The organism is Actinomadura hibisca NBRC 15177, from assembly GCF_001552635.1.
Classification (GTDB): Bacteria; Actinomycetota; Actinomycetes; order Streptosporangiales; family Streptosporangiaceae; genus Spirillospora; species Spirillospora hibisca.
This window is the reverse complement of record NZ_BCRO01000001.1, coordinates 1-113,200: the sequence shown is the minus strand read 5'-3', so window position 1 is coordinate 113,200 and position 113,200 is coordinate 1. Positions and strand designations below refer to the sequence as shown.

Sequence of the window (113,200 nt, the reverse complement as noted above, 5' to 3'; positions counted from 1 at the left end):
GTTCCAGGCGTTGCAGGGCGTGCCCTGTCAGGATAGCTTCCCCCATCGCTATACCTCCGGCCGACCAGGCACAACGCGCAAATCTACGCTCTTGAGCTGTTCCCCGTTGAGGACCAGATCGATGGCGTAGTCACCGTAGGTAGTCATCAGAAGGGGGATCTGCATGTCGATGAACAATCCGGTCCGCCAGTGGACGGGGGTGCCGGGACTGCGGTCCGGTATCACCACTGTTCCGGTGAGGGAACCAATCTGGCGGTCCTCAGAGCTGATGATCAACTGCAAGGCATGGCTGGCGCCGGGAACGTCGTCACGACTGGCCACGAAACGCAACGCGGCATGCACGGTACGGGCACTCGGCAGCTGAGAGGCATAAATCGTGTCGAAGTTCGCTCCGATGATGTGGGCTATCCCGTTGTCGATGCGCACATAGTCAGCCAGCACCATGTAATCCAGCTCAGGCAAACGATCACCCCCTGTATGGCAAAGGATGCCCAGCGTAGCGAAGGGTGATTGATCATCATGGCTCTTTCCGCAAGGCGGGTGTCGGCCGTGCCGTCGTCACCCCACCACCCTCTCCCCAGGCTCAGTGACCGGCAACTTTGCCGGTGCCCGTCAGTGCCGCAGCCCTAGAGGCGCGATCGACCTAGGCCACGCAACCTTGCAGATCGCAGTGGCGGTCGGCGTGCACGGCTCCGAGGACCGTCGCGTCGCCTGGGCACTGAACGTGTTGAATTGTTGACGGTGTGTTCGCTGCGTTTTCTGGGCGGCGTCCGAACACTTGTGCGAGCATGACGGAGGGGACACCCTTCTCACCTGGGAGACGTCATGCACGACGTGGTGCTCGTCATCGGTACCCGCAAGGGGCTCGTCACCGCTCGCAGTCGGCGGGGGCGTGCCGAGTGGGAGATCGATCCGCTCGCCTTCACCTCCACCTCCGTTACCGCCGTCGCTGCTGATCCCGCCGGGGGTCGCACCCTGGCCGCGGTCGACAGTCCCTTCTGGGGTGTGTCGCTGGTCGAGTCGACCGATGGGGGTCGCACCTGGAGTGAGCCCGCCAAGGATGCTGAGGATGCGCCGATCGCGTTTCCCGCTTCGGCTGATGTTTCGCTCGCTGGGATCTGGCAGCTCGCGTTCTCGCCCACGGAGCCGGGTGTGGTGTATGCGGGCGTCGAGCCTGCCGCCTTGTTCCGTTCCGAGGACGGCGGGCGTTCCTTCGCGCTGGTCGAAGGGCTCTGGGAGCATCCGCACCGGCCGCTGTGGCACCCGGGTGGGGGTGGGCTCTGCCTGCACACGATCCTGCCCCATCCCAGCGACCCGGACGTCCTGACCGTCGCCATCTCCACCGGTGGCGTCTACCGCAGCACCGACGGCGGCGCGACCTGGCAGGCCCGTAACCAGGGCATCCAGGCCGACTTCCTGCCCGAGGACCCCTACCCCGAGTTCGGCCAGTGCGTCCACAAGGTCGGCCTGCACCCCGACCGGCCCGAGCGGCTCTTCCTCCAGCACCACGGCGGCGTCTACCGCAGCGACGACGACGCGGCCACCTGGACCCGCATCGACGCCGGGCTGCCCGCCGACTTCGGCTTCCCCATCGCCGTGCACCCGCACCGGCCCGACACCGTCTACGTGCTCCCGCTGCACGCCGACGCCGACCGCACCCCCGCCGGGCACCGCTACCAGGTGTGCCGTTCTGATGATGCGGGCGGCACCTGGCGGCCCCTCACCACGGGCCTGCCCGACGAGCCCTGCTACGCCACCGTCCTCCGCGACGCGTTCTGCACCGACGCCGCCGACCCCGCCGGGATCTACTTCGGCACCCGCGACGGCTGCGTCTACGCCAGCCGCGACGAGGGCGAGTCGTGGACCGAGGTCGTCCGGCACCTCCCGGATGTTCTGTGCGTGCGGGCGGTGGTGGTGTGAACGTCACCGTCCGGCTGCCTGGGGCGCTGCGCGAGGCGGCGGGTGCGCGTGGTGCGGTGCCCGTCGAGGTCGCCGCCGGGAGCACGGTCGGTGATCTGCTGGATGTGTTGGCTACGGAGTTGCCCGCTGTGGAGCGGCGGGTCCGGGATGAGCGCGGCGTCCTGCGTCAGCACGTCAACGTGTTCGTTGGTGCTGATAACGTCCGCGATCTTGCGCTGCTGGCCACTCCCCTCGTTGATGGGGGTGAGGTGCATATTCTTCCGGCGGTTTCTGGAGGGTGAGCACCTTTACGTTGTAGATTTTTTAGCCGCTAGGTGCTCGCCGAAGAACGTGAAGATGCGCTCCCAGCCGTCGGCCGCATTCTCTACGCCCTTGCCGATCCCGAAGGTCACCTTGGCGACCACGCTGAGCGGCCAGGGCACCGACGTCCCCGTCAGGAAGCTGTGCCCCGCCTCGGGGTACTCCTTCACGTCATGCGGCACGTCCAGCACCGTCAGCGTGTGCTCCAGACGTCGGGCCGCCCCGGGCAGGGTCCGGTCGCGGCCGCCGTAGCTCGCCACGATCGGGCACGCGCCCTCCAGCACCCGTTCGGCGTGGCGCGGCAGGATGCCGTAGTTGACCGAGGCCGCCTGGAAGTCCTGCTGCGCCGCCGCCACCAGCGCGAACCCGCCGCCCAGGCAGAAGCCCACCACGCCCACGCGGCCCGTGCAGTCCTCGCGCCCCGCGACCCACGCGCGGGCCGCCTCGATGTGCGCGAAGCTCGGGCCCCGCCGCGCCAGCAGGTCGCGCACCGCCTTGCGCACGCAGCGGTACCAGGGTGCGCCTTGATAGAGGTCGGGCAGCACCGCTAGGTAGCCCTCTTGGGCAAACCGGTCAGCTTGGGCTCGCATGTCGGCGTTGGCGCCGAACGCCTCGAAGATGATGACGACGGCGGGCCACGGCCCCTCCCCCTCGGGCACGGCGAGGTAGGCGGGCAGTTCCCAGGAACCGGCGGAGATCGTGATGTCGGCCATGCCTCCCTACCCTGGCCCAGCGCCGTCCAGAAGCCCAGACCCCTATCGGGTCTGCGATGATCTGGCCATGGATCTGGGGTTGGCGGGCAAGAAAGCGCTGGTCACCGGCGGTAGCGCGGGGATCGGCCTCGCCATCGCGCGCGGTCTGGTGGCCGAGGGCGCGCGTCGGTCGCGATCTGCGCCCGCGATCAGGCCCGGCTGGCGGAGGCGGCCCGTGAGCTGGGCGGCTTTGGTGTGGTCGCCGACGTCACCGACCCCGATGCGCTCGGGCGGGCGGTCGATGAGAGCGCCGAGCGGCTCGGCGGCCTGGATCTGTTGGTGGCCAATGCGGGCGGGTCGGCTGGTGGCGGGCTGCTGGAGTCCACCCCGCGGGACTGGGCCCATACCTTCGAGGTGAATGTGCTGCACGCCGCGCACGCGGTGCGTTGTGCGGTTCCCCATCTGCCGGCCGGCGGCAGCGTGCTCATCATCTCCTCGATCACCGGCTGGAAGGCCGGCCCGAAGTCCTCCTACGCCGCCGCCAAGGCCGCCGAGATTCACTTGGCCGCTGTCTTGGCCCAGGAGCTGGCGGATCGGGGTGTCCGGGTTAATGCGCTCAGCCCCGGCTCGGTGCTGTTCGAGGGCGGCGGCTGGGATCGGTTCCGCGCCGCAAACCCCGAGCGCTTCGCCGCGTTCGAGCGCGAGGACTTCCCCGCAGGCCGCCTGGTGACGGTGGACGAGGTCGCCGACACCGCCTGCTTCCTGCTGTCGCCGAGGGCAAGCGGCATCAACGGCGCGAACGTCCCGGTGGACGGCGCCCAAGACCACCCGAGCGCCGCCCGCCTGTTCTGACGCGGCCCTACGGGCAGACGCGGCCGTTCGCCTCGAAGGCCGCGTGGGTCAGCGGCATCAGCGCCGCCCACTGCTCCTCCATCCGCTCCGCGACCATCTCGATCTCGCGCTGCGGGAACGAGGGGAACGTCGAGTCCTCGCGCTTGGTCCGCAGCGACAGGAAGTTCATCAGCGCCCGCGCGTTGCAGGTCGCGTACATCGACGAGTACAGCGCCACCGGCAGCACACCGCGCGCGACCTCGCGGGCGACGCCCGCCTCCAGCATCTCGGTGTAGGCGGCGTACGCCCGGCGGCAGCTGTCCTTGGTCGCCTCGGTGACCAGCTTGTGCTGCTCGGGCGTGCCCTCCACGAACACGTACTTGCCCGGACGGCCCTCCTGCACCAGCCTGCGTTCGGGGCCGGGGACGTAGAAGACCGGCTCCAGCCTGCGGTAACGGCCGCTCTCCTCGTTGTAGGAAAAGGTGCGGTGCCGCATGAACTCGCGGAACACGAAGATCGGGGCCTGCACGTAGAAGGTCATCGAGGAGTGCTCGAACGGGGTGCCGTGCCGGTCCCGCATCAGGTAGTTGATCAGGCCCTTGGAGCGCTCGGGGTCGGCCTCGACCTCGGCGAGCGAGCTCTCCCCCTTGGTGGAGACCCGGGCCGCCCACAACACGTCGGCGTCGGAGGCCGCCGACTTGATCAGCTCGACCGTCACATCGTTGCGGAACTCCGGCTCGAACGCCTCGCCCATCGGTGGTCCTCCCCCTCGTCGCTTCTCGGCCTCCGCAAGGGTAGTGGGCGGGGCGCGCGGGGGTGGTCCCACCAGCGACGTAATGTGCGTCTCAGGGTGACACTCATGAGGCTATGCCTCAGACTGGGGCTTTCGCCCGTTCGGAAGGCTCGGAGGCGTCATGTCGCGGCTCGTCCCGGTCCGGGGTCCCCATCGCCCCCGCCCGATCCGGTTCCTGGCGCTCCACGAGAGCGCCGGGTGGCGGCTCAAGGTGTACGGGATCACCTCCGAGGGCGAGCGGCCCCCGGCGGAGGCGGTCGAGGCCGCGCTGAGGCTGGCCCTGGAGGTGTTCCCCTCCCCCGCCGTGCTGGACGGCGGTCCCGATCCCGACCGTTACGGGCTCGGCTTCGTGGTCGTCCACCGGGGCGGCGACTACTGCTTCGCCCTCTTCGACTGGTGGGCCGGGGAGAACGAGCTGCACCAGCGCCTGTACTCCGCGCCGCTGGACGATCCGGGCGCGTTCGCGCCGCATCCCACCCCGGCGGTGTTCTGCGTCTGGGAAGGCGCCGTGCACGACCACGAGCGGCGCGCCTGGCTGCGGCACGTGCTGACGCGGCCGGAGAGCCCGGACGTGGCGGCCTACCTCGACGACCGGCTGGAGGCGGACCTGTGACCGAGCTGAAGGTCCTGGGCGCCTGCCCGCTGGACTGCCCCGACGGCTGCTCGTGGGTCGTCTCCGTCAAGGACGGCCAGGCGGTCGGCCTGCGCGGCAACCCCGACCACCCCTACACGCGCGGCGCGCTGTGCACCAAGGTCAACCGGTGGCTGGAGCACTCGGCGCAGGACGACCGCATCCGGTACCCGATGCGCCGGGTCGGCGCGAAGGGCGAGGGCCGGTTCGAGCGCATCACCTGGGACGAGGCGCTGGACGAGATCGCCACGCGGCTGGACGGTGTGGTCGCCGAGCACGGCGGCGAGGCGATCTGGCCGTACTGGGGCACCGGGACGCTCGGTTACCTCCAGGGCCAGGAGGGGCAGCCCGGCCGCCGTTTCTTCAACGTGCTGGGGGCCTCCGGGCACGACGCCAACATCTGCTCCTCGGCGGGCAACGCCGGGCTGAGCTACACGGTCGGGTCGGCGGCGGGCATGGACCCCGAGGACCTCGCGCACGCCAAGCTGATCCTGCTGTGGGGCACCAACCCCCTCACCAGCGGGCACCACGTGTGGAAGTTCGTGCAGGCCGCCCGCAAGGACGGCGCGCACGTGGTGGCGATCGACCCGGTGCGCACCCGGACCGCCCAGCAGGCCGACGAGCACCTGGCCCCGCTGCCGGGCACCGACGCGGCGCTGGCGCTCGGCCTGCTGCACGTGATCGTCGGCCTGGGCGCGCAGGACGAGGACTTCCTGCGCGACCACACCCTCGGCTGGGCGGAGTTCGCCGAGCGCATAGCGGAGTTCCCGCCCGCCCGCGCCGCCGAGATCACCGGCGTCCCCGCCGAGCGGATCGTGGCGCTCGGCGAGCGGATCGCGCGCACCCGGCCGACCGCCATCCGCGCCACGCAGGGCCTCCAGCGCAACGCGGGCGGCGGCACGACGCTGCGCACGCTGGCCTGCATCCCCGCCGTCACCGGCGACTGGGCGCGGCTGGGCGGCGGCGTGGCCGGGTCCACCTCGCAGCACATGAGGCTGAACCGCGCCGCGCTCTACCGCGACGACCTGCGCACCGCGCCGGTGCGGACGTTGTCGATGAGCCGCCTCGGCGAAGGGCTGCTGGACATCGACGGCCCGCCGGTCAAGGCGCTGTTCGTGCTGGCCGCCAACCCAGTCGGCAGCACGCCCCACCAGAACAAGGTGCGGCGCGGCCTGGCGCGCGAGGACCTGTTCACGGTGGTGGTCGAGCAGTTCCCGACCGACACCACCGACTACGCCGACATCGTGCTGCCCGCCACCAAGCAGCACGAGCACGCCGACCTCCACGACGGCTACGGCCATTTGTACTTGGCCTGGAACGAGCCCGCCGTCGCGCCGCCCGGCGAGTGCCTGCCCGCCACCGAGACCTTCCGGCGGCTCGCGCGGCGCATGGGCCTGACCGAACCCGCGCTGTACGACTCCGACGAGAGCCTCGCCGAACAGGCGCTGAACTCCCCCGACCCCTGGCTGGCGGGCATCACCCTGGACCGGCTGCGCAAGGAGGGGTTCGTGCGGCTCGCGGTGCCCGACCCGTTCCTGCCGTATGCCGAGCGGTTCCCCACGCCCTCGGGACGGCTGGAGTTCTGGTCGGAGCGCGCCGCGCGCGAGGGCCACGACCCGCTGCCCGGCTACATCCCGCCCGCCGAGGTCGCCGATCCCGAGCGGGCCGCGCGCTACCCGCTGGCCCTGATCTCGGCGGCCTCGCACCACTTCCTCAACACCGTGTTCGGCAGCAACCCCGAGCTGCGCCGCAGGTCGGGCGGGCCGGTGTTGCGGCTGCATCCCGACGACGCGGCCGCGCGCGGCCTGGCCGACGGGCAGCGGGTGCGCGCCCACAACGACCGGGGCGCGTTCGAAGGCGTGCTGGAGATCAGCGACGTGGTGCGGCCGGGCGTGGCGGCGACCACGAAGGGGCACTGGGCCAAGTTCGCGGGCGGCGCGAACGTCAACGCCGTCGTGGACGAGCGCGACACCGACATGGGCGGCGGCCCGGTCTTCCACGACACCCGTGTGGAGGTGGCGGCCGCGCCGGAGGACTGACCCCGGCGCGGCCGGGCGTTCAGTGCGCGGCCACCACCGCGTCGATCTCGTCCAGGATCGTGCGGCGGCCCGCCTCGTCCAGCGACGAGGCCAGCACCGCGTTGCGCGCGACGGCGGCCAGCCCGTCGCGGTCCAGCCCCAGCACCTCCGCCGCGACCTGGTACTCGCGGGTCAGCGTCGTGCCGAACATCGGCGGGTCGTCGCTGTTGAGGGTCACGAACAGCCCCTCCGCCAGCAGCCGGGGCAGCGGGTGCTCGGCCAGGGACGCGACCTGTCCGGTGCACACGTTCGAGGTCGGGCACACCTCCAGCGGGATCTGCGTCTCGCGCAGGTGGGCGACCAGGCGCGGGTCGGCCAGGCAGTTGATGCCGTGCCCGATGCGCTCGGCGCCGTAGTGCTCCAGCGCCTCCCAGATCGTCTCCGGCCCGCTCATCTCCCCGGCATGCGGCAGGCTGCGCAGCCCGGCGGCGCGGGCGGCCCGGAACGCGTCGCGGAAGGAGTCGCGGTGCTTGGCGCGCACCTGCTCGATGCCGCCGATCCCGAACCCGACCAGTGTCTGCGGCGGGTGCTCCAGGGCGTGCGCGAGCGTGCCGCGCGCGGCGTCGTCGCCGAACTCGGCGGGGATGTCGAAGATGTAGGCGATCTCGATGCCGTACGCCGCGCGGGCCTCCACCACGGCGCGGTCGAGCGCCTCGGTGATGGCGGGCATGGGCATGCCGACGCGCTGGTGGCTGTAGGGCGTGACGGTCAGCTCGACGTAGCGGGCCCGCTGCGCGGCCAGGTCGCGGCCGATGCCGACCACGAGCGTCGCCACGTCCTCGGGGTCGCGCACCAGGTCCGACACCGCCAGGTACACCTCGGCGAAGTGCGGGAAGTCGCGGAAGACGTAGAAGTCGCGCAGCGCGGCCTCGTCCGTGGGGACGGGACCGCCGGGGTGCCGCCGGGCCAGTTCCAGCACGGTGGGGACCGAGGCCGAGCCCACCAGGTGGACGTGCAGCTCGACCTTGGGCAGGGCGTCGATGAACGCCGTCGAAGCGGGGGTAAGGGTGGTCACGCCGGGGACGCTAGCAACGCTCCCACCTCGCAGAACAGGGCGGAGGCGGGTATCTCACACAAGAATGTCAGGATGGTGCGATGCGCGCGTCCCGCCTCATCTCGATGGTCCTGCTGCTCCAGTCGCGGGAGGCCATGACCGCCGCCGAGCTGGCCCGCGAGCTGGAGGTGTCCGAGCGCACGGTGTACCGGGACGTGGAGGCGCTGTCGGCGGCCGGGGTGCCGGTCTACGCCGAGCAGGGGCGGCGCGGCGGGTACCGGCTGGTCGGCGGGTACCGGACGCGGCTGACCGGGCTGAGCCGCGAGGAGGCCGAGGCGCTGTTCCTGGCGGGATTGCCGGGCCCGGCTGGTGACATGGGGCTGGCCGACGCGGTCGCGGCGGCCGAGCTGAAGGTGCTGGCGGCGCTGCCGTCGTCATTGCGGGACGCGCCGGCGCGGACGGGGCAGCGGTTCCATCTGGACGCGCCCGGCTGGTTCGGGGAGTCCGGGCCGCCGCCGCTGCTGCGGGACCTCGCGCGGGCGGTGTGGCGCGACGAGGTCGTGGAGCTGCGCTACCGCAAGGGCCGGGACGGCGAGGTCTTGCGCGTGGCCGAGCCTTACGGGCTGGTGCTCAAGAACGGCACCTGGTACCTGGTGGCCCGGGTGGACGGGAGCGCCCGCACCTACCGCGTGGACCGGGTGGCGGCGGTGGCCCCCACCGGGGCGGTGTTCGAGCGGGACGAGGGGTTCGACCTGCCCGGTCACTGGGCCGGGCAAGCGGAGCGGTTCGTGCGGTCGATGTTGAAAGAGGAGATCACCGTGCGGCTGAGCCCGGCCGGGATGCGCGCGCTGCGGCACGTGGCCGAGCCGTACGCGGTCGAGCGGGCCGTCGCGACGGCCGGGGAGCCCGACGCGGACGGGTGGACGCGTACCACCCTGCCCGTCGAGTCCCCGGACGTCGCGCTCGACCAGCTGTTGCGGCTGGGCGCGGAGGTCGAGGTCGTGGCGCCGCGCGAGCTGCGCGAGCGCCACGCCGCGACCGTCCGCCTGGCGGCCGGCCGTTACGGGGGCGTCAAGGGTTGAAGATGCTGACGCCGCCGGGGCCGACCAGGAAGCCGAGAACGATGAGGACGATCCCCCACAGCAGGTCGCGCCGGGCGATGATCACGTAGATCCCGGCGATGATCATGATGACGGCGATGAGCCAGAGAATCGTAGCCATGGCGCCAAGATCCCCGCCCCTGACCGGGACAAACGCGGATCATCGCTACGGTGTCCGAAATCACCGTTCTATCAGGACACTAATCTCCCGACCTGCGCGTTGGAGCACGATCGGCGGCCCGCCTCTCGTCCCTAACTCGCCCGCTTGCGGCACAACTCCAGCACGTTCGCCACGATGCGGTGCCCCGCGCCGCCCGCCGCCGTCAGGATCGACTCCGGGTGGAACTGCACCGCCCAGCGCCGCCGCTCCGGGTCCTCGATCGCCATCACCACCTCGCCGGTCCGCGCCGTGACCTCGAAGCCCTTCACCTGCTCGGGGGTGGCGTGCAGGGAGTGGTAGCGGGCGGCGGTGAACTCGGCGGGCAGCCCCGCCAGCAGCTCGCCGCCGGTCACCCGCACCCGGCCGGGCTTGCCGTGCGCGGGCTCGGGCAGCAGCCCCAGCTCGCCCCCGGCGTGCTCGACCATGGCCTGCAGGCCCAGGCACACGCCGAACACCGGCAGCTCGCGCGCGTCCAGGTCGTCCAGCAGCTTTCCGGCGGCGAAGTCGTCCGGGCGGCCGGGGCCGGGCGACAACACCACCAGGTCGGGGGCCTGCTCGTCCAGCATCCGCGCCGGGAAGCCGTGCCGCAGCGTGACGACCTCGGCGCCCTGCTGCCGGAAGTAGTCGGCCAGGGTGTTGACGAAGGAGTCCTCGTGGTCGACCAGCAGCACCTTCAGCCCGTCGCCCGGCCCGGCCTCGGCCCGCTCGGCGGCGGGCGCGGCACCGGCGGCCCCGGACGCGGCCTCGCCCTCGGAGGCGGCGAGTGCGCCCAGCAGCGCGCTGGCCTTCAGGTGCGTCTCGCGCTCCTCCTCGTCGGGGTCGGAGTCGTACAGCAGCGTCGCGCCCGCCCGGACGGTGGCGATCCCGTCGCGGATCTGCGCGGTGCGCAGCGTCAGCCCGGTGTTCATCGAGCCGTCGAAGCCGACGCAGCCGACCGCGCCGCCGTACCAGCGGCGCGGCGCGTCCTCGTGGTCCTCGATGAACTGCATCGCCCACGTCTTGGGCGCGCCGGTGACGGTCACCGCCCACATGTGGGTGAGGAAGGCGTCCAGCGCGTCGAAACCGGGGCGCAACCGCCCCTCGATGTGGTCGACGGTGTGGATCAGCCGCGAGTACAGCTCGATCTGGCGGCGGCCCAGCACCCTGACGCTGCCGGGCACGCACACCCGCGACTTGTCGTTGCGGTCCACGTCGGTGCACATCGTCAGCTCGGACTCGTCCTTGGCCGAGGTGAGGATGGTGCGGATCTGCTCGGCGTCCTCCAGCGCGTCGCCGCCGCGCCGGATCGTGCCCGCGATCGGGCAGGTCTCCACCCGGTCGCCGCTCACCCGCACGAACATCTCCGGCGACGCCCCGACCAGGTACTCGCCCTCGCCCAGGTTGAACATGAACTCGTACGGCGCGGGGTTGGTCTCGCGCAGCCGCTCGAAGAAGGCCGCCGGGGAGGTGCAGCGCCCGTACATGGCGTGGCCCGGCGTCACCTCGAACAGGTCGCCGCGCACGAACTTGTCCTTGGCGTCGCGCACCATCTGCGCGTACACGCCCGGGACGGGCTGCGGCGGCAGCTCGGCGGCGACCGGGACCGGCGTCGGCTCGGTGGCGCGCGGCAGCCCCGCCGTGCTCGCGCCGCCGACCTCGAACTCGTAGGACATGCGGTGGGAGGTCTCGCGCTTGCGGTCCACCACCACCATCTCGTCGGCCAGGTGCAGCACCAGGTCGCGCTGGTGGTCGGGGCGCTCCAGGCGGGTGCGCAGCGGCTCGAACTGGAGCGTCAGGTCGTAGCCGAACGCGCCGTACAGGCCGAGGTGCGGGTCGTCGCAGCGGAACAGGTCGACGACGGCGCGCAGCGCCGTGAAGACGGTGGGCTGGCGGCTGCGCTCCTCCTCGGGGAAGAACCCGTCGGACGGCGGCACGTGCACGGCGAACCGGCCCGGCTCGTCGGCCACGACCTCACCGGTGCCGCGCAGCACCTCCGCCAGCGCGGGCAGCAGCACCCGGCCCCGGTCGTTCAGCGCCTCGGCGGTGACGGTGCGGCCGCGCGCGACCAGCTCCAGGCAGGGGTCGAGGTAGGCCATGTGCCAGCGGCTGTAGCGGCCGGGATACTCCATGCCGGAGCTGAGCACGCCGCCGCGCCGCTCCCCCACGGCGGCGACGAGGGCGTTGAGCACGTCGGACTTGCGCTCGGAATCGACCGGCGTGGCGGTACGGGTCACCCGTACGCCACCGGCGGTGACGAACTCGGTGGTCAGCGGCTGGTGCGGGACGGTCTCCACCGTGGGTGGCCCCTCGTGGTCGGGCCCCGTCCGGTCGGGAAACGCGAGACGACCGCCGGACGGGGCGGTCGCCTGGAAGTCGAACGTGCGAGAACCGGCGCCGCCTCAGCGGCGCCACCACCACTGGCGGTCTCCGGTTCGCATGGGGCGAGGGTACCGGGTCGCGGGGGTGCGGGCCAAGCGCCCGGGTCGGCGTGCGGGCCGGGCACGGGTCGGGCGGGGTTCTGTTCGCGGCCAGTTCCTGTCAGGATGGACGCAAGGGATCACTTGCACGCGAGGCGCGGGAGGACCGCCGTGGACCGGGTCAACACCGAGTTCGAGCTGCGCGGCGTCAACCACCTGGCCCTGGTCTGCCGGGACATGAAGGCGACGGTGGACTTCTACCAGGGCGTGCTGGGCATGCCGCTGATCAAGACCATCGAGCTGCCGATGGGCTGGGGCCAGCACTTCTTCTTCGACTGCGGCGGCGAGAACGCGCTGGCGTTCTTCTGGTTCCCCGACGCGCCCGAGGGCGTGCCCGGCGTGTCGGCGCCCAAGAACCTGCCCGACCGGGGCGAGCTGCTGTCGGCGGTCGGGTCGATGAACCACATCGCCTTCGACGTGCCGCCCGAGCGCATCGAGGAGTACCGCGACCGGCTCGTCGCCAAGGGGATCGACGTCGGCGTGCTGCTCAACCACGACGACAGCGAGTTCGGCGTGGCCAAGGAGATGCACGAGGGCGTGTTCGTGCGGTCGATCTACTTCAAGGACCCCGACGGGATCCTGGTGGAGTTCGCCGCCTGGACCCGCGAGCTGGACCGGCCCGAGGACGTGCGGCACGAACCGCGCACCGCCGCCGACCGCACCGTGTGACCGGTACCTGCGCCCCGCACCCTGTGACCCGCTGCTGACGCATCGTCCACTATCTCTGCTCTGACCTGCACGTCCACATATTGGAACGTTCCGGCAAAGTCGTGCCGCGACCGAGATCCTCCCGTGATCCCTGGGCCAGTAGGCTCACGCCACCCATCCCCGGGGCGCGGATCGTCTCACCATACGGACACCCCGTGCCCTGCCCACGCAACGAGGAGAATCCGTGGCCGCGCAAGACCCGCCGCCGGAACCCCGCCGGACCGACCGCAGCCCATGGAACTGGCTGCTGGTGGTCCCGGTCGTCCTGCCCCTGCTCACCCTGCTGTTCAACAGGGACGAGCCCAGGATCGCCGGATTCCCGGCCTTCTACTGGATCCAGCTCTGCTTCATCCCGCTGGGCGTGGCCTGCACGGTCCTCGTCTACCGGATGACCCGGAAGAAGGGCTGAGCCGTGTCGAGCGAGCACCTCACCGAACTCATCATCTTCGGCGTGCTGTTCCTGGTGGTCAGCGGCATGGGCTTCGTCGCCGCGCGGTGGCGCCGCCCCACCTCCATGGAGAGCCTGGACGAGTGGGGCCTGGGCGGCCGCAACTTCGGCAGCTGGATCACCTGGTTCCTCATCGGCGGCGACCTGTACACCGCCTACACCTTCGTGGCGGTCCCGGCGCTGGTGTTCGGCGCGGGCGCGGCCGGGTTCTACGCCGTGCCCTACACGATCGTGGTCTACCCGCTGGTGTTCCTGGTGCTGATCCGGCTGTGGTCGGTGTCGCACGTGCACGGCTTCGTCACCCCGGCCGACTTCGTGCGGGCCCGGTTCGGCTCGCCCACGCTGGCGCTGGTCATCGCGCTCACCGGCATCGTGGCGACCATGCCCTACATCGCGCTCCAGCTCGTCGGCATCGAGGCGGTGCTGAAGGCGATGGGGGTGCACGGGCACTGGCCGATCATCATCGCGTTCGCGATCCTGGCGGCCTACACCTACCAGTCGGGGCTGCGCGCCCCCGCGCTGATCGCGTTCGTCAAGGACGTGCTGATCTACATCGTGATCATCGCGGCCGTGCTCTACATCCCCAGCAAGCTGGGCGGCTGGGGCAGCATCTTCGACGCCGCGCAGGCCAAGTTCGACAAGACCCCGGCGCCGAACGACGGCGTCCTGCTCGACGGCAGCAACCAGCTCAACTACGCGATGCTCGCGCTGGGCTCCGCGCTGGCGCTGTTCCTGTACCCGCACAGCATCACCGGCGTGCTGGCCAGCAAGAACCGCAACGTCATCAAGCGCAACATGGCGGCGCTGCCCGCCTACAGCTTCGTGCTGGGCCTGATCGCGCTGCTGGGCTTCATGGCCATCGCGGCGGGCGTCAAGCCGATCACCACCGACGGCAAGGTCGACACCAACACCGTGGTGCCGCTGCTGTTCGACCAGACCTTCCCGAGCTGGTTCACCGGCGTCGCCTACGCCGCCATCGGCATCGGCGCGCTGGTGCCCGCCGCGATCATGTCGATCGCCGCGGCGAACCTGTTCACCCGCAACATCTACCGCGAGTACTGGCGCAAGGACGCCTCCGAGAAGGAGGAGGCGACCGTCAGCAAGCTGGTGTCGCTGGTCGTCAAGGTCGGCGCGGTGGCCTGCATCCTGCTGCTGGACCCCGAGTTCTCCATCGACCTCCAGCTCATCGGCGGCGTCATCATCCTCCAGACGCTCCCGGCGGTCGGCCTCGGCCTGGTCACCCGCTGGTTCCACCGCGGCGCGCTGGTCGTCGGCTGGGCGGGCGGCCTGATCGCGGGCCTGTGGATGCTCTACCAGATCCCCAACGTGGCCAAGAAGAAGGAGCACTTCGGCGGCTCGGCCTTCAAGCTGAGCGAGTTCGGCTTCGACACGACCATGACGGTGTACGTGGGCGTGCTGGCGCTGGCCGTGAACCTGGTCCTGGCCGTCGTCGTGACGCTGGTGCTGCGCGGCGCGAAGGTGGCCGACGGCGTGGACGCTACCCGCGAGGCGGACTACACCGCCGACGAGGGAGACCCGAAGGTGAAGGACCTGGAGCTGTCCTCCAGCACCTGATCCGTGGAGTCCGCGCGAATCCGGTCTGCGTGGGCGGCGTCAGCCGTCCAGGTAGGCCGGATTCGCCACTTCCAGCTTGTCGCGGACGGCGTCGAGCAGCGCCGCCTTGAGCTCGTCGTGGCGGTCGTCCAGGTCGCCCGCCCTGATGGCGGCGGCCAGGGCGGCGTCGTCGGAGCAGCCGAAGGCGCGCAGCCGTTCCCGGTGCCGGGCGGCCTGCTCGGGCCCCAACTCCATCTCCCGTTCCACGATCGCCAGCGAGTTGATCGCGACGAGGCCGTGGAAGCGGGTGCGTCCCTCCAGCGCGCCGAGCACGTCGCGTTCCAGGAACTCGCGGACGGCCGCGACCAGTTCGGCGGCGGACGGGGCGTCGTGCGGCGGGGGCATCGCGCATCTCCCTCGACTCGGACAGAATGCGATTCTAGCCCGAGGAGGGATCATGAGCTTCGAGATGCCCGCGTCCGTGCGGCCGGTCCGCGACGCCGTCCACGCCTTCATGACCGAACGGGTCGAGCCCGCCGAGCCCGAACTGCGCGCCGGCGGCGAGCAGGCCGAGCGGTTGCTGCGCGATCTCCAGCGCCAAGCCAAGGACGAGGGCCTGTGGGCGCTCGGCCACCCCGTCGAGCTGGGCGGGGGCGGGCTGCCGTTCCTCGACTACGTGTACGTCAACGAGGTGCAGGGCCGCAGCGAGTTCGGGCAGCTCGCGCTCGGCACGTTCACGTTGCAGGACTCGCTGATGCTCCACCGCCACGCCAGCGACGCCCAGCGCGAGCGTTTCCTCAAGCCGCTGGTGCAGGCCGACATCTACCCCAGCTTCGCGATGACCGAGCCCGGCATCTCCAGTTCCGATCCCACCCAGCTCACCACCACCGCGACGCTGGAGGGCGGCGAGTGGGTGATCCGGGGCCGCAAGTGGTTCACCACCCTCGCCGACCGGGCCGCCTACACCACCGTGATGTGCCGCACCGAGCCCGCCGACGCCTCGCCCCACCTGTCGTTCAGCATGATCCTGGTGCCGACCGACACCCCCGGCTACACCATCGTGCGCGACACCCCGGTGCTCGGCCTGGACGGCGGGCACTGCGAGGTGCTCTACGACGAGGTCCGGGTGCCCGAGGACCACCTGCTCGGGCCGCGTGGCCACGGCTTCGTCATCGCGCAGGAGCGGCTCGGGCCCGGCCGCATCTTCCACTGCATGCGGTTCCTCGGGCAGGCGCAGCGGGCGTTCGACCTGATGTGCGCGCGGCTGCACCAGCGCAGCGCGTTCGGCGGGCCGCTGTCCGAAAAGCAGCTCCTCCAGCAGCACGTGTTCGACTCCTACACCGAGATCCAGGCGGCCCGGCTGCTCACGCTCCAGGCCGCCCACAAGATCGACTCCGGGGACCGGGCGCGGGTGGAGATCGGGGCGGTCAAGGTGGCGGCGGCGCGGATGTTGCACAACGTCATCGACCGCGCGATCCAGGTGCACGGGGCCGAGGGGCTGACCGGGGACACGCCGCTGGACCACATGTACCGGCACGCGCGGGCGGGCCGCATCTTCGACGGCCCGGACGAGGTGCACGTCACCACCACCGCGCGCCGCATCCTGAAGGAGTACGCCGAGGGCCGGACCTGGGAGTTCGGCCTGCGCTGAGCCGTTGCCCCCTGGGCCGCGACCCGCCCGTCGGGCCCACAAGACTCGGCAAAGAAAGCCCCCGCGCCCCCTTGATCGACGTGTGGTCAGGGAATCACGTTCCGCGAGGACGACCAGAGGCACACTCAGGATCTCGGGGGGACAGGGTGCACACGAAAGCCGCCGTCCGCACAGGGCTGCTCACGGGGGCGCTGCTGACGGGCCTCGCCGCGTTCGGGCCTGTCGCGCACGCCGACGACCTCGACGTCGACCCGTCGGTCGCCCGTCCCGGCCAGACCGTCACCGTCGCCGGAGGTTGCAAGGACACCGACCGCTACGTGTCGATCTCCGGCGCGGCCCAGGGCAAGGGCGTCGTCAACGACGGCTGGTTCAGCGTCTCGGTGCGGGTCGCCAAGGACCGGCCCGGCACCTACCGGGTCGAGGCCAAGTGCATCACCTCCAACTACTCCCAGCAGGGCACGGTGCGGGTGAAGCAGGGCGGCACCGACAACGACCACGACCGGCAGCCGCACGGCTGGGCGACCACGGGCGGCGGCGGCACGCAGGGGCCGGAGCTGCCGTGGACCGGCATGGGCATGGCCCTGGTGGCGGGCGCGGCCGGGATCGGCGGCGCGGCCCTGCTGCGGTCGCGGGCCCGTGGGCGGGCCTAACCGCGGCGTTCTCGTCGCGGGCGGCCTGGTGGTGCTGGGCGCGCTCGCGATGGGGCACGGCGTGCGCGGCCAGCAGGAGGCGCCGCACTACCGCGACCAGGGCGGGCCGCGCGCGTTGTGGAACATCCCGGACGGGCCGGAGCTGCCCGCCTCGCCCCCGGCGCGGATCGAGATCCCCGGCATCAAGGTGAAGGCCAAGGTGATCCGGGTCGGGCAGAACGAGGACCGCACCGTGCAGGTGCCGCCGTTCGCCCGCTCCGGCGACGCGGGCTGGTACGAGCACGGGCCCGCGCCCGGCAGCCGGGGACCGGCGGTGCTGCTCGGCCACTACGACGACCTGGACGGCGAGGCCGTGTTCTTCCGGCTGCACAAGCTGAAGCCGGGCGCGCGCGTCACCGTCGTACGGCAGGACCACGAGAAGGCGGTGTTCCAGGTGGACGCCGTCGAGCAGGTCCCCAAGTGGGAGTTCCCGCGCAGCCGCGTGTACGGGGAGGTGCGCTACGCGGGGTTGCGGCTGGTGACGTGCGGCGGCTCCTACGACAAGAGCGACCACTCCTACCGCGACAACGTCATCGTCTACGCGCACCTGATCAAGTAGCAAGGGTCAGGGCAACATCCGCAGCAGGTCCCACTCGTTCTCGGCGACGCGGCGGCCGATCGCCGCCAGCTCCACCGACCGCTCGCCGCCGGTGAGGTGCCGCTGCGCCTGCATCAGGCAGATGACGGCCCAGCGCGCCACCCCGAACATCTCCCACCAGCGCAGCGCGGCCCGGTCGACGGTCGTGCCGCTCGCGCGCTCGTAGCCGTCCACCAGCTGCTCGTAGGTGCCGAAGCCGCCGACGGGGGGTTCCGCGCCGAACCGCCACGCCTTCACGCACAACCACCCCAGGTCCTCCATGGGGTCGCCGAGGTGGGCCAGCTCCCAGTCCAGGACGGCGCGCACGCCGTCCTGGCCGATGATGAGGTTGCCGTTGCGGAAGTCGCCGTGCACGACGGTCGTGTGTCGCGCGGGCGGCCGATCCTGCTCCAGCCTGCGCAACGCGAACTCCAGCGCGGGCTGGGGCCGTCCGGTCGCCTCCAGCACGGCCCGCCAGGTGTCGAACTGGTCGGCCGCATCGAGGCCGGGCACGTCCTCGGGCGGGATGCGGTGCACCGCCGCCAGGATCTCGCCGCAACGAACGGCCAGCCCGGCGCGGGCCTCCGCCAGGGTGGGATCGCGCAGGACGCGGCGCGGGATGGTCTCGCCCTCGACACGTTCCATGACGACGAACTCCGCGCCGAGCGGACCGTCCCCGTCACCCGCCGCGACCACCGCCGGACTCGGCACCCCGGCGGCCCCGGCGGCACGCATCAGCGCGGCCTCGCGCACGAGCGGCACGCCCATGCCGACGTCCTGCGCGCCGAGCCGCAGGATCAGCGGGTGCTCCTCCCCCGCCGCCGTGACGGCATCGAACGAGCAGGTCGTCCGGGACGAGCCGCCCGCCGCGCGGCCCAGCCCGCGCACCCGCACGCCGGGCCCGTAGTGCCCGGCGAGCACGTCCGCCAGCGGCCCGGCCAGCCGGTCGAGGTCCATCCGCACGCCCTCCCACGCCGCCGATAAGCGATCACTTGCCATCCTGGCAGGGATCGCCGCGCGGATCGACCACGATCCGCGTCACGCGGGCGGGCGGCGGCGGACAGGCGGGCTAGGCGCGGCCGTAGGAGTCCTCCAGGCGCTCGATGTCGTCCTCGTCGAACGTCCCGAACGCGATCTCCATGACCCGCACCGCCGGGCCCGCGGAGCTCAGCCGGTGGGTCTCCCCCGCCCGGATGAACACCCGCTCGCCCACCTCGGGCAGGATGCGGCGCCCGGCCACCTCGAACACCGCGCCGGGGTCGAGCGCGACCCACAGCTCGTCGCGGTCGCGGTGGCGCTGCAGGCTCAGCCGCTGCCCCGGGTCCACGTGGATCAGCTTCACGGTGGACGGCTCGTTCAGCGTGAAGCGCTCGAAGCCGCCCCAGGGGCGCCGGTCGGTCTCGACGGCCGGCTCGGGGCGCAGGTCGGTCTGCACGGTCACCTCGGTATTCGTCATTCTCGGAACAACTCCAGGACGCGGCCCTCGGCGGCGACCGCCGGGAGCCCGTCCAGGATCAGGTCGGCCAGCCCGTCCACCACGGCCTCGCGCGGCACCTCGTCGGCGTGGTCCAGCCACCAGTCGCCGGCGGTCTGCACCATGCCGACCACCGCGTGGCCCCACACGTAGGCGCGGGTGCGCTCGGCCGGGCCGGTCATGCCGGCGTCGGCGATCATCACCTCGGCCAGCTCCCGGCTCACCCCGCGGATCATGGTGCTCATCGCGCTGTGGGTGGCCGCGTCCTCGGCGCTGGCGCGGTGCATCAGGAAGCGGTACAGGTGGAGGTTGGCCGAGATCGTGGCCAGGTAGGTCTCGATCGTGGAACGGGTGCGGGCGCGCACCGAGCCCACCCGGGAGAACTCCTCCCGGATGCCCTCGACGAGCTTGCGGGTGTGCCGCTCGGCGAGCGCCTGGTACAGGCCGCTCTTGTCGCCGAAGTGCCGGTACAGGATCGGCTTGCTGATGCCCGCCTCGGCGGCGATGGCGGCCATCGACGCCTCCGGGCCCTCCCGCTGGATGACCCGGTCGGCGGCCTCCAGCAGGGCGCGCCGCCGGCCGGGGTCGCGCCGCGACCCCGCCTGCGCCCCGCCCGTGCCCGCGCCCGCTCCCGTCATGATCCGCTCACCTTACGCCAGCGTCCGGGCCCGGCCGCCGCCAGGTGACCCGGCCGGCGGCGCCCGCCGCGCGACACACGTGACCCAGAGTGATCAACTGCTTGCCCTCCGTGCACGATCCGCCTAGTTTCGAGGTGATCTCCGCATTCCCCTGCAGAAACACGAGGTGAGCCATGTCCGGGCAACCCGCCGCCGTCCGCGTCCTGCAACGCATAGAACTCTGCGACACCGACGTCACGGGCCACTACCACCACTCCACGGTGATCCGCTGGGTGGAGGCCGCCGAGCAGACGCTGCTGCACCGGCTGGGCCTGGAGTACCTGCCGATCATGCCGCGGGTGAACTACACCGCCAGCTACCGGCACCGCCTGTGGCGGCACGAGGTCGTCGAGGTCGGCCTGCGCGTCGCCGAGGTCGGCCGCACCTCGCTGCGCTACCTGTTCGAGGTCGCCGGCGGCGAGGGGCCGTCGGTGGACGGCTCCCTCACCGTGGTGAAGGTCGAGGCCGACAGCGGGCCCGCCCGGCCCTGGACCGGCCAGGAGCGCAAGGTGCTGCTGGAGTCCGGGCCGCAGGAGGGCGACCTGCTGCGGTCCCCGCGCCGCGCCGTGGCCCGCGTCACCGAGCGTCACGAGACCGCCCGGCGCGAGCCGGGCCACCGCGGCTCGCGGCGCTGCGACCCGGCGGCGACCCGGCCGAGCGCCGACGCGTGGGGCATCGGCTTCGGCTGACCCGTTCCCCGAACGGTCCCCGAACGCGTCCCGGCGCGGCCCTGAGGCCGTGCCGGGACGCGGTGGCGCGGGCATCGGTTCAGCGGACCGGCAGGCCGGTGACGGTGCGGCCGATCACCAGGCGCTGGATCTCGCTGGTGCCCTCGAAGATCGTGAAGATCTTGGAGTCGCGGTGCATGCGCTCCACCGGGTACTCGCGGGTGTAGCCGTTGCCGCCGAGGATCTGGATGGCCTCCTCGGTGACGCGCACGGCGGCCTCGGAGGCCATGAGCTTGGCCATCGAGCCCTCGGCGCTGGTGAAGTCCTTGCCGGTGCGGGCCATCCAGGCGGCGCGCCACACCATGAGGCGGGCGGCGTCGATCTGGCACTTCATGTCGGCCAGCTTGAACGCGATGGCCTGGAAGTCGCCGATCTTCTTGCCGAACTGCTCGCGCTCGGTGGCGTACTGCAGCGCGTAGTCGTAGGCGGCGCGGGCGACGCCGAGGGCCATCGCGCCCACGGTCGGGCGGGTGGTCTCGAAGGTCTTCATCGCGGCCTGGCCCTTGGCCCTCTTGCCCTCGCGGACGCGGGCGATGCGCTCGTCGAACTTCTCCTTGCCGCCGATGATCAGGCCGCCCGGCACGCGCACGTTGTCGAGGATGACCTCGGCGGTGTGCGAGGCGCGGATGCCGTGCTTCTTGAACTTCTGGCCCTGCTTCAGGCCGGGGGTGTTCGGCGGGACGATGAAGCTGGCCTGGCCCCGGCTGCCCAGCTCGGGGTGGACCGAGGCGACGATGACGTGGATGTCGGCGATGCCGCCGTTGGTCGCCCAGGTCTTGGTGCCGTTCAGCACCCACTCGTCCTTGGCCTCGTCGTAGACGGCGCGGGCCCGGATGGAGCCGACGTCGCTGCCGGCGTCGGGCTCGGAGGCGCAGAACGCGCCGAGCTTCACGTCGTCGGCGGTGCCGAACATCTGCGGGACCCACTCGGCGACCTGGTCGGGGGTGCCGACCGCGGCGACGGAGGCGGCGGCCAGGCCGGTGCCCACGATCGACAGCGCGATGCCGGCGTCACCCCAGAACAGCTCCTCGAAGGCCACCGGGATGCCGAGACCGGTGGGCTCCAGCCACTGGGTGGCGAAGAAGTCCAGCGAGTAGATGCCGACCTTGGAGGCCTCCTGGATGAGCGGCCAGGGGGTCTCCTCGCGCTCGTCCCACTCCTCGGCGGCGGGGCGGATCACGTCGCGCGCGAACTCGTGCACCCACTTCTGGACCTCGCTGACGTCCTCGCTCGGCTCCAGCGAGAAGCCCGCCTGCTCGGTGCTCGTCATCGTTATTGACCCTTTCTCCAATATCCCGTGTTACCAACGGTAGCACCTTTGCGAGTTACCGCGGGTAACAGGGTGGCCCGGGTCACAGCGGAGCCGGGTGGAAGTCGAACGCGCCGGGGCACTGGGAAGGCGTACGCCTAGATGCCTACTAATTAGGTGGGTAAAGTCGTAAACCATCGATCCGCTGTTCCTCCGAGAAACGGGAGACGGAAATGGCACTGCCCGACTTCCTGGTCGCCGGCGCGCCCAAAGCGGGGACCACCGCCCTGCACGCCGCGCTCGCCGCCCACCCGGGCCTGTACCTGTCGCCGGTGAAGGAACCGAAGTTCTTCCTCACCGACGGCCCGCCGCCCGCCCGGGGCGGCCCCGGCGACGCCCAGACCTACCGGGAGCACGTCTGGCGCCGGGACGACTACGAGGCCCTGTTCGACGGCGCGCCCGACGGCGCCCTGCGCGGGGAGTCCACGCCGTTCTACCTCTACGACGCCGGCGCCCGCGAGCGCATCCGGGCCCTGGTGCCGGAGGTGAAGCTGATCGTCGTCCTGCGGGACCCGGTGGAGCGCGCCCACTCCAACTGGACGCACCTGTGGTCGGCGGGCCTGGAGCCGATCGGCGACGTCGTGCAGGCCTGCGCGGAGGAGCCCCGCCGGATCGCCGCGGGCTGGGCGCACTTCTGGCACTACACCGGGCTCGGCCGGTACGGGGAGCAGCTGGAGGCTCTGTACCGGCTGTTCCCGCGCGAGCAGGTGCTGACGCTGCGCTACCTGTCCCTGGTGCGGGAGCCCGCCGCCACGCTGGACCGCATCTGCGACTTCCTGGGCGTGGAGACCGGCGTCCTCGGCGAGATACCGCGCGAGAACGTCACCGCCCATCCCGACGCCACGCTGCGGCACCGCGTCCTGGCCCGCACGTTGCGGATCGGCACGGCGGCCGACGCCCTGCTGCCCCGGCACCCGCTCGCCCGGATCACCTCGCCGCTGGAGCGGGCCCTCCAGGAGAACGGCCGCCAGCGGCTGCCGCTGTCCTGGGACGAGCGCCAGGCGCTCATCCCCCACTTCGAGGACGACATCGAGCTGCTGGAGAAGATCACCGGCCAGGACTTCGCCGACTGGCGCAAGCCCCGCGACGACAGCGGCGGGCGCGTGGGCGACCGTCCGGCCGGGCAGCGCCAGGCCCGCAACGGCCGCCCCCGCTCACGCTGACCCGCACTTAGCTGACGCTGAGCCGCACTGACGCTGAGCCGTACTGGCCCGCGCCGAGCCGCCGGGGCGGGTCCGCCCTAGCCCGCCCCGGCTCCGGCGCGCAGCTCGGTGCGCAGCTCGTGCGCGCCGTCCGCCCGCGTCATCTCGTAGTAGAGGCGGTGGCCGCCGTCGCCGGTGGGCAGCACCTCCAGGTAGCGCAGGCCGCCCCGACTGTAGGGCGAGCGGCCCCAGGGCTCCGATCCCGACGCCGTGAGCGCGCCGGGGGTGGTGCCGACGGCGATGCCGGTCCGCTCCTCGTAGTTCTCCGAGGCGCTGGCGCGGCCGTCGTAGGCGGCGACGATCCCGCCGGGCGTGAACCGGACGGCGCTGACCCGCACGCCACGCGCGTCCCAGCTGCCCGCGCGGCGGTCCAGCGCGGTGCCGTGCCAGCGCCACTCCAGGCCGTCGTCGCTGGTGGCGTAGTCGGTGACCATCTGGTCGGCCTGGTGGTCCTCGGCCAGCGGGTGGCAGGAGGCCCACAGGTGCCAGCGGCCCTCGTGGTGCACGATCACCGGGTCCTTGACGCCGGTCGCGGCGTCGCCGGGCAGCACCACCCGGCTGGTGCGGGGGTCGAACCCGGCCGGGTCGGCGGCCTCCAGCACCTCCACCCGCCAGTGCTTGGTGCCGGTCGTGGCGCAGCTCAGGTACAGCCGCCAGACGCCCTCGGGGGTCCGCACCAGCGCGGGCCGCTCCAGGGACTCGGCGTCCATCTCCTCCTTGCCGATGACCAGGAGGGTCTCGAAGCGCTCACCGTCGGCCGAGCGCGCCACCGCCACCGCGTGCCCGCGACCCTCGCCGAGCGGGCGGCGCATCCGGTAGGCGAGGTAGACCGCGCCGTCGGCGGCCACGGCGCTCGGCGCGCCGACCCACCAGCCCTCGCCGTCGGCCTCGGGTTCGATCACGGTCACCGACCGGTCCGGCCGGGGCACCAGCCCCGCGGTCCACTGATCCCATTCCCCTGTATTCACACCTGAACGATAGGACATTCCGGCGCCGGGCGCCCGGACGACCGGCCCGCCCGTGGTGCGGCCCGTGGTGCGGCCCGTGGTGCGGCCCGTGTCCCGGGCCAGCTCAGGAGGTCAGGGAGCGGCGTGCCGCCGCGTAGCCGGGCACGTCGATCATCGGCGGGCGCTCGCCCACGCCGACGTCGCTGACCCGCGCCTCGGCCGCGCCGTCGCCGCCCCGGCGGAACTGGGTGAGCGCGGTCGCCGGGGCCTCCAGCGGCAACATCCGGCCGTGCCGCTGGAGCCGCGACCAGGCGGTCAGCATGATCTGGCCCGACATCGCGCCGAGCGCCTCGGTGCTCTGGTGGGAGTGCACCCGGCGGCCGAGGTCCACCTGCGCGATGGCGTCCAGGCCCGCCTCCTCGTACACGTCCAGCAGCAGGCCGAGCTCCACGCCGTAGCCGGTGACGAACGGCAGCCGCTCCAGCAGCCCGCGGCGGCCCGCGTACTCCCCGCCCAGCGGCTGCATCACCCCGGCGAGCCGGGGCCAGTGCAGGTTGATCAGCGGGCGGGCGACCAGCTCGGTGACCCGGCCGCCGCCGCCTTCGACCGCGCCGCCGCCGGTCAGCAGCGGCCGGTCGTAGCAGCCCTTGACGTAGCCGACGGCGGGGTCGGCCAGCAGCGGCCCGAGCAGGCCGGTGACGTAGGAGGAGGTGAAGCCGCGCAGGTCGGCGTCCACGAAGACCAGCAGGTCGCCGGTGGTGACCGCCAGCGACTTCCAGAGCGCCTCGCCCTTGCCCGACAGGCGGCCCTCGCCGGGCAGCACCTCGTCCTGGGCGACGACCTCGGCCCCGGCCGCCGCGGCGACGGCGGCGGTGCGATCGGTGGAGCGGGAGTCGATCACCACGATCTCGTCCACCAGCGGGGTGCGCTCGACCAGGTCGCGGCGGAGGGCGCCGACGATGGCGCCGACGGTCTCCTCCTCGTCGCGGGCGGGCAGCACGACGCTGATCCGGGCCGCCCCCTTGGCGGCCAGCAGGGTGTGCGGCGGCCAGTCGGCCGCCGCGCTGGTACGGCGGCGCATCCACGACGCGACCTCAGGCAGCACGCGCTCTCCCCTCCCGTGCGGACGGCTGGTGCGGGCCGGCCGCCCCGCCGAAGACCCTGCGCGGGCGGCGGCCCGTCTCCAGGAAACGCCATGTCATCGCAGATCGTGCACCGGTGGGGCGTGGGCGCGTCAGCCGACCCGAAGAGTTAACAGCGGCACAACACACCGGTCATCCGGTGGCGTGCCGGTCCAGGAACGTGTACACGTCGGACTCGTCCACGCCGGGGAACGCGCCGGGCGGCAGCACCGACAACACGTGCGAGTGCGCGCGGGCCGACGGCCACGCCATGCCCTCCCAGCGCTCGGCCAGCTCCTTGGGCGGGCGCTGGCAGCAGTCGCCGTCGGGGCAGGCCGAGCGGACGCGGTTGGTGGTCTCGCGGCCGCGGAACCAGCGCGAGTCCTCGAACCGCACGCCCAGCGTGATGGCGAAGTCGCGCTCGTGGGTGGGGTCGATGTGCGACAGGCACCAGTAGGTGCCCTTGGGGGTGTCGGTGTACTGGTAGTAGACCGAGAACCGGTCGGAGGCGTCGAACACGTGGCGGCCGGCCCACTCGCGGCACATCCGCTGGCCCTCGATGGCGCCGTCCTCGTCCTGGGGGAAGATCAGGCCGTCGTTGGCGTAGGCCTTGTAGATGGTGCCGTTCTCGTCGTTCTTGGTGAAGTGCAGTTGCAGGCCCAGGTGCTGGGTGGCGACGTTGGTGAAGCGGTGCGCGGCCATCTCGTAGGAGACGGCGAACACGTCGGCGAGGTCCTCCACCGACAGCTCGCGGTTGGCCTTGGCCTCCTGCAGGAACGGCACCACCGCGCGCTCGGGCATCAGCATGGCCGCGCCGAAGTAGTTGGCCTCCACGCGCTGGCGGAGGAAGTCGGCGAAGTCGCGGGGGACGTCGTGGTCGAGCGCGATGTGGCCGAGGGTCTGGAGCAGGATCGTGCGCGGGGTGTGCATGCCGAGCTGCTCGCGCTCCAGGTAGATGCGCCGGTTGCGCAGGTCGGTGATGGAGCGCACCGAGCGGGGCAGGTCCTGCACGTACTGGAGGCCGAAGCCGAAGTGGCTGACCAGCGTCATCAGCATGCCCTGGGAGACCGCGCCGCCCCGGTAGCCGACCGCGTCCAGCGTCTGGGCGGCGACGCGCTCGATCTCGCCGAAGTAGTTGCCGCGCTCGTGCATCCCGCGGCGCAGCTCGGCGTTGGCCTTGCGCGCCTCCTCGGGGCTGGCGGTCGGCTTGGTGCGGCTGCGCCGCAGCTCGCCGTACAGCGCCAGGATGTGCTCGATGACCTCGTTCGGCATGCGCTTGCTCACCTTGAGGTGGGACAGGCCGAGGGTCCGGTAGAGCGGGTCGCGCTGGGCCTCCTCCAGCGCGATCTCCAACTGGGCGCGGCGGCTGGGCGGCTGCTTGCGCAGAAGTTCCTCGACGGGGACCTCCAGCGCCGAGGCCAGCGACTGGAGCAGCGACAACTTCGGCTCGCGCCGCCCGTTCTCCAGCAGGGAGAGCTGGGAGGGGGCGCGCCCGACACGTTCGCCCAGGTCGGAGAGGGTCATGCCGCGACTGCGCCGGAGATGACGCAGGCGCTGCCCGAAGGTGACGAGATCTACGTCACTCGTCAACATGAGGGGTTCTTCTGGCCGCAAGGTCGTCACGGCTTCATGGTAGCGGAAAATTCGCAGTTCTTTCGTTACCCACGAGTTCACTAAGGGGTTGCAACCGGGGCATAGTCGTGGTCAAGCACCCAGGGGACGACACGGAAGGGCAAGAACATGAGCGACAGTCGCCTCAAGGGCGCAGCCGACGAGCTGCGGCAGCAGTGGGCCAACGACGAGCGCTGGAACGGCATCGAGCGGACCTACTCGGCCGAGGACGTCGTCAAGCTGCGCGGTTCGGTCCAGGAGGAGCAGACCCTCGCCCGCCTCGGCGCCGAGCGCCTGTGGAAGCTGCTGCACGAGGAGGACTACGTCCACTCCCTCGGCGCGCTGACCGGCATGCAGGCCGTCCAGCAGGTCAAGGCGGGCCTCAAGGCCATCTACCTGTCGGGCTGGCAGGTCGCCGCCGACGCCAACCTGGCCGGCCAGACCTACCCCGACCAGTCGATCTACCCGGCCAACTCCGTGCCGCAGGTCGTGCGCCGCATCAACAACGCGCTGCTGCGCGCCGACCAGGTCGCCTGGAGCGAGGGCGGCGACGACACGCACTACCTCGCCCCGATCGTGGCCGACGCCGAGGCCGGCTTCGGCGGCGTGCTCAACGCCTTCGAGCTGATGAAGGGCATGATCGCCGCCGGTGCGGCGGGCGTGCACTGGGAGGACCAGCTGGCCTCCGAGAAGAAGTGCGGCCACCTGGGCGGCAAGGTCCTCATCCCGACCTCGCAGCACATCAAGACCCTGAACACCGCCCGCCTCGCGGCGGACATCTCAGGCGTGCCGTCCCTGATCATCGCGCGGACCGACGCCGAGGCCGCGACCCTGATCACGACGGACGTGGACGAGCGCGACCGCGAGTTCATCACCGGCGACCGCACCGCCGAGGGCTTCTACCGGGTCCGCAACGGCATCGAGCCCTGCATCGCCCGCGCCAAGGCCTACGCGCCCTACTCCGACCTCATCTGGATGGAGACCGGCACCCCGGACCTGGAGCAGGCCCGCAAGTTCGCCGAGGCCGTCAAGGCCGAGTACCCGGACCAGATGCTGGCCTACAACTGCTCGCCGTCGTTCAACTGGAAGAAGCACCTGGACGACGCGACCATCGCGAAGTTCCAGCGCGAGCTGGGCCACATGGGCTTCAAGTTCCAGTTCATCACGCTGGCCGGCTTCCACTCGCTGAACAGCGGCATGTTCGACCTGGCCTACGGCTACGCCCGCGAGGGCATGACCGCCTACGTCGAGCTGCAGGAGCGCGAGTTCGCGGCGGCCGAGCGCGGCTTCACCGCCGTCAAGCACCAGCGCGAGGCCGGCACCGGCTACTTCGACCTGGTCAGCACCGCCATCGCCCCGGACTCGTCCACCACGGCGCTCAAGGGCTCCACCGAGGAAGGCCAGTTCCACTGAGTTCTCTGAGCCCTGGCCCAAGGGGTTCGCCTAGCGGCTCACCCCTTGACCAGAGCTTGGCGAATGCCACATCGCTTCGCGATCTGTCCCGGCCGGGTTCGCCTCCGGCATCACCCGGCCGGGACAGTTAGTCACTCGCGTGACGGCTGAGGCCGTCGAACGGCTTGACCCTTCCCCCTGGTCCTCCCCTAATCCACAGGTGCATCGAGGATTGCCGGCTTCGGCCGGTGCGAGAAGGCCCGTCGCGTCCTACACCCGCGACGGGCCTTCTGGCGTCCCCGGCCCAGGTCAGCCGCGCGGGGTCAGTGTCACCGCCACCGGGCGGTGGTCGGAGGCGTTGGTGGCGGGCGAGACCGCGTCCCGGGCGGTCAGGCCGGAGGTGACCAGCACGTGGTCGAGCTGCTGGTCCGGAGTGTCGGCCGGGAAGGTCCGCAGCGGGCGGACGGCGGCGAGCGCGTCGCTCAGGCCCGCGCCCAGCAGCGTGTGCCAGGGTCGTTCGCCCGGCTGGAGGTTCAGGTCGCCCGCCAGCACGACCTCCCGCCGGTCGGCGGCGGCCGCGCGGGCGAGCCCGGCGAGCTGCTCAGCCTGGCCGAGGTCGCTCCAGTCGGTCGGCGGCTGGGTGTGGGTCGCCAGCACCGCGATGTCGCGGTCCTGCCAGCGCACGTCCACGCGCAGCGCCTGCGCGCCGGTCGGGCCGCCGCGCACCAGCGGGGCGTTGGAGACGCGGGTGACGGGCAGGTCGGTCAGCACCGCGTCGCCCCACACCTCGTCGCCCGCCGGGGCCCAGACGGCGCGCAAGCCGAGCCGTTCGGCCAGCAGCCGCAGGTTGTCGCGGCCGCCGTTCAGCATCCAGGCCCGGTCCACCTCGCCCAGCACCACGATGTGGGGCCGCAGGGCGCGCAGCGCCGCCGCCTGGCGTTCGACGGTCATCGTGCCGTCCATGCCGTAGCCCATGCGCAGGTTGTAGGCCGCGATCCGCAGGCCGTCGGGCGCGGGCGTCCAGGCGGGTGCGGACGGACGCCACAGCGGGGCGGCCAGCACCGCCGCCACCGATATCGCGATCGCGGCCGGGATCCACGGGCCGAAGCCCGGCTCGCGCTCGGTGCGGACCGTCCGCGCCAGGCTCGGCGCGGCCACGAGCAGCGCCGCGAGCACCGGCACCCAACGGTTGGGGACGCCCAGGTCGTAGGCCGAGTAGTAGGCGAACACCAGCAGGACGAACAGCAACATCCCGCCCGCCATCGCCAGCCCGCGCCGCGCCGGGCGGTCCGCTCCCGGCCGCGCCGCCGCCCAGCCCAGGCAGCCCGCCAGGGCGAACTGGCCGAGCACCTGCGCGCCGACCGTCCAGGAGGCCGCGACGCCGTGCACGCCGTCCACCGTCGCGCGGCCGACGGCGAATCCCAAGGCCGAGACCACCAGCAGCACCGCCGGGACGGCGGGATGCCGCGTCCAGAAGCGCGGTTGTGCCGCGACCGCCACCGACGCCGCGGCGCAACCCGTGATCAGCGCCGCCGCTGCCCAGCCCGGCCAGCCCGCGCTGGCCTGGGCGTGCGCGCTGTTGCCGGTGTACAGGCCCCACAGCAGCAACGCGGGTCCGGCCGCGAGCCACATGCGGGCCGCGCCGGGGCCGTCGTCGGACCGCCGCCAGAGAGCGAGGCCGAACAGCGCCAGGTAGACGATCAGGACGAGCCACGGCAGCGGCCCGCCGCGCCACACCACGTCGATCCCCTCCAGCGCCGCATGCAGCGCCGTCGCCAGCGCCAGGCCCCCCACCAGGCCCGTCATCGCCGGTCCGGCGGCCCCGGCCTGCGCGGTCGCGGTGAGCCAGACCAGCCCGGCCAGCAGCCCGAGGCTCGCGGCGTACAGCTGCGGACCGTCGCCGTCGGTGAACTGGAGCGCGGCCCGCGCGACGATCAGCGCCGCCCCCGCCCCGAGCGCCAGCCGCCGCGCCGGCACGAGCCGGGCGAGCGGGACGGTCAGGAACGCGGCGACGAACCACGACAGCGCGTACGCGCCCATGACCTCGGCCGGGGTCTCCCCCGCGCTGCCGACCAGCGTGATCAGCGAGGGCAGGAAGACGCCCAGCACGTCGGCCAGCACCAGCGTGCCCAGCAGCACGTCCCAGCGGATGCGTGCGGTGCCCATGAGACCTCCTCCACAAGAATGTGAAGGATTCTCACGTGTGTGGCCCCCGTCACGCAAGACCCCCGACGCGCGAGCGCGGTAGGAGGGTGACAGGAGGTGGCCCCGGCGACGCTCCTGTCCACATCCGGCGCGGCTATCGACTTTTCACTACAAGAGCGGCAATGTGGGCACGTTTTCGATCACTCGACGGAGAGGATCTCGCGATGGGCCACCGCCAATCCCGATCCCGCCCCCGGCTCACCGGCCGCGCCCTACCCGTGGCGCTGGCCGCCGTGTGCGCGGTCGCCCTGGCCCCCGCCGCCACCGCGGCCGAGCGGGGCCGCTACGCGCCCGGCGCCCCCGGCGTCGGCGACAGCTACTTCCCGAACCTCGGCAACGGCGGCTACGACGCGCTGCACTACTCGCTCGACCTCGCCTACGACCCCGACTACGACCAGCTCGACGGCACGGTGACGCTGACCGCCCGCGCCACCCAGGACCTGTCGTCGTTCAACCTCGACCTCAGCGGCATGGACGTCGAGCGCGTCAAGGTCGACCGCGCCAAGGCCGACTTCAAGCGGCGCGGCACCGAGCTCGTCATCACCCCGCGCAAGGGCCTGCGCAAGGGCCGCACCTTCAAGACCACGATCACCTACGGCGGCGTGCCGCAGACCATCGTGGGCTCCCCGATCGTGTTCGGCTCCCCCTACGGCTTCCTGCACACCCCCGACGGCGCGTTCGTCGGCGGCGAGCCCAACGGCGCCTCGACGTGGTTCCCCTCCAACGACCACCCGTCGGACAAGGCCACCTACGACTACACGATCAAGGTCCCGGCGGGCCTGGAGGCGATCGCCAACGGCCGGCTGAAGAGCCGCTCGGCGCAGAACGCCTCCTTCAGCCGCCGCCGCGCGGCCACCAAGGCCAACGTGTTCAGGTGGGTCGAGGACAGCCCCATGGCGACCTACCTGACCACCATCGACATCGGCAAGTGGAAGATCAAGACGGGCCGCACGCCGCTCGGCACGCCCAACTACACCGCGGTCGACCCGGCGCTCATCGCCGCCCAGCCCGACGCGGTGGACTTCTTCTTCAACACCACCAGCGAGGCCACCGACCTCTGGTCCAGGACGTGGGGCCCCTACCCGTTCAACACCACCGGCGCGATCGCCGACGACGCCCGCTACAACGGCGAGCCGCTCGGCTTCTCCCTGGAGACCCAGGGCAAGCCGGTCTACTCGGCCGTCCGCAACACCGGCACCATCGCGCACGAGCTGGCGCACCAGTGGTTCGGCGACAGCGTCTCCCCGGCCCGCTGGAAGGACATCTGGCTGAACGAGAGCTTCGCCACCTGGTCGCAGCAGTGGTGGGCCGAGCGGCACGGCGGCGTCAAGGTCTACGACGCCGCCCGCACCACCTACAACTCGCGGCCGTTCCCCGACCCGGCCGGGCGGCCGTTCTGGTCGGTGCAGATCGCCGACCCGCAGCGCGACACCATGTTCAACCAGCGCGTCTACAGCGGCGGCGCGATGGTGCTCCAGTTCCTGCGCGAGAAGATCGGCGACGAGCGGTTCTTCACGCTGCTGCGCACCTGGGCCACCAGGTACCGGCACTCCAACGCCACCACCGAGCAGTTCACCGCGCTCGCCGAGAAGGTCGCGGGCCAGGACCTGGACGCCTTCTTCCAGACCTGGATCTACTCCACCGGCAAGCCCCCGCTGCCGTAACGGCGCATACAGCGGCATAACGGCGTAAACGAGATGCGCGGACGCGCCCCTTCCCACTACCTTGGCGATCACCAGGAACGAGGAGGGGGCGCGCCGCGCATGGCCAGGCTCAACCAGATCATCGCCGTCGAGAAGGGCGTGAAGTCCCGCACGCAGCGGGAGCTCACCGACGCCTACCAGGGCCTGCAGAAGCCCGCGCTGCTGTCGGGCCTGTCGCGCGCCTACCGGCCGCGCGACGAGGAGGGCGAGTCGTTGCCGCCCGAGTCCACCAAGGTCCAGCTCAAGGCCGAGGACGTGCTGCGCGAGGTCGCCGCGTCCCTGACCCGGCTGTTCGACGTGGTCGCCACCAAGGACTGGGCCAACCGCGCCGCGACCGCCGACGTCGTCGTGGACGGCCGCACGCTGCTGTCCGGCGTGCCGGTGACCTACCTGCTGTTCCTGGAGAAGCAGCTCACCGACCTGCGCACGCTGGTGGACAAGCTGCCGGTGCTGGACGCCGGGGAGTCCTGGAGCTACGACGAGAGCCAGGACGTGTGGCGCACCGACCCGGTGGAGACCGCCCGCACCAAGAAGGTCCCGCGCAGCCACGTGCTGTACGAGGCGACCAAGGAGCACCCCGCCCAGGTGGAGATGTACACCGAGGACGTCATCGTGGGAACCTGGACGAAGGTGTCCTTCTCCGGGGCGATGCCCGCGCGGCGCGTCAACGAGCTGCGCGACCGGGTGGAGCGCCTCCAGGCGGCGGTCAAGTTCGCCCGCGAGGAGGCCAACGCCGCGGAGGTGGACGACGTCAAGGCGGGTGACGCGGTGTTCGCGTACCTGTTCGGGCGGGACAACTGAATCAACGGACTCCCCCGCTGGAGCGCGGGGGGTGCGTCCCGGAGACGGGACGTGAAGCTGAGGATGAAGCTCAGTCTGAACAGTCGGCGACAGTTGGGGGTTCGAATCCCTCACCGGGCACTCGGGCCCGGGTGGCCCAATCGGTGCGGCCCCGTTCACGGGGCGGCCCTACGGTAGAGGCAGCCGCGTCAAGCTCAGGCTCTCGCTCCAGAATCAGCATTCTCCGCTCATCGCCGGATCGAGCGGGGACGGACGGCATCCGCCGCACGCGGGTTCGAATCCCGTCGGGACCTCTCCGTGGTCCCGTGGCTCAGTGGCTGAGCACGGCGAACTAAGGACTGATCCGTTCCCTTAAACGCCGCCGGCGTGCGCATGCGAGCGGAAACTCAGGGCCCCGGGGCATGGGCATTCTCCGGGGCCCGCCGCTTTTCCCGGCCCCGCCGGAACGCGCCGCGTGGAAAACCCATGGACCGGGCCGGGGCCGTTGCCTATGCTCTCGGCAAGTGGGCGTTCTTCCTTGGGTGGCGTGGTACGCGTTCCGCCGGCACACCGCCTACCCCGTCAGCGCCCTGGCCGAGGCCCTGTCCAACGTGGCGTTCGGCTTCATCCGCGCCTACATCCTCATCGCGCTGTGGCGCGTCCGGCCGTCGCTGGGCGGCTACGACGTCACCGACGCGGTCACCTTCTGCTTCCTCACCCAGGCGCTGATCGGCCCGGTGCAGATCTTCGGCGGGATGGAGCTGTCGGAGCGCATCCGGTCCGGGGCGGTGGCGGTGGACCTGCACCGGCCCGTCGACCTCCAGGGCTGGTGGCTGGCCGACGACCTGGCGCGGGCCGCCGCGACATTGCTGCTGCGCGCCGGGCCGCCGCTGCTGGCCGGGGCGCTGCTGTTCCCGCTGCGGACGCCGGGGCCGGGCCTGCTGGCGGCGTTCCTGCTCTCGACGCTGCTGGCGGTGCTGGTGGGGTTCGGGCTGCGCTACCTGGGGGCGCTGGCGGTGTTCTGGGTGCACGACGACCGGGGGCTGAACGCGGTGCAGCTGGTGTTGTCGATGTTCTTCTCCGGCATGATCGTGCCGCTGGTGATCTTCCCGGGGGCGCTGGGCGAGGTCGCCCGCGCGCTGCCGTGGGCGGCGCTGGTCCAGGTCCCGGCCGACGTGTTCCTCGGCAAGCGCACCGGCGCGGACCTCGCCGCCGCGCTGGGGTTCCAGGCGGCGTGGGCGGCGGCGCTGCTGCTGGCCGGGCGGGCGCTGACGGCCGCCGCCCGGCGGAAGCTGGTGATCCACGGTGGCTGAGCCAGGCGCGGTGCTGCGGACGTACCTCCTGCTGGTCTGGACCTGGACGCGGGCGGCCGCGCAGTACCCGGTGTCGCTGGTGCTGCTCGGGCTGGCCACGGCGGTGGTCGGCGCGCTGGACCTGGCCGGGATCGCGTTGTTGTACGCGAACGCGCCGCGCATCGCGGGCTTCACCGTCGCCGAGGTCGTGTTCCTCTACGGAACAGCCACGACGTCGTTCGGGTTGGCCGACTTGGCCCTCGGCACCACCGAGCGCTTGGGCCGGCACATCCGCGAAGGTTCCCTGGACGCGATGCTGGTGCGGCCGGTCAGCCCGCTGGTGCAGATCGCGACCGAGGACTTCTCGCCGCGCCGGCTGGGCAAGCTGGTCCCGGCGCTGGGCGCGCTGGCGCTGTCGCTGCCCGCGCTGGAGGTCTCCTGGACGCCGGGCCGGGTCGCGATGGTCCCCGCGATGATCGTGACGGGCGCGGTGCTGTTCGGTGGGTTGTGGGTGCTGACGGCGGCGGTGCAGTTCGTGCTGATCGACGTGCACGCGGCCACCAAGTCGGTCACCTACGGCGGGGCGTTCCTCACCCAGTACCCGATGACGGTGTTCGCCCGGGACTTCGTGCGCGGCGTCACCTTCGTCATCCCGCTGGCGTTCGTGAACTGGCAACCCACCCTGTACGTGCTGGACCGCCCCGACCCGCTCGGCCTGCCGGCGGCGCTGCGGTTCGCCGCGCCGGTGGCGGCCGCGGCGGTGTGCGCGGCGGCGGCGCTGGCGTGGCGGACGGGCCTGCGGCACTACCGGTCGACGGGGAGTTGAGGACGATGATCGAGGTCGAGGACGCCGTCAAGACCTTCACGGTGCGGCGGCGGACCGGGCGGTTGCGGCGCGAGCGCACCGAGCGGCGCGCGGTGGACGGGGTGAGCTTCACGGTGGCGCCGGGCGAGTTCGTCGGCTACCTCGGGCCCAACGGCGCGGGCAAGAGCACCACCATCAAGATGCTGACCGGCATCCTGACGCCGACCTCGGGCCGGGTGCGGGTGGCCGGGCTGGAACCCGCCCGGCACCGCACCGCGCTCGCCCGGAGGATCGGCGTGGTGTTCGGCCAGCGGACCACGCTCTGGTGGGACCTGCCGCTGCGCGACAGCCTCACGCTGATCCGGCACCTGTACCGCGTGGAGGCGGGCGCGCACCGGACGCGGCTGGCGGAGCTGACCGCGTTGCTGGAGCTGGGGCCGTTCCTGGACACGCCGGTGCGGCAGCTCAGCCTGGGCCAGCGGATGCGCGGCGACCTCGCCGCCGCGCTGCTGCACGACCCCGAGCTGCTGGTGCTGGACGAGCCGACGATCGGGCTGGACGTGGTCAGCAAGGCCACCGTGCGGGGCTTCCTGGAGCGGCTGAACGCCGAGCGCGGCACCACGGTCCTGCTCACCACGCACGACCTCGGCGACATCGAGCGGTTGTGCGACCGGGTGCTGATCATCGACCACGGGCGGCTGGCCTACGACGGCGGGCTGGCGCGGCTGCGCGCCACCGTGGACGCCGACCGCGTGCTGGTGGTGGACCTGGCCCGGCCGGGCCCGCCGGTGACGCCGCCCGCGTCGGTGCCCGGCGTGGTGGTGGAGCGGGTGGCCGGGCCGCGCCAGTGGTTGCGGCTGCCGCGCTCGGCGAACGCGGCGGCGGTGGTGGCGGCGATCGCCGAGCACCACGAGGTGGTGGACATCAGCCTGGGCGAGGCCGACATCGAGGAGGTGCTGGCCGGGCTGTACCGGGGCGACCGGCCCTACGAGCCCGCCGCCGGACGCCCGGCGGGCGGCCCCGCGACCTGACCGGTGGACCGGCCCGCGAGTTCATCTGCGGACCCGCCGGCGAGCTGACCGGCGTACCGGCCGGGCGGCCGGGCAGTCAGCCAGATGGCCGGGCGGTCGACCCGGTGGCCGTCCGACCAGCCAGCCGGCCGGGCGGTCAGCGGCCGGTCACCGGGGAGTACTCGGGGAAGGCCGGTTCCTCGTCGTGGTCCCGGGGCCGTCCCCAGCGGCGCGGCGCCCAGGTCGGCGTCAGCAGCGCGAAGCCCATCAGCGCGTACACGCCCGAGCCCAGCAACATCCGCAGCCCGAAGTCCAGGTCCCCGGCGGGCGGGACGCGGCCCGGCAGGTCCAGGACGCGGCCCGGGTCGGCGAGGAACCCCGCCGACAGGCCGAGCAGCGCCAGCGCGGGCACCAGCGACACCAGCGGCGAGGCCCACCGCGCCACGATGACCACGCCCATCACCAGCCCGGCCGCCGCCAGCAGCGCGAACGCCCCGTAGACGCGGGTGCGGTCGGTGATCAGCTGGCCGGTCCCGTCGAAGGACTGGCCCGCCTGGACGTACCCCCAGGCGGCGCCGTACAGCAGCGCCGGGGTGAGCAGGACGCCCAGCAGCAGGCCGAAGGCGTGGCGCATCGGCGCACCTCCATGGTCGGGGCGGGACCGGTGGCGATCCCCGTCCGGCGATCTCCGTCCATCACAACACGCGGGCCCCGCACCCGGCGGCACATCACTCCGATTAGCCGTTTATCGGGCGGATATCGGCGCTACAGTGAGCCACTTTCCCAGCTCATGAATGTTCAGCGTCTGTGAACCCGGCGTTCAGGTGGAACGTCCCACAAGGAAGATCACCTAATCGGCGGCGCCGCACCCGGCCGCCGCTCCGAGGGGAAGAGCACCAGCATGATCCACGTGGACGACCGCACCGCCGGCCCCGTCCCCGCCCCGGGCGGCGGCCGCCGGCCCGCGAACGACCTCCTCACCCGCGCCCTGGACGGGGTGGGCGACGGGGTCGTGCTCGCCTTCGCCCTCTGGACGCTGGTGTACCACCTCGGCCTGCTCCTGGAGCCGCCGACGTGGGCCCTGCTGGCCGGCTGGGCGGTCGCCGCCGCCGCGCTCACCGGCCTGTACCTGTACCTGCGCCCCGAGGACGCGCCCCGGCCGCGCGAGTGGCCGGGACGCGTGGCGGGCGTGCCGCGCGCCGTGCCCGTCACGGCGGTCGTCGCGGGCATCGGCGCGGGCGTCTGCGCCGGGCTGACCCAGGACGGCGCGCCGTGGGCCCTGGCCTGCGTCCTCGGCGTGGTCAGCGTGGCCGCCACCGCCTACGCGGTGTTCCGCGGCCGGATCGGCCGCACCGACGCCGAGGAGCTGGCGGCGGCCGAGCGCGAGGAGGCCGCCACCGCGCGCTGGGGTTCGCCCGTCGCGCTGGTCACCGGGTTGGGCTTCGCGGTCGCCTCGCTGTTCTTCGTGAACACCGACGGCGACGACACCTTCTTCGTCTCCCGCTCGGTCGCCACCGCCGCCACCGGGCGGATCCCGGCCGGCGACGTCATCTTCTCCCGGCAGACGACGGGGCCGATCGCGGGCGAGCCGCCGGTCTCCTCGGTCGAGGTGCTGGTCGGCGCGGTCGCCCGCGTCCTGGGCCTGCACGCCTCGTCCCTGCTCTGGTACGCGATGCTGCCCGGCGTGGTGTTCCTGGCGGTCTGGTCGCTGTGGCGGCTCGCGCGGACCTGGTCGGCGCGGCGCGCGCCGCTGTGCTTCGCGCTCGGCGCGGTCTACCTGCTGTGGTCGGGCCCCGGCGCCGCCTCGCTGGGCTCGTTCCACCTGCTGCGCATGTGGCAGGGCAAGGCGATGATGCTCTCGGTGCTGATCCCGCTGCTGTACGTCTACCTGACCCGCTGGACCGAGGGGTCGTCCCGGACCCGGCTGCTGATGCTCGCGGCCACCGGCGTCACTGCGGTCGGCCTGACCTCCTCGGCGGCGTTCGTCATCCCGCTGGCGGTGGCGGCGGCCGTCGGCCCGCTGCTGCTCACCCGCCGCCTCGGCGCGGCGGCCGGCGCGTGCGCGGCGCTGGCCTACCCGGTGTTGTCGGGTGCGACGGTGGTGCTGCTGCACGACAACATCAGCGTGCTGGGCGACTTCCACGACGCCCGTGCCACCTACGGGTGGATCATGCTGAGCGGCATGCTGGGCGTGCTGGCCGGGGCCGCGCTGTGGGCGGGCCCGTGGACGGCCCGGCCGGGCGTCCCGGCGCTGCTGGTGGCGGGGATCGGCGCGGTCACGACCGTGCTGCTGGTCCCGGGCGTGCTGGAGGTCCTGCGGGACGTCACCGGCGCCGGGCAGGTGTTGTGGCGCACCCTGTGGATCGTCCCGATCCCGGTGCTGATCGGGCTGGCGGCGACGCTGCCCGCGCCCGCCGGGCGGGGCCGGGCCGTCCGGGTCGCGGTCGCGGCGGTCCCGGCGATCGTGGTCGCGGCCTGCCTGGTGCTGGGCGGCACGCCGCTGTGGTCGTGGCGGACCGGCACGGTGGTGGAGGCCCGCCCGACCTACAAGCTGGCCAAGGTCGAGAAGGTCACCACCGCCGAGGTGCTGCGCACTGTGGAGCGCAGGGGCGTGCACGAGGGCGTGCTGGTGATGCCGCAGCCGTTCATGCGGGTGACGCCGATGTTGACGACCGACATTCAGGCGGCCAACCCCAACACGCACTACCTGAAGATGTTGCCCGCGCCGCGCGCGTTCATCGACGACCGGCTGATGCTCACCGAGGCGGTGCGCTCGCCCGGCAGCCGCAAGCCGGATCCGGCCACGATGCGGCAGGCGCTGGCCCGGACCGGGGTCGTCGCCGCCTGCGTCACCCCGCGTGACCGGCGCGGACTGCGGGTTCTCCAGCGGGCCGGGTACGGCGACCGCACTAGGATCAAGGCGCTGACCTGCGTCTTCCCGCAGGGGAGCTGACCGGGCGGCCACATCCGGGCCCGCCCGCGGGCGCATGGTCCGTTTTGATGCCGATTGTGAGGGCATCGGCGAGGCATTCGTTCCGACCCATGTTGGAGGCAGGATGTCTACCGCCGTCATGGTCGTCGTCGTCATCGTCGTCATCGTCGCCGTGGCGGGCGCGGGCTACCTGGTGTGGACCCGGGCCCGCTCGCGGCGGCTGCGGCAACGTTTCGGCTCCGAGTACGACCGCGCCCTGGAGCGCCACGGCAACCGTGGCGCCGCCGAGAAGGAGCTGATGTCGCGCGAGCAGCGGCACCAGGAGCTGGAGCTGCGCGAGCTGGAGCCCGCCCAGCGCGAGCAGTACCGCGAGCAGTGGACCCACGTCCAGGAGCAGTTCGTGGACGCGCCCGAGAGCGCGGTCGAGCAGGCCGACCGGCTGGTCACGGTCGTGATGGGCGACCGCGGCTACCCGACCGGCGGCTTCGACGAGAAGGTCACCCACCTGTCGGTGGAGCACGGCCGCACCCTGGACCACTACCGGCGCGGCCACGAGATCAGCGCCCGCGCGGCCGGCAAGGAGGCCACGACCGAGGACCTGCGCCAGGCGATGGTGCACTACCGGGCGCTGTTCGAGGACCTGCTGCGGGTGCCCGCCGACGAGCGGAGCGCCGCCCCCGCCCCGGCCGGGACCGAGCACGGGCCCACCGAGCACCGGCCCACCGAGCACGAGCGCGCCGAGCACGGGCGCACCGGCCGCGAGAGCACCGCGCCGACCGGTGACCGCCACGACGACGAGCAGACCCCGAGGAGCTGACCGTGCGCAACCACGACAAGGACCGACCCGCAGGCGACCCGGCCGCCCGACCGGCCGCGACCGGCGACACCCACGTCGCGGGCTCCGCCCCCGCCGGGCACCTCGGCGGCCCGCCCCCGCCCGGGGGCACGCCGAGCGGCGTCCCCGCCGGCGGACCCGCCGGGACCCCTGCCGGAGCGCTCGGCGCGGCGCCCGAGAGCACCCGCCCCGAGGGCACCCGTCCGGAGGGCGGCCGCGACGAGGTCGCCACCAGCTTCCCCGAACCCCGGCCCGGCGCGCACGAGCGCGGCGCGGAGCAGGCGGAGGGACAGCGCGCCGGGCAGCACGCCGGGCAGCACGCCGGGCAGCGCGGCGGCGTGCCCGACAACGGCGGCGAGCTGCGGCTGGAGCGCCTGCTGGAGGCGTCCGACGCCGCCCGCTTCCGGGAGCGCTGGCACGAGGTGCAGTCGGGGTTCGTGGACGACCCGCACGACGCCGTCCAGCGCGCCGACGAGCTGTCGGCCGAGGTCGTCAACGCCCTCGGCCAGGCCCTGGCCAACCACAAGCGCTCCCTCGACGAGCACTGGCGCACCGAGAAGGACGAGCGCCCCGACACCGAGCGGCTCCGCCTCGCGCTGCGCGGCTACCGCCACTTCCTGGACCGGATCCTGGAGTCCTGACCCCGGCCCGTCCCCGATCCCGCAAGGCACCGCCCGCCGGACACCCTCTCTCCGGCGGGCGGACCCATGTCGGCGCCGTGTCTCCCACCGTGTCCGGCGGGCGGCGGCTCCGCAGGGCTGGTCCGGTCCCGCCTCCGGGTGAATACTGAACGTCGTTCGGTATTCGCCTCGACGAGGAGGACCCACGGTGCCCGAGTACACGCTGCCCGACCTCACGATGACCATCGACGGCCGGCCGGTGGCCGCGCCCGGCACGTTCGGCGTGGTCAACCCCGCGACCGGCGAGGTGGCCGGGCAGGCGCCCGACGCCTCGCGCGAGCAGCTCGACCAGGCGATGGCCGCCGCGCTGGCGGCCTACCCCGCCTGGCGCGCCGACGAGGGCGCGCGCCGCAAGGCGCTGCACGCGGCCGCCGACCTGATGTTCGCCCGCTCGGAGGAGATCGGCCGGGTCCTCACGCTGGAGCAGGGCAAGCCGCTGCCCGAGGCGACGATGGAGGTCGTCGGCGCCGGCGTCTGGATCAAGTACTTCGCCGACCTGGAGCTGCCGCGCGAGGTCATCCAGGACGACGAGCGGGCCTTCGTGGAGGTGGTGCGGCGGCCGATGGGCGTGGTCGCGGCCATCACGCCGTGGAACTACCCGCTGCTGCTGGCGATCTGGAAGCTGGCCCCGGCGCTGCTGGCGGGCAACACGATGGTGCTGAAGCCGTCCCCCTACACGCCGCTGTCCAGCCTGCTGCTGGGCGAGGCGCTGCGCGAGGTGCTGCCGCCCGGGGTGTTCAACGTCGTCACCGGCGGCGACGAGCTGGGCGCGTGGATGACCTCCCACCCGGTCCCCCGCAAGATCAGCTTCACCGGCAGCGTCGCCACCGGCAAGCGCGTGGCCGCCTCCGCCGCCCCCGACCTCAAGCGCGTCACGCTGGAGCTGGGCGGCAACGACCCGGCGATCCTGCTGGACGACGCCGACCCCGCCGCGGTCGCGGGCAAGCTGTTCGGCGCGGCGTTCCAGAACAACGGCCAGGTCTGCTCGGCGATCAAGCGGGTGTACGTGCCCGAGGCGCTGTACGGCGACGTCGTGGAGGCGCTGGCCGAGCACGCCCGCGCGGCCCGGGTCGGCGACGGCTTCACCGAGGGCGTGCAGTACGGCCCGGTCAACAACCGGCCGCAGTTCGAGCGGGTCGGCGAGCTGGTCGCCGAGGCCGTCGCGGGCGGGGCCCGCGCGGCGGCGGGCGGCAAGGCGGTGGACGGCCCCGGCTACTTCTTCGAGCCCACGATCCTCGCCGACGTCGCCGACGGCGCCCGCATCGTGGACGAGGAGCAGTTCGGCCCGGCGCTGCCGGTCATCGCCTACCGCGACCTGGACGAGGCCCTCGCCCGCGCCAACGGCACGCACTTCGGCCTGTCGGGCTCGGTGTGGAGCGGCGACCCCGAGCGCGCCGCCGAGGTCGCCGCCCGGCTCGACTGCGGCACCGCCTGGGCCAACACCCACCTGGCGCTCGCGCCGCACCAGCCGTTCGGCGGCTTCAAGTGGAGCGGCGTCGGCGTCGAGAACGGGCCGTGGGGCCTGTACGGCTTCACCGAACTCCAGGTGCTGCACCGCGCCAAGGGCTGACGCCGCCGCCTCCGGCCGGGCCCCTACCCGGCCCGGCCGGAGGCGCGCGTGCCGGACGGCCACGACTTCGAGGCCGGAAGGTGACCCGGTCGCCACTGGCGGTCGCGCCCCGGAATGGGACACTCTCTGCGCGGGGGCCTGAGCCGACGCATCGCCGACCGTGGAGGGGCCGGATGCACACGTGGGACGTCATGCGCCAGGACGACAACGGCAACGCCTACCACATGACCACCCACGACTCGCGGGTCTCCGCGCTGGCCCAGGTGCTGGTGATGGAGAGCGGCGTCGCGCACAAGCAGATGTACTGGGTGGCCGGTCCGCCGGGCCCGGTGGTGCGCACCAACCGCGACCTGTACCTGCACTTCCTGCACCTCGGCCAGCAGGCGCGGTCGGCCTCGTGGTCGTTGTCGGCGTTCCTGCGCGCGTTGTGGAAGGTGAGCGCGCCGCTGAGCGCGCGCGACGATCTCGAACCCGACGAGGTCGCGGCGATGTTCGCCGCCGCCGCGACCGTCCCGCCCGCCGAGTACGACCCCGGCTGGAGCGTGCGCGACCTGACGCTGCCCGGCGACGAGCCCGTGGGGCACGCCGACTGGGAGCGGGTGCTGCTGTCCCAGATCGCCGACCTGGAGGACTTCCTGTACGCCCCGCCCGGCCCGCGGGCCCGGTTCGGGGTGCAGGCCCCGCGCCCGCCCGGCGGCGGCCCGCGCGCCACCCCGCCGACCTGGTACAACTTCGATCCGGCCACCTACCTGGAGTGCGCGGTCGCGGGCAGCCTGGGCGGCTGGGACGCCGCCGACGGCGCGCGGGTGCCGCTGCCGGGCGGGCCCGGCGAGCCGCCGGTCCGCTCCTACGTCCGCGAGATCACCACGATGTCCTGGGCCGACCTCGCGCGCATCGCGGTGTGCGGCCAGATGTACGAGTAGCGGCCCGGTCCTGTCGTACCCGGCTGCGACACTGCCCGTATGGACGGCCGGAGCGTCGCGTCCGAGGACCGGTGGGGTTGGCGGCTGGCGACCGCCCCGCCGCATCCGGCGCTGCGCCCCTTCCTGCGCTCCTACGACGGCTACTGGGAGCACGGGGCGACCCCGTCCCGGGTGCGCACGCTGCCGTCGCGCACCGCCGTCCTGATCATCAATCTGGGCCCGCCGATGTACCTGGAGGTCCCCGGCGAGCGGTCGCGCGGCGTCCGCCACGGCTCGTTCGCGACCGGCCTGCACAGCGGCCCCGGCCTGTACGCGCACCCGGGCGGGCAGCGCGGCGTGCAGCTCAACCTGACGCCGTTCGGCGTCCTCACCCTGCTCGGCGTGCCGCCGGGCGAGCTGGCCGACTCCGCCGCCTGCCTGACCGACCTGCTCGGCTCGCCCGCCGCCGCCCTGGTGGCGCGGCTCGGCGAGACGCCCGGCTGGGCGGCGCGCTTCGCGCTGCTCGACCGCTTCCTGCTGGACCGGCTGGAGCGCGGCCCCGTCCCCGACCCGGAGGTGGCGCGGGCGTGGGAGCTGCTGGCCCGCAGCGGCGGCCGCGTGCCGGTGGCGGACCTGGCCGCCGAGGTGGGCTGGAGCCGCCGCCATCTGGCCTGCCGGTTCCGCGCGCAGGTGGGGCTGACGCCCAAGGTGACGGCGCGGGTGTTGCGGTTCGAGCGCGCGGCCGGCCTGCTGGCCGGTGAGCCGCCGGGCTGGGCGGAGCTGGCGCTGTCCTGCGGCTACTGCGACCAGGCCCACCTCAACCGGGAGTTCCGCGCCCTGGCGGGCTGCACGCCGACCGGGCTGCTGGCCGAGTGGCGGGAAGGGCGGGTGACCATGTCCCAGTGATCCGGCCACGTGATCCGGGCGGCCCGCTGTGAAGCCGCGAGTTCGACGGCCCTGACCTGCGACGACGCGACCCGGGGCCCGTTCCGCGAGTGGAACGCCTCCTCCCGGCAATACCCCGGGGGCAGGCGAGCCGAGCGGTGGGAGACGGGCATGGTGTGGGCCGGACCGGTGGGGATCGGGCTGGGCCTGATCGTCGCGGGGGTGGTGCTGACGTTCGTCGCCGACCTCACCGCCTGGGGCGTGGCCGCGCTGCTGGCCGGGGCGGTGCTGGTGATCGCCGGGATCGTGCGGCTGCGCCGCGCGCGCCGGGTGCCCGGCACGGCGCTGGAGTACCACACCGGCAAGCGCAAGATCGCGGCGATGGTCGCGGCGGTGGTGTACATCGTGTCGCCGATCGACCTGGTGCCCGACTTCCTGCTGCCGCTCGGGATCGTGGACGACGCGACCGCGCTGACCTGGCTGCTGGTCGCCTTCGGCCAGGAGTACGCGCGGCGCTCGCGCCTCACCCGCGGCTGACGTCGCGGTCGCTTCGCAGCGGGCGGCCCGGCTCCCCCACCGGCGCGTCGTCGCGGTCCGGCGAGCGGGACGGACGGTGGCGGATGAGGGCCACTCCGGCCACCACCAGGGCCGCGACCATCAGGAACGCCACGTCCGGCACGGCCGCGCCGATCTCGCGGACCCGCTGTTCGAGGGCGACCTCGCGGTCGGCGTCCAGCGGACCGGGGAGCGCCGCGGTGCCGTCGGTGAGCAGGAACAGCGCGCCGAGGACGAGGAACAGCACGCCCGACAGCAGCGAGGTGGTGTGCAGCCGCAACCGTCCCACCGTCACGACGCGGCCGCGCAGCCAGCGGCGGCGGCCCAGGTCGAAGCGGTCCCACAGCGCGGCCAGCGCGAACAGCGGCAGCGCCATACCCAGCGCGTACATCGCCATCAGCAGTCCGCCGTAGACCGGGCCGCCGCCGACCGCCGCGACGGTGAGGATCGAGCCCAGGATCGGCCCGGCGCAGAACCCGGCCAGGCCGTAGACGGTGCCCAGCAGGTACGCCGAGGTCAGCGAGACCGGCCGCAACCGCCCGGCGGCGGCCCGCGCCCGGCGTGGCGCGAAGCCCAGGCCGACGATCTGCGCGACGCCCAGCACGATCACCAGCGTCCCGCCCGCCGTGACCAGCGCCTCGCGGTGGCCGCTCAGCAGCCGTCCCGCCGCGCCGCTCGCCGCGCCCAGCGGCACCAGCGTGGTCGCGAGGCCCGCCGCGAACACGCCCGTGCGGGCCAGCAGCCGGGCGGGGTCGGCGACCGAGTAGGCCAGGAACGCCGGGAGCAGCAGCGCGCTGCACGGGCTGACCAGCGCCAGCGTCCCGCCCAGGAACGCCGCCAGGTACCCGACGCCGCTCACCGCGCGGCCGGGGCGATCGCCTCGAAGACCTTCATGTCGGCGTCCCAGTCGGTGCCGGGGCGCGGCCAGTGCACCGCGATGTCGGTGATGCCGAGTTCGGCGTAGCGCCCGGCGAGGTCGGCGAACGCCCCGGGCGACTCCAGCCACGGTTCGCCGGTGAAGCCGGTCAGCAGCAGCCGCCGCAACTCCCCCGGGTCGCGGCCCTCGGCGGCGCACGCTTCTTCCAGCGATCCGATCTGGCGGCGCACCACCTCCTGCGGGTCGTCCGCCTGCGGGCCGTTGCCGGTGGTGACCCAGCCCGCGCCCTGCCGGGCCGCCAGCCGCAACCCGCGCGGCCCGTTCGCCGCGATCATGAACGGGACGCGCGGCCGCTGCACGCAGCCCGGGTCGGTGCGCATCTCGCGGGCCCCGTAGTAGGTGCCCTCGTAGCTGGTCTCGCCGCCGCGCAGCAGCCGGTCGAGCAGGTCCACCCACTCCTCGAACCGGGCGGCGCGCTCGGCGGGGCTCCACTCCGGGCCGCCCAGGCGGCCTCCGTCGGAGGTCACGGACTTGCCGCCGGACCCGATGCCGAGGGTCAGGCGACCGCCGCTGATGTCGTCGATGGTCTTGGCGGCGTGCGCGGTGGGGACCGGGTGGCGGAAGTTCGGCGAGGTCACCAGGGTGCCCAGCCGGATGGTGGCGGTGGTCGCGGCCACCGCCGCCAGCGTCGTGTAGGCGTCGTGCCAGGGCGTGTGGCCCCGCCAGGCGGTGTGGTCGTACACCCAGGCGGTGTCGAAACCCAGCTCCTCGGCGCGCCGCCACAGTTCCCTGGTCTCCGGCCAGGACTGCACGGGCCACATCACGGTGCCGATGCGCGGTCCGGTCATCTGCTCTCCCCTCGTCTCTGTTCCGTCATCCCGCCGACCAGTGCCGCAGCGCCCACCACCAGTGCGCGGCGTAGGGGACGGCGGGGCCGCCGCCCGGGTCGGTCAGGGACCGGCCGGTGATCTCCTGGAGCCGCCGCAGCCGGTACTTGACGGTGTTGCCGTGCACGTGCAGGGCGGCGGCGGCGGGCTCGACGCGGCCGCCGTGGTCGAGGTAGGCGAGCGCGGTGTCGGCCAGCTCGCGGTGGAAGGGCTCGGCGGGGTCCAGGCCGGACAGCAGCCCCGCGGCCAGCAGGCGGCCGAGCTCCGGTTCGGCCTCGGTGACGGTGAGCAGCGCGAGGTCGGTCATCCGGCGCAGCCCCGCCAGCCCGGCGGCGGTCCCGGCGGCCAGGACGCGGCGGCCCAGCGCGTAGCGGGCGGCGACCCCGGCGGGCGGCACCGGCGGCGCGGCCACCAGCAGCGGGCCGTCCGGCGGCGGGTCGGGCAGCCGGGTCACCAGCGCCGCGAGCCGCCCGTCGATCAGTCCGCACAGGCCGGGCCCGGCCGCCGTCAGCACGCGCTCCAGGCGGCCCGCCACCGCCGGGTCGCTGACGTCGGAGACCACGCAGTGGTAGGCGGCGGCCGGGTCCAGCGGCGCGGGCACCGGGACCGGCTCGCCGTGCAGCAGCCGCCGCAACATCTGGAGGTCGCCCTCGCGGGTGGTGCGGGCCATCTCCAGCTCGGCGACGCGGTGCGCGTGCACCATGCGCCGCACCAGCACGGTGGTGATCGCGTCGATGCGGGTGACGCCCTCCAGCAGCGCGCCGTCCGGCACCTCCCGGCGGCGGCCCTCGGCGATCAGCGCGTGCACCAGGTGGGTGCGGCCCGCCTGGAAGCCGTCCAGGAAGTCGGCGACCGGCACACCCTGCCGGGCCCGGTCCGAGCCCAGCGACTCGGCCGCCGCCAGCGCGGCCGGGCCGGGCTCGCCGCCGTCGCGCAGCGCGGCCAGCACGCCCAGCACCAGGGCGTGGGTGTGCCGCCGGGTCTCCTCGGCGGGCAGCGCGGCGACCTGGTCGGACTGGGTGCGGGCGGCGTCCACGGTCGCCTCCATCAGCGCCGCGTCCCCGCTCAGCGCGGTGAGCAGCGCGAGGAACGGGTCACCGGCCCGCTGCGCCATGCGCCGTCCCCTTCCCCGTGCCCGACGCCCATCCGGCGGGCGGTTGTCCGCGCCGGACAACCGGTCCGGCGCCGCTTGGATTCTCCCACCCTAGGCGGCCCCGGAGGCGATGGGGTTTGGTGGTGGTGGACAACCATGAGAGGAGACGGCCGTGCCCGACGAAGAGAAGTTCCTGGACGGCCTCGCCAACGACCTGATCTTCCGGCTGCCGCCCTCCTTCGACGACGTCGAGGACGAGCGCCGGCACCGCAAGGAGCGCCTCACCGCGGCGCTGCGGATCTTCGGCAAGTTCGGCTTCGAGGAAGGGGTGGCCGGGCACATCACCGCCCGCGACCCCGAGCGCACCGACCATTTCTGGGTCAACCCCTTCGGCATGTCGTTCAAGCACATCCGGGTGAGCGACCTGATCCTGGTCAACCACGAGGGCAAGGTCGTCGAGGGCCGCTACCCCGTCAACGAGGCGGCCTTCGCGATTCACTCGCAGGTGCACCAGGCCCGGCCCGACGTCGTCGCCGCCGCGCACAGCCACTCCACGCACGGCCGCGCGATCTCCGCGCTCGGCCAAAAGCTGGAGCCGATCACCCAGGACGTGTGCGCCTTCTACCAGGACCACGGCCTGTTCGACGACTACACCGGCGTCGTCACCGACCTGGAGGAGGGCAAGCGCATCGCCGCCGCCCTCGGCGACTCCAAGGCCGTCATCCTGCGCAACCACGGCCTGCTGACCGTCGGCGACACCGTGGACGCGGCCGCCTGGTGGTTCATCACCATGGAGCGCTCGTGCCAGGTGCAGCTGCTGGCCAAGGCCGCCGGGCAGGTGGTGCCGATCGAGCACGACAACGCCGTGCTCACCCACCAGCAGATCGGCAACGACCTGGTCGGCTGGATCAACTACCAGCCGCTGTACGACCAGATCACCCGCGAGCAGCCCGACCTGTTCGATTAGCCGCTCCGAGTAGCCGCCGGAACCGGGGCCGGGCGGCGGCGCGCGCCGCCCGGCCCTTCCCCCTCCCCCCGAATGGAACGGCGTGCAAGAGACGTTCGCGACCACCGTCCTGCTCCCGGCCGCCCTCGCTCTGATCATGTTCGGGCTGGGCCTCACGCTGACCCCGGCCGACTTCGCCCGGATCGCGCGCCGCCCGCGCGCGGTGCTGATCGCCCTGGCCTGCCAGGTGCTGCTGCTGCCGCTGGTGTGCTTCGCGCTGGTGAAGGCGTTCGGGCTGGAGCCGAAGCTGGCGGTGGGGATGATGTTGCTGGCCGCCGCGCCCGGCGGGACGGCCGCCAACCTGTTCAGCCACCTGGCGGGCGGGGACGTGGCCCTCAACATCACGCTGACCGCCGTCAACTCGGTGCTGGCGCTGTTCACGCTGCCGCTGGTGGTGGGCTTCGCGCTGGAGCACTTCATGGCGGGCGGCGAGATCGGCATGCAGACCGGCAAGGTGGTGCAGGTGATCTGCCTGGTGCTGGTGCCCGCCGCGCTCGGCATGGCGGTGCGGCACCGGGCGGCGGGCCTCGCCGCGCGCGCCGACCGGCCCCTCAAGATCATGTCGATCGCGGTGCTGGTGGCGATGACGGTGGGCGTCGCCTACCAGGAGCGCGCCCGGCTGCTGGACAGCCTGGCCGAGGTCGGCCTGATCACCACGCTGTTCTGCGCGCTGAGCCTCGGCACCGGCTACGGCGCGTCGCGGCTGCTGCGGGTGGAGCCCAAGCAGGCGATCGCCTCGGCGATGGAGATCGGCCTGCACAACGTGACGCTCGCCATCACCGTCGCGCTGAGCGTGCTCGGCGACGCGACGATGGCCGTGCCCCCGGCCGTCTACACGCTGCCGATGTACGCGCTCGCGGCACTGACGGCCGTGGCGTTCGTGCGGCGCACCCGCGCCGGGGCCGACGCTCCGAGCGGCGCGCCCGCCGACGCCGCCGTCTGACCCGCCGCTGGACCAGCGTTTCCCACACCGGAAACCCGCCGCGCCCCCAGTCGTTGCGAACTCGCCGGTAATCCCCCTCTCACCTGCGAGAAGGCCGGGATCACGGCTTTGCCCTCCACGAGCCTTTCCCTGTCCCGATCAACGCCCTAGACTCCATGCCGCCGCCACACGACTACTCTGCGTGTCCATCAGTGGCGGAGCGGAGTCGGGCGACCGTCGGACACGGGCGGCCGGAGCGGGGAAGGGAGGGCGCGGTGAACGCGCCGGCGCGGGAGGCGGCCGACCAGCTGGTCCGGCTCACACGGCTCGTGGTGCGGGCCGACGATCCGCCCGAGCCCCCGGTGGAGGTGGCCGCCGGGCAGCGCGACACCCGCATCCTGCGGCACAACCAGGTCGAGCTGACCCCCGTCGAGCGGTACGTGCTGGGCCTGCTCGTGCAGGGCCGGTACACCGACCGGCTCGCCGAGCTGCTGGAGATCCCGCCGCGCGCGGTGACCGACCACCTGCGGCAACTCCTGCGCGACTTCGACGCGCCCGCCCCCGTCGCCCCGCCGCCACCGGCCGCGGCGGAGCCCGGACGCGCCGGGCGGCGCGGCACTTTCACGCTGCTGGTCGCGCCGATCGCGGGCAGCATCCTGATCGGTGGTGCCGCCGCCGCGCTGGCACTCCAGGGCCCACGCGCGGCCCTGGCACCCGACGCCCGGCACGCGCCCGCCACCGACGCGCTGAGCCCGCTGGCGGCGTTCGGCGCCACTCCCCCGCGCGGCCACAACGGCGGCTACTCGCAACTGCGGCTGCCGGTCCGTCCCGAGTCCGGCGGCCGGGGCCTGCCCACCGGGCAGGCGACCGCCACCTCGTTCTGGGACCAGGCCACCGCGCGCGGCGCGCGCATGTCCTACGACACGATCGCCAGCCCGTACTGGCCGCTGGGCACCCGGGTGCGGGTCAGCTACGGCGGCCGGACGGCGACGGGCGTGGTCGAGGACTTCGGGCCCGCCGAGTGGGCCATCGTCCAGCACGAGGTCCCGGCCATCATCGACCTGTCGGAGAAGATGATGGCCGACCTGACCGGGCACCGGGTGCACGCGGTCAAGGTGCGGTTCCAGGTGTTGCGGTGGGGGCGCGGCGACGTCTACCGGGTGTCGGGGCCGGGCTACGGGCTGGCGTTCGGCCGCCGCTGAGCCCCGGCCGGGCCGCCCGGCCCGGACGCCCGGCCCGGACGCCCGGCCAGGACGCCGGGCGCAGGGACGCCCGGCGCAGGGTCGTCGGGCTCAGGACGTCGCGGGCTCCTCCGCCGAGGTCTCCTCCGCCGCGCCGGGCGCCGCCTCGGGCTCGGTGAGGGGCAGCCGCACCTGGAAGGTGGTGTCGCCCGGCCGGGACTTCACCTGGATGTCGCCGCCATGCCGGTCGGCCACGATCCGCCAGGAGATGTCCAGGCCCAGGCCGGTGCCCTCGCCGACCGGCTTGGTGGTGAAGAACGGCGTGAAGATCCGGCTCAGGTTCTCCTCCGGGATGCCGGTGCCGGTGTCGCCGATCTCCACGACGGCGGTGCCGTTCTCGCGGCGGGTGCGCACCGTCAGCGTGCCCTCGCCGCCCATGGCGTACAGCGCGTTGACGATCAGGTTCGTCCACACCTGGTTCAGCTCGGCCGCGTAGACCGGCGCGGGCGGCAGGTCCGGGTCGTAGTCGGTGACCACCCGCACCCCCTCGCCGATCTTGCGCCGCAACATGGTGAGCGTGCTGTCCAGCAGGTCGCGCAGGTCGGCGCGCTGGTAGGGGGCGCGGTCGAGCTGGGAGTACTGGCGGGCGGAGTCCAGCAGGGCGGTGATGCGGCCGACGGCCTCGGTGATCTCGGCCTGGAGTTCGGCGGCCTCCAGCACCTCCGCCAGCCAGCGCAGCGCGGCGGGCAGCCGGTCCCCGGCGACCGCGGCGACCTCCTCGGCCTCGGCGACCCCGACGCCCGCGCCGACCAGCGACGGCGCGAGGTCCCACGCGTCGTCCAGGCCGTGCTCCTCCAGCCAGTCGCCGAGCTCGTCCTCGGCGTCGCTGGTCTCCAGCGGGCTACGGCCGGTGGGCTGCCGCAGGGAGCTGCCCATCCGCTCGCGCAGCGACACCAGCTCGCCGATGCGCTCGCAGTCCACGCCGTCGGAGGCCAGGTCGACCAGCCGCCGCTGGGCGCGCAACATCCGGTCGCCCAGCTCGGCGGTGGCGCGGGAGGCGGCGGCGGCCGGGTTGTTCAGCTCGTGGGTGAGCCCGGCGGTGATGGTGCCGAGCGCGGTCAGCCGCTCGCGCTGGTCGACCACGCGGCGGGCGTTGTTCATGCCGAAGAACACGCCCTCCAGCAGGTGGGTCGCCATCGGGAACCACTTGCGGACCGCCAGGCCGAACTTGCGGGCGGGCAGCTCGAACACCCGGGTGGGCCGCAGCGCGCGCATCGTGTGCTGGTACTTCTGCTCGATGCGGTCGCCGATGTACGCCTGGACGGCGCCGCCGTACACGCCGGGCTGGGCCGACCGGTTCGTCTCGACGAGGTGGCCGCGCATCCGGAGCAGCAGCACGATCTCGCCCTCCAGCAGGACGACGAAGGACTCGGCCGGGTCGCCCTGCTCGCAGATGTCGGCGCCCTCGGCGTACTCGCGCACCGTGCCGTACTCGGTGAGCCACGCGAGCCGGTCCTCCGACAGGTCCTCGAACAGGAACAGCCCGCGCAGCTCGTCGGTCGTGATCCTGCTCATGAGCGCTCCAGGTACCGGTGCACCATGGCGACCGCCATCGCGCCGTCGCCGACCGCCGAGGCCACCCGCTTGATGGAGTCGGCGCGCACGTCGCCCGCCGCGAACACCCCCGGCATGCTGGTCTCCAGGAAGTAGGGGGCGCGCGCGGGGCGGGGGTCGTCGCGGTCGGCCGGGCGCAGGTCGGGGCCGGTGAGCAGGTAGCCGTGCGCGTCGCGCTCGACCGCGCCGTCCAGCCAGTCGGTGCGCGGCTCGGCGCCGATGAACACGAACAGCCAGTGCGCGGGGACCTCGCGCGCGCCGTCCGGGCCGTCCAGGGTGAGCCGCTCCAGGTGGTCGCTGCCGCTGCCGCCGGTGACGACGGTGTGCGGGTGGACCTCGATGTTGGGGATGCCCGCGATCTGGTCGACCAGGTAGGACGACATCGACCGGTGCAGCCCGTCGGAGCGCACCAGGACGTGCACCCGCTCGGCGACCTTCGCCAGGTTCACCGCCGCCTGCCCGGCCGAGTTCGCGCCGCCGACGACGTAGACCTCCTCGCCCGCGCAGGCGGGCGTCTCGGCGGGGGCCGCGCCGTAGTAGACGCCGCAGCCGGAGAAGTCCACCAGGCCCGGGGCCTCCAGCCTGCGGTAGGACACGCCGGTCGCCAGGATCACCGCGTGCGCGCCGATCTCGCTGCCGTCGGCCTGCCGGACGACGCGGGCCCCGCCGCGCTCCTCCAGCCCGACGACCTTGCCGGTGGTGGTCAGCTCGGCGCCGAACTTCTCGGCCTGGCGGCGGGCCCGGTCGGCGAGCTGCGCGCCCGACACCCCGTCGGGGAAGCCGAGGTAGTTCTCGATCCGCGAGCTCTGCCCGGCCTGGCCGCCGGAGGCGTGCCGCTCGATCAGCACGGTGCGCAGCCCCTCCGACGCCCCGTACACCGCCGCGCCGAGCCCGGCGGGCCCGCCGCCGACCACGATGAGGTCGTAGAAGTCGGCGACCGGCGCGGTGGACAGGCCCACCGCCGACGCCAGCTCGGCGTCCGAGGGGGCCGACAACGTCGCGCCGTCGGCGGTGACCACCAGGGGCAGCTCCGCCGTCCCGGCCGCCTTCAGCAGCTCCACGCCCTCGGGCGAGGTGTCCAGCACCCAGGAGTAGGGGACCTGGTTGCGGGCCAGGAAGTCGCGCACCTCGTAGGAGCGCGGCGACCAGCGGTGCCCCACCACGCGCAGCTCCTGGGGCCGCCACCGCTCGGCGCGCTTCCAGCCCTCCAGCTGCTCGTCCAGCACCGGGTAGAGCTTCTCCTCCGGCGGGTTCCACGGCTTGAGCAGGTAGTGGTCGAGGTCGACCACGTTGATGGCGCGGATGGCGGCGTCGGTGTCGGCGTAGGCGGTGAGCAGCACGCGGCGGGCGTTGGGGTACAGGTCCATGGCCTGTTCCAGGAACTCCACGCCGTTCATCTCGGGCATGCGGTGGTCGGCCAGCAGCACCGCCGCGTCGTCGCCGCGCAGCTTCAGCTCGCGCAGCGCCTCCAGCGCCTGCCGCCCGGACTCGGCGCGCACCACCCGGTAGTCCTCGGCGTAGCGGCGGCGCAGGTCGCGCGCCACCGCCCGGGACACGCCCGGATCGTCGTCCACGGTCATGATCACAGGTTTGGCCACCGCTGCTCCGTTCCGCACCCGGCCAGCGTACGTCCTGCGGTGATCAACGCGCAGCGGCGGGCCTGCCGCCGACCGCACCGGCCCCCATCAGGGATGATCGGACCATGACTCTGCGTGTGGCACTCATCGGATACGGCACCGGGGGCTCGGTGTTCCACGCCCCGCTGATCTCCTCGGTGCCGGACCTGCGCCTGGCCGCGGTGGTGACGGGCAACCCCGAGCGGCAGGAGGCCGTGCGGGCCCGCTACCCCGACGCCAGGGTGCTCGCCGGCACCGACCGGCTGTGGGAGGCGACCGGCGCCTACGACCTGGTCGTGGTGACCGCGCCCAACCGCCAGCACGTCCCGCTGGCCCGCACCGCGCTGACGACGGGCCTGCCGGTGGTCCTGGACAAGCCGGTGGCGGCGTCGGCGGCCGACGCCCGCTCGCTGGCCGCGCTCAGCGCGGTCCGGGGGCTGCCGGTGTTCCCCTTCCACAACCGCCGCTGGGACGGCGACTTCCGGACGGTGGCGAGCCTCGCCGGCGCGGGCCGCCTGGGTCAGGTCCGGCGGTTCGAGTCGCGTTTCGAGCGGTGGCGGCCCGAGATCAAGCCGGGCTGGAAGGAGAGCGCCGACCCGCGCGACGCCGGGGGCATCCTGTACGACCTGGGCTCCCACCTGATCGACCAGGCCGTCACGCTGTTCGGCCGCCCCGAGACCGTCTACGCCGAGATCGACGCACGCCGCGCCGGGGCCGCCGCCCCTGATGACGTGTTCGTCGCGCTGGCCCATCCGGGCGGCGTCCGCTCGCACCTGTGGATGAGCGCGACCGCCGCCGCGCTGGGCCCGCGCTTCCGCGTGCTGGGCAGCGAGGCGGCCTACACCGTGCACGGCATGGACGGCCAGGAGGACGCCCTGCGCGAGGGCCGCACCCCGCGCGACCCGGACTGGGGACAGATGCCGCCGGAGACCTACGGCCTGCTGGGCGTGCCCGGCGACGAGCGCCCCGAGCCGACGCTGCCGGGCGCCTACCAGGACTTCTACGCCGGTGTGGCCCGCTCCCTGCGCGGCGAGGCCCCGGCCCCGGTGACGCTGACGGACGCGATCGCGGGCCTGGAGGTCATCGAGGCGGCCCAGCGCTCGGCCCGCGACGGCCGGGTGGCGGAGGTGCGGGCCCCGGGACGGTGAACCCGCCTCGGGCCTGGCGCCCGGCGGCTACAGGACCGAGACGTGCACGTGGTCGTAGTGGTTCTGGGTGACGCTGCCGCGGTCCGACATCGGCTTCCAGCCGCCGCTGCCGCGCATGTCGTAGATGCGCTGCCGCCAGATCACGTACTTGATGCCGAGGCCGGAGGCGTTGCTGATGATGTACTGCGCCACCGCGTCGCCGTGGGCGCGGGCCGAGGCGCTCGGCATCTTGCCGCCGCTGCTCTCCATGAAGTCGCAGGCGCGGCCCGAGCCGTGGTCCTGGGGGTCGCCGGGGCGGGCGCAGCCGATGGCGGGGAACGGGCCGAACTTGCCGTCCACCGCCAGCAGCACGGTGCGCATCCGCGCGGTCATCGAGTTGCCGATGATGGGCGACTTGGTGCCGCTGACGCCGTCGGGACGGCCCGCGCCGCCGCCCGCCGAGCCGCCGGAGCCGGGGGGCGCCTCGGGCTTGTACTTGACCAGCAGCCTCTTGACCCGGTCGCGCTGGCTCTCCAGGTCCTCGATCTCCTTCTTGACGTCGGCGAGCTTGTTCTCGGCGGTCTTCTGCGACGCCTCGGCCTTGGTCGCCAGCGTCCGCAGGTCCGCGATGCGCGCGCTGTTGTTGCGGGCCAGGTGCTCGACCATCGACGCGGCCCGGACCGCGTTGCCCGGGTCGTCGGCGGTGACGATCGGGATGGTGTCCAGGCTGCCGGTCATGTAGCTGCTGGCGGCCATCCGGCCCACGTCGGCGCGGGCCCGGTCGTACTCGGCGCCGAGCCGGCCGGCGTCGGCGTCGGCGCGCACCGCGGCCCTCTTCGCCTCCTCCAGGGAGATCAGCTCGCCGCGGTACTCCTTGGCCAGGGCGTCGGCGCGCTTCTTGAGCTTGGCGTACTCCTTGGCGTTGTCCTTCTTCGGCTCCAGCGGCAGCGCGGCCGCGCCGGAGGCGTGCGGGAACAGGGCCGTGCCCGCCAGCACGAGCGCGACCGCCGCGCCGCGGCCGCGGGCCGAACGCAGCCGGGTGAAGCGTCGTTTCCGGACGTGGGCCGCCACTGAACTCTCCTTAAACACCATCCCGAAGATTGGCGGCACGCTACCACAATCGGCCAATTCATCACTCTTGGTTGACAAAACACACAGAGTCACATGTGCACTACTCATCGGGGAGGGCGGCGGCGAAACGAAGGCCGGACCGCGCGTGCGCGATCCGGCCCGTCACCCCGTCCGGTCCTTTTCCCGTTCAGTCTGTCCCCTCTGTGGTCACCGCAGGCCGACCAGTTCCTCCCAGCGCGGCACGCGCAACTCGACGCGCAGCCGCAGCCCGGTCTCCGCCAGCGTCCGGTCGCCTTTCCGGTTGTTGCACCTGCCGCACGCCAGGACGGTGTTCTCCCAGGTGTCGCCGCCGCCGCGCGACTGCGGGTGCACGTGGTCGATGGTGTTGCCGCGCCCGCCGCAGTAGCCGCACAGGCCCCGGTCGCGCAGGTAGACGCCGCGCTTGCTCCACGGCGGCCGCCTGCCGTGCCGCCAGCGCATCGCCACGTACCGGACCAGCCGCAGCACCCGCGGCACCGGGTAGCGGCCGATGGTGCGCCCCTCCTCGGCCTCCTCGACCACCGCCACCTCGCGCACCAGCATGCGGATGGCGTGCCGCAGGTCCACTTTCTGTAAGGGCTCGTACGACGCGTTCAGAACGAGCACGTGCATCGGGTCACCTCCTGCCCGTCACGCCCGCTCCCCCGCCAGGATTCGAACCTGGATTTCCGCATTGACGCCGCGGCGTTCCACCCTTGAACCACGAAGGAATGGCCGGGGAATTCCCCGGCGTCCGGTATTTCCGGAAGGCATCCTCAGAGTGCCGATCGCGCGGGGCGCTCGGCAAGACATTTTCGGACGCGGAACGGGCGGGGAGGTGAGCGGACGGGGAACGCCGGCGGGCGGGTCGGTCCGGCGGGTCGACTCGGCGGGTCAGCTCGGCAGGTCGGCGGCCGCCGCCTGGTACTCGCGCGACTCGCGCTGCCGCCGGAAGCCCAGCTCCTCGTTGACCGCGAGCATGTGCGCGTTGTCCCCGGCGTTGTCGGTCTCGATCTCGCGGACCTCGGGGCGCTCGGCGCGCAGCCACTCCAGCATCGCGGCCTTCACCCAGATGCCGAGCCGCCGCCCCCGGTGCGCGGGCACCACGGCGGTGTCGTACTGGGCGGCGCGCTCGCCGCCCTCGGCGGGCACCACGATCTCGGTGAACCCGGCGATGCCGCCGTCGCGGACGGCGGCGATCGTGTAGAGGTCGTCGCCGCGCTTGGCGACCATCTCGGCCATCTCGCGCACCCGGTGGGCGTCCCAGGGCGCGCCCTCGTACTCGGCGAGGTCGGCCATGGCGTCCTTGGCGCGGGCCAGCGCGTCGGCGTGCCCGTCGGGCACCACGCCGCGCCAGCGGACCAGGTCGTAACCGGCGGGCCCGGCCGCCAGCAGCTCCGCCACGCGCGCGGGCGGCACGTCGGCGAGGTCCAGCAGCAGCCCGCGCAGCGTCAGCACGCACTGGAAGCCCTGCGACTCCAGGAACGGCACCGCCGGGGTCCCGGCCAGCACCTGGGCGATCACGCTGGGGCGGCCGTCGGCGCGCAGCCCGGCGGCGGCCACCCGCAGCAGGCCGCGGCCCAGGCCGCGCCGCCGCAGCTCCGGGCGCACCCGGATGTCGATCTCGGCGGGACGGTCGGCGCCGGGGCCGCCGGGCAGCCGCAGCGCCGCCACCGCCGCGTACCCGCCCGCGCCGCCCGCGCCGCCGTCCGCGCCGTCCGTGCCGCCGTCCACGACGCCGCCGGGGACGGCCCACAACCGCTGGCGGCCGCCCTGCTCGGGGCCCAGCAGCCAGGCGGTGGTCTGTTCCAGGTCGGGCGCGGGATCACCGGCCGGGCCGGTCACCGGGTCGGCGGCGTGCACCGCCGTCAGCACGGCGTGCCACCGCCGGATCTGAGCGTCGGTCGGGTCGTCCAGCGCGATGACGTCCATCAGGACTTTGTACCGGATGCGAGCGCGCCGCGGCCGGGACCCGGGCTTATCGACCGTCCCCAATCACGATCCCGGTCAGCGCGTGAAGGCGGCCAGAAGACGTTCGGCGGCCAGCGCCGGGGTCAGCGTCCCCGCCGCGACCTGCGCCTCCAGCTCCGGGGCCAGCTTCCGGACGGCCGGATGGGAACCCAGCTCGGCCAGCAGCCGGTCGCGCACCATCCGGCGGGTCCAGCCGACCTGCTGGCGCCGCCGCCGCTCGTCCAGCTCGCCCGATTCGCGCAGTCGGTCCTGATGGTCCACCAGCTGCCGCCACACCGTGTCGAGGCCGACGTTGTCGCGGGCGCTGCACGTCAGCACGGGCGTGTCCCGGACGCGCTCGTCGCTGCGCAGCAGCCGCAGCGCCCCGGCCAGCTCGCGGGCGGCCTTCTTGGCCTCCATCTCGTGCGGGCCGTCGGCCTTGTTGACCGCGATGACGTCGGCCAGCTCCAGCACGCCCTTCTTGATGCCCTGGAGCTGGTCGCCGGTGCGGGCCAGGGTGAGGAACAGGAACGAGTCCACCATCTCGGCCACGGTCGTCTCGGACTGCCCGACGCCCACCGTCTCCACCAGCACCACGTCGTACCCGGCGGCCTCCATGACGACCATCGCCTCGCGGGTGGCCTTGGCGACGCCGCCGAGGGTGCCCGCCGTCGGCGAGGGCCGGATGAAGGCGTTCGGGTCGACCGCCAGGCGCTGCATCCGGGTCTTGTCGCCCAGGATGCTGCCGCCGGTGCGGGTGGAGGACGGGTCCACCGCCAGCACCGCGACCTTGTGCCCGTCGCCGGTGAGGTTGGTGCCGAGCGCGTCGATGAAGGTGGACTTGCCGACGCCCGGCACGCCGGTGATGCCGACCCGCCGCGCGCCGCCGGTGTGCGGGGTCAGCTCCACCAGCAGGCGCTGCGCCAGCTCGGCGTGGTCGGGCCGGGACGACTCCACGAGCGTGATCGCGCGCGCGACCCACGCCCGGGAGCCCTCCCGCACCCCCGCGACGTAGTCCTCCAGCGCCGGCCTACTCATCCCCGGGCTCGTGCCCCGGCTCGTGCCCCAGGTTCTTCGCCAGGTCCTCCAGCAGCCCGAGGGCGGCCTCGGCCAGCACCGTGCCCGGCGGGAAGATCGCGGCGGCCCCGGCCTCGCGCAGCTCGGGGAAGTCCTGCGGCGGGATGACGCCGCCCACCACGATCATGATGTCCGCGCGGCCCAGCTCGGCCAGCTCCGCGCGCAGCGCGGGCACCAGCGTCAGGTGCCCGGCGGCCAGCGAGTTGACGCCGACCACGTGCACGTCGGCCTCGACCGCCTGGAGCGCGACCTCGCGCGGGGTCTGGAACAGCGGGCCCACGTCCACGTCGAAGCCGAGGTCGGCGAAGCCGGTGGCGATCACCTTCTGGCCCCGGTCGTGCCCGTCCTGGCCCATCTTGGCGACCAGGATGCGGGGGCGGCGGCCCTCGGCGTCCTCGAACGCGGCGGTCGCCGCGCGCGCCCGCTCGATCACGCTCACCTCGCCGGCCTCCTCGCGGTACACGCCCGAGATGGTACGGATCTGCGCGGCGTGCCGCCCGTAGGTGCGCTCCAGCGCGTCGGAGATCTCCCCGACGGTGGCCTTGGCGCGGGCGGCGTCGATGGCGAGCGCCAGCAGGTTCTGGTCCAGGCCGGACCCGCGGGTGCCGTTCTCGGCGGCCTCGGCCGCCTTGCTGAGGGCGTTGAGGGCGGCCTGCACGTCGGACTCCTCGCGCTCCTCGCGCAGCCGCCGCAACTTCTCGATCTGCTGCGCCCGCACCGAGGCGTTGTCCACCTTGAGGACCTCGATGTCCTCGTCGGCGTCGGGCCGGTACTTGTTGACGCCGATGACCGGCTGGCGGCCGGAGTCGATGCGGGCCTGGGTGCGGGCCGCCGCCTCCTCGATGCGCAGCTTGGGCAGGCCCTCGTCGATGGCCTTGGCCATGCCGCCCGCGCCCTCGACCTCGCTGATGTGCCCCCAGGCGCGGCGGGCCAGGTCGTAGGTGAGGCGCTCGACGTAGTCGCTGCCGCCCCACGGGTCGATGGTGCGGGTGGTGCCCGACTCCTGCTGGAGCAGCAGCTGGGTGTTGCGGGCGATGCGGGCCGAGAAGTCGGTCGGCAGCGCGAGGGCCTCGTCCAGCGCGTTGGTGTGCAGCGACTGGGTGTGGCCCTGGGTGGCGGCCATCGCCTCGATGCAGGTGCGCGCGACGTTGTTGAACACGTCCTGCGCGGTCAGCGACCAGCCGGAGGTCTGCGAGTGCGTGCGCAGGCTCAACGACTTGGGGCTCTGGGGGTCGAACTGCTTCACGAGCTTCGCCCACAGCAGGCGCGCCGCCCGCATCTTGGCGACCTCCATGAAGAAGTTCATGCCGATCGCCCAGAAGAACGACAGCCGGGGCGCGAACGCGTCGATGTCGAGGCCCGCCTCGCGGCCCGCCCGGATGTACTCCACGCCGTCGGCCAGCGTGTAGGCCAGCTCCAGGTCGGCGGTGGCCCCGGCCTCCTGGATGTGGTAGCCGGAGATCGAGATGGAGTTGTACTTGGGCATCCGCTGCGAGGTGAACGCGAAGATGTCGGAGATGATCCGCATCGACGGGCCCGGCGGGTAGATGTAGGTGTTGCGGACCATGAACTCCTTGAGGATGTCGTTCTGGATGGTGCCCGCGAGCTGCTCGGGCGCCACCCCCTGCTCCTCGGCGGCGGCGATGTACAGCGCCAGGACGGGCAGCACCGCCCCGTTCATGGTCATCGACACGCTCATCCGGTCCAGCGGGATGCCGTCGAACAGCTGGCGCATGTCGTAGATGGAGTCGATGGCGACGCCCGCCATGCCGACGTCCCCGGCCACGCGCGGGTGGTCGGAGTCGTAGCCGCGGTGGGTGGCCAGGTCGAAGGCGACCGACAGGCCCTTCTGCCCGGCGGCCAGGTTGCGCCGGTAGAAGGCGTTGGACTCCTCGGCGGTGGAGAACCCGGCGTACTGCCGGATCGTCCACGGCTGGGTGGCGTACATGGCCGGGTAGGGGCCGCGCAGGTAGGGCGCGACGCCCGGCAGGGTGTCGAGGAAGTCCAGGCCATCGAGGTCGGCGCCGGTGTAGAGCGGCTTGACGGCGACGCCCTCGGGGGTGGCCCAGGTCTGCTCCTCGGGGGCCTGGCCGGTGGCCTCGGCGACGGCGGCGCGCCACCGTTCGGCGGCCCGCCCGGCGGGGGCGGCCGGGCCGAGGCCGATCTCGGAGAAGTCGGGGATCATCGGTTCACTCCCAGATCGCTGAGGGTGGTCTCCAGCACCGCGACCGCGTCGCAGCCCGCGTGCACGTGCGCGTCCACCCCGTCGTGGTCACCCTTACCCGCCAGCCACACCTTCACTGCCCCGGCGTCCCTGAGGACGGCGGCGGCGGAGGCGGCCTGCTCGGCGTACAACTTGTCGCTGGAGCACAGGCACGCGACGGCGGCCCCGGAGGCGGCGAAGTCCTCCGGCGGCCCGCTGACGGTCTCGATCCCGCCCGCCTGGAACAGGTTGGCGGCGAAGGACGCGCGGGCGGTGTGCACGGCGACGGGACCGAGCGTGGCCAGGTACACCCTGGGGCGCGCGCCGGTGGCCTCGGCGTGCGCGTCGGAGCGGTCCCGCAGCGCCTCGAAGTCCTGCGCGTAGCGGACGACGGGCAGCCCGCCGCCCGGCCGCTCCGGCGCGGGCGCGCGCTCGGGCAGCTTCTCGGTCAGGTTGGGGAACTCGCTGACGCCGGTGAGCGGGGCCTTGCGGCGCGCGATGTCCTTGCGGCGGCGCTCCCAGGTGGCGGCCACGCGCCCGGCGATCAGCCCGGACTCCAGCGCGGCGGCCGCTCCCCCGGCCTTCTCGATCTCGGTGAACCAGGTCCAGGCGACGCCCGCCAGGTCCTCGGTGACGCGCTCGACGTACCAGGAGCCGCCCGCCGGGTCCACCACGCGCGCCAGGCTCGACTCCTCCAGCAGCAGCGTGTGGGTGTTGCGGGCGATGCGGCGGGCGAAGTCGTCGGGCAGGCCGAGGCGGGCGTCGAACGGCTGGACGGTGACGGCGTCCGCGCCGCCGACCCCGGCGGCGAAGCAGGCGACGGTGGTGCGCAACATGTTCACCCACGGGTCGCGGCGCGTCATCATCGCCGAGGAGGTGACGGCGTGCACCCGCGCGACGGTGTCCGCGGTGTCCTCAGTGGCCCCGCTCACCTCCGCCACCCGCGTCCACAGGCGGCGCAGCGCGCGCAGCTTGGCGATGGACAGGAACTGGTCGGCGTTGACGGCCACGCGGAACTCGATCTGCGCGAACGCCTCGTCCACGCTCAGCCCGGCGTCGGTCAGGGCCCGCAGGTAGGCGACGCCGGTGGCGACGGCCGCGCCCAGCTCGTCGGCGTCGCTGCCGCCCGCGTCGTGGTAGACGGTGCCGTCCACGGTGAGGGCGCGCAGCTTGGGGAACTCGCGGGCGACCCGGACGGCCAGCTCGGCGGCGGGCCCGACCGGGACGGCGGCGCCGGTGCGGGCGGCCAGGCCCAGCGGGTCGGCCCCGAGGTTCCCGGCGGCCTCGGCGGCCTTGCCCTGCTCGGTGACCAGCGCGAGGAACGCGTCGGCGGCCTCGGCCGTCCGCTCCCCGGCGTCCAGCACGACCGGCGCGAGGTCGAGGTAGACGCCGCGCAGCGCGTCGCCGAGGGACGCGACGGGCAGGCCGCCCTCGCCCAGCGCCAGCCACACCGAGGTCGCGCCGTTCTCCAGGTCGGCGAGGACCGCCTCCCGGGTGACGGCCGGGTCGGGATGCGCGTGCCGCTGCCGGACGTCCCAGCCCGCCAGGCCCTCCCCCTCGGGCCGCACCTCGCGGACGCGGGGCGCGAGCCCCGGGCGGCCCGGCACGGGGGCGGCCGCGGCGTCGGCGGCGGTGTAGAGCGCGGCGATCGGCACGCCGTCGTAGGACGCGCGGGTCAGCAGGCCCTCGACCTCGCCGAGGGGGGTCTGCTCGGTCGCCGCGCCGGACTTGCGCAGCACCCCCTGCACCATCTCCCGCCACCGGTCCCGCTCGGCCGGGGGGAAGGCGGCGGCCAGTTCGAGTTCTTCGGGTGGCACCGTCATGGCAGGGATGGTAAGCGGCCGCGTACCCGCCGCCCGCGACCGGGGTCCCCGGGCGGCCCGATTATGACGCACGCCACACCGCCGTGACCGGAATCGCCCGCCCCGCCAGGTTACCGCCCTGACCTCCGGGAACAGGGACGCCATGAACCTTGATCCGCTTCCCGGCGACCTCTACCAGATGCAGGACCTGCTGTCCCCGGCCGAGCAGGAGATCCTGTGGCGCGTCCGGGACTTCCTGTCCACCGAGGTCGCGCCGATCGCCGACGACTGCTGGGCGCGGGCGGAGTTCCCCTTCCACCTGATCGAGAAGTTCGGCGAGCTGAACGTCGCCGGACTGGGCTACGAGGAGTGCCCCGGCGAGGTGCCCAGCAGCATGCTGACCGGGTTCCTGGCGCTGGACATGGCGCGGATCGACCCGTCGATCTCCACCTTCTTCGGCGTGCACACCGGCCTCGCGATGGGCAGCATCGGCGCGTGCGGCTCCGCCGAGCAGCGCGAGCGGTGGCTGCCCGCGATGGGGCGGATGGAGAAGATCGGCGCGTTCGCGCTGACCGAGCCGCACGGCGGGTCGGACGTGGCGCTGGGGCTGCGCACCACCGCGCGCCGCGACGGCGACGAGTGGGTGCTGAACGGCGCCAAGCGCTGGATCGGCAACGGCACCTTCGCCGACCTGGTGGTGGTGTGGGCCCGCGACGAGGCCGACGACAAGGTCAAGGGCTTCGTGGTGGAGAAGGGCACGCCCGGCTTCGCCGCCACCCGCATCGAGAACAAGATCGCGCTGCGCACCGTGCAGAACGCCGACATCGTGCTCAGCGACTGCCGGGTGCCCGAGGCGAACCGGCTGGCCGAGGCGGGCGGGTTCCGCGACACCGCCGGGATCCTGCGCCGCACCCGCAGCGGCGTGGCCTGGCAGGCGGTCGGGGTGATGCTGGCCGCCTACGAGATCGCCCGCGACTACGCGGTGGACCGCGAGCAGTTCGGCCGCCCCATCGCCAAGTTCCAGCTCGTGCAGGACCTGCTGGTGAAGATGCTCGGCAACGCGACCGCCTCGCTCGGCATGGTGGCGCGGCTGGCCCAGCTCCAGGACGCCGGGCAGTACCGCGACGAGCACTCGGCGCTGGCCAAGGCGTACTGCACCACCCGGATGCGGGAGACCGTCGGCTGGGGCCGCGAGCTGATGGCGGGCAACGGCATCGTGCTCGACTACGGCATCGGGCGCTTCGTGGCCGACGCCGAGGCGCTGTACTCCTACGAGGGCACCCGCGAGATCAACACGCTGATCGTCGGGCGCGCGGCGACCGGGCACGGCGCGTTCGTCTGAGCCTTCGCACGCCCCGGAGTGCCTGGTGGGGCGGGTGTTCGCTAGGGTTCTGCGTCGTCCGCCCCACCGAGGTGAATGAGGAAGACCCGCATGTCGAGTGGCAGCCACGCCGGCCGGCCCCAGTCCTGGATCGCCGTCGCCGTGATCTTCGTCGGTTTCGCGGTGAGCGGGGTCGCGCTGTGCCTGGGCCCGAGCTGGGCGATGTTCTGGGCCGGGGCGGGGGTCATGGCCGCGGGCGCGGTGCTGGCCCTCCTCGTGGACGTCATGGGCGACGTCGTGCTCGCCGAGAAGCGCCAGGTCGCGCTGGCCGACGAGCGCGCCTGACGCCCCGTCGGCGTCCCGACGACGCGCGCTGAGCCCGACCCCGCCCGCGCGGCGGGCGGGGTCACGGGCCCCTCAGCGGCCGCGGTCGGAGCCGTTGGGCGGGCCCTCGCGGCGGTCGCCCAGGTAGAACAGGCCCGCCAGGACCAGCGCCACCAGGAAGACCACGATCATCGCGAGCCCGGCGGGGAACGTCACGTCCGGCATCCGGATCACCTTCTCTCACCGTGTCGTGCCACGGTTCGGTCAGTCCCCGCATGCCCGCTGCGCGGCGGGGCAAAAGTCCCTGGGGGCGGTGCGGTGGTGTGAAACCGCTCACCGACGTACCGTCGAGGTGCGCGGCCGCTCCGGCGCCTTCCGTCCAGGCGACCCCGACCAGAGGTGGTGGGATGCCCCTCAGATTCGGCATCGAGGAGGAGTACTTCGTCGTCGATCCGGTCTCCCGCCAGGTCGTGCCGCGCGCGGGCCCGGTGGTGCGGCGTGCCGCGGCCGCGCTCGGCGACCGGGCCTCGACCGAGCTGGTCGGCACCCTCGCCGAGGCCAAGACCTCGCCCTGCGACGACCTGGCCAAGCTCACCGAGCAGATCCGCGCGATGCGCGCGGCGATGGCGGCGGCGGGCGCGGCCGAGGGCGTGCGGCTGGCCGCGACCGGCACGCCGGTGCTGGGCGGGACCCGGCCCGCGCCGATCACCCCCGGCGCCCGCTACGCCGAGAGCCTGGCGACCTACCGGGGGCTGGACGACGAGCAGTGCATCTGCTCCTGCCACGTGCACGTGGAGATGCCCGACCGCGACCGCGCCGTCCAGGTCAGCAACCACCTGCGGCCGTGGTTGCCGACGCTGCTGGCGCTGGCGGCCAACTCCCCCTACTGGGCGGGCCGCGACACCGGCCACGCCTGCTGGCGGGCGCTGGTGTGGGCGCGCTGGCCGGTGGCCGGCCCCCCGCCGTTCTTCCGGTCGGCCGAGCACTACGAGGAACTGGTGGGCACGCTGCTGGAGTGCGGCGCGCTGATGGACCCGGCCACGGTGTTCTGGGACGTGCGGCCCTCGGCGCGGCTGCCCACGGTGGAGGTCCGGCTCGCCGACGTGGCCCTCACCGCCGAGGACGCCGCGCTGTTCGCCGCGCTGGTCCGGGCGCTGGTGCAGACCGCGGCGGCCGCGATCGACGCGGGCCGGGAGGCGGCCGACCCCGCGCCCGAGATGTTGCGCGCGGCGTACTGGCTGGCGGCCCGCGACGGGCTGGGCGGCGACGGCGTGGACGTCCGCACCGGCCGGCCCGCGCGGTTCCGCGACCTGGCCGCCGACCTGCTGGCGCACGCCCGGCCCGCGCTGGCCGACAACGGCGACCTCGACGCGGCGACCGCCGGGCTGCGGCGCCTGCTGGCGGGCGGCACCGGCGCCGACCGGCAGCGCGCCGCCTACCGCCGCCGGGGCCTGCTCACCGACGTGGTGGACGCCGCCGATCTGCGGCCGTCCGGAAGGGCGTAGGCTGCCTGCGAGGACGGCGACGTCCGGCACGGCCGCGCCCCCGGCACCGGACTGGACCTGGGAACCGGCCCCGGAGACCTCGTTTTCGCGGTCCTTGGCGGGGTAGCGGTCCCGGTGACTGCGGCTGAACGACTTCGGGGGGCTTAAAAGGATGATCCTGCACGAGCCTCCGCTTCCTCCGGCGCGTACGCTCGATGCGATGTCGCCGCAGACCTCCCGCCGTCGAGGCGGCGCCCTGACGCGGACCTGGCCGGCCCCCGAGGCGGGCGCCCCGTTCGCGCATCCGGCGCTCTTCTACGACGGCGACCGGGAGTACCTGGACGGCACGGTCGCGTTCCTGCGCGACGGGCTGGCGGCGGGCGAGCCCGCCGCGGTGGCGGTCCCCGGCCCCCGGCTCGCGCCGCTGCGCGAGGCGCTGGGCGCCGACGCCGCCCGGATCACCTGGCTGGACATGACCCGGGCGGGCCGCAACCCCGGCCGCATCATCCCCGGCGTGCTGCGCGAGTTCGCCGACCGGCACGGCGACGGCGGGCGGGCGCGCATCATCGGCGAGCCGGTCTGGCCGGGCCGCACCGACCTGGAGTACCCGGCCTGCGCCCGGTACGAAGCGCTGATCAACCTGGCGTTCGCCGGGCGGCCGGTGACGATCCTGTGCCCCTACGACGTGGCCGGCCTGGCCCCGGACGTGCTGGCCGACGCCCGCGCCACCCACCCCACGTTGATCGACCGGCACGGGACGCGCGCGAGCGACGCCTACGCCCCCGAACACGTCATCAGCCGCTACAACCGAAGGCTGCCGGTCCCGGTGGACGCCGACCTGATGGCCTTCGACCTGGACGCGCTGCCCGAGGTGCGGCGCTTCACCTGCGAGCGGGCCGCCGCGTTCGGCCTGGACCCGGTGCGCGTGGGCGACCTGGAGCTGGTGGTCAACGAGCTGGCCGCCAACTCGGTCGTGCACGGCCTCGGCGCCGGCGTCGTGCGGGTCTGGGCCGAGGGCGGGCAGGTGGTCTGCGAGGTGCGCGACGGCGGGATGATCACCGACCCGCTGGCCGGGCTCGTGCCGGTGCGCCTGGGCACCGACGGCGGCCGCGGCCTGATCATGGTCAACCACCTGGCCGACCTGGTGCGGGTGCACACCGGGCCGGACGGCACCACCGTGCGCGTCCACCTGGACCTGTGACCTGGACCTGCGGCCCGGACTGGTGACCTCGGCCGGTGACCCGGACCGGTGACCTCGGCCCGCGAGCCGGACCCGCGCCCCGCCGGGGCGGGAGCCCGGCCGCCGGGCTATTGGACGGATGGTCTACCCTGCTGCTCGTCACCTACCAGTGGGTAACCCCGTTCTATCCGGAGGCGGTCTTCGTTGGGCAACACCATGGACTTCGCGGGACAGGTCGTCGTCGTGACCGGCGCCGCACGCGGGCTGGGCGCGCTGCTGGCGCGCGGGGCGGCGTCCGGGGGCGCGCGGGTGGCGCTGCTCGGCCTGGAGCCGGGCGAGCTGGCCGCCGCCGCGGCCGCGTGCGGCCCGGCCGCGCGCTGGTGGGAGGTGGACGTCACCGACGGCGACGCCCTCGCCCGCGCCGCCGCCGAGATCGTCGAGCACTACGGCCGGGTGGACGTGGTGGTCGCCAACGCCGGGATCGCCACCGGCGGCCCGGTCGAGTACTCCGACCCGCGCACCTTCAACAAGGTCATCGAGGTCAACCTGCTCGGCAGCGTCAACACCGCCCGCGCCTTCCTGCCCGCCCTGAAGCGGAGCCGGGGCCACTTCTTCCAGGTGGCGTCGCTGGCGGCGCTGTGCTCGGCGCCGATGATGGCGGCCTACACCGCCAGCAAGGCCGGGGTGGAGGCGTTCGCGCACAGCCTGCGCGCCGAGACCGCCCACCACGGCGTGACCGTGGGCGTCGGCTACCTGAGCTGGACCGACACCGACATGGTGCGCGGGGCCGACGCCAACGACGCGCTGCGCGTCATGCGCGCCGGGCTGCCGTTCCCGGCCAACCGCACCTACCCGCTGCGCCCGACCACCGCGCGGTTGCTGGCCGGGATGGCCGCGCGCCGCCCGCACGTGTACGGGCAGGCGTGGTTGCCCGCCCTCCAGATCGCGCGCGCCGCGCTCCCGGCCGTCATCACCCGGCACGCCCGCCGCGTGATGGCGGCGCACGAGGCGAACTGGCTGGCCGACGGCGCCAGCAACGACCTGGTCGGCGCGGGCGGCGCGGCGGCGGCGCGCGCCGCGCGCTGACCCGGCGGGCGCGCGGCCGTGCCTGCCAACACGTGCCTCCCAGCACGTGTCTCCCAGCGTGTGCCCACCACCGCATGCCCGCCGCGGGCCCACCGCGTGACCACCGTGCGCCACCCCGGGTCCGCCGCCGCGTGACCACCAGCGGCGGCGCAAGACACCGTCGTGCCGCGATCATGGCTTGGCAAAGCCCGGTTCACCGCCGCCCGCGCGCGGATAGGTAGCCCCTGCGACGCCCGCCGGGCGGGCGTCGCAGGGCGCACCCCGGCCGCCCTCCCTCCGGACCCGCCGTCTCAGGGATCGGGAGGCCGCCCGTGTGGTCGTGGCTGGTGGACGTGCTGCGCGCGCACCCCGAGCTGGCGATCTTCCTCACGCTCGCGCTCGGCTTCCTGGTCGGCCGCCTGCGCTACCGGTCGTTCACGCTCGGCTCGGTCACCGGCACGCTGCTGGCGGGCGTGCTGGTCGGCCAGCTCGACATCGCCATCCCCGACCTGGTCAAGACCGTCGCCTTCATCGCCTTCCTGTTCGCGCTGGGCTACCAGGTCGGGCCGCAGTTCTTCGCCGGGCTGCGCAAGGGCGGGGTGCCGCAGCTCCTGCTCGCGCTGATCTCGTGCGTCATCGGCCTCGGCGTGGCCTACGCGATGGCCAAGGCGCTCGGCTACGGGCCCGGCTGGGGCGCGGGCCTGCTGGCGGGCGGCCTGACCCAGTCGTCGGTCATCGGCACCGCCGGGGCCGCGATCAACCAGCTGAACCTGCCCGCCGACGTCAAGCAGGAGTACGTCAACCAGATCCCGGTCGGGTACGCGGTCTGCTACCTGGTCGGCACCGCCGCCGCGGCCTACTTCCTGTCGCGGATCGCGCCGCGCATGGTCGGGACCAGGGACCTGGCCGCCGCGAGCCACGCCCTGGAGGGCCGCCTCGGCATCGGCGACGACGATCCCGACCTGGCCCCCGCCTACACCCGCGTGGTGCGCCGGGTCTACCGGATCGAGCCGGGCTCGGAGCTGGACGGCACCACCGTCGGCGACGCCGAGCGGGCCTCCGCGGACCTCGGCCACCGCGTCTTCTTCTACCGCTACCAGCGCGACGGCAAGACCGACGTCACCACGCTCGGCACCGTGCTGCGCGCCGGGGACGAGGTGACGGTCACCGCCTCGCACGCCGACTTCACCGCCGGGCACATGGACCGCGTCGGGACCGAGCTCGACGCGCCCGACGTGCTGTCCTACGAGGTCGAGACGCTGCCGGTGGTCGTCACCGACAAGCGCTTCGTCGGCAAGCGGATCGGGGAACTGCGCACCGACCCGCGCTCGCGCCTGCTGTTCGTCCGCAGGCTGGTGCGCGCGGGCGTGGAGGTGCCCTTCAGCGCGCAGACCGTCCTGCACTCGGGGGACGAGCTGCTCGTCCAGGGCCCGCGCGACCTGCTGGAGTCGCGGGCCAAAGAGCTGGGCTACCCGGTGCACGCGGCCAACGACACCGACATGTCCTACGTGGGCCTCGGCATCGTGCTGGGCGGTCTGATCGGCATCCCCGCGCTGACGATCGCCGGGGAGAAGATCGGGCTCAGCACCAGTGGCGGCGCGCTCATCATGGGCCTGCTGTTCGGCTGGCTGCGCGGCCGGCACCCGACCTTCGGCCGCTTCCCGGCCCCGGCGCAGTGGCTGATGAACACCGGCGGGTTGTGCCTGTTCGTCGGCATCGTCGGGATCTCCTCGGGGCCCGACTTCATCCACGGGGTGGCGCAGCAGGGCGTCGGGCTGGTGCTCGGCGGCCTGGTCGTCACGCTCACCCCGATGATCGTCTGCCTGTACCTGGGCAAGTGGCTGTTCAGGTTCGACACCCCGGTGCTGCTCGGGGTGATCGCCGGGGCCAACACCACCACCGCCTCCATCGGCGCCATCACCGAGACCGCCCGCAGCCAGGTCCCGGTGCTGGGCTACACCGTGCCGTACGCGCTCGGCAACACGCTGCTGACCATCTGGGGAACGATCATCGTCGCCCTCCTGGCCTGACCCGCACCGCCCACATCGCCCGAACCACACGCCCGACCCGCATCCCGGAGGAACCACCATGACCACGCGCGACGAGGAGAGGCGCTGGGAGGCGCTGAGCCCGTTCGAGCTCAAGGACGAGCTGATCACCCTGGCCGACGACAACACCAGGCTCGCGGCCGTCACCATGCTGAACGCCGGGCGCGGCAACCCCAACTGGACCGCCACCGTGCCGCGCGACGCGTTCTGGCTGCTCGGCCGGTTCGCGACCGGCGAGACGCGGCGCGACTGGGACGAGTGGGAGGGCCTCGGCGGCATGCCGCAGAGCGAGGGCATCGCCGGCCGCCTCACCGCCTTCCTCGCCGAGCACCGCGGCGAGTCCGGCGCGGACCTGCTGAGCGCCTCGGTCGAGTACGGCGTCTCTCGGCTCGGCTTCGACGCCGACTCCTGGGTCGGCGAGCTGGCCGACGCGATCATCGGCGACCACTACCCGATGCCGCCGCGCTCGCTCGCGCACGTCGAGCGGGTCGTGGCCCGCTACCTGGTGCAGGAGATGCACGCCGACCGCGAGCCCGACGCGCCCTTCGACCTGTTCCCCACCGAGGGCGGCACCGCCGCGATGTGCTACCTGTTCGACTCGCTCCAGGTCAACGGGCTGCTCGGGAAGGGCGACACGATCGCCATCATGACGCCGGTCTTCACGCCCTACCTGGAGATCCCCAAGCTGGAGCGCTACGCCTTCGACGTGCTGGAGCTGAAGGCCGACTGCACCGACCAGCAGGGCGTGCACACCTGGCAGTACGCCGACGACGAGATCGACAAGCTGCGCGACCCCAAGGTCAAGGCGCTGTTCCTGGTCAACCCGTCCAACCCCCCGTCGGTCATGCTGGCGCCCGGCACGCTCGACCGGATCGCCGAGATCGTCGGGCGGGACAACCCGGATCTCGCCATCATCACCGACGACGTCTACGGCACCTTCGTCAGCGGCTTCCGCTCGCTGATGGCGGCCGCGCCGCGCAACACCCTCGGCGTCTACTCCTTCAGCAAGTACTTCGGCTGCACCGGCTGGCGCCTGGGAGTCATCTCGCTCAGCCAAGACAACGTCTTCGACGAGCGGATCGCGCGGCTGCCCGACGCCGACAAGCAGCGCCTGCGCGAGCGCTACGGCTCGATCACGCTGGAGCCGGACAAGCTCCGCTTCATCGACCGGCTGGTCGCCGACTCCCGCGACGTCGCGCTCAACCACACCGCCGGGCTGTCCACGCCGCAGCAGGCGCAGATGGCGCTGTTCGCGCTGTTCGCCCTGCTGGACGAGGAGGGCGAGTACAAGCGGATCTGCCAGAGCGTCATCGCGCGGCGGCTGCACTCGCTGGTCAAGGGCATGGGCGTGCCGGTGCCGCACGACGAGCACGCCGCGCACTACTACGTCGAGCTCGACATCCTCAGCTACGTCGAGCGGACCTTCGACAAGGGCTTCGCCGACTGGCTCCAGGCCAACTTCGAGCCGGCCGACCCGGTGTTCCGGCTCGCCGAGAAGGGCTCGGTGGTGCTGCTGAACGGCGGCGGCTTCGACGGGCCCGGCTGGAGCGTGCGGGTCAGCCTGGCCAACCTGCCGAGCGACGCCTACGAGAAGATCGGCACCTGGCTGCGCCAGGTCGTCGAGGAGTACAAGACCGAGTACGACGCCTCTCAGGCCGGCTGAGGGGGACGCCGTGGACTGGCTGAAGCACCTGCTCAAGGACCTGCCGGAGCTGGCGCTGTTCCTGTGCCTGGCGCTGGGCTTCGCGCTCGGCAAGGTGCGGTTCTGGAAGATCTCGCTGGGCGGGGTCGCCGGCACCCTGATCGTGGCGATCTTCGTGGGGATGCTCGGCGTCACGCTGAACGACCAGGTGAAGAACATCGCGTTCGCGCTGTTCATCTTCACCCTCGGCTTCATGGCGGGCCCGTCGTTCTTCGCGCACCTGAACAAGAGCAGCCTGCGCTACGGCGTCTTCACCGCGATCGAGGTGGTGACCATCCTGGCGGTCACCACCGTCACCATCCTGCTGCTGGACCTGGACGTGGGCACCGCCGCCGGGCTGCTGGCGGGCGGCGCCACCGAGTCGGCGGTGCTGGGCACCGCCACCGAGGCGATCGGCAAGCTGAACCTGCCAGCGGACCAGATCACCACGCTCCAGGCCAACGTCGGCACCGCCTACTCCATCTCCTACATCTGCGGCCTGATCACGATCGTGCTGTTCACCAGCCAGGTCGCCCCGGCCATCATGCGCGTCGACCTGCGCGCCGAGGCCGTCAAGTTGTGGCAGCGGCTCGGCGGCGGGGGCGACGACGACGCGCCCAGCTCGCTGCCGAACCTGGTCGGCCGCGTGCACCGGGTCTCCGCCGCCGCGGCCGGGGCCACCGTCGGCGACCTGGAGCGGATGCTGGGCGACGGCGTCACCGTCGAGCGGCTCCGGCACGCGGGCAAGGTCGCCGCCGCCACGCCCGGCACCGCCCTGGCCGCCGGGGACCTGGTCGCGCTGTACGGCCCGCGCGAGGCGCTGGCCGGGGCCGACGCCCGGATCGGCCCGGAGGTGGGCGACACCAGCGGGCTGGACCGCGACCTCGACGTCGCCGACGTGCAGCTCGCCAAGGGCCCCTTCGCCGGCCGGACGCTCGGGCAGGTGCGCCGGGAGGTGTCCCCGTCCGACCGGCGCGGCGTCTTCCTCACCCGGGTGTCCCGCTCCGAGCAGGACCTGCCGCTCCAGCCCGACACCACGCTGCACGCCGGCGACGTGGTGCGGCTGACCGGCGACGCCAAGGCGGTGGACGCCGCCGCCCGCAAGGTCGGGTTCCGGCTCGACACCGGCGTCAAGGCCGACATCGTCTACATCTCGCTCGGCGTGATCCTCGGCATGCTCATCGGCAAGCTCGTGCTGCCGCTGGGCGACGTGCCGCTGTCGCTGGGCACCGGCGGCGGCTGCCTGCTCACCGGCCTGCTGTTCGGCTGGCTGCGCTCCCGCCACCCCAAGCACGGGCAGTACGACCCGGCCGCCGCCAGCGTCATCAAGGACCTCGGGCTGGCCGCGTTCATCTGCGCGGTGGGCCTGTCGTCGGGGCCGCAGGCGGTCGAGCTGATCGGGCGCTACGGCTTCGCGCTGCCGGTCGCCGGCATCCTGATGACGCTGGTCCCGGCGTCGATCTCGCTGCTGGTGGCGTGGAAGGTGATGAAGCTGCCCGCGCCGCTGGCGCTCGGCTCGATCGCCGGGCAGCAGTGCTCCACCCCGGCCATCACCGCGATCCAGCAGGCCGCGGGCAACAGCACGCCGATGATGGCCTACACCATCGTCTACGCCCTGTCCAACGTCGTGCTGCCGCTGCTGGGGCCGGTGGCGGTCGCCCTGGCGCGCGCCCTCACCTGACCGGCGGCGCCCCGCCCGCCCCACCCGTTCCCGGCCCGCCGGTATCGATTGCGAGCCATTCTCCGGCGCTGGCGTTTTCGCTCTCCGCTGGCCAGTATTGTTCGATCATTGTGTCGGTCCCCTGCCGGTGCGGACCGCGGTGCGTGCGGGAACGGGAACGGATTTGACCTGGGCGAATGTGGCCGGGAGAGGCGGAGCTCCGGTGACGGCGGCGGCGGTCGGGGAACCGGCCGGTGAGGATCGGCCCGAGACGCTGCTGCTGGTGGAGGACGACGCCGGCGACGCGCTGCTGATCGAGGAGTTCCTGGCCGACAGCGGGCTGCACGCCCGGCTGACCTGGGCGCGGTCGCTGGGCCAGGCCCGCGAGCTGCTGACCGACGGCGAGTCGCCCGGCTGCGTGCTGCTGGACCTGCACCTGCCCGACGCGCAGGGCCTGGACGCGCTGCGCGAGATGCTGGCGGCCGCGCCCAGCGCCGCGGTGATCGTGCTGACCGGCCTGTCGGAGGAGCGCGCGGGCCTCGCCGCGGTGTCGGTCGGCGCGCAGGACTACCTCGTCAAGGGCCAGCTCGAACCGCGCTGGCTGGGCCGCGCCATCCGCTACGCCGTGCAGCGCAAGCAGGTCGCGCTGTCGGCGGCGGCGCTCCAGGTCGGGCGGCTGCGCGCCGAGGAGAACGCGCGGCTGGAGCGCGGCCTGCTGCCGCGCCCGCTGGTGTCGGACGACCGGCTGAACGTGGTGACCCGGTACCGGCCGGGCCGGGTGCACTCGCTGCTGGGCGGCGACTTCTTCGACGTGGTGGAGACCGCCGACGGCGCGGTGCACGCGGTGATCGGCGACGTGGCCGGGCACGGCGCGGCCGAGGCCGCCATGGGCGTGTGCCTGCGGGTGGCGTGGCGGTCGTTCGTGCTGGCCGGGCTGAGCGGCGCGCGGCTGGTGGGGATGCTGGAGGAGCTGCTGCTGGCCGAGCGCGACGACAGCGAGGCGTTCGTCACCCTCACCAGCGTCACCGTCGCGCCCGACCGCGAGCGGGCGATGATCGTGCGGGCCGGGCACCCGGGCCTGCTGAGCTACGACGCGGCGGGCCGGGTGCGGCTGGTCGAGCCGCCCGGCGGCATCGCGCTCGGCATGATGCCGGGCCTCGGCGGCTGGCCCGAGGAACCGGTGCCGCTGCCCCCGGGCGGCGGCCTGGTGTTGTTCACCGACGGGCTGTTCGAGGGCCAGACCGGCCCCGACGGGGAGCGCCTGGACCTGGCGGGCCTGGTGGAGCTGGCGCGGGAGGCCGGCGGGGCGGGCCTGGACGCCGAACGGTTCGTCGACGCCCTCATCTCCGGCGCGGAGGCGGCCTCGGCCGACCACGGCGGGCTGGACGACGACGTCGCGGTGCTGCACCTGGGATGGCGCGCGCCCTGACCGGCGGCGTCCTGACCGGCCCTGTCCTGACCGGCCCTGCCCTCAGTGGCCGCGCCCTGACCGGTCCTGTCCTGCCCTGGCGCACTCTGACCGGCCTCGTCCGGGTGCTCATTCCAGCCGGGACTCGGCGGCGCGGGCGAACTCCAGCAGCCCGTGCAGCAGCCGCTCGCGCCCGTCGGGCGTCATCCGGGCGAGCACCTCGTGCAGGTCGCGGCGGCGGCGCGCCGACAGCTCGTGCAGCGACCGCTCCCCCAGCAGCGTGAGCCGCAGCGTGATCTGGCGCCGGTCGGCGTCGCTGCCGCGCCGGGCCAGCAGCCCGGCGGCCTCCAGCCGGTCGCACAACCGGCTGGCCGAGGAGGGGATCACGCCCAGCTCCCCGGCCAGGTCGCGCAGGTTCAGCTCGGCGCGGCGCTCGACCGCCTCCATCGCGCGCAGCTGGGAGGGCGGGATGTGCTCGGTCGCGTCCTGCGCGCGGCGCCAGACCGCGATGAGGACGCGCGCCGCCCCTTCGAGGGCGGCGAGGGTGTCGTGGACCTTGCGGGGCTCCCTGCTGGCTTCGGTCACGTCGTTCGTTCCCTACATGGCTGTGGCGGGTGCTTGGCGGGTGCGCCGGGCGCGCGGGGACGCCCGGCGGTGCACCCTTGGTGCCCGATCCGGCGGTGACGATGCGTGTCCGGGCCGAAACGACGGATCTTGCCCGGAACCGCCCGGCCGGCCCCCGGTCAGGAGCCGGGACGCAGCTCGGCGAGCAGGCGCGTCCACCGGGGGCCGATCCGGTCCAGCCGGTAGGCGGCGGAGGTCCGCAGCGCCTGCTCGCCGAGCCGGTCGCGCAGCTCCCGGTCCTCGATGAGGCTGCGCAGCGCCGCCGTCATCCCCGCCACCTCGCGGGCGGGGACCAGCAGCCCGTCCCCGCCGGGGGTGATCAGCTCGGCGGGGCCGGTGGGGCAGTCGAAGGCCACCACCGGCAGGCCCTTGCCCATCGCCTCCAGAATCACCATGGGCATGCCCTCGCGCCGCGAGGACAGCGCGTAGACCGACGCCCGCTCCATCTCCCCGCCCAGGTCGCGGGTGCGCCGCCGCAGCTCCACCCGCCCGGTGAGCCCCAGCTCCTCGATCTGCGCGGCGAGTCGGCCGCGCCGGACGCCCTCGCCGAACACCCGCAACGTCCAGTCCGGGTGCTCGGCCGCCAGCGGCGCGAACGCCCGGATCAGCAGGTCGAAGCCCTTCGGCCGGCTCAGCCGCCCGGCCGCCAGCACCACCCGGCCGGTGCGCGGCGAGGGGCCGCCGCCGAGGTCGGGCAGCGCGTTGGGGATCTGCTCGATGCGCACCGGCGCGCCCGCCAGCGCCTCGGCGTACTCGGCGCGGGAGTGCGCGGTCAGCACCGTCAGCGCGGTCAGCCGCCGGTAGGCGCCGACGATGCGGGCGCGCAGGGCGGGCCGGTAGGAGCCCAGGTTCATGTGGTCCTGGCCGACGGTGGCCACGCCGCGCGGGGCCAGCTCGGCGATCAGCAGGTTGAGCGAGGGCCGGGTGCCGATGAGCACGTCCGGCGGGTCGCGCCACATCGCGCGCAGCAGCCGGAGGTCGCTGTACAGGCTCACGTGCCGGAACGCCGCGTCGTCCACCGGCACCAGCAGGCTCGGCAGCCGGGCCAGCAGCCGTCCCGGGCCGGTGCGGGGCGGGGCGGCGGCGTCGGTCGCGAAGGTGACCGCCACGCCCTCGGGCAGCGGGAAGAACGGCTCGGGCCGGCGCCGCAGCACGCTGACGATCTCCACGTCGTGGTCGCGGGCCAGGTGGCCGCTGAGGTTCAGCACGGTGCGGATGGTGCCGCCGGTGCCGTGCGCGTGCTGCAACAGGACGCGCACGCGCGGCCGCCGGCCGGGGCGGGGCGCGGGGCCGCGGCGCAGCCGGGCGGCGGGCCGCAGCGCCACGAGCAGGGCGCGGCGCAGCGCGTAGTGCGTCGGCCGCAGCGCGGGGCGCAGCAGCGGCCGTACCTTCGTGGGCGCTCTCATGCCGCTCCCCGTCCGAGGCTCGTCCGTCGTGCTGGTTGTTCCCCCTCTCCGGGACATGACAACGGCGCGGCCCCACCGGGCCGCGCCGTCCGCGTCAAGATCAGTTCAAGGTCAGCCGGTGCTGACGGTGCGGTCCAGGGCGCTGCCCTGCACCCACTTGCCCCACGGCATCTGGTAGAAGCTCCAGCCGTTGTTCCACTCCAGCGTGCGCTTGGTCCCGGTGATGACGACCGGGTCGCCGCGGTGGGCCAGGTCGTAGAACCACTTGGCGACCGGCGGCGGCATGTTCACGCAGCCGTGGCTGGCGTTGGTGCGGCCGAAGGCCCAGTAGCGGTCGGGGCTGGCGTGCAGGTACTCGCCGGAGTTGGAGATGCGGACCGCGTGCGGCAGCTTCAGGTCGTAGTACTCGGGGTCCTTCTTGTCGGTGACGCCCATCCACGCCGAGGTCATGCGCTCCACCAGGTGCTTGCTCATGGTGAGGTGCACGCCGCTGGTGGTGAGGTAGGTGTCGATGCCGTTGCGGACCCGGCCGCCCTTGCCCGCGCTGATCTTCCAGAGCTTCTTCTGCTTGCCGTTGACCTTGAGCACGGCCTTCTTGGTCTTGGTGTTGACCGTGGTGATCTGGGAGGAGCCGATCCGGAAGGAGCGGGTGTAGTCCTTGACGCCGTAGGTCTTCTTGCCCGACTTCACCCCGGCGAGGCGCGCCTTGAAGGACACCTGCTGGTTGGGCTGCCAGTACTGGCCGTTCTTGGTGCGGAAGATCACCTGGGTGTCGCTGGTCCAGTACCAGGCGCCGGTGGCGGGCTTGGTGGACTTCACCTCCAGCGACTGCTCGACGGCCTTGCGGTCGCCGACCGGCCGGTTGAACGTCACCATGATCGGCATGCCGACGCCGACCTTCTCCCCCGCGCTCGGCGTGATGTCGGCGATGCCCAGCTCGTTGGCGGCCTTGAGGGTGGTGAAGGCGGCGGTCACCGTGGTGGTCTTGCCCTGCGGGCTCTTGGCGACGGCGTTGACCTGGTACTGCGAGCCGGGCAGCAGGGTGCGCGACTTCCAGCCGGTCTTGTCGGGGCTCAGCGCGCCGTCCACCGGCTTGCCCTTGCGGGTGAGGGTGACCTGCTCCAGCGTGCCGCCGGCGGCGGTGACCTGGACGCCGGCCTCGGGCTTGGCCTTGCCCTCGCCGTTGCCGGGCGTCACCGTCACCTGCGGCGCGCCGGCCTCGTCCTTGCCCCCGACGGTGACGCCGCCGCCCTTCTCCGTGCCGGAACATCCGGTGGCGAGCAGCAGCACGACGATCCCCGCCGCTCCCGTGCCCGCCCGAACGCCCGTGGAAAGCCGTCGCTGCACCGTCAACCTCCAGACCCCGCCGTATACCAGGGAGACATTAGCGACAAAAGTCGTTGATGATGTCACGAGCCGGGTTTTTGCCGGACGTCCGAGATCAAAGTGTTGCAAGATCCCCCGAACGCCCGCGGGCCCGCCGTTCCCGGCGAGGGGAACGGCGGGCCCGCGGGGCTTCCCGGCCGCCCGGAGGGCGGGGGCGCGCTTACTCGGTCGGGGCGTCCGACGGAGCGGACGAGGGGGCGCCGGCGGCGTTGCCGCCGGTGCCGGTGCTCTCGCCGTTCAGGGCGCTGCCCTTCTTCCACCTGTCGAACGACAGCTGCCAGAAGCTCCAGCCGTTGTCCCACTCGACGTCGCGGGTGCTGCCGGTCAGCTTGATGACGTCGCCGCGCTGCATGATGTCGTAGTACCACTCGGCGTTGGCCGAGTTGAGGTTCAGGCACCCGTGGCTCACGTTGGAGGAGCCCTGCGCGCCCACCGACCAGGGCGCGGCGTGGGTGTACTCGCCGCTGTTGGAGAAGCGCACCGCGTGGTTGACGACGGTCTTGTAGTAGCCCGCGTCGCCCTCCTTGCGGCCGGGCGAGACCATCGTGACCGGGTTGCCCTTCTCCATCAGCAGGTGCACGCCGCTGGTGGTGGTGAACTCCCGGGTCTGCCCGTTGCCCGCGCTGAACGGGATGGTGCGCAGCTTCTTGCCGTCGCGCCGCACCGTCATGTGGTGGCCGCCGATGTTCCCGGTGGTGATCTGCGCGGCGCCGATGTTCATCGTCGTCTGCGCGTCCTTGGCCCCGTAGACGCCGTTGCCCGCGTTGACCCCGGCGAGCGCGGCGTTGAGGCGCACCTTCTGGTGCGCCTTCCAGTAGGTCGCGGTCCGGTAGATGACCTGCTGGGAGTCGATCCACCGCCAGGCGCCCTCGACGGGGTGGTCGGGGGTGACCTTCAGCACCCGCTCGACGGCGGCGCGGTCGGCGACCGGCCGGTTGAAGCGCAGCATGATCGGCATCCCCACGCCGACCTTCTCGCCCGCCAGGTTCGGCGTGACGTCCACCACCGACAACGTCTTGGCCGGCTTCAGCGTGCTGAAGGTGCTGGTGGCCGAGCTGGTCTTGCCGTCGTTGCGGGCCTGCGCGGTGACGGTGTAGGAGGTGCCGGGCGTCAGCGTGCGGTCGGAGCGCCACGTCTTCTTGTCCGCGGCCAGCCGACCGGTGATCGTGGCGCCCTTGCCCTGGACGGTGACGCCGTCCAGGGTGCCGTCCGACACCTTCACCTCGATGACCCCGTCCGGCTTGACCGCGCCGGTGCCGTTGCCGGGGGTGATGGTCACCGCGCCCGCCTTGGTCGACGACAGCTCCCCGGAGCCCTGCTCGCCGTCCCCGCCCGAGCACCCGGCGACCAGCACCATCACCGCACCGGCCCCGCCGGTCACCGCGACGCCCATCCGACCCTTAAAGCTCACGAACACTCCTATATCCCCTGATTCACCCCGTGCGCTGTGAATCTATACGAGATGAAGAGACGGCCCAAAAGACGAAAAAGTTGGCGGAGAGGCGGAGAAATCAGGTCATGGCAGGGCGGCGGGGCCGAGCCGCAGGTCAGTGCGGAGTCAGCGCGAGACCAAAACGGGATTGCCGTGGAACCGGCGACGGTTCCGGAGCGGCTCAGGCCGGGGCCGCGCCGACCACGGTGCCCCCGTTACCCGCGCCCGCCGCGTTCACGTGGTGCAGGCAGCGCCGGAAGCCCCACACCGAGACCACCACCGCCACCGCGCCCAGCGCGGCGACCAGGCCGGTGCGCACCCACAGGTACACGCCGATCGACTGGCTGAACAACATCCAGAGGCTGAGCGCGGCGTTGACGAAGAACACCAGCGACCACAGCAGCGAGATGCGCAGGAAGAAGCGCCGCACCCGGTCGTGCCGCAGGAACGCCTCGGGCATCGGGACCATGTCGGTGGCGACCTTCTGGGCCAGCGGGCGGCCCAGCGGCACCGAGGCCAGGAACGTCATCGCCACCAGCAGCGTGCCGAGGGTGGGCTGCAGGAAGTAGACGACGGCGCTGTGGGTGACGGCGGCCAGCCCCGCGCGCACGGTGACGCCCAGCGCGGCCAGCACCAGCATCGCCGACACCGCGTGCCCGCGCAGCCGCCGCCACAGGATGCCGCCGTACACCCAGGTGACGGCGGCGGCCAGGCCGCCGTTCAGGCCGAGCAGCGCGAAGGCGGCGTAGAAGACGGCGACCGGGGCGATGACGCCCTCCACGAAGCGCGGCAGCGCGTGCCGCAGCATCGCGGTCAGCCGGGGCATCTCGAAGGCGCAGTGCCCGGCGGCGTCGGCGGTCGTGTCCGTGCCGGTCGGCGCGGGCGCGGACGCGGACGCGGGCGGGAGCGCCGGAAGGGTGGCCGTCAGATCCATCGTGTGGGGTGCCCCCGTAGCAGCAGGTCCCGGCGGCCCTCGCGGCCCGGGAGAGAGAGGAGAGAGGTCGGAACCCGCCCCACGGTACGTCAAGATCGAGGCGCTTCCACCCGGTTCGGTAAGGATCGTCACCCGGCCCCCTTGACCTTATTGGATGATTCGTTGAATAGTTCGGGGGACGGTCGCACGAGGAGGCGCGCATGGCCCAGCCCCAACCACCGCAGCCCGACGGCGAGCGGCCCCCGGACATGCTCGGCGCGGTGGGCACGCCCGCCGAGCTGGCCGCGCTGCTGGACGCCGACGGCGTGGACGACAAGGTGATCGAGCAGTTCGCCGCCGAGATCGGGGTCACCGCGGTCCTGGACCGGATCTTCGGCCTCATGGGCACCCGGTTCGTGCCCGAGAAGGCGGGCAAGGACGGCGGCGTCGTGCAGTGGAACGTCAAGGCCCCCGACGGGCGGCACGCCTACCACCTGGTCATCGCCGACGGCACCGCCAAGGGCGCGAGCGGCGCGGCCGACGACCCCCGGGTGACGCTCCAGATGTCGCTGCCGAACCTGCTGCGGCTGTGCGCCGGGCGGCTCAACGGCGTGACGGCGGTGATGACCGGCAAGATCAAGATCTCCGGCGACATGATGTTCGCCGCCAAGATGCAGGGCTGGTTCGACTACAGCTGATCTCGCGACCGGCCCCCGCCGCCGGGCGGCTCAGCCCTCCGGCGGCGCGGGCTGGACCTCGCGGGCGGCCGCGTAGATCGCCCGCAGCGTCACCGCCACCGCCGGGCGCCGCACGCTGGCCGCGCGCGTGACCGCGTACACCTCGCGCCCCGGGCCGCCGCCGGGCAGCGGGCGCACCGCCACGCCCTGGTCCCCGGCGGCCAGCGCCAGCGCGGGCACCGCCGTGACGCCGAGCCCCCGGGCCACCAGGCTCAGGATCGTGTGCAGCCCCTCGAACTCCCACGGCACCGGGCGCGCCCCGCCGACGGCGTCCAGCAGGCTCTCCACCGCCCGCCGGGACGGCTCGCCCTCCGGGGCCGCCATCCACGGCTCCTCGCGCAGCTCGTGCAGGTCCACCGGGCGGCGCGGGTCCGCGAGCCGGTGCCCGGCCGGCACCACCAGCACCACCGGGTCGTGGCGCAGCCGGAAGAACTCCAGCCCGGCGGGGGCCTTGCCGGGCAGCTTGCCGGTCCAGTCGTCCACCAGCGCGATGTCCACCTCCCCGCCGCGCACCTGGCGGATGCCGTCGCCGGGCCGGGTCTGGCGCAGCACGAAGGTCAGCTCCGGATGGTCGGCCAGGCTGCGCGCCAGCGCGGGGGCGAACGCCACGGCGGCGGTGGGGAAGGCGGTGACCACCACCCGCCCGGAGGGCGTCCCGGCCTGCTCCGACAGCTCGGCCTCGGCCGCCTCCACCAGCGTGAGGATCTCCTCGGCACGCTCGGCCAGGCGCTCCCCGGCGTCGGTCAGCTCGGCGCTGCGGGCGGTGCGGTCCAGCAGCGGGACGCCCGCCTCGCGCTCCAGCGCGGCCAGTTGCTGGGAGACCGCCGAGGGCGTGTAGCCCAGGGACGTGGCGGTCGCGGCGATGCTGCCCCGGCGGGCGAATTCGGCGAGCAACCGCAGGCGGCGCACTTCAAGCATAAGAACAGCTTACGGTCAGCATCGCTGAGACTCGCTTGTGATGATGCTTTTCCTGGGCAAACATAAAGCGTGCCCGGCCGGGTCACGCATTGGGTGCGCTCATTCACCCCCAGTAACCGAACTTTCCGACCTGCTCTCAGGAGTTGTTCTTCGTCATGCCCGCAGGATCCGCACCCGCCGGTGACCACCCCCTGCCCCTGCCCGTCCGGCCCGTGGCCACCACCGTCCGGCAGGTCCCCCTGTCCCCCACGCTGGCGGTCAACGAGGCCCTGGCCCGCAAGCGGCGCGCCGGGACGCCGGTGCTGCCGCTCGGCTTCGGCGAGGCCGGCATCCCGATCCACCCCGCCCTCACCCGCGAGCTCGCGGCCGCCGCCGGCCGCGGCGGCTACGGGCCGGTCGCCGGATCGGCGCCGCTGCGCGCGGCCGCGGCCGGGTACTGGGACCGCCGCGGCCTGCCCACCGACCCGGGCCTGGTGGTCTGCGGCCCCGGCAGCAAGGCGCTGCTGTTCGGGCTGCTGATGGCGCTGGACGGCGACGTGGTCGTGCCCGCGCCAAGCTGGGTGAGCTACGCCGCCCAGATCTCGCTGGCGGGCGTGCGGCCGGTGCACGTGGCCACCTCCCCGGGCGAGGGCGGCGTGCCCAACCCCGCCCTGCTGGCCGACGCGGTGGTGCGGGCGCGCGCCGAGGGCCGCGCCGTCAAGGCCGTCGTGGTGACGCTGCCCGACAACCCCACCGGCACGCTGGCCGGGGCGGAGACGGTGCGGCGGTTGTGCGAGGTGGCCCGCGACCACGACCTGGTGATCATCTCGGACGAGATCTACCGCGACCTCGTGCACGACCCGGCGCGCACGGTGCACTCCCCCGCCCGGTACGCGCCCGAGCGCACCGTGGTCACCACCGCCCTCAGCAAGCACCTGGCGGCGGGCGGCTGGCGGCTGGGGGTGGCGCGGCTGCCCGACGGGCCGTTCGGGCACGCGCTGCGCGCGAGCCTGCTGGGCCTGGCGAGCGAGATCTGGTCGGCGGCCCCGGCGCCCATGCAGCACGCGGCCGCCTACGCCTTCGCCGAGCCGCCCGAGCTGGTCGAGCACGTGGACCGCAGCCGCCGCCTGCACGCCGCCGTCACCGGCGCGGTGGCCGACCGGTTCGCCGCCGCCGGGGCGCGCGTCCGCCGCCCCGAGGCCGCCTTCTACGTCTACCCCGACCTGGACCCGCTGCGCGACCGGCTGCGCGCCGAGCACGGCGTCGCCACGGGCGCGGACCTGACCGGCCTGCTCTTGGAACGTTACGGAATGGGCGTGCTGCCCGCCTCGGCCTTCGGCGAGCCCGCCGAGGCGCTGCGGATGCGGGTCGCGCCGAGCCTGCTGTACGGGGCGGGCGACGAGCAGCGGCTCACCGCGCTGGCCGCGCCGGACCCGACGGCGCTGCCCTGGATCGCGGGGGCGCTGGACCGGCTGTCGGAGATCCTCGCCGACCTCACCGCGCCGTCCGGGGAGGGCGCGCCGGCGCGGTCCGCTTCCGGCCAACCCACGGTCCCGGCGACGGCCGCCTCCTGAGCCTTCCGGAGGCGGCATTTCCCGAGCCCGTTCCCATCACGAGAACGCCATGGCACGCGCGCCGCGGGCCTCGGACCGGTTATTCACCGGCCCGAGGCCCGTTGCCGCGGGAGCGGCGGAAAGGGCGGCGCGCGGGATTTCCCGTCCCGTTCGTTGCCACCCGGCGACGGTTTCCGATGACGCCCCCGTTGATGACCCATCGGTCATAAGAGCCGTAGCCGGGAGTCGAACCCGGTTTCACAGGGTGGAAGCCTGTTGTCTCACCGCCAAGACCTCTACGGCGTGCGTTCCGTGCGTGGACCCGCAGGGACTCGAACCCTGATCTTCTCCGTGCAAGAGAGAAGTGTTCCCTTTACACCACAAGCCCATTGTCTTTTTCGCAGGGGCGGTAGGAGTCGAACCTACTTTTCACTGGTTTTGGAGACCAGTCGCCTAACCGGTGGCTCGCCCCTTCGCGTTTCCGTTCTGTTCGATGCACCCAATGATGCGCGGGTTCATGATCGGGCGCAAAGTGTTTTTCCGGGCCGCCAATGGGGGCGCGCGGGGGTCTGGGGCGGGGCGTCCGGGAGCGGTCCCGGACGGCTCCGGCGCATGATCGTCCGAGCGTCCCGCGCACCCGCCGCCACCTGCGGCGGGCCCGGCGGCGGCCGGGCGGTCCGGGCGGCGTCCCGGGGCGTTCCGCAATGTCCTGGACCGGCTCCGATAAGCGTGGTGTAAGGTCCAACGGCGCACGGGCAAACGACACAAAGCACCCAAGTGCAGGCCAAGGGAGGTCGTGTCACGCTTCCCCGTGGTAAACCCAGATGAACGTCATGTCACCGATGTGATGGAACACGAAGGCGAGGGGGCCCGCCATGAGGCATGCACGGGACGGGGCTGCCGCGGCGATGAACGCCGCCTCCCGGATTCTCGTCGCGCGCGGCCGGAACGAGCCTCAGGAGCTCGACAACCCGGACGTGTCGTGGGGCCAGCGGGCCCGCGACGGGGTGTGGGCCCCGACCAAGGACGGCCAGCGCATCCACATCGGCATCGACGTGGCCGCCGGCGACACCGTCCACCAGGTGCTGCGCCCCACGCTGCGGGTGCTGGTCGGGGTGGACGTCGACACCGACATCGTGGCGCAGACCACCGCGGCCGGGATCCGGCTGCTGACGGTCATCCACGGCCCGGACGCGCCCACCGAGTTCCGCTTCCCGGTGTCGCTCGCCGACGGGCTGGCGCTGGAGGCCATGCCGTCGGGCGGCTACGACGTGGTGCACCTGCGCTACGGCGCCACCGTGGGCCGCTTCTACAACCCGTGGGCGTGCGACTCGATGTTCCGCCAGGTGAAGGCCGACTACGCCCTGGAGGGGCAGACGGTCACCATGCGGGTCCAGCACGAGGGCGCCTTCTACCCGGTCGTCGCCGACCCGCACTACTCGCGGTGAACCGCCCGCGGCGCGACTCCTGATCACGCCCCGGCGGCATAGGGTGAGGGCGGACCGCCCCCGACGGCCCCCGGCGGCGTCCGGCGACGGCCGCCCCCGGCCCCGCCGGGCCCCGGGCCGCCGAGACTGGAGTCACCAGTGATCTTCACGCATGACGCCGAGCACGCGCTGGGCACCGTCGTCGATCTGATCAACACCGGCCCGGCGGCGTGCGGCGCCGAACGCCTGGACGACCTCCCGGCGCTGCGCGCCTTCGTCGAGCGCAACGCCTTCAGCGACATCCGGGCGCTGACGGCGGCGGACCTGGCGCGGGTGCGGGGGTTGCGCGAGCGGTTCCACGCGGTGTTCCTGGCCTCCGACGTGCCGGCGGCGGTGGCACTGGTCAACGAGGTCATCGCCGAGGTGCGCACCACCCCGCACCTGACCGACCACGACGGCTACCAGTGGCACGTGCACTACTTCGCGCCGGGCGCGCCGATGGGCGAGCACCTGGCCGCCGACTGCGGCATGGCGCTGGCGCACGTCGTGGCGGCCGGGGAGCTGGACCGGCTGCGCACCTGCGCCGCGCCGGACTGCTCGCGGGTGCTGGTGGACCTGTCGCGCAACCGGTGCCGCCGCTACTGCGACAGCCGCACCTGCGGCAACCGGATGCACGTGGCCGCCTACCGGGCCCGCCGCCGCGAGGCCGACCCCGCCCCGTGAGCCGCTAGCCCGCGCCCAGCGCCCGCACGGCCGCCAGGGCGCGGCGCGCCCCGGCCACGTCGTGGACGCGGAACACCCGCGCCCCCAGCCACGCCGACACCCCCAGCACCGCCGTCGTGCCGACGCCGCGCTTGTCCACGGCCCGGCCGAGGGTCTCGCCGATGAAGTCCTTGTTGGAGACCGCCACCAGCACCGGCCAGCCGGTCGCGGCCAGCTCGCCGAGCCGCCGGGTGATCTCCAGCGAGTGCCGGGTGTTCTTGCCGAAGTCGTGCGCGGGGTCGATCAGCACCGCCTCGCGGGGCACGCCCAGCGCCACCGCGCGCTCGGCCTCGGCCACCACGTGCGCCAGCACGTCGGCGACGACGTCGGGGTAGCCGGTGCGGTGCGGCCGGGTGCGCGGCGCGAGGCCGCCCGCGTGCGCGCAGACCAGGCCGACGCCGTGCGCGGCGGCGACGGCGGCCAGCTCGGGGTCGGGGCCGCCCCAGGTGTCGTTGAGCAGGTCGGCGCCCGCCTCGGCGACGGCCGCGCCGACCTCGGCGCGCCAGGTGTCCACGCTGATCACGACGCCGGGGTGCCGGTCGCGCACGGCGGCGACCAGGTCCACCACCCGGCGCAGCTCCTCGGCCACGTCCACCTCGTCGCCGGGCCCGGCCTTGACGCCGCCGATGTCGACGATGTCGGCGCCCTCGGCGACCGCGCGGTCCACCGCGGCCAGCGCCGCGTCGAAGCCGTAGGTCGCGCCCCGGTCGAAGAAGGAGTCGGGGGTGCGGTTCACCACCGCCATGATCGCGAAGCGGCCGAGGTCGCGGCCGTTCAGCCGCAGCGGCGGCGGCGCCACGGCCTGTTCAGCGGCCTGGTCAGCGGGGCCGTCAGCGGGGTCGTCAGCAGGGTCGTCCAGGGTGCCGTCCATGGTGCTCCACGGTCGCACATCGCCGCCGCGCGCCGCCACGCGCGCCCCTCGCGGCGCTCACGTAACGCTGAAGTCGAAGCAAATTCGGTTCAAACACGCCCCTCCCTCGTCAGTAGCGCGTTCGGGTCGCTAACCTCATGTTTCACGCTCATCACGGGCACGTTCCCGGAGGGCATCACCGTCTGACCTATTCAGCCTTGGAGGAACCGCTGTCCAGGCGAGCACTCATCACCGGCATCACCGGGCAGGACGGCTCCTACCTGGCCGAGCACCTGCTGGAGCAGGGGTACGAGGTCTGGGGCCTGGTCCGCGGTCAGGCCAACCCGCACGTGGCGCGGCTGCGCAAGCACATCGGCGACGTGCAGATCACCACCGGCGACCTGCTGGACCAGGGCAGCCTGATCTCGGCGGTGGAGCGCGTGCAGCCCGACGAGGTCTACAACCTGGGCGCGATCAGCTACGTGCCGATGTCGTGGCAGCAGGCCGAACTGACCGCCGAGGTCACCGGCATGGGCGTGTTGCGGACGCTGGAGGCCATCCGGGTGGTGTCGGGCGTCAGCGCCTCGCGCAGCACCCCGGCGCGCGAGCAGATCCGCTTCTACCAGGCGTCGTCGTCGGAGATGTTCGGCATGGTCCGGGAGACGCCGCAGAACGAGAAGACGCCGTTCCACCCGCGCAGCCCGTACGGGGTGGCCAAGACCTACGGCCACTACATCACCCAGAACTACCGCGAGTCCTACGGGATGTTCGCGGTGAGCGGCATCCTGTTCAACCACGAGTCGCCGCGCCGGGGCGCGGAGTTCGTGACCCGCAAGGTGACGCTGGGCGCGGCCCGCATCAAGCTGGGGCTGGCCTCGGAGCTGCGGATGGGCAACCTGGACGCCCGCCGCGACTGGGGCTACGCGGGCGACTACGCGCGGGCGATGCGGATGATGCTGGCGCAGGAGTCCCCCGAGGACTACGTCATCGGCACCGGGCAAACCCAGTCGGTGCGCGACCTGGTGGAGTTCGCCTTCCGCAGCGTCGGGCTGAACTGGGAGGACCACGTGGTCCTGGACGCGCGCTACACCCGGCCCGCCGAGGTCGACCTGCTGTGCGCCGACCCCAAGAAGGCGCGCGAGCAGCTCGGCTGGGAGCCGCAGGTCACCTTCGAGGAGCTGGTGACGATGATGGTCGAGTCGGACATGAAGTTGCTGTCGGAGTCGGCGCGGCCCGAGGACGAGCCGTTCAGCCCGGACCACTGGTGATCTTCTGACGGCGGGCGTGCGACGATGCTGGTATGGCTATCTGTGAGCATGTGAAGGAGCTGCCGTCCGTCGAGCCCGCCCCGGTCACCCCGCAGGGTTGCCAGGAGTGCCTGGAGGAGGGCACCCGCTGGGTGCACCTGCGGTTGTGCCTGACGTGCGGGCACGTGGGCTGCTGCGACTCCTCGCCGCGGCGGCACGCCAGCGCGCACTTCCAGAAGGAGGGGCACCCGGTCATCCGCTCGTTCGAGCCGGGTGAGGACTGGCGCTGGTGCTTCGTCGACGAGCAGATCGTCTGATGCCGTCGGCCCGGCTCGGCACCGCGCCCGGCCGCTGGATCCTGCTGGCGACCGTGCTGGGGTCGGGCATGGCGATGCTCGACTCCACGGTGGTCAACGTGGCGCTGCCGCGGCTGGCCGAGGACCTGGACGCCGACATGGCGGGCCTCCAGTGGACGGTCAACGCCTACACGCTGACGCTGGCGGGGTTCATCCTGCTGGGCGGGTCGCTGGGCGACCGGTACGGCCGCCGCCGGGTGTTCGTGGTCGGCGTGGTGTGGTTCGCGGTGGCCTCGGCGCTGTGCGGCGCGGCGCAGAACGTGGAGATGCTGATCGCCGCCCGCGCGTTGCAGGGCGCCGGCGGCGCGCTGCTGACGCCGGGCTCGCTGGCGATCATCCAGGCGTCGTTCGTCCGCGACGACCGGCCGCGCGCGGTCGGGGCCTGGTCGGGGCTCGGCGGCGTGGCGGGCGCGGTCGGGCCGTTCGCCGGGGGCTGGCTCGTGGAGGTGGCGGGCTGGCGGTGGGTGTTCCTGCTGAACCTGCCGCTGGCGGCGGTCGTGGTGCTGGTGGCGGTGCGGCACGTGCCCGAGAGCGTCGACCCGGACGCGCACGGCCGCTTCGACGTGCTGGGCGCGGTGCTGGCGGCGCTGGCGCTGGCCGGGACCACCTACGCGCTCACCGAGGCCCCCAACGGCGTGACGGGCGCGGCCGTGGTCGTGTCGGCGCTGGTCGGCGTGGGGGCGGCGGTGGCGTTCGTGCTGGTGGAGCGCGCGCTGGGACGGTCGGCGCGGGCGGGCGGGCGGCGGCCGCAGCCGATGTTGCCGCTGGACCTGTTCGCCTCGCGGCAGTTCAGCGCCGTCAACGTCATCACCTTCGTGGCGTACGGCGGGATGGGCGTGATGTTCTTCCTGTTCGTGCTGAACCTCCAGGTGGTGTCGGGGTTCTCGCCGATCGCGGCGGGCACGGCGCTGCTGCCGGTGACGGCGCTGATGTTGCTGCTGTCGTCGCGGGCGGGCGCGGTGGCGCAGCGGATCGGGCCGCGCTGGCCGATGACGGCCGGGCTGCTGGTGGCCGCCGCCGGGATGCTGATGGCCTCGCGGGTCGGCGCGCACGCCTCCTACGTCGGCCAGGTGCTGCCCGCCGCGGTGGTGTTCGGGCTGGGCCTGTCGGCGATGGTGGCGCCGCTGACGGCCACGGTGCTGGCCAGCGCCGACGAGCGGCACGCCGGGGTCGCCAGCGGCGTCAACAACGCGGTGGCGCGCGCGGCGGGGCTGCTGGCGGTGGCGGCGATCCCGCCGCTGGCGGGGCTGACCGGCGACGCGTTCAAGGACCCGGCGCTGTTCTCGACGGGCTTCCGCCACGCGATGGTGGCCTGCGCGGCCCTGCTGGCGGCGGGATCGCTGCTGAGCCTGCTGACGGTGCGCGACGACGTGCTGAAGGCCGCGCCGCCCGAGTGCGAGCCGCAGCGCCAGACGCACTGTGCGCTGGACGCGCCGCCGCTGGAGCCGTCCCGCGACGGCGCGTCCGGGCCGGGCCGTCCGGAGGTCAGCGCGGCAGGCTGAACGCGGCGGCCGGGTGGGACCAGTCGCCGTCCAGCAGGGTCACGCTGATCTGGTCGGCGGCCAGTGCGGTGGTGTCGGCGTTGCGGACCGGCTCGGGGGTGGTGTCGGTCCGGCCGCCGATGACGTAGGAGCCGTCGCCCGCCGGGGTGTAGGTGAGGGCGAAGAAGGCGGTCCTGCCGACGCGGGTGAGCCGGGTGCCCTTGGGCGCGCCCGAGGTGATCGGGTAGTTGACGTTGAGGGCGACGCCGGGCGGCAGGACCGCGCCGCGCCCGGCGGCCTTCGCGAGCTTGGCGACGAGGTCGGCGAGGTAGCGGGCGGTGGCGGGGAACGCGGCGGCGGTGGCGGCGGGCCCGGCCGCCGGGTCGTACTCGGTGCTGACCGCGATGGACGGCACCTTCTGCTCCAGCCCGGTCACGGCCGCGCCGACGGTGCCGGAGTGGTTGACGAGCGCGCCGGTGTTCTGCCCGAAGTTGGTGCCGGAGACGACGAGGTCGGGCCGCCGCCCCTGGAACACCACCGCCAGCCCGAACAGCACGCTGTCGGCGGGGGTGCCGCCGACCGACCACACGCCGGGCGACTCCTGCCGGGCGGCGAGGCGCGCGCCGAGGGTGGCGGTCATCCCGGCGCCCTTGCCGCTCTGGTCGGTGGCGGGCGCGACGACGGTGACGCGGTGCCCGGCGGCGGTGAGGGCCTGCCGGACGGCGGCGAGGCCCGGCGCGGCGAAGCCGTCGTCGTTGGTCAGCAGGATCTCCAGCGACCGGGGCGCGCGCTGCGCACCGGCGGGACCGGCGGGCACGGCGGGCGCGGCGGGCGCGGCGGGCGCGGTGGCCGCCGCCGGGGCGGCGGAGCCGAGGGCGGGGGCGGCGGTGAGGGCGGTGAGGGCGAGGACGGCCAGCGGGCGGGGACCGGCGAAGCTCATGTGTCCACCTCTGCGTTGTTCGCCGGGAGTGTCCCGGCGATGCGGGCTGCTGCCCTGCAAATCTCGGGTCCGATTCCGGCTATGTCCAAGACCGGAACGGTTCGTTGTCATACGGTCAGGGCATGAATCTGCGGCAGCTGCGCTACGTCGTGGCCACCGCCGACCACGGCACGATGACGTCGGCGGCCCAGGCGCTCTACGTCGCCCAGCCCGCGCTGTCGCGGGCCGTGCGGGAGCTGGAACGCGAGCTGGGGGTGGAGCTGTTCGCCCGCTCGGGGCGCGGGGTGGTGCTCACCGCCGCCGGCGAGCAGGTGGTCCGGCAGGCGCGGATCGCGCTGGACGCGGTGGACGCGATCGAGGAGCTGTCGGTGGCGCGCGCCAACGGCCGCGGCGCCGAGCTGCGCATCGCCACCACCTCCTCGCTGGAGCCGGAGCTGACCGGCCGGCTGATCCCCCGCTTCGCCCGCGACCAGCCCGCGGTGCGGGTGCGGGTGGTGCGCTGCGACGGCCGCGACCAGGTCGCCGCCGCGATCCGCGCGGGCCGCGCCGACCTCGCGCTCACCGACCTGCCGGTGCCCGGCGACCTGTCGGCGCACCCGTTCGAGCAGCGCGAGGTGGTGCTGATCTCGCCGCCGAACCTGAAGGTGCGCGAGCCGGTGCCGCTGACGGCCCTGGACGGCATGCGCCTGGTGCTGCCCGCGCGCGGCAGCGCCCGCCGCGCCGAGCTCGACACGATGCTGGAGCGCATCGGCGCCCGCCCGGTGGCGGCGGTGGAGTCCGACGAGCGCGGCTCGTGGCTGGGCTGGGTGCGCGCGGGGATGGGCTCGCTGATGTGGTACCGCAACCAGCTCGACGACACCGAGGGGCTGGCGGTGCGCTCGTTCATGCCGCCGATCACGCGCATGATCGGGCTGGTGCACGCGCACCGGCAGCTGCCGCCGGTCGCGCGCGACTTCCTCGCCTTCGCCAAGGAGACCGCCAAGGAGGCGCGCCACCGCGACCACCCGTGAGGGCCGGCCGGCGGGCCGCCCGGGAGGCCGCGCCCGCCGCCGTGGCATGATCGGCCGGTGGGAACGACGCACGCTCTGTGGTTGCTGGCGGTTCCGGTGGTCGCGCTGGCGGTGGCCGCCCTGGCCCGGCGGGTCGGCGTGGCCGCGCCGCTGGCGCTGGTCATCGCCGGGATGGCGGTCTCGTTCGCGCCGGGGGTGCCGGAGTTCGCGCTCGACCCCGAGTTCGTGCTGTACGTGTTCCTGCCGCCGCTGCTGTTCTCGGCGGCCTGGGAGAGCTCCTTCTTCAGCCTGCGCGACAACGTGCGGCCGATCGCGCTGCTGTCGGTCGGGCTGGTGCTGTTCACCACGCTGGCGGTCGGCGGCGTCGCCTACCTGCTGGTGCCGGACCTGCCGCTGGCGGCCGCGCTGGTGCTGGGCGCGATCGTCGCGCCGCCGGACGCGGTGGCGGCGGTCAGCGTGGCGCAACGGCTGGGGCTGCCGCGGCGGCTGGTGACGATCCTGGTGGGCGAGAGCCTGTTCAACGACGCGACCGCGCTGACGGTGTTCCGGGTGGCGCTGGCGGCGGCGGTCGGCGCCGGGTTCACCTTCGCCGACGGCGTCGGGCGCTTCCTGTTCGCGGCGCTGGCGGGCGCGGTGGTCGGGCTGCTGCTGGGGCCGCCGCTGCACTGGTTGCGGACCCGGCTGAACGACCCGCTGGTGGAGAACGGGGTGGCGCTGGTCGCGCCGTTCGCCGCCTACCTGATCGCCGAGTCGGTGCACGCCTCCGGGGTGATCGCGGTGGTGGTGAGCGGGCTGTACCTGGGGCACCGCTTCACCGAGTCCCCGGCGGTGACCCGGCTGATCGGCCACTCGTTCTGGAAGATCCTGGTCTTCCTGCTGGAGTCGGTGGTGTTCCTGCTGATCGGCCTGCAGCTGCCGCCGGTGGTGGACGGGTTGTCGGGGCGCGGCTGGGGCAGCCTGGCGTGGTGGGCGGTGGCGGTGTTCGGGGTCACGGTCGCGGCCCGCTTCGTGTGGGTGTTCCCGACCTCCTACCTGCCGCTGGCGCCCGCCTCGCGGCGCAGCGAGGGCAAGCTGGACTGGCGCGGCCGGGTGGTGCTGAGCTGGGCGGGGATGCGCGGGGTGGTGTCGCTGGCGGCGGCGTTCGCGATCCCGTTCGTCGCCGACGACGGCTCGCCCTTCCCCGGCCGCGACGTGGTGCTGTTCCTGACCTTCACCACCGTGCTCGGCACGCTGCTGGTGCAGGGATTGACCTTCCCCGCGCTGATCCGGTGGTTGCGCATCGGCGGCGCCCGCGAGGTCTACGAGGACGCGGTCGCCGAGGCGGGCGCGCAGCACGCGGCGGCCAAGGCGGCGCTGGAGCGGCTGGACGAGCTGACCGCCGACCGCGCGGACCTGCTGGACCCCGAGGTGGTCGAGCGGTTGCGCGGCCAGGCCGAGCGGCGGCAGCTGCACGCCTGGGAGCGGCTCGGCGGCGGCACCGGACACGAGGGCGCCGAGGTGCCCAGCGCCACCTACCGGCGGTTGCGGCTGGAGATGCTGGCCGCCGAGCGCGCCACCTTCGTCCGGCTGCGCGACGAGCGGCGCATCGACGACGAGGTGCTGGCCCGGGTCCTGCACGAGCTGGACCTGGAGGAGGTCTCCCTGAGCCGCCCGTGAGAGCGGCCCAGGGGGAGACGGCGGGAGCCGGTCAGGAGCCGTTCGGCGGCTTGTCGGGCAGCTCGACGGCGTAGGACTCCTTGACCACGTCCAGGTGGTGCCAGGACTCGCGGACGGTCGCGCCAGGCACCGCGCGGACGGCGTCCAGCACCGCCACCAGCTCGGCCCGGGACGCGGCCTCGGCCTGCCCGACGATGTCGTAGCGCCCGAAGCCGGTGGCCAGGTACCGCACGCCCTCCTGCTCGGCGACCGCCTCGGCGACCCGGCGCAGCGCGCCGGTCACCGTCAGCCCGAACCCGCCCAGCTCGGCGGCGCCCAGCGCGTGCGGGTCGGCCAGGCCGGTGACCTGGATGACGCCCGAGCGCATCAGCCGCACCACGCGGGCGCGGGTGGCGGCCTGCGACAGCCCGATGATGTGCGCGAGCCGCGTATAGGGGGCGCGCCCGTCGCGCTGGAGCTCCTGGAGGAGCCGCCAGTCGATGTCGTCGAGGGCGACCTCGCCGAGCGGGCGCACCACGGCGTGGGTGTCGCGGACGGTGGCCACCGACCGGAACACCTCGGCCGCGCGCACGCCGGGCACCGAGCGGATGTGGTCCACCTCGGCGGCCAGCGCCGCGTCGTCGCGGGTGCGGACCTGGGCGACCAGCGCGTAGGGACCGGCGGTCAGGGCGGTGAAGCTGACGGCGGGCCGCTCGGCGACGGCGGCGGCGACCTCGCGGGCCGCGCCCTCCACCGTCACCGACACGTGCCCGACGGCCTCGGCCCCGACGACGGCGGCGTGCACGATCCCCACGACGCGCACCACCCCGCTTTCGAGAAGGTTCTGCACGCGCGCCCGCACGGCCGTGCGGGAAAGCCCGACGCGATCGGCGAGCGCCTGGAAGGTCGCCCGGCCATCCCGCTGGAGCTCGCGGACGAGCACAGCATCGACCGCATCCAGCACGGCTGTCCTCCTCGACATGCGAAAAAAGATCGTTTCGACGGCAACTGCAAGATCATTCCATTTCCGGGCGGTATCCCGTCAAATATTGATCTTGCTCGTGTTCGGTGCCCGCCGCCGCCGTCGAAGCGTCGGCGTACGGCCCGGCGGCCGCCGATCGGGGGGCTCCGCGGAGCGGTACGGGAGCACAACGCGGCCGGGATCACCGGGCCGGACGGCGGCGGCGCGGGACGGCGCGCCCCGGCGGCGACGTGGCGATGATCACTCTGGCCCGCGCGGGGGTGGGCAACGGGACGCCCCGCGCGATATCGGACGCGGCGCGCAGCCGGCACCGGGTCTGCGAGGGTGACCTGCATGCGCTGCTCCCGGTGTTCTGCTGTGTGACGCCTTGACGGGGGTCCTGCCAGCCGTACGAGGCATATGTAAGAAAAGTGCATCGAGGGCGCAGTGACGTCAAGAGGTAACTTTACGGAGAGCTAAACCGCACGGGAAGCGCGCACCGGCGGCCCTTCCCGGCCACGGGCGCATCGGCGCAGGTGGGCCGGGCGGGAACGCTCCCGCGGCGGGGGCGGCGGCCGGGCTGAGAATTCCGATCTCCGTCGCGGTGCGTGCTGGGGCGGGTGCTTGGCCGGAGCACGGGAGGGTATGGATCACAATGTACGGTGGCCCAGCCACTCTCCTCCGCGATTGGTGTGTTAGACAGCCGTGCGCCTGCTGAACGGTGAGCACTCAGCTCACGATCTCACCTACAACGACGTCTTCATGGTCCCCCGCCGCTCGTCGGTCGGGTCCCGGCTGGAGGTGGACCTGTCCACCGACGACGGGAGCGGGACCACCGTCCCGCTGGTCGTGGCCAACATGACGGCGGTCTCGGGCCGCCGGATGGCCGAGACCGTCGCCCGCCGGGGCGGGATCGCGGTCATCCCGCAGGACATCCCCGCCGACGTGGTCTCCGACGTGATCGGCTGGGTCAAGAACCGCGACCTGGTGGTGGACACCCCGATCACCCTCGACCCGGCCAGCACCGCGGGCGAGGCGCTGGCGCTGCTGCCCAAGCGCGCCCACGGCGCGGTCATCGTCGTCCAGGACGACCGGCCGGTCGGCGTGGTCACCGAGGCCGACTGCCACGGCGTGGACCGCTTCGCCCAGCTGCGCGACATCATGTCCCGCGACCTGGTGACGCTCCCGGCCGGGGTCGACCCGCGCGAGGCGTTCAACCGGCTGCACGAGCGCGGCCACCGGCTCGCCCCGGTGGTGGACGGCGACGGCCGCCTGACCGGCGTCCTCACCCGCACCGGCGCGCTGCGCGCCACCCTGTACAAGCCCGCCGTCGACGGCGGCGGGCGGCTGCGCGTGGCGGCCGCGGTCGGCGTCAACGGCGACGTGGCGGGCAAGGCCAAGGCGCTGCTGGAGGCCGGGGCCGACCTGCTGGTGGTGGACACCGCGCACGGCCACCAGGAGAAGATGATCGCCGCGCTGGCCGCGGTGCGCGGCCTGGACCCGGGCGTGCCGATCGTGGCGGGCAACGTGGTGACCGCCGAGGGCACCCGCGACCTGATCGAGGCCGGGGCCGACATCGTCAAGGTCGGCGTGGGCCCGGGCGCGATGTGCACCACCCGGATGATGACCGGCGTGGGCCGCCCGCAGTTCTCGGCGGTGCTGGAGTGCGCGGCCGAGGCGCGCCGCCTGGGCAGGCACGTGTGGGCCGACGGCGGGGTGCGCCACCCGCGCGACGTGGCGCTGGCGCTGGCCGCCGGGGCCGCCAACGTGATGGTGGGCTCCTGGTTCGCCGGGACCTACGAGTCCCCCGGCGACCTCCAGCGCGCCGCCGACGGCCGGCTCTACAAGGAGAGCTTCGGCATGGCCTCGGCGCGCGCGGTGCGGCTGCGCACCGCCGAGGACTCCCCCTTCGACCGCGCCCGCAAGGCGCTGTTCGAGGAGGGCATCTCCACCTCCCGCATGTTCCTGGACCCGCAGCGGCCGGGCGTGGAGGACCTGATCGACTCGATCGTTGCGGGCCTGCGCAGCTCGTGCACCTACGCGGGCGCGCGCAGCCTGGAGGAGTTCCACGAGCGCGCCACCGTGGGCGTGCAGGGCTCGGCCGGTTACGCCGAGGGTATGCCGCTCGCCACGAGCTGGTAGAGCGCCGGTAGCCGCCCCGCCGGGTTTTCGCCACGCGCCGTGGCGGAACCGGGGGCGGCAACGCCGTGACCTGCACTGTTTACCTTCGGGGACGGATCATGACCACCGTCCCCGAAGGGGGCGCGGATGTACCGGAACAGCGGGCGCGGCGGACCGGCGGCCTCGGGCCGGACCCGGACGGGAACATCAACGGGGACGGGGACGGCGCGGGACGAGCCCGGCCCCGATCTGTTCGGCCCCTCCCCCGCCCGTCCCGGCTCCGCGATCCCGCGCCGCCGTCCCGCCGGTCTCGGCCTGGGCGAGGCGCTGTTGCTGACCGCGTTGTCGGTGGTGATGCCGGGCCTGGCGCACCTGCGCGCCGGGCGGACGCGCGCCGGGGGCGTGCTGCTCACCGCGTACGCGCTCGGCCTGGCCGCGCTGGGCGTGGCGGCCGGGCACGCCCGCACCCTCGTGCCCGAGCTGGTGGTGCGCCCGGCCTGGCTGGCGGCGCTGATCGCCGGGTGCGCGGTGGCGGCGGCCGCCTGGACGCTGCTGATCGTCCGTTCGTACGCGCTGCTGCGCCCGGTCCGGGCGTCGTTGCGGTCCCGCGCGGCGGGCGGCGTGGCCGTCGCGGTGCTGTGCGCCCTCGCGGCGGTCCCGCCGCTGGCGGTCGCCCACTACGGCCATCTCCAGAAGGACCTGCTCGACAGCGTCTTCACCGAGGCCCCCGAACTCCCTGAACCGGCACCCGCAGGGACGTCCCGTCCCGTGGCCGCCGCGCCGGTCCCCCGGCCCGCCGACCCGTTCCAGCGGACGGGCCGCCTGGACGTGCTGCTGCTGGGGGCCGACGCCGACACCGGCCGCCCCGGCGTCCGCACCGACAGCATGACGCTGGCCAGCATCGACACCCGCACCGGCGACACCGTCCTGCTGAGCCTGCCGCGCAACCTCCAGCGGGTGCCGGTGTGGTCGGGCCGCCGCCCGGTGCGGTTCCCCGCCAGGGAGCTGCTCAACGCCGTCTACCAGCACGGCATCGCGCACCCGGGGGCGCTGGACGGCCCGCGCGTCCGCAACCCCGGGGCCGAGCTGCTGAAGCGGACCGCCGGGCACATCCTCGGCCGCCCGGTCCCCTACTACGTCATGGTCGACATGCGCAGCTTCCGGCAGATCGTGGACGCGATGGGCGGGGTGCGGATCTGCGTCGACCGGGCGGTGCCGGTGCCCAAGCAGCAGGTGCCCGCCGGGGTGTTGCGGCCCGGTTGCCGGGAGCTGACGGGCCGCGAGGCGCTCTGGTACGGCCGCTCGCGGACCGGGGCCAGCGACTACGCCCGGATGGGGCGGCAGAAGTGCCTCATGTGGGCCATCGCCGAGCAGGCCGATCCGCTGGCGGTGCTGCGCGGCTTCCAGCGGCTTTCGGCGGTTTTCCGGAACTCGGTGAGCACCGATCTGCCGCGCGGGCTGCTGCCGGGCCTGGTGGCCCTGTCCGGCAAGATCAAGAACGCCCAGGTCACGAGCCTGCAGTTCGTGCCGCCGCTGGTCAGCACGGGCTCGCCGGACTACCCGGCGATCCGGCGGCTGGCCGCGCGGGCGGTGGCCGGACGGGCGTCGGGTGGTCCGGAAAGGGGTAGGTTGCTTACCCTGAACAAAAGCTGCACCTGACGACAGCACCGCCCGTATTCGGTCAACTACCACGCAACCCTTAACCGGTTTTGCGCGTCCATAATGTAGTCCGGGGGCTGAAATCACTGTGCGTGGGGGATCGGAGCGTACATGGCGAGTCGATCGGCCGGGCGTGCCCGAAAGCGGGACGCCGACCGGGCGCCCACCGGTGCCCGCGGCCTGACCCGCGCCCTGGGCCTGACCCTGGCGTCCGCCCTGGTGTGGGGCGTGGCCCACCTGTGGACCGGCCGCCGCTGGGCGGGCGGGTTGCTGCTGGGCGCGTTCGCGCTGCTCGGCGTCGCGGCCGTGGTGGCGGGCACGGTGTTCCAGGCCGACCTGCGGCAGCTCGCGGTGCGGCCCGACTGGCTCTCCGGCGTCGCCATCGGCATCCTGGCGCTGGGCCTGGTGTGGGTCACCATCGTGATCCGCTCCTACCAGGTGACCCGGCCCGACGCGCTCGCGATCGGCCCGCGCACGGCGGGCGCTGCCGCGGTGGCGGTGCTGTGCTTCGCGGTGGCGGTCCCGGTGGCCTGGTCGGCGCACCGCACCTACCTCGCCCAGGACGCGCTGAGCAGCATCTTCCGGGCCGGTGGGGCGGGCGGCCGGACGGTCGACGCCAAGGACCCCTGGGACGGCCAGCAGCGCGTCAACGTGCTGCTGCTGGGCGGCGACGCCGCCGCCAACCGGGAGGGCGTGCGCACCGACAGCATGACGCTCGCCAGCGTCGACACCAAGACCGGCGACACCGTGCTGCTGAGCCTGCCGCGCAACCTGGAGCGCTTCCAGATGCCGCCGGGCCCGGCCCGCGACCGGTTCCCCTACGGCTTCACCGGCGACGGCGCGGGCACGCCGGGGCTGCTGAACGAGGTCTACCAGTACGCCGAGGAGCACCCGGACCTGATGCCCGGGGTGCCCAAGGACGCGCGCGGCCCCGACATGATCAAGAAGACGGTCAGCGGCATCCTGGCCCAGCGGGTCGACTACTACATCCTGGTGGACATGTTCGGCTTCGCCGACATCATCGACGCCATGGGCGGCGTCCGGGTGAAGATCACCGAGCCGATCCCCTACGGCCTGCAGGGCGGGGTGCTCCAGCCCGGCGACCGGGTGCTGAAGGGCAAGGAGGCGCTCTGGTACGGGCGCTCGCGCACCAACAGCGACGACTACACCCGCATGGGCCGCCAGAAGTGCCTGCTGCGGGCGATCGCCAAGCAGGCCGACCCCAAGACCGTGCTCACCAAGTTCGACAAGCTCGCGGCCGCCGCCAAGCGGGCCATCTCCACCGACATCCCGCAGGAGCTGCTGCCGGCGCTGATGTCGTTGTCGGAGAAGGTCAAGAGCGGCGCCCGCATCAACAGCCTCCAGTTCGTGCCGCCGCTGATCAGCACCGGCGACCCCGACTTCGCCGAGATCCGGCGGCTGGCGGCCGCCGCGGTCCTCAAGCAGGAGACGGCCGCCGCGTCCCCCTCGGCCACCCCGACCGCGACGCCGAAGGGCGAGGACGTCTCCGACGGCACGAAGCGGAACACGCCGGGGAGCACCGCCTCCCCGACGCACGGCGGCACCCACGCGCCCCGCACCGACGCCAAGCCGGTGTCGCTGGACGCGACCTGTCCCTCCTGATCTTCGGGGGGCGCCCCGTGGAACGCGCGCACCGGTACCGGCGGGCGGTGAACCTGCTCAACCTGTCCACGCCGCTGGGCCTGCTGCTGGGCGCGGCGGGAGCGCGGGGCCGGGACCGGGCGCGCGGTCCCGACGGGCTGCTGGTGGTGGGCGGCTACCGGCTGCCGCTGCCGGACGCGCCCGCCTTCACGGTGGGCAACGTGATCCTGGTGCGCGGGGAGGCCGCCGGCCTGCTGGCGCGTCCGGCGCTGCTGCGGCACGAGGCCCGGCACGCCACGCAGTACGCGTTCTGCCTGGGCCCGGTCATGATCGGCGCGTACCTGGTGAGCGCCGGGGCGTCGCTGGCGCTGAGCGGCGACCCCGCGTCCTACAACCCGTTCGAGCGGCTGGCGGGGCTGGAGGACGGCGGCTACCGCAGGCGGTCGCTGCGGTTCGGCCGCATCCGGCCCAGAACCTGAGCGCCCCGCGCCGCGTCCCACCTTGTGACGCCACAACAGCGCAGGGGGCGATGACGATGGCGCGGACGCTCACCGGGGAATCCGACACCACCGGGACCGACACGTGGACTGACACGGGGCTGGCCGCCCTGGAGGAGCTGGGCGCGGAGCTGGCCCGCCGGGGCCGCCGCACGATGATCCTCACCGGCGGCCCGCGGCCGCGCCTGGAGGTGCTGGAGCGGTCCGGCGGCGCGCGGCGCGCGCGTGGGGCCGGTGCGGCGGCGTGCGCGGTGGTGTGCGCGCCGGGCGGGGACGGCGGGGCGTGGTTCTGGTGGGCGTGGGCCGACCGGATCGCCCCGGCGGGCGAGGCGGCGCTGGCCGCCGACCTGGTGGACCGTGCGCTGGGGGCGCGCACCGCCGCCTGAGGCGGCCGCCGCGCCCGGCCCGCCGCCACGGGTGCTTTCCCGGTCCCCGGAGGGGGGATCATGGAGGGGAGGACCGGTGAGCGGGGACGAAAGGCGGGCACGGGTGCCTGAGATCCACGGATGCGAGGCCTTCCGCGTGGCGATGCCGCGCGGGCGGCGGCCCGAGAGCGTCCTGGTCCGCGTCGTCGCGGGCGGGACCACCGGGTGGGGCGAGGCCGCGGTGACGGAGGGGTCCACGGCGTGGGCCGACGTCGCCGAGCGGATGGGCCCGGCGCTGATCGGCCTGGACTGGGAGCGGCCCGAGGACGTGTCGGCGGTCGCCGACCTGGGCGGCCGGGCGGCCGCGGCGGCGGTGGACGTGGCGTGCTGGGACCTGTGGTGCCGGACGCGGGGGCTGCCGCTGGCGCACGCGCTGGGCGGCACCCGCACCTCGCTGGTGACCGGGACGCGGATCTCGCCCGAGCCGATCCTGGACACGGTGGTGGGCCGGGTCAACCGGGCGGTCGGCGCGGGCCACACGCGGGTGACGCTGGAGGTGCGGCCGGGCTGGGACATCGAGCCGGTGCGGGTGGTCCGGGAGGCCTACCCGGCGCTGGCGGTCGTGGTGGACGCGGGCCACTCCTACACCGAGTCGCCCGAGCACCTGGCGGTGCTGGAGGGCCTGGACGCCTACGGGCTGCTGGCGATCGAGCGGCCGTTCGCGGCCGACGACCTGGCGGCGCACGCCCGGCTCCAGCGGCAGATCGGCACGGCGGTGGGCCCGGCGGCCGGTGACCTGGACACGCTGGAGGCGGCGATCGCGATGGAGGCGGGCCGGGTGCTGAACCTGCGGACCGACCGGTTCGGGGGGCTGACGGCCGCGCGCGCCGCGCACGACCGCGCGTACGCGGCGGGCTGGGACATCTGGTGCACCGGGACGGGCGCGTTCGGGATCGGGCAGGCCGCGGCGGTGGCGCTGGCGGCGATGCCGGGGGTGACGCTGCCCTCGGACGTCACCGACCCGGCGGGCGGCCCGGTGTTCGTGACGCCGCCGGTGCGCTCGTCGGGCGGGGTGGTGGGCGTGCCGCTGACGCAGCCGGGCCTCGGCCACGAGGTGGACGAGGCGCGCATCGAGCGGCTGGCGACGCGCCGGATGCGGCTGCCCGCATGACGCGGGGCACGGTGTGGGTGGTGGCGGGCCCGCCGGGCGGCGGCAAGACGACGGTGGCGGACCTGCTGCTGGAACGGCTGGACCCGGTCCCGGCGCTGCTGGACAAGGACACGATGTACGGCGCGTTCGTGGCGGCGACGTTGCGGACCTACGGGCGCGCGCCGGGCGAGCGTGAGGGCCCCTGGTACGACGAGCACGTCAAGCGGCACGAGTACGCCGGGATGACGGCGACGGCGCGGGAGATCCGCTCTCACGGCTGCCCGGTGCTGCTGAGCGGCCCGTTCACGGGGCAGATCCGCGTACCCGAACGGTGGGCGGAGTGGGTGGCGGCGCTGGGCGGCCCGGACGTGCGCCTGGTGTGGATACGGACGGACGCGGAGACGCTGCGCGCCCGCCTGAAGGAGCGCGGGTCGCCGCGCGACGTGGGCAAGCTGGCGGACTTCGCGGCGTTCCTGGCGCGGATGCGCCCGGAGGAGCCGCCACCGGTCCCCCACGTCGAGATCGACAACCGCCTGACCGCCCCACCACTGGCGGAGCAACTGGACGCCCTCCTGACCTGACGCCCGCCCAGGAAGCACCGTCGCGAGCTGGCCACCGCAGCTCCTTCGCCCGGCGGTCAGTACTTGCCAGGAGATCAGCGCGCAAGCGCTTGATGCCCGGCGGGCGGCTCGGTGGGGCGGCGGACAGACGATACGGGCGGCCGGCACCTGCCCGGCGGTTGGTGGCCGCCGGGCGATCAGCATCCTGCTGATGGTCAGTATCCGGCGGGCGGCTGGTGGGGTGGCGGCACGGGCGGTGCGGGTGGCGGCATGGCGGACGGCGGCTGCGGGGCGTAGTCGGGGGTCTGGTAGAGGTCGGCCGGGTTGAGGTAGGGCTGCGGAGGCGGCAGTGCGGGTTGCGCCGGGGGCTGCACGGCGGGCTGGCCGGGGCGGCGGTCCTTGTAGGCGTTCTTGAGGCGGCCGCCCAGCTTCTTGCCCGCTTCCTGCGCCTGCCGTCCCCGGTCGCTGTCCATGGCTCCGCGGACGCGTTCGGCGGTCTGGCGGCCCGCGCGCTGGGCCAGTTCCTGGGCCTGGCGAGCGCGTTCGGATTCCCGCGCCTGGCGGAGGCGGTCGCCGGCCGCCAGGCGGGCGGCGTTGTCGCGGGCGGCCTGCACTCCGGCCTGGGTGCCGTCCCACGCCACGTTCGCGCCCTGCCGGACGGCCTGGGCCGCGCGCTGGTAGGAGCGGGCGGGGACGACGGCCGTCCCGGCGACGCGGTCGGCGAGGCTGCGGCGGCGCTTCCCCGCGAGGGTGGGCAGGGCGTTGGCCGTGAACAGGGCGACGGCGGCCAGCCACGTCATGAGCGCGAGGAAGAACAGACCCTCAAGCAACATGACCCAGGCCAGCGCGTACAGGCCGGTGCCCGAGGCGGTGGACACCAGGGCGCGGCGTGCGGCGCGTCCCTTCCCGGTGCCGGAGGGGGCGTCGGCGGTGGCCTTGGCGGGGCGGACGCGGATGTCGAGCAGGGCCTTGCCGATCGTGCGGCCCCTCCAGGCGTTGCCCGCGAACTGGTGCAGCAGTTCGGCGAGGACGAGCAGGGCCAGCGCCTGCTGGATGGCGACGGTCGCGCTCCCCCACACCTGGCCGCCGACCTCTCCGGCGGCCTTGCCGACGTCGCCGCCGGAGGCGAACAGGCCGAAGACCGCGCCGGAGACGCTCTGGGTGACGTCGCCCGCCAGCTGCTCCTGCAAGCGGCCCCACGTCGCTCCGGCGAGGAGCACGGCGATGACGGCCAGCAGCGCGGCGTCGATGCTCCAGGCGGCCAGCCGCCGGGACCGCGCGGGCGGCGGAAGCGGTGCGGCGTGCTGCGCGGGCGCCTCGAAGGGCTGCATGGGCGGTCCCAAGGGCTGCGCAGGCGGCCCGTACGCGTGCGGGGACGCCTCCAACGCCTGCGCGGGTGGCCCGAAAGCCTGCGGAGACGCCCCGGACGCCGGGACGGGCGGCCCGAATCCCTGCGGGGACGGCTCGAAGCCCTGCGGCGGCGGCCCGTACGCGTGCGGGTACGGATCGCCGGGCGGAGGCGGGGGTGGCGGAGGGCCGTGCATCAGAGCAGCCTTTCCGTTGCTGGCCCCGGAGGGGGTGCCGGAACGGACAGGAGTCTAGGCAGGGTTGATCACCTCCGCCACGCCCTTCGCTCAGTAGGACTTGGGCAGTCCGAGGGAGTGCTGGGCGACGAAGTTGAGGATCATCTCCCGGCTGACCGGCGCGATGCGCATGAGCCGCACCACGCCCGCCAGCATGCCGACGCCGTACTCGCTGGTCAGGCCGTTGCCGCCGTGGGTCTGGATGGCCTGGTCCACGCAGTGGATGGCGGCCTCGGCGGTGGCGTACTTGGCCATGTTGGCGGCCTCGCCCGCGCCCATGTCGTCGCCGGAGTCGTACAGCCAGGCGGCCTTCTGCGCCATGAGCCGGGCCAGTTCGAGTTCGACCTTGCCCTGGGCGAGGGGGTGGGCGACGCCCTGGTGGGCGGCGATGGGGGTCTTGAAGACCTGGCGGTCCTTGGCGTAGGCGACGGCCTTGCCGAGCGCGAGGCGGCCGATGCCCGCGCCCATGGCCGACGCCATGATGCGCTCGGGGTTCAGGCCCGCGAACAGCTGGAGCAGGCCGCCGTCCTCGTCGCCGATCAGCGCGTCGTAGGGCAGCCGCACGTCGTCCAGGTGGCAGACGAACTGCTTCTCCGGCGACACGATCTCCATGTCGATCGGCGTCCAGGTGAAGCCGGGGACGTCGGTCGGCACGATGAACAACGAGGGCCGCAGGTTGCCCTTCTGGTCGGAGCTGCGCGACACGAACAGCACCGCGTCGGCCTCGTCCACGCCGGAGATGAAGGTCTTCTGCCCGCTCAGGACCCAGCCGTCGCCGTCGCGGCGGGCGGTGGTGGTGATGCGGTGGGAGTTGGACCCGGCGTCGGGCTCGGTGATGGCGAAGGCCATCTTGACCGAGCCGTCGGCGAAGCCCGGCAGCCATTTCCGCTTCTGCTCCTCGGTGCCGGAGCGGGCGATGATGGTGGCGCAGATGGCCGGGGACACCACCATCAGCAGCAGCGGGCACCCGGCGGCGGCGAGCTCCTCGCAGACGGCGGCCAGGTCGCCGATGCCGCCGCCCCCGCCGCCGTACTCCTCGGGCACGTTGACGCCGAGGTAGCCGAGCTTGCCGGCCTCGGCCCACAGCTCGTCGGTCTTCTCGCCGGCCTTGGCCTTGCGGATGTAGTAGTCGGCGCCGTACTTGGCGCCGAGCTCGGCGACGGCGGCGCGCAGCGCCTGCCGCTCCTCGGACTCGATGAAGCTCACTGCGGGGTCCCTTCGGAGATCACAGCGAGGACCGCTCCGGCCTCGACCTGCTGTCCTGCGCTGACGTTCAGTTCGGCGACGGTGCCTGCGGCGGGGGCGGCGATGCGGTGCTCCATCTTCATCGCCTCCAGCACCACCAGCGTCTGGCCCTCGGCGACGGCCGCGCCGGGCCCGGCCTCGACGCGCACGACGGTGCCGGGCATGGGGGCCAGCAGCGAGCCGGGCGCGACCAGGTCGCTGGGGTCGGCGAAGCGCGGCACGGCGCGCAGCGCGACCGGGCCGAGCGCGGAGTCGACGTGCACGCGGTCGCCCGCCACGTGGACGGTGAAGGAGCGGCGCACGCCCGCCACGTCGAGGGTGACGGCGTCGGGCGCGGCCTCGGCCAGGGCGAGGTCGTCGTGCCCTTCGGCGGCCAGGCCGTCGCGGGTGAGGCGGTAGGCGACCTCGACCGTCCCGGCCGGTCCCTCGTAGGTCTTGCGCTGCGGCTGGGAGGGCACGTTGCGCCAGCCGGACGGCAGCGCGCCCTGGATGGGCGCGGCGGCGCGGTTGGCGGCGGCGTCGGCGAGGGCGGCGGCCAGTGCCGACAGCCGCACGGCGTCCTCGTCGGCCAGCGGCGCGGCGAGGACGTCCAGGCCGACCTGGTCGAGGTAGCCGGTGTGGGTGTCACCGGCCAGGAACGCGGGCTCGGCCATGATGCGGGCGAGCAGGTCCCGGTTGGTGGTGACGCCGTGGACGCGGGCCCCGAGGAGGGCGGCGCGCAGCCGGCGGGCGGCGGCGGCGCGGGTCGGTCCGTAGGCGATGAGTTTGGCGAGCATCGGGTCGTAGTGGACGCCGACCTCGCCGCCGCTCTCCACGCCGCTGTCCAGACGCAGCCCGTGGGCGGCGGGGTTGGCGAACGCGGCGTCCACGCCGGGCACCTCGAAGGTGTGCAGGGTGCCGCTGCCGGGCCGCCAGTCGGCGGCGGGGTCCTCGGCGTACAGCCGCACCTCGATGGCGTGGCCGCGCGGGGCGGGCGGTCCCCCGGCGGGCAGCGGCAGGCCCTCGGCGACCTCGATCTGGAGGCGGACCAGGTCCAGCCCGTACACGCACTCGGTGACCGGGTGCTCGACCTGGAGGCGGGTGTTGACCTCCAGGAAGAAGAAGCGGCCGTCGGCGGCGAGCATGAACTCGACGGTCCCGGCGCCGGTGTAGCCGATGGCGGTGGCGGCGTCCACGGCCGCCGCGCACAACTCGGCGCGCAGCGCGTCGCCGACCGCCGGGGACGGCGCCTCCTCCACGATCTTCTGGTGGCGGCGCTGGATGGAGCACTCGCGCTCGCCCAGCGCCCACACGGTGCCGTGCGCGTCGGCGAGGACCTGCACCTCGATGTGGCGGGCGTTCTCCAGCAGCGGTTCGCAGAACACCGCCGGGTCGCCGAACGCGGACTGGGCCTCGCGGCGGGCGGCGGCGACGGCGTCGGGCAGGTCGGCGAGGGCGCGCACCACGCGCATTCCGCGACCGCCGCCCCCGGCCGACGCCTTGACCAGGATCGGCAGGTCCTTCTCGGTGACGGCGTCGGGGTCCAGCTCGGGCAGCACCGGGACGCCCGCGGCGGCCATCAGCTTCTTCGCCTCGATCTTGGAGCCCATCGCGGCGATCGCGGCGGGCGGCGGGCCGACCCAGGTCAGCCCGGCGTCCTGGACGGCGCGCGCGAAGTCCGCGTTCTCCGACAGGAACCCGTAGCCGGGGTGGATCGCGTCGGCCCCGGCGGCGCGGGCGGCGGCGATCACCAGGTCGCCGCGCAGGTAGGTGTCGGCGGGCGCGTCGCCCGGCAGCCGCACCGCCGCGCCGGCCTCGGCGGCGTGCGGGGCGGCCGCGTCGGCGTCGGAGAACACCGCGACGGTGCCGACGCCGAGGTCGCGGCAGGTGCGGAAGACGCGGCGGGCGATCTCGCCGCGGTTGGCCACCAGCAAAGAGTTGATCATCAGCTCACATCCGGAAGACGCCGAAGCCGTCGGCTCCGCGCACGGGCGCGTTGTGGACCGCCGACAGGCACAGGCCGAGGACGGTGCGGGTGTCGCGCGGGTCGATGACGCCGTCGTCGTACAACCGCCCGGACAGGAAGAACGGCAACGACTCGGCCTCGATCTGGGCCTCGACCATCTCGCGCATGGCCTTGTCCTGCGCCTCGTCGTAGACCTGGCCCCGGGCCTCGGTGGCCTGGCGGGCGACGATGGACAACACCCCGGCGAGCTGCTGCGGCCCCATGACGGCGGACTTGGCGCTCGGCCAGGTGAACAGGAACCGGGGGTCGTAGGCGCGGCCGCACATGCCGTAGTTGCCCGCGCCGTAGGAGGCGCCCATGACGACGGTGAGGTGCGGGACCCTGCTGTTGGCCACCGCGTTGATCATCAGCGCGCCGTGCTTGATGATGCCGGACTGCTCGTACTCCTTGCCGACCATGTAGCCGGTGGTGTTGTGCAGGAACAGCAGCGGGGTGTCGGCCTGGTTGGCGAGCTGGATGAACTGGGCGGCCTTCTGCGCCTCGTCGCCGAACAACACGCCCTGCGCGTTGGCGAGGATCCCGATCGGGTAGCCGTGCAGGCGGGCCCAGCCGGTGACCAGGCTCGGCCCGTACAGCGGCTTGAACTCGTCGAACTCCGAGGCGTCCACGATCCGGGCGATGACCTCGCGCGGATCGAAGGGCGTCTTCAGGTCCTCGGGGACGATCCCGGCCAGCTCCTCGGGGTCGTGCAGCGGCTCGCGGACCGGGGCGGGCGCGGGGCCGAGCCGCCGGTGGTTGAGCCGCTTGACGATCTGGCGGCCCAGGCGCAGCGCGTCGTGCTCGTCCACGGCCATGTAGTCGGCGAGGCCGGAGGTGCGGGCGTGCATCTCCGCGCCGCCCAGCTCCTCGTCGTCGGCCTCCTCGCCGGTCGCCATCTTCACCAGCGGCGGCCCGCCCAGGAACACCTTGGCGCGCTCCTTGACCATGACGACGTGGTCGCACATGCCGGGGATGTACGCGCCGCCCGCGGTGGAGTTGCCGAACACCAGCGCGATCGTGGGGATGCCCGCGGCCGACAGCCGGGTCAGGTCCCGGAACATGCGCCCGCCCGGGATGAAGATCTCCTTCTGGGTGGGCAGGTCCGCGCCGCCGGACTCGACCAGGTTGATGACCGGCAGCCGGTTCTCCAGCGCGATGTCGGAGGCGCGGAAGCTCTTCTTCACCGTCCAGGGGTTGCTGGAGCCGCCGCGCACCGTCGGGTCGTTGGCGACGATCATGCACTCGACGCCCTCGACGACGCCGATGCCGGTGACCACGCTGGCGCCGACGGGGAAGTCGCTGCCCCAGGCGGCCAGCGGGCTCAGCTCCAGGAACGGCGAGTCGGGGTCGAGCAGCAGCTCGATGCGCTCGCGCGCCAGCAGCTTGCCGCGCTTGCGGTGCCGCGTCACGTACTTCTCGCCGCCGCCCGCCAGCGCCTTGGCGTGCTCGGCGTCCAGGCCGGCGAGCTTGGCCAGCATGGCCGCGCGCCGCTCCCGGTACTCCGGGCCGTGCGGGTCGAGGGTGCTCTTCAGGGTCAAAGGACTGCCTCCGGGATGTCGACGAGGCGGGACCGCAGCCACTCGCCGAGGGCCTTGCCCTGCGGGTCGAACCGGGTCGAGGCGGATACGCCCTCCTGCAACAGCCCTTCGACGACGAAGTTGACCGCGCGGAGGTTGGGCAGGACGTGCCGGGTGACGGTGTGCTCGCGGGTCTCGGGGAGGAGCTCGGCGAGACGTTCGGTGGTGAGGAAGCCGTGGAGCCAGGCCCACTGGGCGTCGGTGCGGGCCCAGACGCCGATGTTGGCGTCGCCGCCCTTGTCGCCGCTGCGGGCACCGGCGACGCGACCGAGCGGGACGCGGGCGGTCGGGGTCGCGGGAACAGCGGAAACAGGCCGGGATTGAGGCTCCCGCTCTTCCCCGCCCTCCCCAGCAAGCTCCACCGCCGCGATAACGCGCCGCTCCCCATCAGGAAGCACCGCCACATGCTCGACGTCCCCGTTGGGCACGAAAGCCGGCCGGTACACCCCGTACGGGCTCCCCTTCCCCGGCGGCGACGTCATCGTGAACCCCGGGTACCCCGCGAGCGCCAGCTCCACCACGGCCCCGCTGAACGCCCGCCCCACCTTGTCGGCGTCCGGGTCGAGCACCGCGCACCGCAGCAGCGCCGTCGCCTCCCCCTGCGTCGCGGGGTCGGGCAGCGGCGAGCCGACCAGCGTCCACTCCACGCGCGCCGGGCGCCGCTCCCCGAACGCCGCCTCCAGCTGCGCCTTGGCGAACTCCGCCTTGGCCTCGACGTCCAGGCCGGTCAGCACGAAGGTCATCTCGTTGCGGTGGCCGCCCAGATGGTTCAGGCACACCTTGGTCGTGGCGGGCGGGGGCGTGCCGCGCACCCCGCCGACGGCGACGCGGTCGGGGCCGTCCTGGCGCAGCTCGACGGTGTCGAACCAGGTCGTCACGTCCGGGCCCGGGTAGGCCGGGCCGCCGATCTCGTACAGGAGCTGGGCGGTGACGGTCTCGGTGGTCACGCTCCCGCCGGTGCCCTCGTGCTTGGTGACGACGCCCGAGCCGTCGGCGTGGACCTCGGTGAGCGGAAAGCCCAGCGGCTTTACATTGTAGATTTCTTGGAAGAACGCGTAGTTGCCGCCGGTCGCCTGCGCCCCGCACTCCAGCACGTGCCCGAGCACGGTGGCGCCCGCCAGCGCGTCCCAGTCGTCGCGCGCCCACCCGAAGTGCGCCGCCGCCGGTCCGACGACCAGCGAGGCGTCGGTGACGCGGCCGGTCACCACGATGTCGGCGCCCGCGCGCAGGCACTCGGCGATCCCCCACGCGCCGAGGTAGGCGTTGGCGGTGAGGGGCGCGCCGTATCGGGAGTCGGCCAGGCCGAGCTCCTCGGCGCGCGGCAGCAGGTCGTCGCCCTCCACGTGCGCGACCTTGACGGGGACGCCCAGCCGGTCGGCCAGCTCGCGCAGCCGGTCGGCGAGGCCGCGCGGGTTGAGGCCGCCCGCGTTGGCGACGATGCGGGTGCCGCGCTCGGCGGCCAGCCCGAGTGTGTCCTCCATCTGCCGCAGGAACGTGGTGGCGTACCCGCCGCCGGGGTCCTTCATCTTGCCGCGGCCCAGGATCAGCATGGTCAGCTCGGCGAGGTAGTCGCCGGTGAGGACGTCCAGCGGGCCGCCCTCCAGCATCTCGCGGACGGCGGTGAACCGGTCGCCGTAGAAGCCCGAGGCGTTACCGATCCGCAGCGGTTGGCTCATGGCTGAACCCTGTCAGGCGGCCACGAAAAAATCAATCGCGCTTGATTGTTTTCCGGTCACCACGTTTGGTTGACTGGGACGCCACCGACCCGAGGACACCATGACCGCCCAGCCCCTCCCCCGCGAGCCCCGCCAGGACCGCAGCCGCGCGACCCGGCAGCGGCTGCTGGAGGCCGCCATCGACTGCCTGGCGTCGGGAGGCTGGACGAGCACGACCGTCACGGTGGTCGCCGAGCGGGCGGGGGTGTCCCGGGGCGCGGCCCAGCACCACTTCCGCACCCGCGAAGAACTGGTGACCGCCGCCGTCGAGTACGGCACCGAGGTCCGCATGTCCCAGATGCGCGCCCACCTGAACGGGCTGGCCGACCGCCGCCCCGCTGTGCTGGAGGTCGTCACCCTGCTCGGCGAGATGTACACCAGCCCGCTGTTCCGCGCGGCCCTGCAACTGTGGGTCGCCGCCAGCTCCGACGAGGCGCTGCGCGCCCAGGTGCTGCCGCTGGAGGCCCGCGTCGGCCGCGAGGCCCACCGCCTGACGGTCGAGGCGCTGGGGGCCGACGAGTCGGTCCCGGGCGTCCGCGAGACCGTGCAGGCCACGCTCGACCTGGTGCGCGGCCTGGGCCTGGCGGACCTGCTCACCGACGACTCGGCGCGCCGCACCCGCCTGCTCCACCAGTGGGCGGCCACCCTGGAACTGGCCCTGCACGCGAGCGCCCGCCCCTGACTCCCCCGCCGTCAGGGACAGGTGCCGACGCGCCTGGCCCAGGAGATCGGGATGTCCTCGTCATGATGCCGCCGCGCGAGATGCCGGTAGTGGAAGCTCTCCACGCACACCGTGACCCTGCTGCCGTTCCGGTAGCCCACTTCGACGCGGGCGTTGGTGGCGCTGCAATTCCGCCAGTAGTAGTGGCGGTAAGGATGCTCGTCCACGAAGGTGAGATCGCACCCGGTAGGCGGCTGCGGTTCCGCCAGCGCCGGACCGCTGACCTGCCCGGCGAAGACCACGACCGTAGCGATGACGCCCACCCTGAGCCGGGCCATGTCCTACCTCCACAAAGTGATCGCCGCCTACAGAACCCCGAGACGGACGGAGCCGACCTGCCTCCCATCACGGTCGACCATCGCTCCGCAGGGGGCCATGACCTGGCATGAGCCAGCCAGTGGTTGAACCATGAAAGACCGACCTCGACAGCGCCCCTGAACGCGAGCCGAACTCAAACGACTCCACGAAGCGCCGCCGCGCTGTCGATGCGGCGAGCACCCAAAGCAGCGACCAACCGTCCTACGACGGGCAGCTCCAGCGGGAGCAGCGACGTCGCCGGATAGACCAGACGACGATCCCCACGCCGCAGCGCGCGCACGATCGCCGTCGCCACCGCCTCGGGCCGCACCGGCGGCAGGACACGGGGCGGTGCCCCGCGCCACGGCAACAGGTCGATGTCGCGGAGCGCGGTGTCGGTCGACCCCGGCACGACCTCCAGCACCTCGACCGGAGTGCCCCGCAGCTCGTGCCGTAGGGAACGCGTCGCCTGCGCGAGCGCGGCCTTGCCAGCGCCGTAGTAACCGCAGAAGGGCAGCGGCACCGCCTGGACCGTCGAGGTGACGTTGACGATCGCGCCGCGCCCGGCCTGGAGCATGGACGGCAGGAGAGCTGCCGTCAGCGCGACCGGGGCCCAGAAGTTGGTCTCGAAGGCGGCACGGACCTCAGCGCCGTCCCCAAGACGCGCCTGAGCCTCAACCGTCCCGACCCCCGCATTGTTGACGAGGACATCGATCCCACCAAGCCCTTCCAGCACCGCCGACGCAAGCCCAGCAGCCACACCACGCTCGGACAGGTCAGCAGGCAGCACCAGCGGCACCGGGCACCCCGCCGCGCCGATGCCATCCGCCAGTTCGCGAAGCTTTTCCTCCCGCCGCGCGACGACCGCCAGCCGCGCACCATGCCCGGCCAGCTCCACCGCCAGGGCACGCCCGATACCGCTGGACGCGCCAGTGACCAGGACCCGTGCGCCGTCGAGCCGGACACCGCGCGCACGCCGAGAGAGACGAGATCCCATCACAGCCTCCTTGACTGATTATCAATCAGTCCTAGACGCTATGATCGCCCGCAACATCCCGTCAATCCCCGCCACCCACCCAAGGGCCATGACGACCGAAACCCCGGACCGCCGGACACGCCTGCTCCAGGCCGCCGCCGAACTGTTCACCGAACACCCCTACGACACGGTCACCACGACCCAGATCGCCCGCCGCGCGGGAGTGGCCTACGGACTCATCGCCCACCACTTCGGCAACAAGCGCGGCCTGTACCTGGCAACCGTCCAAGCCGCCGCCGACCACCTGCGCAGCGTCCGCGACGCACCCCCAGAGGGCGGCACACCCCTGGAGATGCTGCACAACGCCCTTGACCGCCACATCGCCTACATCGACGACAATGCGGCCGGCTTCCTCGCCCTCATGCACGGCAGCAACGGAGCCGATCCCGAAGTGCGCGCCATCATCGACGAACTGCGCTGGGAAGGCGCACGCCGCATCCTGGACGCCCTGGGCGTCACCGACCCCGCACCGCCACTCCTGCGCACGACGATGCACGGCTGGGTGGGCTTCCTGGACGAGACCATCATCGACCGCCTACGCCACGGGGACGTTCCGCGCTCACACCTGGTGGCCCTGGCCGCCGCAACACTGGTGACGGCCCTCCGCACCGCGACGGCATTGGAGCCCGACAGCGGAATCGACACAGAAGTGCTCGCCC

The 113,200-nt window shown here is 73.6% G+C and carries 103 protein-coding genes and 4 tRNA genes (1 of these 107 cut by a window edge); 58 read left to right on the top strand and 49 right to left on the bottom strand.

What is annotated here, in order from left to right; genetic code table 11:
* Together AH6_RS46995 and AH6_RS00510 are read right to left on the bottom strand one after the other, a co-directional pair.
* On the bottom strand, positions 1–46 hold the beginning of the coding sequence (locus AH6_RS46995) for a DUF4258 domain-containing protein (protein ID WP_067471556.1). Its footprint begins 179 nt before the window's first position; 46 of the gene's 225 nt are visible here — the first part of the coding sequence; the start codon lies at positions 44–46; the stop codon falls past the left edge of the window.
* 2 nt (positions 47–48) lie between these two features.
* Entirely contained in the window at positions 49–462 is a 414-nt protein-coding gene (locus tag AH6_RS00510; RefSeq protein ID WP_067471553.1) for a DUF6941 family protein, read from the bottom strand.
* A gap of 720 nt (positions 463–1,182) precedes the next feature.
* Between AH6_RS00510 and AH6_RS00505 the strand changes: the two genes are divergently transcribed.
* Together AH6_RS00505 and AH6_RS00500 are read left to right on the top strand one after the other, a co-directional pair.
* A complete protein-coding gene (locus AH6_RS00505; protein WP_307190378.1) occupies positions 1,183–1,920 on the top strand; it encodes a WD40/YVTN/BNR-like repeat-containing protein in 738 nt (245 codons plus the stop codon).
* Positions 1,917–2,201, top strand: coding sequence for a ubiquitin-like small modifier protein 1 (locus AH6_RS00500; protein WP_067471546.1), 285 nt, complete (start codon positions 1,917–1,919; stop codon positions 2,199–2,201). Before AH6_RS00505 ends, AH6_RS00500 begins: the two co-directional genes overlap by 4 nt.
* A 6-nt stretch (positions 2,202–2,207) precedes the next feature.
* Here the strand turns inward: AH6_RS00500 and AH6_RS00495 are convergent, their stop codons facing one another.
* Positions 2,208–2,933 (bottom strand): dienelactone hydrolase family protein, encoded by a 726-nt coding sequence (locus tag AH6_RS00495; protein WP_067471543.1) that lies wholly within the window; start codon positions 2,931–2,933, stop codon positions 2,208–2,210.
* 174 nt (positions 2,934–3,107) lie between these two features.
* On the opposite strand from AH6_RS00495, the gene AH6_RS00490 reads away from it, so the two are divergent.
* Positions 3,108–3,764 (top strand): SDR family NAD(P)-dependent oxidoreductase, encoded by a 657-nt coding sequence (locus AH6_RS00490; RefSeq protein WP_307190379.1) that lies wholly within the window; start codon positions 3,108–3,110, stop codon positions 3,762–3,764.
* Positions 3,765–3,771: 7 nt separating this feature from the next.
* On the opposite strand, the gene thyX is transcribed toward AH6_RS00490, so the two are convergent.
* The gene (gene thyX / locus AH6_RS00485) at positions 3,772–4,497 is read right to left on the bottom strand and encodes an FAD-dependent thymidylate synthase (protein WP_067471541.1); all 726 of its coding nucleotides are present in this window, start codon (positions 4,495–4,497) and stop codon (positions 3,772–3,774) included.
* A 160-nt stretch (positions 4,498–4,657) separates the two neighbouring features.
* Here thyX and AH6_RS45560 point away from each other — a divergent pair, with 160 nt between their 5' ends.
* Both AH6_RS45560 and AH6_RS00475 read left to right on the top strand, forming a co-directional pair.
* Complete coding sequence (locus AH6_RS45560) at positions 4,658–5,149, top strand: hypothetical protein (protein WP_067471539.1); 492 nt, start codon at positions 4,658–4,660, stop codon at positions 5,147–5,149.
* On the top strand, positions 5,146–7,206 hold the full coding sequence (locus AH6_RS00475) for a molybdopterin-containing oxidoreductase family protein (protein WP_245679101.1): 2,061 nt from the start codon (positions 5,146–5,148) through the stop codon (positions 7,204–7,206). The genes AH6_RS45560 and AH6_RS00475 overlap by 4 nt, the downstream gene beginning before the upstream one ends.
* 19 nt (positions 7,207–7,225) lie before the next feature.
* Here the strand turns inward: AH6_RS00475 and add are convergent, their stop codons facing one another.
* A complete protein-coding gene (add, locus tag AH6_RS00470; RefSeq protein ID WP_067471537.1) occupies positions 7,226–8,260 on the bottom strand; it encodes an adenosine deaminase in 1,035 nt (344 codons plus the stop codon).
* Positions 8,261–8,340: 80 nt separating this feature from the next.
* Between add and AH6_RS00465 the strand changes: the two genes are divergently transcribed.
* The gene (locus AH6_RS00465; protein ID WP_067471534.1) at positions 8,341–9,321 is read left to right on the top strand and encodes a helix-turn-helix transcriptional regulator; all 981 of its coding nucleotides are present in this window, start codon (positions 8,341–8,343) and stop codon (positions 9,319–9,321) included.
* Here the strand turns inward: AH6_RS00465 and AH6_RS44500 are convergent.
* Positions 9,311–9,460, bottom strand: a complete 150-nt coding sequence (locus AH6_RS44500) for a GPGG-motif small membrane protein (protein WP_169807778.1) — start codon at positions 9,458–9,460, stop codon at positions 9,311–9,313. The two genes, AH6_RS00465 and AH6_RS44500, sit on opposite strands and share 11 nt — an antisense overlap.
* 131 nt (positions 9,461–9,591) lie before the next feature.
* Positions 9,592–11,772: an anthranilate synthase component I gene (locus AH6_RS00460; protein ID WP_083982078.1), complete on the bottom strand. Its 2,181-nt coding sequence runs from the start codon at positions 11,770–11,772 to the stop codon at positions 9,592–9,594.
* A gap of 294 nt (positions 11,773–12,066) precedes the next feature.
* On the opposite strand from AH6_RS00460, the gene AH6_RS00455 reads away from it, so the two are divergent.
* The 3 genes from AH6_RS00455 to mctP all read left to right on the top strand — a co-directional run bounded on the left by AH6_RS00455 (position 12,067) and on the right by mctP (position 14,686).
* Positions 12,067–12,624 carry a VOC family protein gene (locus AH6_RS00455; protein ID WP_169807777.1) on the top strand — a complete coding sequence of 186 codons (558 nt, stop codon included), beginning with the start codon at positions 12,067–12,069 and terminating at the stop codon, positions 12,622–12,624.
* A gap of 223 nt (positions 12,625–12,847) precedes the next feature.
* Positions 12,848–13,072: a DUF3311 domain-containing protein gene (locus AH6_RS00450; RefSeq protein WP_067471529.1), complete on the top strand. Its 225-nt coding sequence runs from the start codon at positions 12,848–12,850 to the stop codon at positions 13,070–13,072.
* A 3-nt stretch (positions 13,073–13,075) separates the two neighbouring features.
* Positions 13,076–14,686 (top strand): monocarboxylate uptake permease MctP, encoded by a 1,611-nt coding sequence (mctP, locus tag AH6_RS00445; RefSeq protein WP_067471526.1) that lies wholly within the window; start codon positions 13,076–13,078, stop codon positions 14,684–14,686.
* A 39-nt stretch (positions 14,687–14,725) separates the two neighbouring features.
* Here the strand turns inward: mctP and AH6_RS00440 are convergent, their stop codons facing one another.
* The gene (locus tag AH6_RS00440) at positions 14,726–15,070 is read right to left on the bottom strand and encodes a DUF6285 domain-containing protein (RefSeq protein ID WP_067471523.1); all 345 of its coding nucleotides are present in this window, start codon (positions 15,068–15,070) and stop codon (positions 14,726–14,728) included.
* Positions 15,071–15,122: 52 nt separating this feature from the next.
* On the opposite strand from AH6_RS00440, the gene AH6_RS00435 reads away from it, so the two are divergent.
* From AH6_RS00435 to AH6_RS00425, 3 genes are all read left to right on the top strand, one after another.
* Entirely contained in the window at positions 15,123–16,316 is a 1,194-nt protein-coding gene (locus tag AH6_RS00435; protein WP_067471520.1) for an acyl-CoA dehydrogenase family protein, read from the top strand.
* Between the two features lie 146 nt (positions 16,317–16,462).
* The gene (locus tag AH6_RS00430) at positions 16,463–16,966 is read left to right on the top strand and encodes a hypothetical protein (protein WP_067471517.1); all 504 of its coding nucleotides are present in this window, start codon (positions 16,463–16,465) and stop codon (positions 16,964–16,966) included.
* Positions 16,953–17,564, top strand: a complete 612-nt coding sequence (locus AH6_RS00425) for a class F sortase (protein WP_067471514.1) — start codon at positions 16,953–16,955, stop codon at positions 17,562–17,564. The genes AH6_RS00430 and AH6_RS00425 overlap by 14 nt, the downstream gene beginning before the upstream one ends.
* A gap of 6 nt (positions 17,565–17,570) precedes the next feature.
* On the opposite strand, the gene AH6_RS00420 is transcribed toward AH6_RS00425, so the two are convergent.
* The 3 genes from AH6_RS00420 to AH6_RS00410 form a co-directional block, all read right to left on the bottom strand.
* Positions 17,571–18,581 carry a phosphotransferase family protein gene (locus AH6_RS00420; protein WP_067471509.1) on the bottom strand — a complete coding sequence of 337 codons (1,011 nt, stop codon included), beginning with the start codon at positions 18,579–18,581 and terminating at the stop codon, positions 17,571–17,573.
* A 70-nt stretch (positions 18,582–18,651) separates the two neighbouring features.
* Positions 18,652–19,038: a phosphomannose isomerase type II C-terminal cupin domain gene (locus tag AH6_RS00415; RefSeq protein ID WP_067471506.1), complete on the bottom strand. Its 387-nt coding sequence runs from the start codon at positions 19,036–19,038 to the stop codon at positions 18,652–18,654.
* Positions 19,035–19,694: a TetR family transcriptional regulator gene (locus tag AH6_RS00410; RefSeq protein WP_067471503.1), complete on the bottom strand. Its 660-nt coding sequence runs from the start codon at positions 19,692–19,694 to the stop codon at positions 19,035–19,037. Before AH6_RS00410 ends, AH6_RS00415 begins: the two co-directional genes overlap by 4 nt.
* Positions 19,695–19,867: 173 nt before the next feature.
* Here AH6_RS00410 and AH6_RS00405 point away from each other — a divergent pair, with 173 nt between their 5' ends.
* Positions 19,868–20,422: an acyl-CoA thioesterase gene (locus AH6_RS00405; RefSeq protein WP_157431188.1), complete on the top strand. Its 555-nt coding sequence runs from the start codon at positions 19,868–19,870 to the stop codon at positions 20,420–20,422.
* A gap of 79 nt (positions 20,423–20,501) precedes the next feature.
* On the opposite strand, the gene AH6_RS00400 is transcribed toward AH6_RS00405, so the two are convergent.
* Entirely contained in the window at positions 20,502–21,731 is a 1,230-nt protein-coding gene (locus tag AH6_RS00400) for an acyl-CoA dehydrogenase family protein (RefSeq protein ID WP_067471500.1), read from the bottom strand.
* A 212-nt stretch (positions 21,732–21,943) separates the two neighbouring features.
* Between AH6_RS00400 and AH6_RS00395 the strand changes: the two genes are divergently transcribed.
* Positions 21,944–22,933 (top strand): sulfotransferase family protein, encoded by a 990-nt coding sequence (locus AH6_RS00395; protein ID WP_067471496.1) that lies wholly within the window; start codon positions 21,944–21,946, stop codon positions 22,931–22,933.
* 77 nt (positions 22,934–23,010) lie between these two features.
* Here the strand turns inward: AH6_RS00395 and AH6_RS00390 are convergent, their stop codons facing one another.
* The 3 genes from AH6_RS00390 to AH6_RS00380 all read right to left on the bottom strand — a co-directional run bounded on the left by AH6_RS00390 (position 23,011) and on the right by AH6_RS00380 (position 26,630).
* A complete protein-coding gene (locus AH6_RS00390) occupies positions 23,011–23,880 on the bottom strand; it encodes a hypothetical protein (protein WP_245679100.1) in 870 nt (289 codons plus the stop codon).
* Between the two features lie 163 nt (positions 23,881–24,043).
* Positions 24,044–25,024, bottom strand: coding sequence for a glucosyl-3-phosphoglycerate synthase (locus AH6_RS00385; protein WP_083982077.1), 981 nt, complete (start codon positions 25,022–25,024; stop codon positions 24,044–24,046).
* Between the two features lie 169 nt (positions 25,025–25,193).
* The gene (locus tag AH6_RS00380; RefSeq protein WP_157431195.1) at positions 25,194–26,630 is read right to left on the bottom strand and encodes an XRE family transcriptional regulator; all 1,437 of its coding nucleotides are present in this window, start codon (positions 26,628–26,630) and stop codon (positions 25,194–25,196) included.
* A gap of 150 nt (positions 26,631–26,780) precedes the next feature.
* Here AH6_RS00380 and aceA point away from each other — a divergent pair, with 150 nt between their 5' ends.
* Entirely contained in the window at positions 26,781–28,064 is a 1,284-nt protein-coding gene (gene aceA, locus AH6_RS00375) for an isocitrate lyase (protein ID WP_067471487.1), read from the top strand.
* Between the two features lie 288 nt (positions 28,065–28,352).
* Here aceA and AH6_RS00370 read toward each other — a convergent pair whose 3' ends face one another.
* Entirely contained in the window at positions 28,353–30,209 is a 1,857-nt protein-coding gene (locus AH6_RS00370; RefSeq protein WP_067471484.1) for an endonuclease/exonuclease/phosphatase family protein, read from the bottom strand.
* Between the two features lie 203 nt (positions 30,210–30,412).
* Between AH6_RS00370 and AH6_RS00365 the strand changes: the two genes are divergently transcribed.
* The 5 genes from AH6_RS00365 (at position 30,413) to AH6_RS00345 (ending at position 35,859) form a co-directional block, all read left to right on the top strand.
* Positions 30,413–31,912, top strand: a complete 1,500-nt coding sequence (locus tag AH6_RS00365) for a M1 family metallopeptidase (protein ID WP_067471481.1) — start codon at positions 30,413–30,415, stop codon at positions 31,910–31,912.
* A gap of 99 nt (positions 31,913–32,011) precedes the next feature.
* Positions 32,012–32,752 (top strand): DUF7873 family protein, encoded by a 741-nt coding sequence (locus tag AH6_RS00360; RefSeq protein WP_067471478.1) that lies wholly within the window; start codon positions 32,012–32,014, stop codon positions 32,750–32,752.
* Between the two features lie 503 nt (positions 32,753–33,255).
* On the top strand, positions 33,256–34,044 hold the full coding sequence (locus AH6_RS00355; RefSeq protein ID WP_067471475.1) for an ABC transporter permease: 789 nt from the start codon (positions 33,256–33,258) through the stop codon (positions 34,042–34,044).
* A complete protein-coding gene (locus AH6_RS00350) occupies positions 34,037–34,849 on the top strand; it encodes an ABC transporter permease (RefSeq protein ID WP_067471471.1) in 813 nt (270 codons plus the stop codon). The genes AH6_RS00355 and AH6_RS00350 overlap by 8 nt, the downstream gene beginning before the upstream one ends.
* 5 nt (positions 34,850–34,854) lie before the next feature.
* Positions 34,855–35,859 (top strand): ABC transporter ATP-binding protein, encoded by a 1,005-nt coding sequence (locus tag AH6_RS00345; RefSeq protein WP_067471467.1) that lies wholly within the window; start codon positions 34,855–34,857, stop codon positions 35,857–35,859.
* Between the two features lie 136 nt (positions 35,860–35,995).
* On the opposite strand, the gene AH6_RS00340 is transcribed toward AH6_RS00345, so the two are convergent.
* Entirely contained in the window at positions 35,996–36,472 is a 477-nt protein-coding gene (locus tag AH6_RS00340) for a hypothetical protein (protein ID WP_245679099.1), read from the bottom strand.
* 267 nt (positions 36,473–36,739) lie between these two features.
* Here AH6_RS00340 and AH6_RS00335 point away from each other — a divergent pair, with 267 nt between their 5' ends.
* The 7 genes from AH6_RS00335 (at position 36,740) to AH6_RS00305 (ending at position 44,179) form a co-directional block, all read left to right on the top strand.
* Complete coding sequence (locus AH6_RS00335; RefSeq protein ID WP_067471465.1) at positions 36,740–38,791, top strand: DUF6077 domain-containing protein; 2,052 nt, start codon at positions 36,740–36,742, stop codon at positions 38,789–38,791.
* 103 nt (positions 38,792–38,894) lie between these two features.
* Positions 38,895–39,587: a hypothetical protein gene (locus AH6_RS00330; RefSeq protein ID WP_218005665.1), complete on the top strand. Its 693-nt coding sequence runs from the start codon at positions 38,895–38,897 to the stop codon at positions 39,585–39,587.
* A 2-nt stretch (positions 39,588–39,589) separates the two neighbouring features.
* A complete protein-coding gene (locus AH6_RS00325) occupies positions 39,590–40,246 on the top strand; it encodes a hypothetical protein (RefSeq protein ID WP_067471463.1) in 657 nt (218 codons plus the stop codon).
* Between the two features lie 187 nt (positions 40,247–40,433).
* Positions 40,434–41,855: an aldehyde dehydrogenase family protein gene (locus tag AH6_RS00320; protein WP_245679098.1), complete on the top strand. Its 1,422-nt coding sequence runs from the start codon at positions 40,434–40,436 to the stop codon at positions 41,853–41,855.
* 173 nt (positions 41,856–42,028) lie between these two features.
* Positions 42,029–42,778: a hypothetical protein gene (locus AH6_RS00315; RefSeq protein WP_067471460.1), complete on the top strand. Its 750-nt coding sequence runs from the start codon at positions 42,029–42,031 to the stop codon at positions 42,776–42,778.
* A gap of 39 nt (positions 42,779–42,817) precedes the next feature.
* Positions 42,818–43,663: a helix-turn-helix domain-containing protein gene (locus tag AH6_RS00310; RefSeq protein WP_067471457.1), complete on the top strand. Its 846-nt coding sequence runs from the start codon at positions 42,818–42,820 to the stop codon at positions 43,661–43,663.
* A gap of 150 nt (positions 43,664–43,813) precedes the next feature.
* Positions 43,814–44,179 (top strand): YkvA family protein, encoded by a 366-nt coding sequence (locus AH6_RS00305; RefSeq protein ID WP_067471453.1) that lies wholly within the window; start codon positions 43,814–43,816, stop codon positions 44,177–44,179.
* Here AH6_RS00305 and AH6_RS00300 read toward each other — a convergent pair.
* Genes AH6_RS00300 through AH6_RS00290 form a run of 3 tightly spaced genes read right to left on the bottom strand, consistent with a single transcriptional unit; the run spans position 44,166 to position 47,075 of the window.
* Positions 44,166–45,056: a cytochrome c biogenesis CcdA family protein gene (locus AH6_RS00300; protein WP_067471450.1), complete on the bottom strand. Its 891-nt coding sequence runs from the start codon at positions 45,054–45,056 to the stop codon at positions 44,166–44,168. The two genes, AH6_RS00305 and AH6_RS00300, sit on opposite strands and share 14 nt — an antisense overlap.
* Positions 45,053–45,922 (bottom strand): LLM class flavin-dependent oxidoreductase, encoded by an 870-nt coding sequence (locus AH6_RS00295; RefSeq protein ID WP_067471447.1) that lies wholly within the window; start codon positions 45,920–45,922, stop codon positions 45,053–45,055. Before AH6_RS00295 ends, AH6_RS00300 begins: the two co-directional genes overlap by 4 nt.
* A gap of 25 nt (positions 45,923–45,947) precedes the next feature.
* Entirely contained in the window at positions 45,948–47,075 is a 1,128-nt protein-coding gene (locus AH6_RS00290) for a helix-turn-helix domain-containing protein (protein WP_067471444.1), read from the bottom strand.
* Between the two features lie 151 nt (positions 47,076–47,226).
* Here AH6_RS00290 and AH6_RS00285 point away from each other — a divergent pair, with 151 nt between their 5' ends.
* The 3 genes from AH6_RS00285 (at position 47,227) to AH6_RS00275 (ending at position 50,184) form a co-directional block, all read left to right on the top strand.
* A complete protein-coding gene (locus AH6_RS00285; protein ID WP_218005664.1) occupies positions 47,227–48,021 on the top strand; it encodes a class II aldolase/adducin family protein in 795 nt (264 codons plus the stop codon).
* Between the two features lie 82 nt (positions 48,022–48,103).
* Positions 48,104–49,003 carry a bile acid:sodium symporter family protein gene (locus AH6_RS00280; protein ID WP_067471441.1) on the top strand — a complete coding sequence of 300 codons (900 nt, stop codon included), beginning with the start codon at positions 48,104–48,106 and terminating at the stop codon, positions 49,001–49,003.
* A 254-nt stretch (positions 49,004–49,257) separates the two neighbouring features.
* Complete coding sequence (locus AH6_RS00275) at positions 49,258–50,184, top strand: hypothetical protein (RefSeq protein WP_067471439.1); 927 nt, start codon at positions 49,258–49,260, stop codon at positions 50,182–50,184.
* A 90-nt stretch (positions 50,185–50,274) separates the two neighbouring features.
* Here the strand turns inward: AH6_RS00275 and AH6_RS00270 are convergent, their stop codons facing one another.
* Together AH6_RS00270 and AH6_RS00265 are read right to left on the bottom strand one after the other, a co-directional pair.
* A complete protein-coding gene (locus AH6_RS00270; RefSeq protein ID WP_067471436.1) occupies positions 50,275–51,738 on the bottom strand; it encodes an ATP-binding protein in 1,464 nt (487 codons plus the stop codon).
* On the bottom strand, positions 51,735–53,375 hold the full coding sequence (locus tag AH6_RS00265) for an NAD(P)/FAD-dependent oxidoreductase (protein WP_245679097.1): 1,641 nt from the start codon (positions 53,373–53,375) through the stop codon (positions 51,735–51,737). Before AH6_RS00265 ends, AH6_RS00270 begins: the two co-directional genes overlap by 4 nt.
* A gap of 104 nt (positions 53,376–53,479) precedes the next feature.
* Here AH6_RS00265 and AH6_RS00260 point away from each other — a divergent pair, with 104 nt between their 5' ends.
* Positions 53,480–54,541: a Gfo/Idh/MocA family oxidoreductase gene (locus tag AH6_RS00260; protein ID WP_067471433.1), complete on the top strand. Its 1,062-nt coding sequence runs from the start codon at positions 53,480–53,482 to the stop codon at positions 54,539–54,541.
* Between the two features lie 27 nt (positions 54,542–54,568).
* Here the strand turns inward: AH6_RS00260 and AH6_RS00255 are convergent, their stop codons facing one another.
* The 7 genes from AH6_RS00255 to AH6_RS00225 form a co-directional block, all read right to left on the bottom strand.
* Positions 54,569–55,591: a coiled-coil domain-containing protein gene (locus tag AH6_RS00255; protein WP_157431187.1), complete on the bottom strand. Its 1,023-nt coding sequence runs from the start codon at positions 55,589–55,591 to the stop codon at positions 54,569–54,571.
* Positions 55,592–55,798: 207 nt separating this feature from the next.
* Complete coding sequence (locus tag AH6_RS00250) at positions 55,799–56,242, bottom strand: HNH endonuclease (protein ID WP_067471430.1); 444 nt, start codon at positions 56,240–56,242, stop codon at positions 55,799–55,801.
* A gap of 27 nt (positions 56,243–56,269) precedes the next feature.
* Positions 56,270–56,340: transfer RNA gene (locus AH6_RS00245), tRNA-Asp, on the bottom strand.
* A gap of 163 nt (positions 56,341–56,503) precedes the next feature.
* Positions 56,504–57,541, bottom strand: coding sequence for a GNAT family N-acetyltransferase (locus AH6_RS00240; protein ID WP_067471427.1), 1,038 nt, complete (start codon positions 57,539–57,541; stop codon positions 56,504–56,506).
* 75 nt (positions 57,542–57,616) lie between these two features.
* Positions 57,617–58,597 (bottom strand): methylmalonyl Co-A mutase-associated GTPase MeaB, encoded by a 981-nt coding sequence (meaB, locus tag AH6_RS00235; protein ID WP_067471425.1) that lies wholly within the window; start codon positions 58,595–58,597, stop codon positions 57,617–57,619.
* Entirely contained in the window at positions 58,590–60,821 is a 2,232-nt protein-coding gene (gene scpA, locus AH6_RS00230; RefSeq protein ID WP_067471422.1) for a methylmalonyl-CoA mutase, read from the bottom strand. The genes meaB and scpA overlap by 8 nt, the downstream gene beginning before the upstream one ends.
* Positions 60,818–62,662, bottom strand: coding sequence for a methylmalonyl-CoA mutase subunit beta (locus AH6_RS00225; RefSeq protein WP_067471419.1), 1,845 nt, complete (start codon positions 62,660–62,662; stop codon positions 60,818–60,820). The genes scpA and AH6_RS00225 overlap by 4 nt, the downstream gene beginning before the upstream one ends.
* Positions 62,663–62,804: 142 nt before the next feature.
* Between AH6_RS00225 and AH6_RS00220 the strand changes: the two genes are divergently transcribed.
* Together AH6_RS00220 and AH6_RS00215 are read left to right on the top strand one after the other, a co-directional pair.
* The gene (locus AH6_RS00220; RefSeq protein ID WP_067471416.1) at positions 62,805–63,983 is read left to right on the top strand and encodes an acyl-CoA dehydrogenase family protein; all 1,179 of its coding nucleotides are present in this window, start codon (positions 62,805–62,807) and stop codon (positions 63,981–63,983) included.
* 90 nt (positions 63,984–64,073) lie between these two features.
* Entirely contained in the window at positions 64,074–64,307 is a 234-nt protein-coding gene (locus AH6_RS00215; RefSeq protein ID WP_083982074.1) for an HGxxPAAW family protein, read from the top strand.
* Between the two features lie 72 nt (positions 64,308–64,379).
* Here the strand turns inward: AH6_RS00215 and AH6_RS46420 are convergent, their stop codons facing one another.
* The gene (locus tag AH6_RS46420) at positions 64,380–64,511 is read right to left on the bottom strand and encodes a hypothetical protein (protein ID WP_281180171.1); all 132 of its coding nucleotides are present in this window, start codon (positions 64,509–64,511) and stop codon (positions 64,380–64,382) included.
* Positions 64,512–64,693: 182 nt separating this feature from the next.
* Between AH6_RS46420 and AH6_RS00210 the strand changes: the two genes are divergently transcribed.
* From AH6_RS00210 to AH6_RS00180, 7 genes are all read left to right on the top strand, one after another.
* Positions 64,694–65,791, top strand: a complete 1,098-nt coding sequence (locus AH6_RS00210) for a carboxylate-amine ligase (RefSeq protein WP_067471410.1) — start codon at positions 64,694–64,696, stop codon at positions 65,789–65,791.
* Positions 65,792–65,990: 199 nt separating this feature from the next.
* Complete coding sequence (locus AH6_RS00205) at positions 65,991–66,971, top strand: anti-sigma factor RsbA family regulatory protein (RefSeq protein WP_067471407.1); 981 nt, start codon at positions 65,991–65,993, stop codon at positions 66,969–66,971.
* A 195-nt stretch (positions 66,972–67,166) separates the two neighbouring features.
* Complete coding sequence (locus AH6_RS00200; protein ID WP_067471945.1) at positions 67,167–68,036, top strand: SDR family oxidoreductase; 870 nt, start codon at positions 67,167–67,169, stop codon at positions 68,034–68,036.
* 311 nt (positions 68,037–68,347) lie between these two features.
* Positions 68,348–70,045, top strand: coding sequence for an aspartate-alanine antiporter (gene aspT, locus AH6_RS00195; protein ID WP_067471404.1), 1,698 nt, complete (start codon positions 68,348–68,350; stop codon positions 70,043–70,045).
* 58 nt (positions 70,046–70,103) lie between these two features.
* On the top strand, positions 70,104–71,726 hold the full coding sequence (locus AH6_RS00190) for a bifunctional aspartate transaminase/aspartate 4-decarboxylase (protein ID WP_067471401.1): 1,623 nt from the start codon (positions 70,104–70,106) through the stop codon (positions 71,724–71,726).
* Positions 71,727–71,736: 10 nt separating this feature from the next.
* Positions 71,737–73,425, top strand: a complete 1,689-nt coding sequence (gene aspT, locus AH6_RS00185; protein WP_218005663.1) for an aspartate-alanine antiporter — start codon at positions 71,737–71,739, stop codon at positions 73,423–73,425.
* A gap of 202 nt (positions 73,426–73,627) precedes the next feature.
* Positions 73,628–74,833, top strand: coding sequence for a PP2C family protein-serine/threonine phosphatase (locus tag AH6_RS00180; protein WP_218005662.1), 1,206 nt, complete (start codon positions 73,628–73,630; stop codon positions 74,831–74,833).
* Between the two features lie 108 nt (positions 74,834–74,941).
* On the opposite strand, the gene AH6_RS00175 is transcribed toward AH6_RS00180, so the two are convergent.
* The 5 genes from AH6_RS00175 to AH6_RS00155 all read right to left on the bottom strand — a co-directional run bounded on the left by AH6_RS00175 (position 74,942) and on the right by AH6_RS00155 (position 80,594).
* Positions 74,942–75,397, bottom strand: coding sequence for a MarR family winged helix-turn-helix transcriptional regulator (locus AH6_RS00175; protein WP_067471396.1), 456 nt, complete (start codon positions 75,395–75,397; stop codon positions 74,942–74,944).
* A 158-nt stretch (positions 75,398–75,555) separates the two neighbouring features.
* Positions 75,556–76,842, bottom strand: a complete 1,287-nt coding sequence (locus AH6_RS00170) for a glycosyltransferase family 4 protein (RefSeq protein WP_083982073.1) — start codon at positions 76,840–76,842, stop codon at positions 75,556–75,558.
* A gap of 111 nt (positions 76,843–76,953) precedes the next feature.
* The gene (locus AH6_RS00165; RefSeq protein WP_067471390.1) at positions 76,954–78,189 is read right to left on the bottom strand and encodes a L,D-transpeptidase; all 1,236 of its coding nucleotides are present in this window, start codon (positions 78,187–78,189) and stop codon (positions 76,954–76,956) included.
* Between the two features lie 199 nt (positions 78,190–78,388).
* Complete coding sequence (locus AH6_RS00160; protein WP_157431186.1) at positions 78,389–79,639, bottom strand: L,D-transpeptidase; 1,251 nt, start codon at positions 79,637–79,639, stop codon at positions 78,389–78,391.
* Positions 79,640–79,841: 202 nt separating this feature from the next.
* Entirely contained in the window at positions 79,842–80,594 is a 753-nt protein-coding gene (locus AH6_RS00155) for a VC0807 family protein (protein ID WP_157431185.1), read from the bottom strand.
* Between the two features lie 200 nt (positions 80,595–80,794).
* Here AH6_RS00155 and AH6_RS00150 point away from each other — a divergent pair, with 200 nt between their 5' ends.
* Complete coding sequence (locus tag AH6_RS00150; protein ID WP_067471384.1) at positions 80,795–81,271, top strand: SCP2 sterol-binding domain-containing protein; 477 nt, start codon at positions 80,795–80,797, stop codon at positions 81,269–81,271.
* A gap of 30 nt (positions 81,272–81,301) precedes the next feature.
* Here AH6_RS00150 and AH6_RS00145 read toward each other — a convergent pair whose 3' ends face one another.
* Complete coding sequence (locus AH6_RS00145; RefSeq protein WP_067471381.1) at positions 81,302–82,228, bottom strand: LysR family transcriptional regulator; 927 nt, start codon at positions 82,226–82,228, stop codon at positions 81,302–81,304.
* A gap of 155 nt (positions 82,229–82,383) precedes the next feature.
* Here AH6_RS00145 and AH6_RS00140 point away from each other — a divergent pair, with 155 nt between their 5' ends.
* Positions 82,384–83,781, top strand: coding sequence for a pyridoxal phosphate-dependent aminotransferase (locus AH6_RS00140; RefSeq protein WP_157431184.1), 1,398 nt, complete (start codon positions 82,384–82,386; stop codon positions 83,779–83,781).
* Between the two features lie 210 nt (positions 83,782–83,991).
* On the opposite strand, the gene AH6_RS43265 is transcribed toward AH6_RS00140, so the two are convergent.
* From AH6_RS43265 to AH6_RS43260, 3 genes are all read right to left on the bottom strand, one after another.
* Positions 83,992–84,063: transfer RNA gene (locus AH6_RS43265), tRNA-Gly, on the bottom strand.
* Between the two features lie 14 nt (positions 84,064–84,077).
* A tRNA-Ala gene (locus AH6_RS00135) sits at positions 84,078–84,148 on the bottom strand.
* Positions 84,149–84,161: 13 nt separating this feature from the next.
* Positions 84,162–84,233 (bottom strand) — tRNA-Trp (locus tag AH6_RS43260).
* Between the two features lie 402 nt (positions 84,234–84,635).
* Here AH6_RS43260 and AH6_RS00130 point away from each other — a divergent pair.
* Both AH6_RS00130 and AH6_RS00125 read left to right on the top strand, forming a co-directional pair.
* Entirely contained in the window at positions 84,636–85,208 is a 573-nt protein-coding gene (locus tag AH6_RS00130; protein ID WP_067471378.1) for a hypothetical protein, read from the top strand.
* A gap of 138 nt (positions 85,209–85,346) precedes the next feature.
* Complete coding sequence (locus tag AH6_RS00125; protein ID WP_067471375.1) at positions 85,347–85,910, top strand: CGNR zinc finger domain-containing protein; 564 nt, start codon at positions 85,347–85,349, stop codon at positions 85,908–85,910.
* Positions 85,911–85,914: 4 nt separating this feature from the next.
* On the opposite strand, the gene folP is transcribed toward AH6_RS00125, so the two are convergent.
* Positions 85,915–86,694, bottom strand: coding sequence for a dihydropteroate synthase (gene folP, locus AH6_RS00120; RefSeq protein ID WP_067471931.1), 780 nt, complete (start codon positions 86,692–86,694; stop codon positions 85,915–85,917).
* Between the two features lie 335 nt (positions 86,695–87,029).
* On the opposite strand from folP, the gene gmd reads away from it, so the two are divergent.
* Genes gmd through AH6_RS00105 form a run of 3 tightly spaced genes read left to right on the top strand, consistent with a single transcriptional unit; the run spans position 87,030 to position 89,904 of the window.
* Positions 87,030–88,067, top strand: coding sequence for a GDP-mannose 4,6-dehydratase (gmd, locus tag AH6_RS00115; RefSeq protein ID WP_067471929.1), 1,038 nt, complete (start codon positions 87,030–87,032; stop codon positions 88,065–88,067).
* A 32-nt stretch (positions 88,068–88,099) separates the two neighbouring features.
* Entirely contained in the window at positions 88,100–88,363 is a 264-nt protein-coding gene (locus tag AH6_RS00110; protein WP_067471372.1) for a ubiquitin carboxyl-terminal hydrolase 14, read from the top strand.
* The gene (locus AH6_RS00105; RefSeq protein ID WP_067471369.1) at positions 88,363–89,904 is read left to right on the top strand and encodes an MFS transporter; all 1,542 of its coding nucleotides are present in this window, start codon (positions 88,363–88,365) and stop codon (positions 89,902–89,904) included. Before AH6_RS00110 ends, AH6_RS00105 begins: the two co-directional genes overlap by 1 nt.
* Here the strand turns inward: AH6_RS00105 and surE are convergent.
* The gene (gene surE / locus AH6_RS00100; RefSeq protein ID WP_067471366.1) at positions 89,888–90,823 is read right to left on the bottom strand and encodes a 5'/3'-nucleotidase SurE; all 936 of its coding nucleotides are present in this window, start codon (positions 90,821–90,823) and stop codon (positions 89,888–89,890) included. The two genes, AH6_RS00105 and surE, sit on opposite strands and share 17 nt — an antisense overlap.
* Before the next feature lie 122 nt (positions 90,824–90,945).
* On the opposite strand from surE, the gene AH6_RS00095 reads away from it, so the two are divergent.
* A complete protein-coding gene (locus tag AH6_RS00095) occupies positions 90,946–91,833 on the top strand; it encodes a LysR family transcriptional regulator (protein WP_067471363.1) in 888 nt (295 codons plus the stop codon).
* 57 nt (positions 91,834–91,890) lie between these two features.
* Positions 91,891–93,489, top strand: a complete 1,599-nt coding sequence (locus AH6_RS00090; protein WP_067471360.1) for a Na+/H+ antiporter — start codon at positions 91,891–91,893, stop codon at positions 93,487–93,489.
* A 31-nt stretch (positions 93,490–93,520) separates the two neighbouring features.
* Here the strand turns inward: AH6_RS00090 and AH6_RS00085 are convergent, their stop codons facing one another.
* A complete protein-coding gene (locus AH6_RS00085) occupies positions 93,521–94,432 on the bottom strand; it encodes an Lrp/AsnC family transcriptional regulator (RefSeq protein ID WP_067471357.1) in 912 nt (303 codons plus the stop codon).
* 702 nt (positions 94,433–95,134) lie between these two features.
* Between AH6_RS00085 and AH6_RS00080 the strand changes: the two genes are divergently transcribed.
* The 7 genes from AH6_RS00080 to AH6_RS00050 all read left to right on the top strand — a co-directional run bounded on the left by AH6_RS00080 (position 95,135) and on the right by AH6_RS00050 (position 102,404).
* Positions 95,135–96,571 (top strand): GuaB1 family IMP dehydrogenase-related protein, encoded by a 1,437-nt coding sequence (locus tag AH6_RS00080; protein WP_067471354.1) that lies wholly within the window; start codon positions 95,135–95,137, stop codon positions 96,569–96,571.
* Positions 96,572–96,697: 126 nt separating this feature from the next.
* Entirely contained in the window at positions 96,698–98,209 is a 1,512-nt protein-coding gene (locus AH6_RS00075; protein WP_067471351.1) for an LCP family protein, read from the top strand.
* Between the two features lie 111 nt (positions 98,210–98,320).
* Entirely contained in the window at positions 98,321–99,832 is a 1,512-nt protein-coding gene (locus tag AH6_RS00070) for an LCP family protein (RefSeq protein ID WP_067471348.1), read from the top strand.
* Positions 99,833–99,849: 17 nt separating this feature from the next.
* Entirely contained in the window at positions 99,850–100,290 is a 441-nt protein-coding gene (locus AH6_RS00065) for a hypothetical protein (protein ID WP_067471345.1), read from the top strand.
* A 50-nt stretch (positions 100,291–100,340) separates the two neighbouring features.
* Entirely contained in the window at positions 100,341–100,694 is a 354-nt protein-coding gene (locus tag AH6_RS00060; protein ID WP_157431183.1) for a hypothetical protein, read from the top strand.
* Positions 100,695–100,797: 103 nt separating this feature from the next.
* Entirely contained in the window at positions 100,798–101,844 is a 1,047-nt protein-coding gene (locus tag AH6_RS00055; RefSeq protein WP_067471339.1) for an enolase C-terminal domain-like protein, read from the top strand.
* Positions 101,841–102,404, top strand: coding sequence for a P-loop nucleotide/nucleoside kinase family protein (locus AH6_RS00050; RefSeq protein ID WP_067471336.1), 564 nt, complete (start codon positions 101,841–101,843; stop codon positions 102,402–102,404). The genes AH6_RS00055 and AH6_RS00050 overlap by 4 nt, the downstream gene beginning before the upstream one ends.
* A gap of 194 nt (positions 102,405–102,598) precedes the next feature.
* Here the strand turns inward: AH6_RS00050 and AH6_RS00045 are convergent, their stop codons facing one another.
* The 5 genes from AH6_RS00045 to AH6_RS00025 all read right to left on the bottom strand — a co-directional run bounded on the left by AH6_RS00045 (position 102,599) and on the right by AH6_RS00025 (position 110,448).
* Positions 102,599–103,714, bottom strand: a complete 1,116-nt coding sequence (locus AH6_RS00045) for an RDD family protein (RefSeq protein ID WP_067471333.1) — start codon at positions 103,712–103,714, stop codon at positions 102,599–102,601.
* Between the two features lie 303 nt (positions 103,715–104,017).
* A complete protein-coding gene (locus AH6_RS00040) occupies positions 104,018–105,172 on the bottom strand; it encodes an acyl-CoA dehydrogenase family protein (RefSeq protein ID WP_067471331.1) in 1,155 nt (384 codons plus the stop codon).
* Complete coding sequence (locus AH6_RS00035) at positions 105,169–107,136, bottom strand: acetyl/propionyl/methylcrotonyl-CoA carboxylase subunit alpha (RefSeq protein WP_067471328.1); 1,968 nt, start codon at positions 107,134–107,136, stop codon at positions 105,169–105,171. The genes AH6_RS00040 and AH6_RS00035 overlap by 4 nt, the downstream gene beginning before the upstream one ends.
* 4 nt (positions 107,137–107,140) lie before the next feature.
* Complete coding sequence (locus tag AH6_RS00030) at positions 107,141–108,673, bottom strand: acyl-CoA carboxylase subunit beta (RefSeq protein WP_245679109.1); 1,533 nt, start codon at positions 108,671–108,673, stop codon at positions 107,141–107,143.
* Positions 108,674–108,729: 56 nt separating this feature from the next.
* Positions 108,730–110,448: an acyclic terpene utilization AtuA family protein gene (locus tag AH6_RS00025; protein ID WP_067471325.1), complete on the bottom strand. Its 1,719-nt coding sequence runs from the start codon at positions 110,446–110,448 to the stop codon at positions 108,730–108,732.
* Between the two features lie 100 nt (positions 110,449–110,548).
* Here AH6_RS00025 and AH6_RS00020 point away from each other — a divergent pair, with 100 nt between their 5' ends.
* On the top strand, positions 110,549–111,169 hold the full coding sequence (locus AH6_RS00020) for a TetR/AcrR family transcriptional regulator (RefSeq protein ID WP_067471319.1): 621 nt from the start codon (positions 110,549–110,551) through the stop codon (positions 111,167–111,169).
* An 11-nt stretch (positions 111,170–111,180) separates the two neighbouring features.
* On the opposite strand, the gene AH6_RS00015 is transcribed toward AH6_RS00020, so the two are convergent.
* The gene (locus AH6_RS00015; RefSeq protein ID WP_067471318.1) at positions 111,181–111,486 is read right to left on the bottom strand and encodes a hypothetical protein; all 306 of its coding nucleotides are present in this window, start codon (positions 111,484–111,486) and stop codon (positions 111,181–111,183) included.
* A 173-nt stretch (positions 111,487–111,659) separates the two neighbouring features.
* Positions 111,660–112,502: an SDR family NAD(P)-dependent oxidoreductase gene (locus AH6_RS00010; protein ID WP_067471317.1), complete on the bottom strand. Its 843-nt coding sequence runs from the start codon at positions 112,500–112,502 to the stop codon at positions 111,660–111,662.
* Between the two features lie 88 nt (positions 112,503–112,590).
* Here AH6_RS00010 and AH6_RS00005 point away from each other — a divergent pair.
* Positions 112,591–113,200, top strand: a 610-nt coding sequence (locus tag AH6_RS00005; RefSeq protein WP_157431182.1) for a TetR/AcrR family transcriptional regulator, incomplete at its 3' end; no start/stop codon positions are given.

Coding starts and splice junctions, on each gene's coding strand:
- AH6_RS00140 (WP_157431184.1), top strand. CDS start 82,384: ATGCCCGCAGGATCCGCACCCGCCGGTGACCACCCCCTGCCCCTGCCC.
- AH6_RS00345 (WP_067471467.1), top strand. CDS start 34,855: ATGATCGAGGTCGAGGACGCCGTCAAGACCTTCACGGTGCGGCGGCGG.
- AH6_RS00240 (WP_067471427.1), bottom strand. CDS start 57,541: ATGGACGTCATCGCGCTGGACGACCCGACCGACGCTCAGATCCGGCGG.
- AH6_RS00225 (WP_067471419.1), bottom strand. CDS start 62,662: ATGACGGTGCCACCCGAAGAACTCGAACTGGCCGCCGCCTTCCCCCCG.
- AH6_RS00200 (WP_067471945.1), top strand. CDS start 67,167: ATGGACTTCGCGGGACAGGTCGTCGTCGTGACCGGCGCCGCACGCGGG.
- AH6_RS00205 (WP_067471407.1), top strand. CDS start 65,991: ATGTCGCCGCAGACCTCCCGCCGTCGAGGCGGCGCCCTGACGCGGACC.
- AH6_RS00400 (WP_067471500.1), bottom strand. CDS start 21,731: ATGACGAGCACCGAGCAGGCGGGCTTCTCGCTGGAGCCGAGCGAGGAC.
- AH6_RS00030 (WP_245679109.1), bottom strand. CDS start 108,673: ATGCTGGCCAAGCTCGCCGGCCTGGACGCCGAGCACGCCAAGGCGCTG.
- AH6_RS00420 (WP_067471509.1), bottom strand. CDS start 18,581: ATGGCAAGTGATCGCTTATCGGCGGCGTGGGAGGGCGTGCGGATGGAC.
- surE (WP_067471366.1), bottom strand. CDS start 90,823: ATGAGCTTCGCCGGTCCCCGCCCGCTGGCCGTCCTCGCCCTCACCGCC.
- AH6_RS00215 (WP_083982074.1), top strand. CDS start 64,074: ATGTCGAGTGGCAGCCACGCCGGCCGGCCCCAGTCCTGGATCGCCGTC.
- AH6_RS00270 (WP_067471436.1), bottom strand. CDS start 51,738: ATGAGCAGGATCACGACCGACGAGCTGCGCGGGCTGTTCCTGTTCGAG.
- AH6_RS00435 (WP_067471520.1), top strand. CDS start 15,123: ATGAGCTTCGAGATGCCCGCGTCCGTGCGGCCGGTCCGCGACGCCGTC.
- AH6_RS00050 (WP_067471336.1), top strand. CDS start 101,841: ATGACGCGGGGCACGGTGTGGGTGGTGGCGGGCCCGCCGGGCGGCGGC.
- AH6_RS00405 (WP_157431188.1), top strand. CDS start 19,868: ATGTCCGGGCAACCCGCCGCCGTCCGCGTCCTGCAACGCATAGAACTC.
- AH6_RS00075 (WP_067471351.1), top strand. CDS start 96,698: ATGTACCGGAACAGCGGGCGCGGCGGACCGGCGGCCTCGGGCCGGACC.
- AH6_RS00360 (WP_067471478.1), top strand. CDS start 32,012: ATGGCCAGGCTCAACCAGATCATCGCCGTCGAGAAGGGCGTGAAGTCC.
- AH6_RS00370 (WP_067471484.1), bottom strand. CDS start 30,209: ATGGGCACCGCACGCATCCGCTGGGACGTGCTGCTGGGCACGCTGGTG.
- AH6_RS00130 (WP_067471378.1), top strand. CDS start 84,636: ATGAGGCATGCACGGGACGGGGCTGCCGCGGCGATGAACGCCGCCTCC.
- AH6_RS00035 (WP_067471328.1), bottom strand. CDS start 107,136: ATGATCAACTCTTTGCTGGTGGCCAACCGCGGCGAGATCGCCCGCCGC.
- AH6_RS00315 (WP_067471460.1), top strand. CDS start 42,029: ATGCACACGTGGGACGTCATGCGCCAGGACGACAACGGCAACGCCTAC.
- AH6_RS00220 (WP_067471416.1), top strand. CDS start 62,805: ATGAACCTTGATCCGCTTCCCGGCGACCTCTACCAGATGCAGGACCTG.
- AH6_RS00495 (WP_067471543.1), bottom strand. CDS start 2,933: ATGGCCGACATCACGATCTCCGCCGGTTCCTGGGAACTGCCCGCCTAC.
- AH6_RS00010 (WP_067471317.1), bottom strand. CDS start 112,502: ATGGGATCTCGTCTCTCTCGGCGTGCGCGCGGTGTCCGGCTCGACGGC.
- AH6_RS00295 (WP_067471447.1), bottom strand. CDS start 45,922: ATGACCGGACCGCGCATCGGCACCGTGATGTGGCCCGTGCAGTCCTGG.
- AH6_RS00155 (WP_157431185.1), bottom strand. CDS start 80,594: ATGGATCTGACGGCCACCCTTCCGGCGCTCCCGCCCGCGTCCGCGTCC.
- meaB (WP_067471425.1), bottom strand. CDS start 58,597: ATGAGTAGGCCGGCGCTGGAGGACTACGTCGCGGGGGTGCGGGAGGGC.
- thyX (WP_067471541.1), bottom strand. CDS start 4,497: ATGGGCGAGGCGTTCGAGCCGGAGTTCCGCAACGATGTGACGGTCGAG.
- AH6_RS00070 (WP_067471348.1), top strand. CDS start 98,321: ATGGCGAGTCGATCGGCCGGGCGTGCCCGAAAGCGGGACGCCGACCGG.
- AH6_RS45560 (WP_067471539.1), top strand. CDS start 4,658: ATGTCGCGGCTCGTCCCGGTCCGGGGTCCCCATCGCCCCCGCCCGATC.
- AH6_RS00305 (WP_067471453.1), top strand. CDS start 43,814: ATGGTGTGGGCCGGACCGGTGGGGATCGGGCTGGGCCTGATCGTCGCG.
- AH6_RS00310 (WP_067471457.1), top strand. CDS start 42,818: ATGGACGGCCGGAGCGTCGCGTCCGAGGACCGGTGGGGTTGGCGGCTG.
- AH6_RS00170 (WP_083982073.1), bottom strand. CDS start 76,842: ATGAGAGCGCCCACGAAGGTACGGCCGCTGCTGCGCCCCGCGCTGCGG.
- AH6_RS00110 (WP_067471372.1), top strand. CDS start 88,100: ATGGCTATCTGTGAGCATGTGAAGGAGCTGCCGTCCGTCGAGCCCGCC.
- AH6_RS00250 (WP_067471430.1), bottom strand. CDS start 56,242: ATGCACGTGCTCGTTCTGAACGCGTCGTACGAGCCCTTACAGAAAGTG.
- AH6_RS00330 (WP_218005665.1), top strand. CDS start 38,895: ATGTCTACCGCCGTCATGGTCGTCGTCGTCATCGTCGTCATCGTCGCC.
- AH6_RS00025 (WP_067471325.1), bottom strand. CDS start 110,448: ATGAGCCAACCGCTGCGGATCGGTAACGCCTCGGGCTTCTACGGCGAC.
- AH6_RS00045 (WP_067471333.1), bottom strand. CDS start 103,714: ATGCAGCCCTTCGAGGCGCCCGCGCAGCACGCCGCACCGCTTCCGCCG.
- AH6_RS00095 (WP_067471363.1), top strand. CDS start 90,946: ATGAATCTGCGGCAGCTGCGCTACGTCGTGGCCACCGCCGACCACGGC.
- AH6_RS00190 (WP_067471401.1), top strand. CDS start 70,104: ATGACCACGCGCGACGAGGAGAGGCGCTGGGAGGCGCTGAGCCCGTTC.
- AH6_RS00105 (WP_067471369.1), top strand. CDS start 88,363: ATGCCGTCGGCCCGGCTCGGCACCGCGCCCGGCCGCTGGATCCTGCTG.
- AH6_RS46420 (WP_281180171.1), bottom strand. CDS start 64,511: ATGCCGGACGTGACGTTCCCCGCCGGGCTCGCGATGATCGTGGTCTTC.
- AH6_RS00365 (WP_067471481.1), top strand. CDS start 30,413: ATGGGCCACCGCCAATCCCGATCCCGCCCCCGGCTCACCGGCCGCGCC.
- AH6_RS44500 (WP_169807778.1), bottom strand. CDS start 9,460: ATGGCTACGATTCTCTGGCTCATCGCCGTCATCATGATCATCGCCGGG.
- AH6_RS00290 (WP_067471444.1), bottom strand. CDS start 47,075: ATGGCGCAGCGGGCCGGTGACCCGTTCCTCGCGCTGCTCACCGCGCTG.
- AH6_RS00015 (WP_067471318.1), bottom strand. CDS start 111,486: ATGGCCCGGCTCAGGGTGGGCGTCATCGCTACGGTCGTGGTCTTCGCC.
- AH6_RS00260 (WP_067471433.1), top strand. CDS start 53,480: ATGACTCTGCGTGTGGCACTCATCGGATACGGCACCGGGGGCTCGGTG.
- AH6_RS00335 (WP_067471465.1), top strand. CDS start 36,740: ATGATCCACGTGGACGACCGCACCGCCGGCCCCGTCCCCGCCCCGGGC.
- AH6_RS00150 (WP_067471384.1), top strand. CDS start 80,795: ATGGCCCAGCCCCAACCACCGCAGCCCGACGGCGAGCGGCCCCCGGAC.
- aceA (WP_067471487.1), top strand. CDS start 26,781: ATGAGCGACAGTCGCCTCAAGGGCGCAGCCGACGAGCTGCGGCAGCAG.
- scpA (WP_067471422.1), bottom strand. CDS start 60,821: ATGATCCCCGACTTCTCCGAGATCGGCCTCGGCCCGGCCGCCCCCGCC.
- AH6_RS00415 (WP_067471506.1), bottom strand. CDS start 19,038: ATGACGAATACCGAGGTGACCGTGCAGACCGACCTGCGCCCCGAGCCG.
- AH6_RS00410 (WP_067471503.1), bottom strand. CDS start 19,694: ATGACGGGAGCGGGCGCGGGCACGGGCGGGGCGCAGGCGGGGTCGCGG.
- AH6_RS00440 (WP_067471523.1), bottom strand. CDS start 15,070: ATGCCCCCGCCGCACGACGCCCCGTCCGCCGCCGAACTGGTCGCGGCC.
- AH6_RS00060 (WP_157431183.1), top strand. CDS start 100,341: ATGACGATGGCGCGGACGCTCACCGGGGAATCCGACACCACCGGGACC.
- AH6_RS00145 (WP_067471381.1), bottom strand. CDS start 82,228: ATGCTTGAAGTGCGCCGCCTGCGGTTGCTCGCCGAATTCGCCCGCCGG.
- AH6_RS00395 (WP_067471496.1), top strand. CDS start 21,944: ATGGCACTGCCCGACTTCCTGGTCGCCGGCGCGCCCAAAGCGGGGACC.
- folP (WP_067471931.1), bottom strand. CDS start 86,694: ATGGCGGTGGTGAACCGCACCCCCGACTCCTTCTTCGACCGGGGCGCG.
- AH6_RS00465 (WP_067471534.1), top strand. CDS start 8,341: ATGCGCGCGTCCCGCCTCATCTCGATGGTCCTGCTGCTCCAGTCGCGG.
- AH6_RS00020 (WP_067471319.1), top strand. CDS start 110,549: ATGACCGCCCAGCCCCTCCCCCGCGAGCCCCGCCAGGACCGCAGCCGC.
- AH6_RS00210 (WP_067471410.1), top strand. CDS start 64,694: ATGCCCCTCAGATTCGGCATCGAGGAGGAGTACTTCGTCGTCGATCCG.
- AH6_RS00340 (WP_245679099.1), bottom strand. CDS start 36,472: ATGCGCCACGCCTTCGGCCTGCTGCTGGGCGTCCTGCTCACCCCGGCG.